The organism is Pseudomonas sp. R5(2019), from assembly GCF_009905435.1.
GTDB lineage: Bacteria > Pseudomonadota > Gammaproteobacteria > Pseudomonadales > Pseudomonadaceae > Aquipseudomonas.
This window is the reverse complement of the sequence record NZ_JAAAMT010000005.1, coordinates 1-112,179: the sequence shown is the minus strand read 5'-3', so window position 1 is coordinate 112,179 and position 112,179 is coordinate 1. Positions and strand designations below refer to the sequence as shown.

Here is a 112,179-nt window from a genome sequence, read left to right as displayed (position 1 = left end):
TGACGATGGACTTGTTCACCTGGCCGCCGAGAACCATTTCCACCACGTCCATGGTCTGCGCATCGGTCACGCGCATGCCATCGATGAAGTGGCTCTCGATCGACAGGCGCTTGAGCAGGTCGCCGATTTGCGGGCCACCGCCATGCACCACCACCGGGTTGATGCCGACCGCTTTCATCAGCACCACGTCACGGGCGAAGCCAGTCTTGAGCTCCTCGCTCTCCATAGCGTTGCCGCCGTATTTGATCACCAGCGTCTTGCCGACGAAGCGGCGGATGTAGGGCAGCGCTTCGGACAAAACCTTGGCGACATTGGCGGCGGCATCGTGTTCGAGGGTCATGCAGGGCTCCAGAGGAACAAATCAATCAGAACGGTAGTTGGAGGTCAGGCGCAACGCGTTTCAATTGGGCGTGGAACACGTCCTGAATGCGCACAAGTTCGGCCTTGTTATCAGCCTCGAAGCGCAGCACCAGTACCGGGGTGGTATTGGAGGCGCGAACCAGGCCCCAGCCGTTGGGGTAGTCGACCCGCACACCGTCGATGGTGGTCAGGCTGGCTTCGCCCCATTGAGCATCGCGTTGCAAGGCATCAATGATGCTGAATTTAGTCTCGTCGGTCACATCAATATTGATTTCCGGCGTAGAAATATCGTTCGGGAAGGCCGCGAACAGCTCTTCGGCGCTTACCTTGCTCTTGGCGAGGATCTCCAGCAGGCGTGCAGCGCTGTAGATGCCGTCGTCGAAGCCGAACCAGCGCTCCTTGAAGAAGATATGCCCGCTCATTTCGCCGGCCAGCAAGGCACCGCTTTGCTTCATTTTCTTCTTGATCAACGAGTGACCGGTCTTCCACATCAGCGAACGACCGCCGTAACTCTCGATCAGCGCCTTCAGGCCACGGGTGCATTTGACGTCGTAGATGATCTCGGCGCCCGGGTTGCGGGCGACCACATCCTTGGCGAACAGCATCAGCAGGCGGTCAGGGTAAACAATGCTGCCGGTGTTGGTGACAACACCGACGCGGTCACCGTCGCCATCGAAGGCCAGGCCCAGGTCAGCGTTGGTTTCCTTGACCTTGGCGATCAGGTCTTCAAGGTTTTCCGGCTTGCCCGGGTCCGGGTGGTGGTTGGGGAAATTGCCATCGACGTCGCAGAACAACGGGATCACCTCGCAGCCCAGCGCCTCGATCAGCTGCGGCGCGATCACGCCGGCCGCGCCGTTGCCGCAGTCGACCACTACCTTGAGCTTGCGGGCCAGCTTGATGTCGTTGCGGATGTGCGTGTGGTAGCGATCAAGGATCTCGACTTTCTCGACACTGCCTTCACCGGTGGGCAGGTGGTTCTCGGCGATGCGGTTATACAGCGCCTGGATCTGCTCATTGGCCAGGGTGTCGCCGGCGATGACGATCTTGAACCCGTTGTAGTCGGACGGGTTGTGGCTGCCGGTCAACATCACTCCGGATTTGCCGGCCAATACGTTGGCGGCGTAGTAGAGCGCCGGGGTCGGCACCAGGCCGACGTCGCTGACCTGGCAGCCGGCATCGCGGATACCTTCGATCAGGCGCTGGACCAGTTCCGGGCCGGACAGGCGGCCATCACGGCCGACCGAAACGTTCGGTTCGCCTTCGGCCAGGCTTTGCGCGCCAATGGCGCGGCCGATCCAGTAGGCATCATCAGCGTGCAGCGTTTTGCCGACGATGCCACGGATGTCGTATGCACGAAAAATGCTTTGCAGGATGGTTGGGGCGGCGGATGCGATGCTGTTCATATGCGAGGAATTCTCCGAATTCGTAATGGGCTGTACTTCATCTTGGATGTCGCCGCACGCCTGATTATCAGGCGAGTACATCGGATGATAGCTGGCTCAAACTGAACGCTTGGACGGTATTTATGCCCTAGAGTTCGCTGGCGAGCCGCTCCGATGGTCGGTAGCAGCCGCGAATGGGCGCGAAGGGCAGATCCGTATCCCCCGCGCCGCGAGCCATGCAGCGTGATCAATGGCTACCGGAATGTCCGAAGCCACCGGCGCCACGCTGGCTTTCGTCGAACTGCTCGACGATGTCGAAATGCGCCTGAACCACCGGTACCAACACCAGTTGGGCAATGCGCTCGCCGACGGCGATGGTGAATGCTGTCTGGCCACGGTTCCAGCACGACACCATCAGTTCGCCCTGGTAATCGGAGTCGATCAGGCCGACCAGATTGCCCAGCACGATGCCGTGCTTATGGCCCAGGCCAGAGCGCGGCAGGATCAGGGCCGCCAGGCCCGGGTCGCCGATATAAATCGACAGGCCGGTAGGGATCAGCAGCGTCTGACCGGGCTCGAGCACCGTTGCCTCTTTGAGCATGGCACGCAGGTCCAGGCCTGCAGAGCCGGACGTTGCGTACTGAGGCAGCGGAAACTCGTTGCCGATGCGGGGGTCGAGGATCTTGGCTTGTAGAGCGTGCATGTGTCGTTAAACCTGATTGAGACGGTCGGCAATAAAAGCGATCAGCTGGCGGGCAATCTTGCCTTTGCTGGTCTGGGCGAAGAGTGTTTCGTTGAGTTGGCGGTCGATCACGCTGACGGCGTTCTCCTCGCTGTTGAAGCCGATGCTGGGGTTGGCCACATCGTTGGCGACAATCAGGTCGAGGTTTTTGTCTTTCAGTTTGCGTGCGGCGTAATCGAGCAGGTGTTCGGTCTCGGCGGCAAAGCCGACACTGAACGGACGATCCGGGCGGGTGGCGATGGTGGCCAGAATATCCGGGTTGCGCACCATCTGCAGCAGTAGTCCGTCGCCGGTTGTAGGGTCTTTCTTGAGTTTTTGCGGGGCAACGACTTCCGGACGGTAGTCCGCCACCGCTGCCGAGGCGATGAAGACGTCGCAGGGGATCGCTGCTTCACAGGCCGCAAGCATGTCACGGGCACTGACCACGTCAATCCGCGTGACCCGGTCCGGGGTCGGCAGATGCACGGGACCTGTGACCAGGGTGACTCGCGCACCTGCTTCGACTGCAGCCTCGGCCAGGGCAAAGCCCATTTTCCCCGAGCTGTGGTTGGTGATGTAGCGCACCGGGTCAATGTTTTCCTGGGTCGGGCCGGCGGTGATCAGCACGTGCTTGCCGGTCAGAAGCTGGTGCTGGAAGCAGCTGGCGGCGCATTCGGCCAGGTCCGTGGCTTCGAGCATGCGCCCAAGGCCCACATCGCCGCAGGCCTGGCTGCCGGACGCCGGGCCGAACACCTTGAACTTGCGGCTTTGCAGCAGTTCCAGGTTGGCTTGGGTGGCCGGGTCGCGCCACATGGCCTGGTTCATGGCCGGTGCCAGGGCGACGGTGGCATCGGTGGCCAGCACCAGGGTGGTCAGCAAGTCATTGGCGATGCCCTGGGCCAGGCGCGCGATCAAGTCGGCGGTGGCGGGTGCGATCAATACCAGGTCGGCCCATTTGGCCAGCTCGATATGCCCCATGGCCGCTTCGGCGGCAGGGTCGAGCAGGTCCATGTGGACCGGGTGGCCGGACAGGGCCTGCATGGTCAACGGGGTGATGAATTCACTGCCGCCACGGGTCATTACCACGCGCACTTCAGCGCCGTGCTCAAGGAGTCGGCGAACCAGCTCGGCGCTCTTGTAGGCGGCAATGCCGCCGCCGACGCCGAGAACGATGCGCTTACGATACAGCCGCTGCATAGGCCTGCCTTTTTGTTCAGTGTTTACACAACGACACTGGTGCCTTCCCACACCGGATGTCGCGAAAAAAAGATGGGCTAAGATAGCACAGCGCTTGCTACGGAACAGCGGCGCCCAACCGTACACATGGAGGTGTTATGAGTATTCGTGAGTGGCCTGCGGCGGAGCGGCCGCGGGAGCGGCTGCTGGAGCGTGGGGCTGCGAGTTTGTCCGATGCCGAGTTACTGGCCATTTTCTTGCGCACCGGCGTCAGTGGCCGAAGTGCCGTCGACCTGGCGCGCCATCTGCTCGACCAGTTCGGCAGTCTGCGCGCCTTGCTGGAGGCCGACCTTCCAGCGTTCAGCGCGCATCTGGGGCTTGGGCCTGCCAAGTTTGCCCAACTGCAGGCTGTGCTGGAGATGGCCAGGCGGCATCTGGCTGAGCGTTTGCGGCGCGAGTCCGCGCTGGAGAGTCCGCAGGCGGTTCGGGACTTTCTAAAAGCCCAATTGCGCCATGAGCCCCATGAGGCATTCGGTTGCCTGTTTCTCGATTCCAAACATCGGGTGGTGGCTTTCGAGATCCTCTTTCGCGGCACCATCGCCGGCGCCAGCGTGCACCCGCGTCAGGTGGTCAAGCGTGCCCTGGCGCACAATGCCGCGGCGCTGATCCTCTGTCACAACCACCCATCGGGGGTGTGCGAGCCCAGCCAGGCTGACCGGGCGTTGACCCGGCAGCTTCAACAGTCACTGGAGCTGATTGATGTCAGGGTGCTCGACCATTTCATCGTCGGTGAAGGCGAGCCCCTGTCGATGGCCGAATATGGCTGGCTTTAAGGCGTAACCGTGACCTTCGAGAAATCCTGGCGGCCGAAGGGGCTGACTTCATAACCCTGCACGCCCTTGCGCATCAGCACCGCGGCGGTGGGGTGCGCGAGGGGCAGCCAGAGTGCCTGTTGCTGGATCTTGCTCTGCGCCTCTTGATAGAGCTTGGTGCGCACGCCTTGTTCGCCCGTGGTTTTGGCGGCGCTGATCAGCTTGTCCAGGCCTTGGTCGCAGTAGCGAGCGAAGTTGGTGCCGGACTCCACCGCCGCACAGGAAAACTGCGGGGTCAGGAAGTTGTCCGGGTCGCCGTTATCGCCGGCCCAGCCCATGAACAGCAGGTCATGTTCGCCGGCCTTGGCGCGGCGAATCAGCTCGCCCCATTCGATCACGCGAATCTCGGCCTTGATCCCGACCTTGGCCAGATCCGCCTGCAAAAGCTGTGCGCCCAGGCTCGGGTTGGGGTTGAGCAGGCTGCTGGAGGGGCGCGTCCAAATGGTGGTGCTGAAGCCGTCTTTCAGGCCGGCCTTGGCCAGCAGTGCGCGGGCCTTGTCGGGGTCGTAGGCGTAGCCGGGCAGCTCTTTGGCGTAGCTCCAGGTGTTCGGTGGGTAGGGGCCGCTGGCGGCCTCGGCAGTGCCTTCGAATACTGCCTTGAGGTAGTTGGGCTTGTCGAAGGCGAGGTTGATGGCCTGGCGGACCTCAGGCTTGTCCAGCGGCGGGTGCTGGGCGTTGATTCCCAGAAACGCGGTCATGAAGGCTTCAGTCTTTTCCACCTTGAGCGTCGGGTCCTGGCCTGCGGCCGCAATGTCCAGTGGCTTGGGCGACAGGGCGATCTGGCATTCGTTGCTGCGCAGTTTTTGCAGGCGCACGTTGGCGTCCGGGGTGATGGCGAAGATCAATGGGTCAACCGATGGCTTGCCGGCAAAGTAGTCCGGGTTGGCCTTGTAGCGCACCACGGCGTCTTTCTGGTAACGGCTGAAAATGAACGGGCCGGTTCCGATCGGCTGGGCGTTGAGCTTTTCCGGCTTGCCGGCATCGAGCAGTTGTTCGGCGTATTCGGCCGAATAGATGGAGGCAAAGCCCATGCTCAGGGTTGCCAGGAAGGTCGAGTCCGGGCGATTGAGGGTAAAGCGCACGGTCAGCGGGTCGGTGGCGTCCACTTGCTTGATCAGGGTGGTCAACTGCATCGACTGGGCATGCGGGAAGCCGCTTTGGGCGACCTTGTGCCAGGGGTTGGCCGGGTCGAGCATGCGCTGAAAGCTGAACACCACGTCGCGGGCGTCGAGGGGACGCTTGGGCTTGAACCAGGCGGTGCTGTGGAATTTGACGTCCGGGTGCAGCTTGAACAGGTAAGTCAGGCCGTCGGTGGACACTTCCCAGCTGTCGGCCAGGCTCGGCTTGAGCGTGCCTTGCCGGGCATCGAAGTCCACCAGACGGTTCATCAGCACGTCGGCCGAGGCGTTGGTGGTGGTCAGCGAGTTGTACTGGACCACGTCGAATCCTTCGGGGCTGGCTTCGGTGCAGACGCTCAAGGCGGCTGCGAAGACCTGCGCGGGGACGAGCAGAGGGGCGAGTAACAATGGCAACATCGCAAGACGCATGGTTGAAATTCCTTTGCGGGTCGAAGGTCCATCTGCCGGCGCAGTCTGGTAAAGTCCTTACCCTAGTGATCTGTTACAGAAATGACCATCCCCATTTTGCCTTACGCGACGACGAGTGGTCACGCTGTCTCCCGGCCCCATGGCAGCAGCTCCTGCGCCATGAATCGGCAACCGTGGAGAAAGACAAAGTGCACCGAGTGTTGTTGCGGGCAGGTCTTTCTGGTATAAAGCAGCGCTCTTTTCTAGGGGCCCGGTTCGTGTACCTGTTGGTGCATCCGGTAAGACCCTGAAGAAACGCGGCGCCTGGCGCCAAATTGACTGAGAGATTAAGCGGCCAACCCATGCCGGGTTGGGCATGTGGTTTTAGAGGGCTGAGGCATGTCGAGAGTCTGTCAAGTTACCGGTAAGGGTCCGGTAACCGGGAATAACATTTCCCACGCAAATAACAAAACCCGTCGTCGTTTCCTGCCGAACCTGCAGCATCACCGCTTCTGGGTCGAATCCGAGAAGCGTTTCGTGCGTCTGCGCGTATCTGCTAAAGGTATGCGTATCATCGACAAGCGCGGCATTGATGTCGTGCTGGCCGAAATTCGCCGTAACGGCGCCAAGGTTTAAGGGAGAGAATCATGCGTGAATTGATCCGTCTGGTGTCGACTGCCAATACTGGCCACTTCTACACCACCGACAAGAACAAGCGCACCACTCCGGACAAAATCGAAATCAAAAAATTCGATCCGGTTGTTCGCAAGCACGTGATCTACAAAGAAGCCAAAATCAAGTAATTGATCCGGTTTCAGCGTGAGGCCCCTTCGGGGGCCGAGCGCCAACAAAAAAGCCCAACCGCAAGGTTGGGCTTTTTTGTGCCTGGTGAAAAAGCGCTGAGTGAATCAACCGAAGGTGATGCGCTCAACCACGTTGTCATCATCCACGCACAGGTTAAGGCGTTCTATGCGCAGGTCCTTTGTCGCCATATGGCCTGCGCCGTAAGGCCGGGTGATACGTCCGGTCTGCGCTACATAGTTACTCGGCCGTCACCTGGACCTTTGGCTCGAACATCACATAAATCTTGCGGCAGGTCTCCAGCACCTCCCAAGTGCCACGAAAGCCCGCGGGGATTACAAAACGGTCACCGGCGCGCAGGGTCTTGGCGTTGCCCTCATGGTCACGCAGCACTGAAACGCCCTGCACGATTTCGCAGTATTCGTGCTCGGTGTAATTGACCGTCCAATGGCCTTTTTCACCTTCCCATACGCCTGCGCCAAACTGGCCGCACGGGCTGCTGTAATGGTGAAAGACCGTTTGTTCCGGGTCGCCAGCGAGCACTTTTTCCGCAGCCGGACGATAGCGTTCGGCTTGAGTGGCGGCTTGGCTGAAATCGATGATCTGATTGATGTTCATACGCTGGCTCCCCGGTTTGTTTAATAAAACGCACATGAGTAGGCGTTTGCTTCGGATATGTCAAATATATTGATAATTCCTCGGTCGGTGGTTTAGGGTGACGGGTGCCCTTGGCTGATGCTCGCTCGGGCAGAATTTTCGACTTCGCCGTCGAGACCCTCTCGCGGCGTTGCCATCAAACAAGAGGAGGAGATTCGTATGACCACCCTGACTCGTGCGGACTGGGAGCAACGCGCCCGGGAACTGAAGATCGAAGGCCGTGCTTTCATCAACGGTGAATACACCGCCGCTGTGTCGAACGAGACATTCGAGTGCATCAGCCCGGTTGACGGCCGCCTCCTGGCGAAAATCGCCAGTTGCGATGCCGCCGACGCCCAGCGCGCCGTCGAGAACGCCCGCGCTACCTTCAATTCCGGCGCCTGGTCGCGTCTGGCACCGACCAAACGCAAAACCACCATGATTCGTTTCGCAGGCCTCTTGCGTCAGCACGCACAGGAACTGGCACTGCTCGAAACCCTGGACATGGGCAAACCCATCAATGACTCGCTGAACATCGACGTGCCGGGCGCAGCCCAGGCGCTGAGCTGGAGCGGCGAGGCGATCGACAAGATCTACGATGAAGTGGCGGCGACCCCGCATAACCAGCTCGGCCTGGTGACGCGCGAAGCCGTGGGCGTGGTGGCGGCCATAGTGCCGTGGAACTTCCCGTTGCTGATGTCTTGCTGGAAGCTCGGCCCGGCGTTGTCCACCGGTAACTCGGTGATCCTCAAGCCTTCGGAAAAATCCCCACTGACGGCGATTCGTATCGCCCAGTTGGCAATCGAGGCCGGCATCCCGGCCGGTGTGCTGAACGTGCTGCCAGGCTATGGCCACACCGTTGGCAAGGCTCTGGCCTTGCATATGGACGTTGATACCCTGGTGTTCACCGGCTCCACCAAGATCGCCAAGCAACTGATGATCTATGCCGGTGAATCGAACATGAAGCGTGTCTGGCTGGAAGCCGGCGGCAAGAGCCCGAACATCGTCTTTGCCGACGCACCGGACCTGCAAGCGGCTGCCGAGGCCGCTGCCAGCGCCATTGCCTTCAACCAGGGCGAAGTCTGCACCGCGGGCTCGCGCCTGCTGGTCGAGCGCTCGATCAAGGACAAGTTCCTGCCGCTGGTGATCGAAGCCCTCAAGGCCTGGAAGCCGGGCAACCCACTGGACCCAGCCACCACCGTCGGTGCGCTGGTGGACACCCAGCAGATGAACACCGTGCTGTCCTACATCGAGGCCGGCCACAGCGAGGGCGCCAAACTGCTGGCGGGCGGCAAGCGCACCCTGCAGGAAACCGGTGGCACCTACGTGGAACCGACCATCTTCGATGGCGTCAGCAATGCCATGAAAATCGCCCGGGAAGAAATCTTTGGCCCAGTGCTCTCGGTCATTGCCTTCGACAGCGTCAAGGAAGCGATCGAGATCGCCAACGACACTCCCTACGGTCTGGCTGCGGGTATCTGGACGTCGGATATCTCCAAGGCTCACCTGACGGCCAAGGCGCTGCGCGCCGGTAGCGTCTGGGTCAACCAGTACGACGGAGGCGACATGACCGCGCCGTTCGGGGGGTTCAAGCAATCGGGCAACGGCCGTGACAAGTCGCTGCATGCTTTCGACAAATACACCGAGCTGAAAGCGACCTGGATCAAGCTGTAAACCTTGCCGGCACCGCCAGCCTGGCGGCGCCGGACTTTTGATTCTGCCGCACAGCCGGGCGCTCCTTCGGGAGGCCCGGCTGTGTTGCTTCAGCGGCTTATTCACTGGAGTGTGAACATGCGTTGGGGTACTTATTTCGCCGTGCTGGCCGCTGTCTTGAGCGTGGGGCTGGCGCTTGGCGTCAGCATGCCGTTGGTGTCATTGCGCCTGGAAAGCTGGGGCTATGGCTCGTTTGCCATTGGTGTCATGGCGGCCATGCCAGCGCTGGGCGTGTTGCTCGGTGCCAAGGTGTCGAGCCGACTGGCCGCGCACTTCGGCACGCCGGCATTGATGCGCTTGTGCCTGTGGGCGGGGGCCTTGTCCATCGGCTTGCTGGGGCTGTTGCCCAGTTACCCGGTCTGGCTGGTGCTGCGCTTGCTGATCGGGGTCATCCTGACCATTGTCTTCATTCTGGGTGAAAGCTGGATCAACCAACTGGTGGTCGAGCAGTGGCGTGGTCGTCTGGTAGCGCTGTATGGCAGCAGCTATGCCCTGAGCCAGCTGGCCGGGCCACTGTTGCTGGGGGCCGTGGGGGCCGACGACGACCTGGGTTTCTGGATCGGCGTCGGTTTACTGGTGACATCACCCGTGTTGCTGCTCGGGCGCGGCGGAGCGCCGGCCAGCGATGCCTGTAGCGTGACCTTGAGCGAATTGGCCGGCTTCTGCCGTCGCTTGCCGGTGATTGCCTGGGCCATTGCCTTGTTTGCAGCGTTCGAGGCGATGATTCTGACGCTGTTGCCGGTGTACTGCCTGCAGCAGGGCTTCAGCGAGCAAACCGCCTTGTACATGGTCGGCACCGTCGTGGTCGGCGATGCCTTGTTGCAACTGCCGATTGGCGCACTGGCCGACCGGATGTCGCGGCGCACGCTGTTTTTTGGCTGCGCGATTACCTTGTTGCTGTCGAGCCTGGCCATTCCGCTGTTGCTGCACACGCTACTGATCTGGCCGTTGTGGGTGCTGTTCGGGGCCAGCGCGGGTGGGCTGTTTACCTTGTCGCTGGTGTTGATTGGCGAGCGCTTTCGCGATGACGCACTGGTCCGTGCCAATGCGCACGTGGCTCAGCTGTGGGGTGTGGGCTGCCTGATCGGTCCGTTGGCGGCTGGTGCTGGCAGCCAGTGGGTCAACGGCCATGCCTTGCTCTGGTTTATGGCCGCGGGTGCGCTGGGTCTGGTGTTGCTGGCGCGTCGACGCGATGCCTTTGGCGTGGTGGCTGCGACCTAGAGCATCTTCTCAAGGCCCACGGCCTTGCTGATCCAGGCATTGAAGCGTCGCCAGGCACCGCCCGGTTCGGTTTGCACGGTATGGAGCTGGTGATCGTCTTCGGTCACCCAGACCACCTGGCCTGCCTTCAGCTTGGCCTCATAGCTCAAAGAGGGCGCCATACCTTCCAGGGCAAGTTCGCGTAAATAGCTGGCCAGTTCCGGGCTATCGACCAATACGCCCACTTCAGTGTTCCAGAGTAGTGAGCGGGGGTCGAAATTGAATGAGCCGACAAAGGCATTCTGGCGGTCGAAGATGATTGCCTTGCTGTGCAGGCTGGAATCGGAGCTGCCAGGCGCACTGCCGCCGCTGGAGGCGCCCGGCTGTCGGCGCAGTTCGAACAGCCGCACCCCATGCTTGAGCAGCGCTTTGCGGTAGGGAGCATAGCCGCCGTGGACGGCCGGCACATCGGTCGCTTCCAGTGAATTGGTCAGCAGCCTGATTTCGACTCCGGCATCGGCGCGGCTGGTCAAGTACAGCAGGCCCTCATCACGGGGTACGAAATAGGCAGAAATCAGGATCAGTTCCTGATTGACCGTGCGCAGTTGCGTCTCCAACTGCGTGGTCAACAGCAAGTGCGGGTCGGGTTCGCCCTTCGCCAACACCTTGCTTGGGGCGTCCCACAGCGCCTGGTTGTGGGCCCAGATCAGCTCCTGGCGCCAGACGCTCAGCTGCGGCTTGGTCTGATAGGCCATCAGCCGGTCATACAGTGCCTTGCGCTGGACCTTGGCCTCGGCCAGTGATTGCTCAAGGCGCTTTCGGGTTTCGAGCAAGTCCTGTTGCGTCGGTTGGCGGTACAGGAAATCGCCAATCGGCCGGCTCAGCGCGCTGTTCCAATACTGGTCGAAACTGTGCCCGAGCTGTTCGGCCACTGGCCCGACGCTGAGCAGGTCGATATCGGTGAAGTTCAGGTTCGATTCGGCATCGAAATAGGCGTCGCCCAGATTTCGCCCGCCGACGATCGCGAGGCTGTTATCCACCAGCCAGAGTTTGTTGTGCATGCGCCGGTGTTGCTGCGACAGGTTGAACAGCCTGCCCATCGTGCGGGTCACCCCTGTGCTGCGGCCCAAATGGAGCGGGTTGAAGACCCGCAGCTGGATGTTCGGGTGGGCGGCGAGGGTGGCCATGACGTCCTCCAGCCCATCGCTGGCGGTGTCGTCGAGCAGAATACGCACGCGTACACCGCGATCGGCAGCGATCAGCAGTTCATGCACCAGCGCGCGGGTGCTCAGGCCGTCGTGGACGATGTAGTACTGCAAATCGATGCTGATCTGGGCATTGCGAATCAGCTCCGCTCGGGCCCTGAAGGCTTCGCTGCTGTTGGGCAGCAAGCGAAAGCCGGACTTGTCTTCATGGCGGGCGGCCTCGGCCTGGATCGAGCGCCCCAGCGCCGACTGGCTGGCTGGCAGCGCCTGACTGGTTTCGCGCGGCACGTTGACGGAGGCGCAGCCGACCAGGGCCAGGAGTAGCAGCATTGGCAGGACCCGACTGATTCTCAAAGGCGTTTCCTCTGGCGCAGGGCTTGAACATATCGACCGTTCAGAAAGCTCGAAAGTTACCGCATCAGCCGTCGAGTTCGCCGAGCAATTGCGTCGCGGTGGCCCCGACCTTGCGCACGGCTTCCTCGATCTCACGGGTGACTTGCGAGGCGAAGTTCATGCGCAGGCAATTTCGGTATTTGCCTGATGCCGAGAAAATACTGCCCACCGCGATCTGTACGCCTTGTTCCAGTAAAGCCCGATTCAGGCGCAGCGTATCGAAACCTTCCGGCAATTCGATCCACAGCATGAAGCCGCCTTGCGGCCGACTGGCGCGGGTACCGGCGGGAAAGTAGCGGCCCAGCTGCACCACATCCTTGGACCCATACAGTTGAGGCAAAAATACAGGATTCAGTCGGCGAATTTATCCATCTGTATGGAACAATTTCAAATTGTTTGCATCTGTAACGGTTTCTGCCCCGGGCGCATGCTTTTCCTCGTGGTCAACGCGACTTCGAGGAGAGGAAGACATGAGCGGCATGAGCGATGTGCGACTGGGGTTACATAGCCAGGAACTGGAGCAGCAGGGCCCCTGCGTGTTCAGCGCGCCCGCCGGCTTGAAAGGCTGGGGCCTGATGTACCACCGCTGGCGAACCCGTCGTGAATTGCTGGAGCTCGATCGCGATCAGCTGCGCGATATTGGCCTGAGCCCCACCCAGGCGCGTGAAGAGGGGCTCAAGCCGTTCTGGCGTTGCTAAACCAGTTCTTTGAGGCGGTGCCAGAGCATGCCAAGCGCCAGCAGCGGCGAGCGCAGGTGTTTGCCGCCGGGGAAGGTGATGTGTGGCACCTTGGCGAACAGATCGAAGCCAGTGCTGTGCTGGCCGGCGATGGCTTCGGCCAGCAGTTGGCCCGCCAGGTGTGTGGCGTTCACGCCATGGCCGGAATAGGCCTGGGCGTAATACACATTGGGCTGGTCCTTCAGGCGGCCGATTTGCGGCAGGCGGTTGGCGCCGATGCCGATCATGCCGCCCCACTGGTAATCGATGCGCACGTCAGCCAGCTGCGGGAAGACCTTGAGCATCTTCGGCCGCATGTAAGCGGCGATATCCGACGGATCGCGCCCGGAATAATGGCAAGCGCCGCCAAACAGCAGCCGCCGGTCCGCTGACAGGCGATAGTAATCGAGCGCTACTCGCTGGTCGCAGACCGCCATGTTCTGCGGCAGCAGCTGCCGCGCGCGCGCTTCGCTGAGCGGTTCGGTGGCGATGATGTAGCTGCCCGCCGGTAAAACCTTGCCGCTCAGTTCCGGGTTCAGGTCGTTGAGGTAGGCATTGCAGGCCAGTACCAGGGTGTTGGCGCGCACCGAACCCTGGGCGGTGTGCACCCGCACCTGCGGGCCATAGTCGATGCGGGTGACGGCTGATTGTTCGAACAGCTTCACTCCAAGCTCTGCCGCTACGCGCGCTTCGCCCAGCGCCAGATTGAGCGGATGCAAATGGCCTGAGCCCATGTCGATCAGGCCGCCGACATAGCGGTCCGAGCCCACCACTTGATGCATCTCTGAAGGTTGCAGCAGACGCAACTCATGGCGATAGCCCAGGTCGCGCAGTGCTTCGGCATCTTCGGCAAAGCCAGCCAGATCGGCCGGTTTGTTTGCCAAATCGCAGTAACCCCAGGTCAGGTCGCAGTCAATGCCGTGCTGCGCAACCCTTCGGCGGACAATCTCGACCGCTTCGAGCCCCAGTAACTTGAGCTGGCGCACGCCTTCTGTACCGATGACAGGCGCAAACTGATCAAGCCCATGGCCCACCCCGCGAATCAGCTGCCCGCCGTTGCGCCCGCTTGCGCCCCAGCCGATCCTGTTCGATTCAAGCAACACCACCGAGAAGCCGCGCTCGGCCAGTTCAATGGCGGTATTGAGCCCCGAGAAGCCGCCGCCGACCACGCACACATCGGCATTCACCTCGCCCTGCAAGGTCGGGTGGTCCGGTTGCGGAGCACTGCTGGCAGCGTAATAGGAGGCGGTGTGCGAGGCGGGGGCGGGCTTCTGAACGCGGGCGTTCATATGCAGGATCCTGATGGGTGTGTGGAAAACTTGACGCAGCATAAGCCGCACCTCTGCTGACAGGCAATCGCTGCTCTGCTACACCCATCTCCATTCATGCCGATATTGAGCGTGGTGCTTTTGATCTAGATGTAGGAGCCGGGCTTGCCCGCGATGAACGATGACGCGCAATACCTGTAAAACCGCGGCGTCCTTATCGCGAGCAAGCTCGGCTCCTACATAAAAAAAGCAGTCAACCATAGAATCTCCTACGCAACTTTTAAACGGGGCGTGCATGCGTCAAACTTCCCCCATCGATCACTGCCCGGCCTTTTTCATGAGTTGCAACAGCCACAAGATCCGCTTTCTGCGCGAGCAGATTCCTTCATTCGAATGCGTCCCAGGCTGTCACGATTGCTGCGGCCCGGTGACCACCTCGTCAGAAGAAATGGCCCGCTTGCCAAGAAAGACGGCTGCCGAGCAGGAGGCCGCGCTGGATGAGCTGAACTGTGTGCACTTGGGGCCCCAGGGCTGCACGGTGTATGACGAGCGCCCGCTGATCTGCCGGCTGTTCGGGACCACGCCGCGCTTGCCGTGCCCGCGCGGCCGTGGCCCTGAGGTCATGATCGACCCGCAGGCGGAAAAGCTCGTCCATCACTACATCGCCAGCACCCGCCAGGTGCTGGTCTGAACCTCAATCCGGAATCGGCAGGTTCAGACTCTCCTTCACTTCTTCCATGACGATGTAGCTCTTCGATTCGCGCACGTGCGGCAGCTTGAGCAGGATGTCGCCCAACAGCTTGCGGTACGAGGCCATCTCGGAAATCCGCGCCTTGACCAGGTAATCGAAGTCGCCCGACACCAGGTGGCACTCCAGCACGTGCGGCAGTTTCAGCACGGCGCGGCGAAATTCTTCAAAGGTGTCGCCGGACTTGTAGTCCAGGCTGATCTCGACGAACACCAGCAGGCTGCCTTTGAGGTGCTGCGGATTAAGCCGGGCGTTGTAGCCCATGATGATGCCCTCGCGCTCCAGCCGCCGAACCCGCTCGGTGCAGGGCGTGGTCGACAGGCCGACCTTTTCTCCAAGCTCGGTAAACGAAATACGCCCATCGGCCTGCAGGATCCGCAGGATATTACGATCGATCTTGTCCAGCTCGCGTTTGCTTTGGTGCTGGGTTCTCATAGTGGATGCCGCTCCGTAAAAGCCTTTGATGCCGAGAATTCTCGCCAAATATAGGCTTTTATATAGTGAAAAGCACTGGCCTTGAGTTTTTATACTGCGCCCATCTTCGCTAAACACAACAAATGTCAGCGGTTAGCCGCGTTGAGGGATTGATCATGCGAGTTCTGGTGCTTGGGAGCGGTGTAATCGGGACCGCCAGTGCCTATTATCTGGCGCGGCAGGGGTTTGAAGTCGTTGTGGTCGACCGCCAACCGGCCGTGGCCATGGAAACCAGTTTTGCCAACGCCGGTCAGGTCTCGCCGGGCTATGCCTCGCCATGGGCGGCACCGGGCGTGCCGCTCAAGGCAATCAAATGGCTGCTGGAGCGCCATGCTCCTCTCGCGATCAAGGCCACGGCCAACATCGATCAATACCTGTGGATGGCGCAAATGCTGCGCAACTGCACCGCCAATCGGTATGCGGTGAACAAGGAGCGCATGGTTCGCCTGTCCGAGTACAGCCGCGACTGCCTCGATGAGCTGCGCGCCGAAACCGGCATCGCCTATGAAGGTCGTACACTGGGCACTACCCAGCTGTTCCGCACCCAGGCGCAACTGGATAACGCCGCCAAGGACATCGCCGTGCTGGAGCAGTCCGGCGTGCCGTATGAACTACTCGACCGCGCCGGCATCGCCCGCGTCGAGCCGGCCCTGGGCAATGTCACCGACATTCTGGCCGGTGCCCTGCGCCTGCCGAACGACCAGACCGGCGACTGCCAGATGTTCACCACCAGGCTGGCCGAAATGGCCGTGCAGCTGGGCGTTGAATTCCGCTTTGGCCAGAACATCGAGCGTCTGGACTTCGCCGGTGACCGGGTCAATGGCGTATGGATCAACGGCAAGCTGGAAACCGCGGACCGTTACGTGCTGGCGTTGGGCAGCTACTCACCGCAGCTGCTCAAGCCGCTGGGCATCAAGGCACCGGTATACCCGCTCAAGGGGTACTCGCTGACCGTGCCGATCACCAACCCGGCCATGGCACCGACTTCGACCATCCTCGACGAATCCTACAAGGTCGCCATCACCCGCTTCGACAACCGCATTCGGGTCGGCGGCATGGCTGAAATCGCCGGTTTTGACCTGTCGCTCAACCCGCGTCGGCGTGAAACCCTGGAGATGATCGTCAACGATCTCTATCCTCAAGGCGGTGACTTGAGCCAGGCCAGTTTCTGGACCGGCTTGCGTCCGACGACTCCGGACGGCACGCCGATCGTGGGTGCCACGCCGTTCCGCAACCTGTTCCTCAACACCGGTCACGGTACGCTCGGCTGGACCATGGCGTGCGGCTCCGGTCGCCTGCTGGCTGATTTGATGGCACGGAGAAAGCCACAGATCAGCGCTGAGGGCCTCGATATTTCTCGCTACGGTAAAAACCAGGAGACTGCAAAACATGTCAATCCAGCGCCAGCTCACTAACGAGCGGATGAGCCAGATCGTCGTTCACGGCGGCACCGTTTACCTTGCCGGCCAGGTGGGCGACGACATGAACGCGGGCATCGAGCAGCAAACCCGCGAAACGCTGGCCAACATCGAGCGTTTGCTGGACCTGGCGGGTACTGACAAGACCCGTCTGCTGTCGGTGACCATTTACCTGAAGGACGTTGATGCCCACTTCCAAGGCATGAACTCCGTCTGGGACCAGTGGTTGCCAAAAGGTGTCGCACCGGCTCGCGCGACCGTTGAAGCCAAGCTGTGCGAACCGGAAATCCTGGTCGAGCTGTCGGTCGTCGCTGCTCTGCCATAAGTCGTATCCCCGCCCGGCGCCGCTCGCGGCCCACAAGCCGCGATTTGGCGCCGGGTTTTTTCTTTCAACAGCCCGCCTAGAAGACTGCCGTCATGCGTCCTGCCCGTGCCCTGATCGATCTTGAAGCGCTGCGTCACAACTACCGTCTTGCCCGTGAACTCTCCGGGGCCAAAGCCTTGGCCGTGATCAAGGCCGATGCCTATGGGCATGGCGCCGTCCACTGTGCCCAGGCGTTGGAGCCGGAGGCGGACGGTTTCGCCGTCGCCTGCATAGAAGAGGCGCTCGAATTGCGGGCGGCGGGTATCAAGGCCCCGGTTCTGTTGCTCGAAGGCTTCTTTGAAGCCGCTGAGCTTGAGCTGATTGTCGAACACGATTTCTGGTGTGTGGTGCACTCGCTGTGGCAGTTGGAGGCGATTGAGCAGGCCAGCCTGCGCAAGCCGCTGACCGTCTGGCTCAAGCTGGACTCGGGCATGCATCGGGTTGGCTTGCACCCCAAGGATTACCAGGCCGGTTACCAGCGTTTGCTGGCCAGTGGCAAGGTCGCCAAAATCGTCTTGATGAGCCACTTCGCCCGCGCCGATGAGCTGAACTGCAACACCAGCAACGATCAGGTTGCGGTATTCGAGGCGGCGCGCCAGGGCCTAGTCGCGGAAGTCAGCTTGCGCAACTCCCCGGCCGTGCTCGGCTGGCCCAACATTCCCAGCGACTGGGTACGCCCGGGCATCATGCTCTACGGCGCCACCCCTTTCGAGGAAGAACAAACCGAGGCGTCACGCCTGCAGCCGGTGATGACGCTTGAATCGAAAGTCATCAGCGTGCGCGAACTGCCTGCTGGTGAAGCGGTGGGCTACGGGGCCCGGTTCGTCACCCAGCGGCCAAGCCGGATCGGCGTGGTCGCCATGGGTTATGCCGACGGGTATCCGCGGCTGGCACCGACCGGTACACCGGTCATGGTCGCAGGCCAGCGCAGCCAGCTGCTGGGCCGGGTGTCGATGGACATGCTCTGTATTGATCTGACGGACGTGCCGCAGGCAGGCCTGGGCAGCACGGTAGAGTTATGGGGCAAGAACGTGCTGGCCAGTGATGTCGCACTCAAGGCCGGCACCATTCCGTATCAGATCTTCTGCAACTTGCGCCGGGTGCCGATGCTCTATTCCGGCCGCTAGCGGCAGGCCATGGCGGCTGCCGACGGCTGGATGAGGTGGGGTGTGGGTCGAAGTGTTGTAAATACTGAACGCTGTTGCGATGATAACGTTCAATTTCGACCTATTCCGCACCTCAGGAGGCTCCAGCATTGGACGTCGGGGAACGACTTCAAGCCATTCGAAGACTCAAGGGTCTCTCCCAGCGTGAGCTCGCCAAGCGTGCGGGCGTCACCAACAGCACCATCTCGATGATCGAGAAGAACAGCGTCAGCCCCTCGATCAGCTCCCTGCGCAAGGTGCTCAGCGGTATTCCAATGTCCATGGTCGAGTTCTTCTCCGAAGAACTGCAACCTGAAAACCCGACCCAGATCGTCTACAAGGCCAACGAACTGATCGACATCTCCGATGGCGCCGTGACCATGAAACTGGTCGGCAAGGCACACCCGAGCCGGGCCATCGCGTTCCTCAATGAAATCTACCCGCCTGGCGCCGACACCGGCGAAGAAATGCTCACCCACGAGGGTGAAGAGACCGGAATCCTGCTCGAAGGCCGCCTCGAACTGGTGGTTGGGTTGGAAACGTTCATACTCGAAGCTGGCGATAGCTACTACTTTGAAAGTACCAAGCCTCACCGCTTCCGCAATCCGTACGATGTGCCGGCGCGTTTGATCAGCGCGGCCACACCTGCGAATTTCTAGGGAGTACAGACGCCCGAATGGACGGTTGTACCGGGGAATTCCCCCTGCGACTATAGGGTTGTTTCAGTGGGGCAGGGTTGTCGTTATACTTGCGCCGCCTGCGATTCCGTGGCCGCGGGCGTGAACAGCCACCATGAGGGTGTACGCGTGAATCTAATCAAGAATATGCTGGCCGCACCAGCAGTCGTATTGGCCCTATGGGCTGTGAGCGCACAGGCTACAACCAACGACGAGATCGCCAAACGGCTGGAGCCGGTCGGTCAAGTCTGCGTACAAGGCAAGGAATGCAAAGGGATGGAAGTCACTGCCAGCGCAAGCGGTGGCGGTGGTGCCAAGACCCCGGACGACATCATTGCCAAACACTGCAACGCTTGCCACGCCACTGGCCTGCTGGGTGCACCGAAGATCGGTGACGCCGCCGCCTGGAAAGCGCGCGCCGACCACCAGGGTGGTCTGGATGGCATCCTGGCCAAGGCCATCACCGGCGTCAATGCGATGCCGCCTAAAGGCACCTGCGCCGATTGCTCGGATGAAGAGCTCAAGGGCGCAATCAAGAAAATGTCGGGGCTGTAATAAGCTTGTAAGGGCATCCTGATGCGCACACGACGATTGGGAGAGCCGGCCTGTTGATGAACCCCATCACCTCGGTACGCCGGGGTATGGGGCTGAATGGCAGATACATTCAGCGGCCATTGAGCATTTTTTTTAGATACTCACCCTGTGTATTCAAAACCGCCCTATAGATACTGAAGGCTTCTGTTTCTTGCGCAATGATTGGGACTAGCTCGCCGTTTATTATTTGAAGCAACACAGCGTTGGGGGTAAACATCAGGATCGGTGAGTGAGTAGCAATTAGAAATTGAGAGCCTGAGTGTACCAAATCTGTAATTCGCTGAATGAAGCTTAATTGTCGGAGTGGTGACAGGGACGCTTCCGGCTCGTCCAGAATGTAAAGCCCTTGGCTTCTGAATCGATGTTTGAATAACGCTTCCATTGCTTCCCCATGCGATACAGTATGAAGATCGCGCCCACCATAATAAGATTTTATTTCTGGTCCAAATCCTTCTTCCTCGTCAAGCCGCCTAATCTCAGTATTTAAGTTGTAAAACGACTCAGCCCTGTAGAAATACAGGTCTTTTTCTTTCAGATGCCCCTTGGATATCTGTAGATGAGTATGCAGGTCGGAGTGAGTGTGCTGCGTTTGAAACCTGAAGTTTTTACTGCCGCCTTCAGGGTTGCATCCCAGCTTTATGGCAATACTTTCAAGTAGCGTCGATTTGCCGCAGCCGTTTTCGCCCATGATTATGGTGATGGGGCTTTCAAATGTAATTGGAAAAAGGCTCTGAAAGGCCAGTTTTTCACAACTGGGCTTTAGACGAACTTCCCGCAAGTATAAATTGTTCATGGTCAAGTCCCATTGAATACGCGTTTTATTGATTGGTTTGTGCCGATTAACGATAAGGCTGAAGCAATTGATTGGTAGCACGCCATGGAAAAAAAGTCCTAAATACCCCAAGTAGTAAATAAGCGTGCTGCCAAGTGTCGAGGGGGACAGTGATACGGTGGAGATCAAAACTATTATTGTGCATGCCGCCATGAATAATTCAGGCGCGAACGCGTATGTTAAGTTTTTTTTCTCGTATCGATATTGAGCGTCGATCGATTTTTCAAGATACCTATAGGTTTCTTGTAATTTCATGCTGTATTTGCTCTCGTCCAATGACGCGGTGTCAATAAGCTCAATCACCGAAGCTTTGTATAGTTCCTCTTTGGAAATTTCATCTTGGTAATTCGACACAACGAATGGCGTGGTTTTTCGTAAATAGAGATAGCTCAATAAGATTGCTATGGCGAGCAGAGGTAAAAAGTCAATATTTTTCCGTATGATAAGTGCGCAGCTGAAAAGAGTAACGCATATTGATCCTGATAGTTGCAATGTGTTCGATACGGCGGCGGCGACACGTGCGGCGTCCTCCTTGATCAGGGTGATGGTTGTGCCAATACTTTGTTTTGCGTTGTTATAAATGTAACCGGTCAGGCTTAAGCGTATGGCAGTTTCTATATAGTTGCTAAGTATGTTGGCGGCCCCTTGGAAAATGTTCTTTGTTACGTAGCATGCTATGATTCCAAAAATTAAAGTGTGGGTATAAGTCGACTCCGACATATCATTGATTGTGCGAGATAGCAAATACGGCATTCCCATTTGAAGGCACGCAGCCCCGATGAAAAAAAACAAGGCAGCCACAATGGGCTTAATGTGCATAACCATTATTGGGAACATCAGGGTGTTGTCCTTAAAATGCTGTCGGCCCGCCTCTGTCTACTTAAAGATTCTGCAGTTGAGTAATATATTCCGACTAAGCTAAATACGGGTGCGAGCGCCTTTTCAATGTACAGTGCGACAGCGATGAATGCACCTATTGATGATGTCTCGTGGCTCGTTGTAAAGGTGTAAATTAAAATCAATGTTGCCAAGCCCAAGAGATAAGATAAGCTAGAAAGAAATTCGAGCGTACAAACTTTAAGGTTGGCCGTTACACAAGGCTTTAAGATTTTTCTGCAAGCGGATGTGTAGTGTTTGAGAATTAGTTTTTTATTGGATCTCAGATCTGTGCAAACAGTTTCTAGGAAAATAGTATTTTGTTCGATGTACTGGTTGAATAAATTGGGTAGTTTTCTTTGGTACAGGCAGTGCACTATTAATGAGAACACGATTGCGATTGCGGGAGGCAGCGCATAAATCGGATAGTTGCATAAAATTATGGCGAAGGCGAAAATCAAAAGGGCCAAGTTTAATGTTATATCTAAGTATATCCCGTGATATAAATAGATTGTGCCATCGGTATCGCCGTCGATGAGATCGATAGCTCGGCCCTGTGAGATTTTTCTATTACTGGGTTTTATGATGTTAATTATTAATAGCTTTTTATGAGGCGCACGGGTTTTTGCATTGTATTTTTGCAGTATTAGATTTGCGCCAAATCTCAAGCAAGGGGTTGTTATAATCGCCAAACCGGCCAGAAAAAGAAAAAAATTATCGATGGTGTTGGTTGCATAATACGTATCAATAACTTTTCCGATCATGAAAGGGAACCCGATGCTCGAAAGAGCGATCGCGGTTCCTATAAATATCAGCCAGGAATTTTGTCTCATTCGCGTATATATCGCATTTCATGCGGAAGGAAAGGAAATCCGAATTCGCTTTCAAGAATTCCGATTGATCCTGGCAAATTAGGGAGGCGCTCCGTGAACAGCATATAAACAAAATCGAAGATAACCAGAACTATCAATAGCCGCACAATCGAGAGAAAAGGTAGAGAGCCACGATGAATATAAATTTTTAGCCCCTCCGCAGCAAGTGTTGTTGACCCGGAATTTGAGGTCAATAAGAAAGGTCTTTGAGTGTTGAAAGTATTTTCTGTAAGAAAATTTACTAAGTTCGAAGCTTCAATTTTCTGATGCTCAACTGCTTGAATTAACAGGTGCTTTTTATGTTTAAAGCTTTTCTAAGGTTGTTCGTTGAGTGAATAAAAAGCCATCAAAAGCCAATTTTTGGCTCCCCTATCGGTTAGTCTGAGTGGAAACGGAGGGAGGCAGACACAATGCAAACCTGTTCGATCGAGCGCGCGGTGAATCTGGTGCTGAAACGCTTGCCAGCGCATATTCATCTGGGCCTGCCGCTGGGGCTGGGTAAACCCAATCGCTTCGTCAATGCCTTGTACGCCAGGGTCAGTCAGCTGCCTGAGCGCCGGCTGACGATTTACACCGCTCTGAGTCTCGGTCGGCCGGCGGTAGGCGACGGCCTGCAAGAGCGCTTTCTGGAGCCCTTCATCGAGCGGGTGTTCGGCGATTACCCCGAGCTGGATTACCTCGCGGACCTGCACCGCGACCGTCTACCGGCGAATATTCATGTCGAGCAGTTCTTCCTGCAGCCTGGCAGCCTGCTCAACAGCCACGTGGCCCAGCAGGATTACGTCAGCAGCAATTACAGCCACGCTGCTCGCGATATCAATGCCAAGGGCCTGAACCTGGTCGCCCAGTTGGTGGCGCAAGCCCCGGGGCGGGCCGATCGTTTCAGCCTCAGTTGCAACCCGGACATTACCCTCGACTTGCTGCCGATGATCGCCAGGCGCCGCGCGCAAGGCGAAACTATCCTGCTGCTGGGTCAGGTTCATGCCGACTTGCCCTATATGCCCGGCGATTCGGAGCTGGACAGCGCCGACTTCGACATCCTGCTCGATGAATCCGAGCACCGCACCTTGTTCTCCACGCCCAATATGCCGGTCGGCGTTCAGGATCACTTTATTGGTCTGCATGCCAGCAGCCTGGTGCGCGATGGCGGCACCCTGCAGATCGGCATTGGTGCCATGGGCGATGCCTTGACGGCTGCACTGATGGCGCGTCAGGCCGATAACGACGGATACCGCGCCGTGCTCAACGAGGTGGATCTGCTGCCCTGGAGTACGCTGATTGACCGGGAGGGCGGGCTGGAGCCTTTTGCGCAGGGCCTTTACGGTTGCAGCGAAATGTTCGTCAACGGATTGCTGGCGCTGGTCGAGGCCGGCATCGTGCGCCGCCGCGTCTATCCGGATGCAGAACGCCAGCGCGCCGCTAACGCCGGAACGCTGGACGAAGCCGCGCAAACCGGTGGGGTGCTGGTACATGGCGGCTTCTTCCTCGGGCCCCGGCAGTTTTACCAGCGCCTGCGCGAGTTACCGCCGGACACCCTGGCGCGCTTCAACATGACCGCGATCAGCTACATCAACGAGCTGTATGGCCAGGAGACGCTCAAGCGCCTGCAGCGGCGTGATGCGCGCTTTATCAACACCGCATTCTGCGTGACCCTGCTCGGTGCCGGCGTGGCCGATCAGTTGGAGGATGGCCGGGTGCTCAGCGGTGTAGGCGGGCAGTACAATTTCGTGGTGCAGGGGCACGCGCTGGAAGGCGCACGTTCGATCCTGTTGCTGCGCAGCTGGCGCGAGTCGGGCGGGGAGGTGACTTCCAACCTGGTCTGGGAATATGGCCACTGCACCATTCCCCGGCATCTGCGCGATATCGTCGTGACTGAATACGGTATTGCCGACTTGCGCGGACAGACGGATGCCAAGGTGATCGAAGCCTTGCTGAACATCAGCGATTCACGGTTTCAGCTGGAATTGATCGAACAGGCGCAGAAGGCGGGCAAGCTGCCGAAGGATTTTCGCCTTGATCCACGCTTTGCCGACAACACACCACAGCGTTTGCAGGCGATTGTCAGCCGGCATGCGCGGTTGTTTCCGGAATATCCGCTGGGCAGTGACTTCACCGAGCAGGAGCGTGACCTGTTGCGGGCGCTGAACTGGCTCAAGAGCAAGTTCAAACTCAGCGAGATTCTGGAGTTGGGCAAGGCAGCGCTGGATGCACCGGCGCCTGAGGCTTATCCGGAACATTTGGCGCGTATGAAACTGGCTGATCCGCAGGGGTTGCGGGAGGATTTGTATCAGCGGTTGTTGCTGGCGGGGCTGCAGGCTACTCGACAGTTGTATTGAGGCTACTGGCCCCGTTCGCGGATAAATCCGCTCCCACATATGGGAGCGGATTGCTGACAAACCCAAATCTACCTGCTGGATTCGACTGTAGGAGCCGGGCTTGCCCGCGATGCAGGCGCCGCTGTGATCCTGATACAGCGCGGCGCCTGCATCGCAGGCAAGCCTTGCTCCTACAGGGGGTTTGTCATCAACCTGCGCTCCCACATGTGGGAGCGGATTTATCCGCGAAGGGTATCGACTCTTACTCGATAAAGGTCACGACACCGTCAGCCAGCGACTTGACCCGCGCCAGCGATTCAACGCGGTAGCCTTGCGCATCCAGCTCGGCACGGCCGCCCTGAAACGACTTCTCGATCACGATGCCCAGCCCGGCAACGCTGGCGCCAGCCTGCTTGATGATCGAGATCAGGGCCTGGGACGCCTTGCCGTTGGCCAGGAAGTCATCAATGACCAGCACGCGGTCGCTGCTGTTCAGGTGGCGTGGCGACACAGACACGGTGTTTTCGGTTTGCTTGGTGAAGGAGTACACCGATGCCGTCAGCAGGTTTTCCGTCAGGGTCAGCGACTGGTGCTTGCGGGCGAAAATCACCGGTACACCGAGTTTCAGCCCGGTCATCACCGCCGGAGCGATACCCGAAGCTTCGATGGTGACGATCTTGGTGATGCCCGAATCCGCGAACAATCGCGCGAACTCGTCACCGATGGCATCCATCAGCGCCGGATCGATCTGATGGTTGAGAAACGCATCGACCTTCAATACCTGATCGGAAAGCACGATGCCTTCTTCGCGAATCTTCTTGTGCAGTGCTTCCACGGCGGTTCCTCGAACTCTTGCTAAAGGGCCCCGACGCAAGGGGCGGGGCCAGATTGATTAACGTTTGAGCATGGCGCGGATATCGGCCAATGCGTTGTTGCCGCGGGCGGCTTTGACTTCTGTGGGGGTATCGTCGTTGCCTTCCCAGGCCAGGTCGTCCGGTGGCAGTTCATCGAGAAAACGGCTGGGCGTGCACTCGATGATCTCGCCGTACTGCTTGCGCTTGGCCGCAAAGGTGAAGGCCAGCGTCTGGCGTGCGCGGGTAATGCCCACATAGGCCAGGCGACGCTCCTCTTCGATGGTGTCGGCCTCGATGCTGGAGCGATGGGGGAGGATTTCCTCTTCCATGCCCATGATGAACACGTAAGGGAATTCCAGGCCCTTGGAAGCATGCAGCGTCATCATCTGCACGCCCTCGGCACCGTCTTCCTCTTCCTGCTGGCGCTCGAGCATGTCGCGCAGCACCAGCTTGCCGATGGCTTCCTCGATGGTCATGTTGCCATCTTCGTCTTTTTCCAGGGTGTTCTTCAGCGCTTCGATCAAGAACCACACGTTGCTCATGCGGTAATCGGCGGCCTTGTCGCTGGAACTGTTCTGGCGAATCCAGTTTTCGTAGTCGATGTCCATGACCATGCTGCGCAGCGCCGCGATCGGGTCGGTTTGCGCGACTTGCTGGCGCACCCCGTCCATCCAGCGCTTGAACCGTTGCAGACGGTCGGTGAAGCGGCTGTCCAGGTGTTCGCCCAGGCCCAGTTCGTCAGTGGCCGCGTACATCGAGACCTTGCGCTCGGTGGCGTAGTTGCCGAGTTTTTCCAGGGTGGTGGAGCCGATTTCCCGGCGCGGCACGTTGATCACGCGCAGGAAGGCGTTGTCGTCATCCGGGTTCACCAGCAGGCGGAAGTAGGCCATCAGGTCTTTCACTTCCTGGCGGCCGAAGAAGCTGTTGCCGCCCGACAGACGGTAGGGCACCTGATGGTGCTGCAGCTTCAATTCGATCAGTTTTGCCTGGTAGTTACCCCGGTAGAGGATCGAAAAATCGCTGTAGGGGCGGTTTGTACGCAGGTGCAGGGTGAGGATTTCCATCGCCACCCGTTCGGCTTCGGCGTCTTCGTTGCGGCAACGGATCACGCGGATTTCGTCGCCGTGGCCCATTTCGCTCCACAGCTGCTTTTCAAAGGCGTGCGGGTTGTTCGAGATCAGCACGTTGGCGCAGCGCAGGATACGGCTGGTGGAGCGGTAGTTCTGCTCCAGCATCACCACTTTCAAGGACGGGTAATCGTCCTTGAGCAGCATCAGGTTTTCTGGTCGTGCGCCGCGCCAGGCGTAGATCGACTGGTCGTCGTCGCCCACCACGGTGAACTGGTTGCGGGTGCCGATCAGCAACTTCACCAGCAGGTACTGGCTGGCGTTGGTGTCCTGGTATTCGTCCACCAGCAAGTAACGCACGCGGTTCTGCCACTTTTCCAGGATGTCGGCGTGTTCCTGGAACAGTTTCACCGGCAGCAGGATCAGGTCGTCGAAGTCCACCGCGTTGAACGCCTTGAGCGTGCGCTGGTAGTGGGTGTAGACGATGGCGGCGGTCTGCTCCTTGGGGTTGCGGGCGTTTTCCAGGGCTTCGGCCGGCAGGACCAGGTCGTTTTTCCACGAGCCGATCATGTTCTTGATCTCGTCGACGCCATCGTCGCCCGAGTATTCCTTCTGCATGATGTCGGTCATCAGGGCTTTGACGTCGGTCTCGTCAAAAATCGAGAACCCCGGTTTGTAGCCCAACCGCACGTGCTCCTTGCGGATGATGTTCAGGCCCAGGTTGTGGAAGGTCGACACCGTCAGGCCCCGGCCCTCGCCACCGCGCAGCAAAGTGCCGACCCGCTCCTTCATTTCCCGCGCGGCCTTGTTGGTAAAGGTCATGGCGACGATGTACTGCGCGCGGATTCCGCAATTCTGGATCAAGTGGGCGATCTTGCGAGTGATCACGCTTGTCTTGCCGGAGCCTGCGCCGGCGAGCACCAAAAGAGGGCCGCCGACGTAGTTCACGGCTTCTTGTTGCCGGGGATTGAGTCGGGACATGATGGAAATAGGGATCGGCTGGGAAAATGGCCGGGCATTTTAACAGGCTCGCAGAATTCTGCCGCGACCGTCTGACCCTGTATCACGACTCTCTATCTAAATTTGCCGGTTTTGATACTTTCGAGCAGGATGCAGGGCTTGGTCAGCTGGCAACGCCGTTTTCTCCCTGAAAGGTTCTCGCAAATCATTTTCCCAAGTGATTTAAGATGCCGCTCCGTGGGACCACCACCACCGACTGTATGCACGTCTTAAGGAGCAAGCTTGTCTACGCCTGTCGAACCCTTGCGTCTGTTGCTCTTGGCCGAAGCGCCGGAATGGGCGGCGGTGTTGCGTGAGTGCCTGGTGCCGTTGGCTGATTCGGCGGTGCTGCTCAGTGCGCCTTCCTGGGAGGCGGTGAGCAGCCTGTTTTCGAAGGACCGCCATGCGCTGATCCTGGCCACGCCCGCGCAGCAGCCTGCCCCGGGCCGCTGTGACTTGCCAGTGGTATTGCTGCTGGAGCACGAACCCCACACGCCGCCACCGGGCGTGAGCGATTGGTGGGTTCGCGACGCGCTGAATGTCGACACCATCCGCCGTAGCCTGCGCCATGTACGTGAGCGCGGCGTGCTGGAGAACACCTTGCAGCGCCTGGCCGAGCAGGACCCCTTGACTGGTATCGCCAACCGACAGGGTTTTCAGACCCTGCTGACGGCCCGGCTGGCCGAGCACCAGGGGCGAGGGCTGGCCCTCGGGCACCTGGACCTGGACAACTTCCGCCATGCCAACGACGCGCTGGGCCACCAGGCCGGCGACCGTCTTATCCTGCAGGTAGTGGCGCGGCTCAAGAGCCAGCTGGAAGCCGGCGATCAGCTCGCCCGCCTGGGCAGCGATGAATTCGCCTTGCTGATCGACATCCGCCGGGATGCCTCGCGTGCCGAGATCCTGGCCGAGCGCATCACCGAAGCCATGGCCGAGCCCTACTGGATCGATGGCGAAAGCCTGCTGATCGGTTGCAGCCTGGGCGTGGCCTATGCCCGCGCCGAAAACGGCGCCGACCCGTTGATGTGGCATGCCCATATCGCCATGCAGCAAGCCAAGAGCATCCAGGGCTGCACTTTTCACCTGTTCGATGAGCGGATCAACCGCAACGCCCGTAGCCTGGCCGACCTTGAAAGCGAATTGCGCCGGGCCTTGCGCCGCGATGAGCTGGAGTTGCACTACCAGCCGCGCATGGACCTGCGCACCGCAAACATTGTCGGCCTGGAGGCACTGGTGCGCTGGCGGCATGCCGAGCGGGGCCTGCTGCCGCCCAGTGAATTCGTGCCCCTGGCCGAGCAGAGCGGCCTGATCGTGCCGCTGGGTTACTGGGTGATTTCACGCGCGCTGCGCGATATGCAGGCGCTGCGCGAACAGGGCCTGGGGCCGCTGCACATGGCGGTCAACCTGTCGTTCCGGCAGTTTCAGGACAGCCAACTGCTGCCGACCCTGAGCCGCCTGATCATCGAGCATGGCGTGGATGCGCGCTGGCTGGAGTTCGAGCTGACGGAGACGGCGGTGATGCGCCGCAACGACCTCGTACAGCAAACCATGGATGCGCTGGGGCGCCTCGGTGTGCGCTTCTCGCTGGACGACTTCGGTACCGGGTTTTCGTCGTTCGTGCACCTCAACAGCCTGCCGATCACCTTGCTCAAGGTCGACAAAAGCTTCGTGGGCGGCATGGAACAGCGCGAAGAAAACCGCAAGCTGGTGCACGCCATGATCAACCTGGCGCACAACCTGAAGCTGGAAGTGGTTGCAGAAGGCGTGGAAACACCGGAGCAGCTGGAGCTGCTGCGCAGTTTCGAGTGCGATCAGATCCAGGGTTACTGGATCAGCAAGCCGCTGCCTCTGGAGCAGCTGGTGGACTATTTGATGCTGGGGGTGAATGCTCCAGCATGCGTCCCATCCGCCATTCAAACGCCAGCGTCAGGCTGACCGCCGCGCAGGCCAGACCCAGTGCCAGACCCCACCAGACCCCAACCGGCCCGAGATCAAGGTTGAACGCCAGTACCCACGCGGCCGGTGCGCCGATCAGCCAGTAGCAGCCCAGACCGACCAGAAAGGTGGTCTTGGCATCCTTGAGGCCGCGAATCGCGCCCATGGCGATGGTTTGCACGCCATCGAACAGCTCAAACCAGGCCGCGACCGCCAGCAGGCTCACGGCAAGGCGGATCACGTCGGTGAAGGCCGGGTCATTGCGATCCAGGAACAATCCCACCAGCGCGTCGGAGGCCACCCAGAACAACACGGCAAAGGCCAGCATCACCGCAGCACCGAAGCCAATCCCCACGCGCCCGGCCTGGCGGGCCGCCAATAGCTGGCCGGCGCCGTAATGGGCGCCGATGCGCATGGTCACCGCGTAGGAAAGCCCCGCCGGTACCATGAAGGCCACCGAGACGATCTGCAGGGCGATCTGGTGCGCCGCCAACTGGGTACTGCCCATGGTGCCCATGCACAGCGCCGCGAAAGCAAACAGCCCGACTTCCACCGCGTAAGTGCCACCGATGGGCAGGCCCAGGCGCCACAGTTCGCGCAAGGCGGCAAGGTTCGGGCGCGCCAGCCCCTGGCGAATCGGGTAGGCGTGGTACGCCGCGTGGCGGCGGATATGCCAGGCCAGGAGGAGAGCCATGCAGTTGGCGACGATCGCCGTGACCAGACCGATACCCACCAGCCCCAGTTTCGGCAAGCCGAACATCCCTTCGATCAGCGCATAGTTGAGCAGAAAGTTAGCCACCGTTGCGCCAATGCTGATCACCATCACTGGCGTCGCCCGGCCCAGCGCACTGGTAAACCCGCGCAGTGCCATGAAACTCAAGTAGCCGGGTAGGGCGAGCGGCAGCAGCAACAGAAACTGGCCAGCGTATTCGACGTTCTCCGGCGTTTGACCGAGCATCAGCAGCAGAGGCGAAAGGTTCCACAGCAGCAGCGCACCGGCAATGGCCATGATCCAGGCCAGCCATAGCCCGGCCTGGGTCAGGCGGGTGGCACCGGGTTTATCGCTGGCGCCATGCCGGATCGCCACCAGCGTGCCCACCGCCGCGATCACGCCGATACAGAAAATCGACACGAACGAGTAACTGGCCGCGCCCAGGCCGCCGCCCGCCAGCGCCTGGGGGCTGATGCGGGCCATCATCAGGGTGTCGGTCAGCACCATCAGCATGTGCGCCAGTTGCGAGGCGATCAACGGCCCTGCCAACCGCAGAAGGGCCCAAAGTTCGGTACGTACGGCAGGTTGCATGGCATTGCGCTCGAATGAAGGAATAAGCCGGCAATTCTCAAGGTTTGCCAGCGGATCCACAAAAGGATAAAAACGATTCAACCCATGAGTAATACTCATCCTGCCTTCGCGCGTAAGAGTATTCATTTTGTAATGAAGGATTATTTGTCATGTCCCGTCATCTCCCGCCGCTCTATGCGTTGAGAGCGTTTGAAGCCGCTGCGCGCCATGCGTCATTCACTCGCGCAGGTGAAGAACTCTCCATTACTCAAAGTGCGGTGAGTCGGCATATTCGTACGCTGGAGGAGCACTTTGGCTGTCGGCTGTTTCTGCGCAGCGGTCGCCATTTGCAGCTCAGCGATGCGGCGCGGCTGCTGCTACCCGGTATCCGCGACGGCTTCACTGCGTTGGAGCGGGCCTGCAACACCTTGCGACATGAAGACGACATCGTCCGCATGAAAGCCCCTTCGACCCTCACCATGCGTTGGTTGCTGGCGCGCCTGAGTCGATTTCGCCATCTGCAGGCCGGTAATGAGGTGCAGTTGACCAGTGCGTGGATGGACGTAGACAACGTCGACTTCAATCACGAACCCTTCGATTGCGCAGTGCTTTTGGGCGACGGCAGCTTTCCACCGGACTGGGAGGCGACCTTGCTGTTTCCGGAGTGGCTGATCCCGGTGGGTGCATCCAACTTGCTCGATGGCCCGGCCTGGGACGTCGAACGCCTGGCCAGCGCCGAACTGCTGCACCCGACCCCCGACCGACGCGACTGGCGCAGCTGGCTGGAGCGCATGGGCTTGTCCGAGCAGGTCTCGATCAAGGGCGGGCAGGTGTTCGACACCCTGGAGTTGGGCATGATCGCGGCGGCGCGAGGGTATGGCGTGTCGATGGGCGACTTGCTGATGGTCGCCGAAGACGTGGCCCAGGGGCGCTTGAGCTTGCCGTGGCCGACGGCGGTGGCCAGTGGCTTGAATTATTACCTGGTGTGGCCGAAGACCCGGCCGGGGGGAGAGCGCATGCGGCGCTTGAGCGACTTTTTGCAGGGGGAGGTGGCCAACATGCAGTTGCCGGCAGTCGAAATGTTGCGCTGAGCCGAAAAGCTTCGCGGGCAAGCCCAGCTCCTACAGTAGGAGCTGGGCTTGCCCGCGAATGGCTTCACGCCAATCTTGAATTAACTAACTCAAGTTGTTTGGCACACGCCTGCAACGACCGCTGCTCAGTCTCGGCATACAACTTCAACTCATCCAGAACCGGAGCGCCGAGCGCTTGCTCAAAGGCCTGCTGGTTGGCATTGCTGCCATAGTTGCTCTGCGCATCATCGCCCAGGTTCGACTGGAAGATCCCCGCCGCGCTGACGGGCAGAAAGTCTTCATACACCAGCGCCTCAAAGCGCACATGCCCGGCATCGATCAACGCTTGCAGTGAGGTCGGACGATTCTCGTTGTGGCGTGCGGCCAAACCTTGTTCGGTCACGAAGTAGCGGAAGAACGCCAGGCCTTGCTGACGCATCTGCTCAACATCGTCGGCGAATTCGCTGAATGTCTCACTCAGCAGTTGCATGTAGTGCTCGGCATTGTTTTCCGCCGGCACGCCGCCGAGTGCTTCACGGGCAGCATCCAGCAGGCGGTCATACAGCGCGCGGCCTTTGGGCGTCAGGGCGGCGCCACGTTGTTCGATTTCGCCGAAACGAGCGGTATGGCGGCCTTCAGCCTGGGCGTCGCTGTCGGTGAAAGCGACTTCTTCCTGCAGGGCCTTGAAGCTGGTCTGGCGCAACAGGATCGGAACACGACGAGGTGGTGGGCCTTCGATCACCGCCTTGGGGGGGATGCCTTTTTTCGGCATGCCCACTTGAGCGGCGTCGATGTCCAGAACACGTGGCGTGAGGTGGTTGATGTGCGGGCCCTTGAACGCCACCACATCGGCGATCAGGCGGTGTTGGTCGTGCAATTGCTGGTACTGCTCGGCCGTCACGGTGGCCTGGCGGTGCCAGCGGAAGGTTTCCAGCGCCTGCTCGACAAAGTCGGCGGCGTCGGCGGCATTCAGGCCTCCGTCACGTTCGCACTGCTCAATCAGGGTCAGCGCGCGCGGGGTGAAGATCTGCCGCTTGGCCAAAATCGACGCGGCCAGTTCACGCAAGGCCGGCTGTTCGATCAACTCCAGTCGCAACAATGAGGTGAACACGCGGAACGGGCTGACTTGCAGGGACTGCTCGTGAACCGCGCGGAACGCCGTCGAATGCACCGGCACACCGGCGCAGGAAAGGTCGTAATAGCCCACTGGCTGCATACCCATCACCGCAAACAGGCGGCCGATGGTGGCCAGTTCTTCAGCGGTACCCACTCGAATGGCGCCATGACGCTCCTGATCCAGTCGCTGGATTTCGCCGGTCAGATGCAGGGACTCGGCAAGCTCGGGCCGCTGATCCATGGTCTGCTGATTGACCTCGCTGACCAGGTCCAGCAGTGCGCCATACAGCGGCACTTCCTGCTTGTACATGGCGGACATGGCCGATGAGAACTGGGCGCGAATGCTGTCCGGGCTGACGAACGCTTGAGTGGACATCGATAGACTCCTGGCGGGTGGGCGTCTTTATGAAAGCGAGGAATGCCACACCCGTGCAAGCGAAAAAAACTCAGACTGTCATTCCGTAATTTCAGGACCCTTGCCCACCTGCTCCTGAATCCAGTCCACCAGGCTGCGAACCTTGGGCACTTCGGCCGCATGCTCGGAAAACGCCAGAAAGTGCGAGCCGCCACTGCGCATGGCGTGGTGCCAGGGAATAATCAGCTTGCCTTCAGCCAGTTCGTTTTCCACCAGATAGCGCGGCACCAGCGCGATGCCGCAGCCGGACTGGGCCGCGCTCAGGCACATGTAGAAGGTGTCGAAGCGCGGGCCGTGGTAGCTGTGCTGCGAGTGCAGGCCCTGTTCCAGAAACCATTCATGCCAGGCTTCGGGGCGCGAAGTGCTCTGCAGCAGGACCTGGTCGGCAAGGTCATCGGCGCTGTTGACCGTGCGCCCCTGCAGCAGGTCCGGGGCGCAGACCGGAACCATCTCCTCACCGAACAGTTCGATACAGGTCGCGCCGGGCCAGGTGCCCTGGCCGAAAAAGAACACCACGTCGGCCTTGGCTTGCAGCAGGGCGAAGGGCTCCATCTCGTTGCGGATGTCCAGGTGAATGTTCGGGTAGCGCTTGCCGAAACCCTTGAGGTGCGGGATCAGCCAACGCACACCAAAGCTGGGTTGGGTGGCGACCTTAAGGACTTCCGTCTCTGCGCCGTAGGACATGATGTAGCGGCTGGACATGTCCACCTGGGTCAGGATCTTGTTCACCTCGGCCAGGTACAACGCCCCGGCCGGGGTGAGCTGCAGCCGGCGACGGATGCGCAGAAACAGATGATGGCGGAGCATCTCTTCCAGTGTGGCGACTTGTTTACTGACCGCGCTTTGGGTCAGGTGAAGCTCCTCGGCGGCGCGTGTGAAGCTAAGGTGTCTGGCGGCGGCTTCGAAACACTGCAGGGCGGCCATGGATGGCACCAGGCGTTTGGACATGTCGGGCTCGGTGTGCGCTGGGCAAATCATTACCGCAAGGAATGATGTGCTGAATAAAGGTCGTTTGTTGCAGGGTAGTGATCGGATTAATACTGATCCCCACCCTAATTTCAACCACTGATCGGCTGCAGGAGAAGAAAATGGTTGATGGACTGCTTAAAAACCTCGGTGTCTGTGCAACTGCGTTCACCGGCGGTCACCATCCCGTTCACACCCCTATCGATGGCAGCGCGATTGCCTCGGTCACTCTCGAAGGCAAAGCCCAGGTGCTGGCCAAGATCGAAGCGGCCGACAAGGCCTTCCAGGCCTGGCGCAACGTGCCAGCGCCTCGCCGCGGCGAACTGATCCGCCTGTTCGGCGAAGTGCTGCGTGAGCACAAGGCTCAACTGGGCGAGCTGGTGTCTATCGAGGCCGGCAAAATCACTCAGGAAGGCCTGGGTGAAGTGCAGGAAATGATCGACATCTGCGACTTCGCCGTCGGCCTGTCGCGTCAGCTGTACGGCCTGACCATCGCCTCCGAGCGTCCTGGCCACCACATGCGTGAAACCTGGCACCCGCTGGGCCTGGTCGGTGTGATCAGTGCCTTCAACTTCCCGGTGGCCGTCTGGGCGTGGAACACCACCCTGGCGCTGGTGTGCGGCAACGCCGTGCTGTGGAAGCCATCGGAAAAAACTCCGCTGACCGCACTGGCCTGTCAGGCACTGTTCGAAAAAGCCCTGGCCAAGTTCGCCGACGCCCCCGAAGGCCTGAGCCAACTGATCATCGGTGATCGCGATGCCGGCGAAGCGCTGGTCGATGACCCGCGTGTTGCGCTGATCAGCGCCACCGGCAGCACCCGCATGGGCCGTGAAGTCGGCCCGCGTGTGGCCGCTCGTTTCGGTCGCAGCATCCTGGAACTGGGTGGCAACAACGCCATGATCCTGGCCCCGAGCGCCGACCTGGACCTGGCCGTGCGCGGCATTCTGTTCAGCGCCGTCGGTACCGCCGGCCAGCGCTGCACCACCCTGCGTCGCCTGATCGTCCATCGATCGGTCAAGGATGAAGTGGTTGCACGCGTGAAGGCGGCCTACGCCAAGGTACGTATCGGCGACCCGCGCCAGGACAACCTGGTCGGTCCGCTGATCGACAAACAATCTTTCGATGCCATGCAGGACGCCCTGGCCCGCGCCCGTGATGAAGGCGGCAGCGTCTTCGGCGGCGAGCGCCAGCTGCAGGAGCAGTACCCGAACGCCTACTACGTCACCCCGGCCATCGCCGAGATGCCGGCGCAGTCGGACGTGGTGCGTCACGAAACCTTCGCTCCTATTCTTTATGTGCTGGCCTACGACGAATTCGAAGAAGCCCTGCGCCTGAACAACGAAGTGCCACAAGGCCTGTCCTCGTGCATCTTCACCACCGACCTGCGTGAAGCCGAGCGCTTCCAGAGCGCGGCCGGCAGCGACTGCGGCATCGCCAACGTCAACATCGGCACCAGCGGCGCGGAAATCGGCGGTGCGTTTGGTGGCGAGAAGGAAACCGGCGGTGGCCGTGAGTCCGGCTCCGATTCCTGGAAGGCCTACATGCGCCGTCAGACCAACACCGTGAACTACTCCCGCGAACTGCCATTGGCTCAGGGCATCGTGTTCGACTGATGTACGGCTCAGCTGTGGTTGCTTGACCCTGCGGGGGCGGCCGACGCCGCCTCCGCGCAGACAGAATGATTTGATGGAGCCGAACAGGCCATGACTGAATTGCGTCGAGAGTGTCTGTGGGAATACGTAACGCCGGCCCCGGCGACCGTGGAGGTGCTCAAGTCAGCGCAAAAGGCTGACGTGTGCGTGATTGGCGGTGGCATCACCGGCTTGTCCACTGCGATCCATTTGCTGGAACAGGGCAAAAGCGTCGTATTGCTGGAGGCCTGGAAGCTGGGTCATGGCGGTTCGGGCCGCAACGTCGGGCTGGTCAACGCCGGCACCTGGATTCGTCCTGACGATGTCGAGGCAACCCTGGGCCAGGCCCAGGGCAGTCGTTTGAACAAGCTGCTGGGTGAAGCCCCGGCAGAAGTCTTCGCCATGATTGAGCGCCTGGGCATCGATTGCCAGGCGCACAACAAGGGCACGCTGCATATGGCCCACAACGCCAATGGCCTGGCCGACCTGAAGGCTCGCCATGAGCAGTGGAGCCGCCGTGGCGCCGACGTGGAATTGCTCACCGGTGCCCTCTGTCAGGAATACTGCGGCACCGACAAAATCTCCGCCGCGCTGCTCGACCGCCGCGCCGGCACGATCAACCCCATGGCCTATACGCTGGGCCTGGCCGCTGCCGTCACTCGCCTCGGTGGCCGGATCTATCAGCAGTCGGCCGTGACCGGCTTGCAGCGCCAAGGCGCGAGCTGGCAGGTGGCAACCGCTCAAGGCAACGTGCTGGCCGACAAAGTGGTGATCTCCACCGGCGCCTACACCGAAGGCGACTGGACCGACCTGCAGCGCAACTTTTTCCGTGGTTACTACTATCAGGTCGCCTCCAGGCCCCTGACCGGTGCGGCGGCGGATAATGTGCTCAAGCACGGCCAGGGCTCGTGGGATACGCGCACGGTGCTCAGCAGCATTCGCCGTGACGATCAGGGCCGCCTGTTGCTGGGCAGCCTGGGCCGGGTCGATAACAAGCCGACCTGGTTTATCCGCAGCTGGGCCGACCGGATCCAGAACCACTATTTCCCGCAGTTGGGCAAGGTCGACTGGGAAATGCACTGGACCGGCTGCATCGACTTCACCCCCGATCACCTGATGCGCTTGTTCGAGCCGGCCCCGGGCATTGTTGCGGTCACCGGCTACAACGGCCGCGGCAACACCACCGGCACCGTGATCGGCAAAGCCTTTGCGCGCTACTTGATCGAAGACAAGCCGGACGATCTGCCAATCCCGTTTTCGCCGATGAAGCCGGTATCAGTGGCCTCTCTGCGGACCGGTTTCTATGAAACCGGGTTCTCGCTCTATCACGCCGGGCAGTGCTTGCGCGTCGTGCTCTAAACCTTGCGCTGCAGCCAGTCGAGAAAACCCGCTTTCTTGATGGCTGCAGGCTTTTGCAGCAGCAGCGACTGGCTGGCCTGCTGACGAAAGCGGTGCAGCTTGGTCAATGCGGTTTTGACTTCGCTGCGCTCATCCAGGCAACTGCGAACCGCCTCTTTCTCGATGCGGAACAGGATGCAGCTGGTCAGCGTCCTGAATTCCACGTTCGATGTATCACCTTCGACAAAGTGCTCGGCGCCGAGAACTTCCCCAGGGCCCATGCGCCCGGCTTCAACCAGTTCACTGCCATTGTGAACCGAGGCTGAGACCACGCCGGTGCCGATCACCAGCAAGTATTCGGCGGACTCGCCCACACCGAGGATAACCTGATCGGCCGCGTATTCGATGGGGGTCATGTTCTGGGCGAGTTGGTCTTTTTCATCGGTGCTCAGGGAGCGGAAGATCTTCACGTCTTCCAGGACGCCACGCTGGCGGGTCCAGGGGCGGGTGGCGAAGTCGGCATTCCAGACCACGCCGCTGGCCTCCAGGTGCCGGTGAGCCAGGTCAAACAGGTGATTACGCACGCTGCCCTTCTGGTCCATGCTGGCGACGAAACCGCTGGCTTCGTACTCGGTCGACTCCAGCGTGGTGGCCTTGATGCTTGCCTTGGGCTTGGGCACGGTCAGTAATGCGCTGGTGCCTTGCAGGGCTTTTTCCAGTGCATCGAGTACCCGCCGTGGTCGTACCTGGGTCGGCACCACCACACTGATCGACACGCCGTGGATATTGCTCGGCCGGCTGAAGTTGAGAATCTTCGCCTTGGCCGCCACCGAGTTGGGGATTACCGCCATGCTGCCGTTGCTGGTCAGCAGGCGGGTGGCGCGCCAGTCGATATCGGTGACCCGGCCTTCGGTGCCGTCGATGGAGATCAGGTCATCGATCTGATAAGGCTTGGTCGTGTTCAGCACGATGCCGGAAAACACATCGCTGAGGGTACTCTGCAGCGCCAGACCGACAATGATCGCCATCGCCCCGGAGGTGGCCAGCAAGCCCTTGACCGGCAGCTGCATCACGTAGGCAGCGGCGGCCACAATAGCGATCAAGAAGATCACCGCGCCCATCACATCCTGAAGCAATCGGCCCGTGTGCCCACTGCGTGAAATCAGTATCAGCCCCAGCACCACCGTCAGCGTGCGTGCCGCAAACAGCCACCAGAAAATCTCCAAAACCGTCGCCAGCAAATTGCGCGCCACATCATCGACCCAGGGCGCCGGTTGCAGTGGGCTCATGCCCGCGCTGATCAACACCCAGCTGAAGAGTACGAAGGCCAGTAGCCGGGCGAAGATTCGCAGGGGCTTTTGGCTGTCGGGCAGAGTGCGCCAGATCAGCAGATCCAGAATCAGCAGGCATGCACCGATGGCCAAGGGGTGGTCTTGAATAAGGGTGAGCATGAAATCCTCGTATCGATTTAGTACTGTGGTACGTACTACATTGATACGTAACACGAATCGTCAATAACGCCGCGGCTGGTGGCCCTGACAGGGAGAATAGCGTTATCGAGCCTGACTGTTGGCAGCTATTGCAGGAGGTCCACATGGCCGTCTTCAAGCCGGTAAATGCCTGCGACCATCTTCAAGCTGCCTTTGGCCACGGCCTTGGCCAACAGCGGTGACTGCTCCTGAAGTTGCCTGAGCGTATCGCGCACATTTTGAGCAATGGCGTTATCGAGCAGATCGCCGGGCACCGCCATCGAATGCTTTACGGCAGGCGTGAGCCGGTCGGCCAACAGCTGAATCTGCCCCTCGAACCGGGTCCCGTCCTGGACCGCTTTTACCGCCGCCGCCACAGCCCCGCAGCGGTCATGGCCGAGCACCATCAGCAGCGGCGTGCCCAGCACCATCACGGCATATTCGAGGCTGCCGAGGCTTTCAGGCGTCAGGAAATTGCCCGCCACCCGTACCACGAACACATCGCCGCGAGCCGTATCGAAGGCGTATTCCGGGGCGACCCGCGAGTCCGCACAACTGAGGATGGCGGCGAACGGGTTCTGCCCCAGGCTCAAGGCACTGCGCTCGGCGTGAAAGTCAAAACGCCTGGTCAACCCGGCGCGGTAGCGGGCGTTACCTTCCAGAAGGCGCTCCAGCGCTTCGTCAGGATTCAGAATGTTTTGGGGTTTTGGCGCAGCGGCCCACGTTGGCAGGGCGGTGGCCAGTGTTGTGATGCCGGTCAACTGGAGGAACAGGCGACGGGAGAGGGGTGTCGATTCCTTCGACGGGGTGTGGCGATTGCACATTTGAACGTCCTTGTTGGAAAAATCGGCCGGCTTACTGCTGGCTGGTGGGGCGGTACTGCAACGCTTCGGCCAGATGACCGCGGGCAATGGCTTCACAATGTTCAAGATCCGCGAGCGTGCGTGCGACCTTCAACAGCCGGTGCGCCGCCCGCAGTGACAGGGTCAGCCGCTCGCAGGCGGTTTCCAGCCATTTCTCGTCTTCGGGGCTGAGCCTGCAGTGGGCGCGCAGGCCGGGCAGGTCGAGGAAGGCATTGGCGCAGCCTTGGCGCTGGTGCTGGCGAGCGCGGGCTTCGGCCACCAGCGCGGCGGCGTTGGCGCTGGTGTCACCGCTCACGGTGGGTGGGCTCAGGGCGGTGGCTTCACGGGCAACGGTCAGGTGCAGGTCGATGCGGTCGAGCAAGGGACCGGAGAGCTTGTTGCGGTAGCGCTGGATCTGATCGCTGCCACAACGACAGCGGCTGGTGGCATCGCCCAGATAGCCGCAAGGGCAGGGATTCATCGCGGCCACCAGCTGAAAGCGGGCCGGGAAGCGAACCTTGTCCCGTGCCCTGGCAATCACGATTTCCCCAGACTCCAGCGGCTCGCGTAGTACTTCCAGCACCTTGCGATCGAACTCAGGCAACTCATCCAGAAAAAGCACACCGTGATGGGCGAGCGTGATTTCCCCGGGCTGCGGACGGCTGCCGCCGCCGACCAGTGCGGCACCCGAAGCAGAATGGTGGGGGTGACGAAAGGGCCGTTGTGGCCAGCTGTCGAGGGGTACATGGCTGGCCACCGAATGAATCGCCGCCACCTCAAGCGCCTCGCGCTCGTCCAGCGGTGGCAGCAGGCCGGGCAGGCGGCTGGCAAGCAGTGTCTTGCCGGTACCGGGTGGGCCACTGAAAAGCAGGTTGTGTACCTATCCACCAAATTCAAACAATCTCCCTAGCTTGTACGCCGCGCTCTACGTTGAAATGTGGCCGTCCGCGTGGGCCTGAGTGCTACAGATTTCACGCAGGAACGCAGCAAGAAACTACCGCTCATCACAAAAGTCTTGACTTTACACTCTGAAAGTGCTTGACAAAACCAATAAAGTGTGTAGAATAGGTACTCTGAATAAGTACAACTTCCCCCAGCACTACCAAGTGCAACTCCCCTTCCAAGTTTCCCCAACTGCTGCAACATAGTCCGGACCCTTCCTTTCCAATTGTGTTGCATATCCGTTGTTGTCGGTCCAAGAGCAGAAGATCGGCAAGTTCTGCAAGAAGACAGCTGTACTGGATGATCAAGGCTTTGGCATATTGGACCTTGCATCTCAAAGTAACCTCCGCCGTAGGTGCAGCGATAACGGCCACTAATTTCTAGATTTGCTGCATTGCAGCATCCCCGCACTACCCTAGTGCGAACAACCTGAACGCTAACTTCCCCGAAGTCCTACATGGATTTGCGGGTTTTCTTTGGCGTTCGATAAGCATCTACACACTCGGAGACAACTATGTCGAAGCGTTACCCATTGAAAAGAAAAGCCTGTGATCACTGCGGAAGTACTTACTACAGCCGCTCTCACAGATCCCGCTGGTGCAGCCATGTTTGCCAGACTCGCAATTGGAGAGCAAGCAACAGCAAAGCAACTCCCGAGCAACTTGAGAAAGAGTTCCTTGCTCAGGAAGCACAACAACCATCCCCACAAGAGACTACAGCAGCATGAACTTCTACCACGAAATTAATCCTTCCACTGGCGAGATTACTCAGCTAACTGGAGGAAAGCTTGACCCAGTAAACTTCCACTATCTGCGCGAGCTGGACGACGATTGGATTTTCTTCAATTCTTGGCGGAAAGTGTGGCCAAACATCAAACCACTGCTCTCAGAGTTGAAAATCTTTAGACGGTACATTAATGCTGATCGCCGTTTTCAGACTGTTGGCGATAGAAAGGAGTTGCAACCACAATGACTGACCGCATCTATCTGGAAGTTGATAAGAGCAACGGCGCCATCATGGGGCTTGTACATCATCCACGGGAATCAGCCAGCTACGACTTCGTTGAAGTGACAGAGACTGAACTCAACTACCTTAACTCATTAGAGGACCATGTTCTCCCAGCCGGGATGATTACAACTCTCAGTGACTTGCTCGACTTTAGGAAGTTGAAACAAGAGTCAAAGATCAAGGCAGCACAGGCAGCCGTTGCCAAGGCCGCTCAAGCTCAAGCAGCGGCTAAAGTTAAGGTAGTTAAAGTTAAGGCTGAGCTGGACTTGTTCATGGAGTCAGAAGCTGCAAAGCGAGGCGTCTCCCGTGCAGAGTTAGAGGCACTACTAGAAGCCCGTCAGAATAAGCTAGCCAACCCCGCTACAAGGCCCGCCAAGGCTGCCAGTAACGCCAGCAATACCAACCCATCCCCTAGCGACGACAAGGCCCGTCAGAGCCTTATCCAGCAGATTAAAACACGCAAGTACAAGTAACTCACAAGGAATAACATAAATGACAACTAAACACGAATACGGCAGAACAGTAGCTGAATTCTTCAAGCACGATGATGCAGAGTTACAAGCCTTGATTGAGAAGGGAGAAGCACGGTATCACTCCGAGAGCAAAGGTCTGCACTTCCGTGGACTTGCCGCCAACATTGATTGGAGCAGGCACAAGCCGCTGGAAATGTCTCTGATCGAATTGCAGGATGTTCTCAAAGAGGGTTACACGATCATCAAGGCTAATGCTCGGGATTTATATTTCAGCTGCATCTTGCGTAAACCAGATGAGATGATCGCCGCCGAGCTTCCTAAAGTGGCCGAACTGGCAAAGGCTGAGTACGCGGAGTCACGTTACCAACGCAATGTCGCTGAAACTGCCCGCCAGATGGAGATTACGATTGCCCGCCGCGCGCGGGAAGCTGCTGCAAAGGCCGCAGAAGCTGCTGCAAAGGTTCAGGCGACTGAAGAGAAAAAGGCCCTAGCCGACCTATTGGCTGCATATCACAAGCCCGAGGTAGCAGCGTGAGTAAGGACAAACAGCAATCCAACGCTCACCAGCGATCACTGTCAGTGCGTCTCTCGGATGAGAACTTCCACACCCTCTGTTATCACGCCCGGAAGCACCAGATGCCTGTCCGGGACTTTCTGGAATACATGGCCACCTGTTACGTGACCGCTGTGCGAGCAGAAGAATCTTCACCAAAGTGACCTGCCCCCTCTTGACGACTGTAGGAAGTACAGTACGATTACTGTCTCTCCAGCTCGCATAGAGCTGATTGCCCCACATCCCCGAACAACCGCTCCCGACAATCAAGCCAATTGGCCAACTGATTTCGTCGGTATCGTGCTGTCCGGGGCAAGGGTTTGAAGGGGCCGAGGTGGTATAGAATAGTGACCGCCTTAATTGATCAAACCCGCATGGCATAAGGGCTTCAGCCCAATCCAATATGCCTATTTCCAGTGAAAACCCCTTATGCAGAGAGGAACAAACATGAGAGTTTCAGTGTACCGGCCTGACCATCAATCCAAGCTGCTCAGCTTGATGGAACACACAGGCGTAAAGAACCCAACCCGAATGGTTGAACAACTGATTGAAGAAGCTGCCATGCGGCTTGATTCCCTAAAGAGTGGAACGAATGTTAACGAACACCAAGGCCAAGAAGGCCAAGTCTACTGAATATGATTACACCTGCTACTGCTGCAAAGATCCCTACAAGGGTAAGCGGGAGCAGACAGACAAGAGTAAACGCTTCTGCAAAGATGCCTGTAGGCAAGCTGAGGCTAGAGCCGCCAAGAAAGCAGAGAAGAAGGTATCTCGCATCGAGGCCCAACTTATCCGCTGGTACAAGAGTACTCACGGACTCTGGGTCATTGATCGTTGTAGAGACGCGGGTACATTAGGCATCTTGTTAGGCCAGACTACAGCCTCCCTGTTCGAACTGAAGTCCTTACATAACACCAGTTACATGTGCAACGGTTGGGGTCAGGATGAAAAGAAGTCTACATTCCACCGCTGCCACATACAGGCCCATAAAGGCACAGATGGCTCAGTAGGAGCATTGCACCCTATCAATTTGTTTATTGGTGACGGCCACACGAACCAGACGTACGGGAACAAGCTGGTTTCCACCGATGCTGGCCTGAAGGTTCCAGCCAGCAAGTTAAAGCCAGAGTGGCAGGTATCCAAGCAGGCCACCAATGAACAGGTTGCCAAGAAGATCCGCAAGTTTCTGGGCAAAGAGTTCACCGAATACCTTTCCCAGTCTGATGCTATCGTAATGAATCAAGTGAATAGCTTGGCTCAGCGTATATACAACAAGCAGCAGAAGGGGACAGCCGTACAAGAGCTGGATCAGCGCTACACCAAGACAGAGCTTGAGTCTCTTCAACTTGAGACGCTAGAGGCAATGGACGCACACCAGCGGGGGAAGGATTCAGTATCCAAGCACCAGTCAGAGCGCGCTGCCCGTGCCACTCTCTGTGTATACGCTGATGAACTAGAGCGGATGGCAAACACTTCTCCATCAGAGCGCCAGCGGGACAACTGCCGGTTTATGTTGAGTCTGGTGCGAGTACTCGGAATGTTCATCGCGCAGATGGACGACCAGCAGGGCTTAGCCCACAAGAGCTTCTTGCCGCTGGGTGATGTTGAGTGGAAACCACTGTCTCACTTCTATTTGAACTGGCAGCGGCCTTGGAGCAAGCCAACTCACCAACTGATCGATGCAGACCGGGAGTTCCTAGTAAAGAACCTTACCGAGCATTGTTTCCATGCTCTAGCTGGTGCAGACATCCCGCAGGGACTCTTACGGGCTCGCCTGTTGAAGCGGCTAGACGTGGCCACACTGGTTCCGACGGTGCAGGCTCCTGATGATTGGCGGTTCAAGGCGTTCGGCTCCTGGGAGAAGTTCATCGAGGGCCTATACGCCGATGCAGAGCCGGTATGGCAGGCGCTATTACACGTTGGGCTATGCACCAGTGAACAGGTTGAAGCGGCGCGCGGCGGTGTACTGGAGAGCCTGCATACAGCCATCGAGAAGGGGCGCCGTGTGTACATGAGACAGTTCCGGCGAGAGGTCAAGGGCAAGGTTTACCCAGCATGGGGCTTCAAGGGCTACCCAGCATATCTGGAGTTCCCACCAGTGATTGCTGAGCTGCTGGCGCCACAAGGAGACGCAAGCCTGCCACTGGCTGCCTGAAGCAATGGGGAAGCAATCAAGTATCTAATGCCCATGGGGGCCTCGGTTACAGCCCCCGCGCTACCAGATCCGCCAAACGCCCTATTTCCGGGCACTTCGCCGCAGGTGGGGTCAAGCAGAGCGCGCCACACACGCAAAATCCAGCCACAGCCGCAGGTTCTCAGTGAGAGCGCACGCAACCCCACGTGCTAACCGGGCTTTCCCAAGGCCCAGACAGCAATCAGGGCGCTACAACTATCATTTGTGTATACATAAATGAGAAGCCGATAGGCGACCCTATTAACCTATCAATCACCAGTTGAAACACAGCTAAAAGATAGGTTATCATTCGACTATCGCAAAACAAGACAAAGGATAATCCCCATGATCAAGGCTCACCTCTACCTCCGCGCCTCCACTGATGAGCAGGACGCTGACCGTGCCAAGGACGCTCTACTGGCCTTCGCCCAAGAAAAGAGTCTGGAGGTTGCAGGCACTTACTCCGAGAACATCTCAGGGACGAAGTTGGAGCGCCCTGAATTGTCCCGCCTGCTAGACACAGCCGCTGCTGGTGACGTGCTGCTGGTGGAGTCTGTAGACCGCCTCAGTCGCCTCTCTCAAACCGATTGGGCACACCTCAAGGGCGTTATCCAGTCCAAAGGATTGCGTCTGGTAGTCGCCGACTTACCCACCAGCCATATGTTGGTTGGGGCAGAAGGGATCACGGGGCAGATCATGGACGTGATCAACAATATGCTTATCGACCTGATGGCAACGATGGCCCGTCTGGACCAAGAGAAGCGGGTAGAGCGCATCAAGCAAGGTCTGGAGAAGAAGCGTGCCCGTGGCGAGCAGGTAGGTGGCAAGGGGCGCGATCAGAAGAAGTGGGACACGGTTGAAGACCTGCTGACGCGGAACGGGAACACCATGGAAGAGATTGCCAAGCTGGCTGACGTTGGTATCGCTACTGTTTACCGCATCAAGAAGAACCTATCGCAGTAAGCTCCTGTAGAGCCACCTGAGCATCACACCCACGATATTGCTGGATTTGCCGCCCTATGCGGCTTACAGGAGTTATTCGGCATCAAGTCCCGCCCTCCATAGTGTCCAGTTCCAGCCGTTTACCAGAATGCCCCTCTTGATATTCCGCGCTGGGCGAAGGCCCGATATTGCGCGGACGGCCATGGCGTTTTGAAAAGTTGGGGGCGCGTGCGGATTTGAAAAGTGCCTTCAGGACGACCGTAGCTTTCCACCAAACCACTGCCAGCCGGTACCTTCCTCTTGTTCGCGTGCCACTTGGTCTTCATCAAGCTCGCCCTGCTGGACCTGCCTTGCCCAAATGTCGTCATCAAGGGCCTGCCGGGTTATATCGCCGTCGGTGTACTTGATACTGAACAGCATCCGTTCATCATCCTCTGATTCCGCCTCTCCCGAGTGGTCCAGCACCCAGCATTGGAAGTCGCTTGTGTTGAATCGTCGAAAATAGATGGTGATCTCAAGTCGCTTCAACAAGCTGTTAGCCGCTGCACGCCCCTCGAAGGAGACGAGATCAAGTTGGTTGAAGAAATCTTCCTTGGAAATCACTTGGCTCGATGCGAGTTGCTGTCGTAGCGTTTCGCGTTCAGATTGATAAAGTTCCTTTTCTCTCTCTAGAGTTTGAAGGAGCTGGGCCGCAGATATAGATTGAAAGGCCTTGAACGCCGCGTTTGCCCTTTCCAGCTTCGCGGACACCTCACCCAGCCTGCCCGTGACGACTTCAAGGTTCGCTAAAATCTCCGCGCTCCTGCCCTGCACCAGAGAAAGGCTGTCAACCTTTGCCAACACTTCCTTGAACACCACTTCAGTTTGCTCAACTCGAATGCTGCCGTTTCGGCAGCGGCCTTTCTTTGTCCCGTAACACTGGAGGTAGGTATAACCTTTGGGGGGCTGACCTTTGTTGATGAGGTGCATTGCTTGGCCGCACAGGCGACACTTGGTGATTCCTTGCCAGATGTTGAACGTCCTGGATTGCTTAGTTGCTTTGCTCGTTCGTCGTTGTGCTCTTGCCGCTTTCGCCCGAAGGAAGACGTCCGGCGCTATGATTGCTGGGTAAAATCCTTCGACAACTTCACCATCGTTGGTCCGAATACGGTCGAGCAGATGCATCGGCTGGTATTCGCCCAGTACGGCCCGGTTATCCAGAATCTTCGCCACGGAGCTTTTCCCCCAAGCTCCGTTCTTATTCCGCTTGTTCTCACCGACACTGCCGAAGACTGGAACATCATCTTCATTCAGTCGTTTCGCTATCAGCGCTTGCCCATAGCCCAAGATCGTCATTTCGAAGATTCGCCGGATTACTCCTACCCGTTCTGGAATCTGCTGGTAGGCGCCACCTGCCAGCTCAAGCCAGTAGGGGCAGGCGTTACCGAGTGGCTTCTTATCTGATCGCGCAAGGTTTCTTTTGTTCTGCCACGCTTCACGGACACGCTTCCCCTTGGTGGCACTCTCTTCGTGTGCTCGCATCATCACTGTGATGGAGACGATTAACTCCATCGCAATGTTGGTGGAGTCCCCGGAATAGACGCGCTTGTCTGTGAGGGTGACGATCCTAATACCCTTTTGGAGCAGGCCGGTAAATTGGTTCAGGGCCACCATTACTTTGTCTCGTGACAACCGGTCGAGCGATTCCACCAGTAAGAACGATCCGGGTTCGATAGCGCCTTTATCCACCAGATCGAAGAAGCGCTTAAGCTGTCCCTCATCGCCCACATGTTCCCCCGTGTAGGCAGATCTACCCTCATCGAAGAAGGTGTATTCCTTGGCCTTGGCCAGCTCAAGCCCGTGATCTCGGCAGTAATCCTCTGCCATTTTGCGCTGCCTACGGTGACTGTCCCCTCGGGCTTGCTCAGGGCTGCTGAATCTGATGTAGCTGTAAGCCTTGGCCATCGGCGGGCTGTCCTCAATATTGGTGCAATAGACTATAACAATAGCAGGTTATGGGCCCCGGCGGCCGCCACCAGTAGGGCGCGCTTGGCCGCCAACTGGCCCTGCACCTCGCTTAGATCAGGGTAAGGCTTGCTCACCAGCAGCAGGCCGTTGGCCTGGTAGGGGCTGAGTTCTGGCTGAGCATTGAAATGCGCGACAAGCTCCAGCAAATGGTCCACCGCAAACACCTTGAGCCCCGACGCCAGGCACGCTTCCTCGGCATTCGCCTTCGGCACGATCAGGCTACGACCTGCATCCCGCGCGGCCAGGGCCGCTGGCAACACCCCCTGAACCGACCGCAACGCCCCGGAAAGCGCCAACTCCCCCAGGCACTCCACATCATTCAGTGCAGCCGCAGGCATCTGCCCGTTGGCCGCGAGAATCCCCAGTGCGATGGCCAGGTCGAAACGGCCGCCGTCCTTGGGCAGATCAGCGGGGGCGAGATTGAGGGTGATGCGGCGGGCGGGAAACTCCAGGCGGGAATTGAGAATCGCGCTGCGCACCCGGTCCTTGCTTTCCTTGACGGTGGTTTCAGGCAAACCGACCAGCGTCAGCGAGGGCAAGCCGTTGGCCAGATGCGCCTCGACAGTGACAGCCGGGGCCACCACGCCGACCTGTGCGCGGCTGTGGACGATGGCGAGGGACATGAATGCTCCATGAGTGACCGTGAGCCGCTTCCTGCGGCGGGGGTAAAGATAGAGCGGATGAGGGAGGAGTGGGGTGAGGTATGTGCGACTGCTTGTTACGCAAGCGTCCTGACGCCAACGATATCACCGCCGCCGATCACTCATCAGCGCCTCCAGCCGCGACCGCAGCCACCGCTCCGCCGGATCGGTGTCCAGAATGCTCAACCACACCATCGACAGATCCAGCACCGGCGTATCAAACGGCAACGGTTCGGTGAACACCAACCCCGTTGCCGCCATGGCATCCGCCGTGTAATCCGGCAACCCCGCCAACAAATCAGTGCCGGCCAGCAAAGCGGGCAAGGCACTGAACTGCGGAACAGAAAGCACCACGTGCCGCTTGCGGCCAATCTCCTGCAACCACTCATCAACCACGCCGGTGGTGTTGGCGGTGTGGGACACCTGCACGTGCGGGCGGGCACAGTATTCGTCCAGGGTCAGGGGCCGGTCGGAGGCGTCGGCGCGCAGCACGCGGGGCTGGATGCGCCGCAGCAGTTTGCGCTTGGCGTTGGCCGGCAGGCCGCGGGTCTGGCTGATGCCGACGGTGATGTCGCCGCTGGCGAGCAGGTCGGGGATGCGCCAGTAGTCCACGTGCTGGATGACGAAGGTCACGTTGGGTGCTTCCTGGCGCAAGGCGCGCAAGGTAGGCGGCAGCAGGCCGAATTCGACGTCGTCGGACAGGCCGATACGAAAGCTCATGGTGCTTTGGGCAGGGTCGAAGTCGTGGGTCAGGCTCAGGGCGATGGACATGGCGTCCAGCGCCGGCGATAGATGGCGGATGATTTCTTCGGCGCGGGCGGTCGGCTCCATGCGGTGGCCGACGCGAATGAACAGCGGGTCGTTGAACATGCTGCGCAGGCGATTGAGCGCCGAACTGATGGTCGGCTGGCCGAGAAACAGCTTCTCGGCGGCACGCGTCACGTTGCGCTCCTGCATCAGCGTTTCGAAGACCACCATCAGATTGATGTCGGCCTTGCGCAGTTCATTGCGGTTCATCCCTACCTGCCTTTTCGCCCATTACGCCAAGGCAGTGTAGGAAGGCGCCGATAGCGCCGTCCAGCATTTGCAGAGCGGTGCTTACTCGGCCGTGCCGTTCAGGCGCGCTTCCAGTTCAGCCACTTTGGCTTCCAGGCTTTCCAGTCGCGCGCGAGTGCGGGCCAGGACCACCATCTGACTGTCGAACTCTTCACGGCTGACCAGCTCAAGCTTGCTGAAGCCGCTTTGCAGCAGTGCCTTGAATTGGCTTTCGAGTTCGTTGCGAGGCTGCGAGGTGTCGCTGCTGAACAGCCGAGAGGCTTGATCACTCAGGGCATCGAGAAAGGCTTTGGGAGCGAGCATGGGCAAGAGTTCCGGATATCAAGAATGGGCCGAGTGTACCACGCCTTTTTTCGGTTCCCGGAGGCGTGAAGGACGCACAATTTTCGAGCACTGCTACGATGAGGTGCGCACCGTCGTTGTGCGTCAATGCTACCCCGACCATCGGTAACCATGGCTTTTTGTAGGCAAGTTCCTGAAATTCAAGAGATTGGCGTAGCTGGCAAGGTTTCTGCTTATACGAACATTGACCCATGCACTGATGCAGTCGCTGTGACGATGCAGTGCGCAGGCGGAGCGAGATGTGTTTCGTCATGCGGTTTCTGGTGTCGGCCAGGGGATGCAAGGTCGACGAAGCGTTACAAAGCCAGATACTGCGCTTAGACTTGAGCTGGGTTTGTTTTCCTGGGGCAAGTCCACCAATTCGGGAGAGAGTTTCATGAAGCTAGTCACTGCCATCATCAAGCCGTTCAAGTTGGACGACGTGCGCGAGTCGCTGTCTGAAATCGGCGTGCAGGGCATTACCGTCACTGAAGTCAAAGGCTTCGGTCGGCAGAAAGGACACACCGAGCTGTATCGCGGCGCGGAGTACGTGGTCGATTTCCTGCCCAAAGTGAAGATCGATGTCGCCATCGACGACAAGGATCTGGATCGGGTCATCGAAGCGATCACCAAGGCCGCCAACACCGGCAAGATCGGTGACGGCAAGATTTTCGTGGTCAATCTGGAACAGGCAATCCGTATCCGTACCGGCGAAACCGATACCGACGCGATCTAAAAAAACAGCCCCAAACCCAACGCCCCAGGAGATAACAACATGACTCTGCGTCGTTTCGCAGGGCTAGGAGCCCTTTTGTCCCTCGTAATGCCAGGCATGGCCCTGGCAGAAGAGGCGGCAGCCCCTGTACTCAACTCCGGCGACACTGCCTGGATGCTGACTTCGACGGCGTTGGTGCTGTTCATGACCATCCCCGGCCTCGCCCTTTTCTACGGTGGCATGGTCCGTTCCAAGAACATTCTGTCGGTGATGATGCAGTGCTTCGCGATTACCGGCCTGATCAGTGTGCTGTGGGTTATCTACGGCTACAGCATTGCTTTCGACACCACTGGCATGGAACAGGGCGTCGTTAACTTCAACTCTTTCATTGGCGGCTTCTCCAAGGCATTCCTCGCCGGTGTGACGCCAGCCAGCCTGACCTCGGCCACCGCGTTGTTCCCGGAAGCCGTGTTCATTACCTTCCAGATGACTTTCGCGATCATCACCCCGGCGCTGATCGTCGGTGCCTTCGCCGAGCGGATGAAGTTCTCCGCGATGCTGATCTTCATGGCCATCTGGTTCACCCTGGTCTACGCCCCTATCGCTCACATGGTCTGGAGCGGTAACGGCGGCCTGATGTGGGACTGGGGTGTGCTGGACTTCGCCGGCGGCACCGTGGTGCACATCAACGCCGGTATCGCAGGCCTGGTGGCGTGCCTGGTATTGGGCAAGCGCAAAGGCTTCCCGACCACCCCAATGGCACCGCACAACCTTGGTTACACCCTGATGGGCGCGGCCATGCTGTGGATCGGCTGGTTCGGCTTCAACGCAGGTTCCGCCGCGGCCGCCAACGGCACTGCCGGCATGGCCATGCTGGTCACCCAGATTGCCACCGCTGCGGCTGCGCTGGGCTGGATGTTCGCCGAGTGGCTGACGCACGGTAAGCCAAGCGCACTGGGCATCGCCTCCGGCGTGGTCGCAGGCCTGGTAGCCATTACTCCGGCGGCAGGCACCGTGGGCCCGATGGGCGCCCTGGTGATCGGCCTGGTGGCCGGTGTGATCTGCTACTTCTGCGCCACCAGCCTCAAGCGCAAGATGGGCTACGACGACTCCCTGGACGCCTTCGGCGTGCACGGTATCGGCGGTATCGTCGGCGCGATCCTCACCGGTGTGTTCGCAGCCCCTGCGCTGGGCGGCTTCGGCACCGTTGAAGACATCGCCGCGCAAGTCTGGATTCAGTGCAAAGGCGTCGGCTTCACGGTGATCTACACCGCAGTCGTGACCTACATCATCCTCAAAGTGCTGGACGTGGTCATGGGCCTGCGGGTCAACGAAGAGGAAGAATCTGTCGGGCTTGACCTGGCGCAACACAACGAGCGCGGCTACAACCTGTAAGCCGTCGCCGCAAAAAAAATTGCCCGGTTCGCCGGGCATTTTTTTGTCTGTAATTTGTCAGTTCGCTTACGCGCAAACGATTTTTCATCGACGTTTTCCAGCGTGTCACAACGCGCCGTGAAGGTAGGTCAAAGACTTACAACAACGAGTGTTTATTAGGCCTTTGCTTTTTCCCAGAGCGCGCTAGAATGCGCGCCGAAGGTGTGGAGAATGGTATGTGGCAGCAGACCCTGATCACCCTGCGGGCTCGGCCCCGGGGCTTTCATCTGGTAACCGACGAGTTGCTCGCCGGCCTGCCTCAGTTGCGTGACTGTCGCATTGGCCTGCTGCATTTGTGGCTGCAGCATACTTCGGCGTCGCTGACTATCAACGAGAACGCCGATCCGGCGGTGCGTCGTGACTTCGAACGGTTTTTCAACCGGCTGGTCCCACAAGGATCGACCGGTTACGAACACAACGACGAAGGCGAGGATGACCTGCCCGCACACTTCAAGGCCAGTTTGCTAGGCTGTCAATTAAGCCTGCCGGTGTCGGCAGGTCGATTGGCGTTAGGTAGCTGGCAAGGTGTCTATTTGGGCGAGCACCGCGATCATGGCGGTGCTCGCAAGGTCCTCGCCACCTTGTACGGCGAGGGTGCTTGAGCCGCTGCCTGGCAGCGGACTTTGAATTTTCCCTGACGACCTTCTATAAGAAGGGCATGGCTGGGCTATCACTAATCTGCTTTTCGAAAGTCATGAGGTTGAACATGAGCGACGACGATCTGGAAAACGACGACCTGGAAGTAGGTGACGAGGACGACACCGAAGAAGGTCTTGAAGCTGCCGCTGAAGAGGTCGCGGATGACGACAGCAGTGATGTGCCTGTCCCCACTGCAAAGGGCAAGGCTAAAGCTGCGGTCTCGATCGACGAGCTGCCCAGCGTAGAAGCCAAGAACAAAGAGCGCGATGCGCTTGCCCGTGCCATGGAAGAATTCCTGGCACGTGGCGGCAAGGTGCAAGAAGTCGAGGCCAATGTGGTGGCCGACCCACCCAAAAAGCCTGACAACAAATACGGCAGCCGCCCTATCTGATTGCCCGCGCTGTTTGAAAAAGCCCGCCGTCGCTGCGGGCTTTTTCATGTCCGCGATTCAGGCCCAGCGCTTGAGCAGTGCGGGGAGCTCGGTCAGGCTGCGGATCTCGGCGTCGGGCTGGTTGTCCGCTTCCCAGGCCTTGCCCTGAGGGTTGAACCAGATGGCCCGCAAGCCCGCTTGCTGGGCGCCGGCGATGTCGTCGCCGGGATGGTCGCCAATGTGCACGGCATGGCGGGCGTCGGCGCCACCGCGACGCAAGGCTTCAATGAAGGGGCGAGGGTCGGGTTTGCCGATGCCCAAGTCTTCGGCACACAGGGTGAACTTGAAGTAGTCGGCCAGGCCCAGGCGGCGCACATCGGCGTTGCCATTGGTCAGCACGCCGAGGGTGTAGTGCTGGCAGAGGACTTCCAGCAGCGGCTGGACCTCGGGGAACACCTCGATCTGATGGCGGGCATGCAGAAACACCTCAAAGGCGGTGTCGGCCATCTCGCGGGCTTCGTCATGGCCGTAGCCGGCGTCTTCCAGGGCATGGAACAACACCTGGCGGCGCAGGGCGCTGATGCGGTGCTTGAGGCCGGGCTCGGCCTGCACCAGCCGTTCGCGGATGGTGTAGAGGTGCTCGACGGGCACCGGGCCGAGTTTGCTGGCGTGCTGGGCCAGCCAGTCGCGCAGGGTGGCCTCGGCGCTGACAATCACCGGCGCGGTGTCCCAAAGGGTGTCGTCGAGGTCGAACGTGATCAGCTTGATGGTCATGAGTCGCTGCTCTTGCTGCGTTTGGCGCGTGGGTGGGCGCTATCGTACACCGTGGCCAGGTGCTGGAAGTCGAGGTGGGTGTAGATCTGGGTGGTGGCGATGTCGGCATGGCCGAGCATTTCCTGCACGGCGCGCAAGTCCTGGGAAGACTCCAGCACGTGACTGGCGAACGAATGCCGCAGCATATGCGGGTGCAAATGCTGGCCCAGTTCGCGCTCGCCAGCCGCTTTCACGCGTACCTGAATGGCGCGCGGCCCCAGTCGACGGCCTTTCTGGCTGACGAACACGGCATCTTCGATCGGGTTGCTCATCAGGCGCATGTCCAGCCATAGCTCCAGGGCTTCGCGCGCCTTGCGGCCAACCGGCAGTACGCGGGTCTTGCTGCCCTTGCCGAGCACTTGCACCAACCCGTTGGCCAGGTCCAGGTGCTCCAGATTCAGGCTGGTCAGCTCGGACAGCCGCAAGCCAGAGGAGTAGAACAGCTCGAGAATGGCCTGGTCGCGGCGAGCGAGGAAGTCATCCTCGACAGCGCCTTCGAGCAGCTGCAAGGCTCGGTCGGTGTCCAGTGTCTTGGGCAGCTTGCGCTCACCCTTGGGCGGTGACAGGCCGTTCGCCGGATCGTGGCTGCAGATACCTTCACGGTTCAGATAGCGATAAAAACCGCGTACTGCCGAGAGCAGCCGAGCGAGGCTGCGAGAGGATTTGCCCTGTTGATGCAGGCGGGCAACCAGGCGGCGCAGGTGCTGGATGTCCAGCGCGCCCCAGCTTGAAACCTGTTCTTTGAGGCAGTAGGCAAGGACGGTGTCCAGGTCGCGGCGATAAGCCTGCAAGGTGTGGGGCGAGACCTGGCGCTCGCTGCGCAAATGAGTGCAGTAAGCGTCCAGATGGGTGTGCATGCTCAGCGTACCGGGCGCAGCGTGGTGGTGAAGCGCGGCACGATGCGCGCCAGGACTTCGGCGATATAGCTGAGGAACAGGGTGCCTACCGAGCTCTTGTAGTGTTGCGGGTCGCGGCTGCCGATCGCCAGCACGCCGTGCAGGCCTTGATGGCTCAGTGCGACAACGGCGGTGGAGCCGACTTGCTTGCGTTGTTCTTCACCGAACAGGAACTCCAGCTCGTGGTCACGCAGGATGCCGCTGACGGTCTTGCCGCCCGACAGCAGGCCGCCGATGGCTTGCTGCGCTTCGGAGCTGTTGACCCAGCGGCCGACCGGGGTGGCAATGTCGCTGAACAGAATCAGGCTGACAAAGGGCACCTGGAATTCCTGGCGCAGGCTGTCTTCGACCGAAATCACCACGTCTTCCAGGCTGGTCGCATCGAGCAGGTCGAGGATCAGGCGACGGGTTTTCTCGAACAGCCGGTCGTTGTCCCGGGCGACGTCCATCAGCTGGGACAGCCGATGGCGCATCTCGATGTTGCGTTCGCGCAGCAGCTTGAGCTGGCGCTCCACCAGCGAGACGGCGTCGCCGCGCTCGTGGGGGATGCGCATTTCCAGCAGCAGTTCATCGTGCGCGGCGAAGAACTCGGGGTGATCGCGCAGGTATGCCGCGACAGCCTCGGCCCCAAGGGCCGGTGTAAAGCTTTCAGAGGGTTGCTCGCTGGGCTTTTCGGCTGGAGCCTGAGGCTGATCGGTCATTGGCTGTGCTCACTCATAAACGAACCTGTCCTTCGTAAACCCGTACTGCCGGGCCGGTCATCAGCACGGGCTGGCCGGGGCCGCCCCACTCGATGGACAAGCGCCCGCCGGGCAGATCGATCAGCAGTGGCGAATCCATCCAGCCCTGGCTGATCGCCGCGACCGCCGCTGCACATGCACCCGTGCCGCAGGCCTGGGTTTCCCCGGCGCCACGCTCCCAGACGCGCAATTGCGCGCGGTGGCGATCGACCACGTGGAGGAACCCGACATTGACCCGTTGTGGAAAGCGCGGGTGATTTTCGATTTTCGGCCCCAGCGCGTGCACCGGTGCCTGGTTGATGTCTTCCACGCGCAACACCGCATGCGGGTTGCCCATGGACACAGCGGCCAGCTGAACGCTCTGGCCGTCGACATCGAGCGCGTAGCTCAGGGCTTGTTCGTCGGCCTGGAACGGAATCTGTTCCGGCACCAGACGCGGTGGGCCCATGTCGACGCAGATCTGACCGTCGTTACGCACATCCAGTTCGATGATGCCGCTTTTGGTCTCGACCCGGATGAGTTTTTTCGCGGTCAGGCGCTTGTCGAGCACGAAGCGGGCGAAGCAGCGCGCGCCGTTGCCGCACTGTTCGACTTCCGAGCCGTCGGCGTTGAAGATCCGGTAGCGAAAGTCCACGTCCGGGTTGCTCGGCGCCTCGACGATCAGTAGCTGATCGAAGCCGATGCCGGTGTGGCGATCGCCCCATTGCTTGGCATGTTTGGGCAGGATGTGCGCGTGCTGGCTGACCAGGTCCAGGACCATGAAGTCATTGCCCAGCCCGTGCATTTTGGTAAAACGCAGCAGCATGGGCTTACTCCGGCAACAGGCTTTCGCCTGCAAACAACTCGGCCACGGTTTCCCGGCGACGGACTTCAAAAGCCTGTTCGCCATCGACCAGCACTTCGGCGCAACGGCCACGGGTGTTGTAGTTGGAGCTCATGACAAAGCCATAGGCGCCTGCCGACTGCACGGCCAGCAAGTCGCCTTCGGCCAGCGCCAGTTCGCGCTCCCTGGCCAGGAAGTCACCGGTCTCGCAGATCGGCCCGACCACATCGTAGGTGCGTGCCTGGCCATCGCGTGGCTGCACGGCCTTGACGTCCATCCAGGCCTGGTACAGGGCAGGACGAATCAGGTCGTTCATGGCTGCATCGACGATGGCGAAGTCCTTGTGCTCGGTGTGCTTGAGGTACTCGACGCGGGTCAGCAGCACGCCGGCATTGGCGACGATAAAGCGGCCCGGCTCGAACACCAGCGCCAGGCCGCGGCCTTCGGTGCGCTCGCGCACGGCCTTGATGTAGTCGGCCACTTGCGGTGGCTCTTCATCGCGGTAACGCACACCGACGCCACCACCCAGGTCCAGGTGGCGCAGGAAAATACCGCAGTCGCCAAGGCGATCAACCAGGTCCAGCAGACGGTCGAGGGCATCAAGGAACGGGTCGAGGGTGGTCAGTTGCGAGCCGATGTGGCAATCGACGCCAACGATTTCCAGGTTCGGCAACTGCGCGGCGCGCACGTAGACCGCTTCGGCCTCGGCGATGGCGATGCCGAACTTGTTTTCTTTAAGGCCAGTGGAAATGTACGGGTGGGTGCCGGCATCCACGTCAGGATTGACGCGCAGCGAGACCGGGGCGAATTTGCCCATCTCGGCGGCCACTTCCTGCAGACGTTCGAGTTCGTCGGTTGACTCGATATTGAAGCAGTGCACGCCGACTTCCAGGGCGCGGCGCATGTCGTCGCGGGTCTTGCCCACGCCGGAGAAGACGATGCGGTCAGGGCGACCACCGGCGGCCAATACGCGTTCCAGCTCGCCACCGGAGACGATGTCGAAGCCTGCGCCCAAACGGGCCAGGACATTCAGCACGGCGAGGTTGGAGTTGGCCTTGACGGCGAAGCAGACCAGGCTATCAATACCTTCAAGGGCATCGGCATAGGCACGGTACTGGGCTTCGATGTGGGCGCGGGAATACACGTAGGTGGGCGTGCCGAATCGCTCGGCGATCGAAGGCAATGCCACACCTTCCGCGAACAGCGTACCGTCGCGGTAGTCAAAAGCGTCCATGGTGTTCCCTTAGTAGTGCTTGTGCGATTGCGACTGGGTCTGCTCTTCGGGCGATTTGCTGTCATCGGGAAGGTACAGCGGGCCTTTTTGGCCACAGGCAGAGACAAGGCAGGCAACCGCGACGAGCGCGGCAAGGGAGGAAATCAGGCGCTTCATGGCGAAATCCTTGGATAAGCAGTAATTGTGCCCGAGTATACCGAGCGCCCGGCGGCTTGCCTATGCAGCCTGTCTTGTGGGGTGTAGGAGCAAAGAGCCCGCCCTGCCGGTCAGTAATCTTTGCATTCAGCGCCCCAGCCTCGTATCTTCCCGCGCTTGAGCGTGAACAGTCACTTTTCGAGGTTCTTGCAATGAGTTTGACCGAAGCCCGCTTTCACGATCTGGTCGATGCCACCCAACAGGCATTGGAAGATCTGTTCGATGACAGCGATCTGGACCTGGATATGGAGAATTCCGCCGGCGTCCTGACCGTGAAATTCGACAACGGCAGCCAGCTGATCTTCAGTCGTCAGGAACCCCTGCGTCAGCTGTGGCTGGCGGCACGCTCCGGTGGCTTCCACTTCGACTACGACGAAGAAAGCAAGAAGTGGACGTGCGAGAAGTCTGACGAGCAGCTGGGTGAGATGCTCGCGCGTATCGTTGAAGAGCAGGCGGGCTTAGAGCTCGACTTCGACGAGATTTGAGCGTGACCGCCCGCCCCGCCAAACCCCTCTACAGCAACGTCAGCCCGGCGGTGAAGTCGCCGTGCATCAGCGTGTGCCGGCTGGATGAAGCCAAGGTTTGCCTGGGCTGTTTCCGTCATGTGGAAGACATTCGTGCCTGGCGTTCGGCCGATGATGAGCAGCGCCGGCAGATCTGCCGGGAGGCTGAGCAACGCCGCGCGGCAGGAAACCCGCCGGCGGCTTGAGTATTTGCCTGTCTGTGTTAGTGTCCGGTTAGCTTTCTGTCAAAACCCCGCCTTTTTGGGCGGGGTTTTGCTTTATATCGCCCAGCAAAAAAGGAGTCTGACTGGATCATGAGCACCGCCCCTTCTCTCACCCTTACGCGTCTGGATGTTCAACGTCTGGAGCGTTTGCTCGAAGACCTGGATGAAGATCTGCCAGGTGTTGCCGCCCTGCAAGCCGAGCTGGATCGCGCCGAAAACGTGGTTGGGCACGACGAAGTGCCAGCGGGTGTCGTGACCATGAACTCGCGGGTGCACTGCCGTGAAGAAAGCAGCGGCAAGGACTATCACCTGACGCTGGTATACCCAAAGGATGCCGGCCCTGAAGGCACGGTCTCGATCCTTGCGCCCATCGGCTGTGCGCTGTTGGGCCTGCAGGTGGGTGAACAGATCGACTGGCCGGCACCCGGCGGCAAGACCCTCAAACTGGTCTTGCTGGAAGTGGAATATCAGCCTGAAGCCGCTGGCGATTACGATCTGTAAGGCGACTCAGATCAACGCCAATACCTGGTTCAGGGCGCGCTCAAGCTCAGCCTTGTAGCGCAGGTAAAGGCCGGTCGAGCCGGGCCCGTCACCGAGCGGCCCGGACAGGTCCAGGTCGGTGATATAGCAGCGGTAACGTTCGGCTTCGCGGCGCTGGCCGATGATTTCCTCGGCGACCTTGCGGTACAGCTGGTCGCCATGATCAAACTCGCTGAATTCCTTTTGATTGCAAAACAGGGTGACGTGCGGCTGCCCGGCGGCGGCCCGTTCGATAATTGCCTGGACTGCATAAAAAGGCTTGTCGGCCTGGATGTTCGGGCTTGGGCGAGGTTCAACCCGGTGCGCCCGGGCACTGCCAGTAGCCAACAGCTGGTAATAAAGTGTGGGCGGACCATCGCCTATCGGCAGGCTGTTCAGGGTCATTTTCGCCACGCGCCGGAATACGATTGACTGGAAGAAGCGCTGCAGGGGCGCGAGCAGGCTGTGTTCGTCGTGAAATGGCAGGTTCTGCTGCCAGAGCGTATTGAATTCATCCAGCACATACAGCTGCGCGGCGTCCTGTTGCGCCCGGTAGAACACCTGAATACAGCCGGTTCGGCCCTGGGGCAGCAGCATCGCCAGATCGTGGTCTTGCAGGGCGTGGCTGTCCAGGTAGACAGGGCTGTAGTCGCTGCGCTCCTGCCCCAGGTAATCCAGTACTGTCTGAAGATCGCTCAGCGGCACATGCCGGACATTGCCTGTTTCCAGTTCCAGCGCATGGTAATGCTGGCCGATTTGCAGCAGATACCGGTAGTGCGCCTTTTCGGCCAACAGCGCCTGCGCCGTCGATAGCACCCGCTCGACTCGCAGGGCGATGGGCTGAGCGCGATGGCTGCCATAGCAGCGCACCCGCAGGCTCGGCTGGGGCGCCTCGGCTGGCAGGGCGCTGAGATAATCACGCAGGCAATCGAGCAGCGCGTGGGGGCCGTCGTAGCGCTGAGCCTGAACTTCATTCCAGCTATTGAGCGTCAGCAAGTCCTGGGTCAGTGCCAGGTTTTTCCGGGCGCTGCCAAAACTCAGGGAGTCTGTGCGATCACGGGTGATCGCCAGCGCCGGGTCGCGTTTAAGTGGGTTGAGGCCGACATTCATCAACAACAGCGCTGCCCGAGGAGTGCTGGGGCGCAGCAGGTCGTCGTCGCTGGCAGCAGCCATGGGCAGGCGGACCGTTTTCTGCAGGCTGCCGAGCAGGTCGAGCAGCTCGTATTCCACCAGGTCGCTGGTGCCCGGGTGCAGGGCCACTCGCGTGCTGCTGTCGATCACGCCGTTGCAGTGACTCCAGGCCAGCAGTTCGATCAACCCTCGGCTGCGCTTGAGCGGGGCGAAGTGCGCGCATTCCTGTGCCGTCAGGTTGCCGCTGTACAGGTTCCAGTGTGTTTGGCCGGGCTCCTTGAGAATGGGAGCCTGGAGCAGCGTCACAGTGTCTTCGGCCAGATTCGGGGCAATGCCGGGATTGATGCACTCGACCTTGCCCGCCTTGCGTTCGAATGCCGCGTAGAGGCGCCGCCCAAGGATATTCAGGTCGCGCCTGTCGATCTGGTTGGCAGCATTCTGGGCGCTGTCGAAGCGCAGCAGAAACCGGTAGCTGTAGTTCAGCTCGTTGACCACCGTCCGGCGTTCGCTGCCGACCTGGCGGACCTTCCATTGGCTACGGCTGTCCAGCAATGCCAGTTGCCGTTCATCCCAGCCCCATTCGCCGGCTAGCCGTTCGAGCAGTTGGCGCTGCCAGCCACGCTCGCCCAGACGCGGCACGCTGCCGAGCTTTTTGTTCACCTTCAGGTACAGGCTGCGTCGTACCAGCTCCAGGCGCTCGGGCTCGGCGCGGGCCGTGAGGTATTCCTCGATGCGGCGGTACACCATCACGTAAGGGTCGAGCTCGTCGAGGTCCAGGTGGTCGGCGTAAACCGACTGTTTGAAGCGCAGGCTCAAGCACTGCACCTGGGGGAACTCGCTGGCATACACCTCGATCAGCAGCAGCTTGAGCACGGATTTGTAGGGTGATTCGATACCCTTGAACAACTGCCAAAGCCCGGCGCCGATGAATTCACCGGCGGGAATGCGCGCCAGGTGGCCGAGGTCGAGCACCTCTTCGCTGGCCACAAAACGCTTGGACAGCAGCGCCTGGCTGTAGGCCTCGTAGCGCGACTCTTCATACGCCGGCACTAGCCACCACAGGGGCGTGCGCCCGGCGAGCCAGATCGCGGTGCGGTAGAACTCGTCGAGCAGCAGGTAGTGCTGGGTGGTCCCACAGTCATCCGGGCCAAGCTGGCCATCGCGCTCGCCGCGGGCAAAGCGCTGAGGGTCGATCAGAAAAAAGTGCGTTTCAGTGCCTTGGCTGGCGGCCCAGGTTTCGAGTGCCTGGCATTTCTTGCGCAACGCCTGCAGGGCATCCGGAGCCAGGTCTGGCACATGGCACACCCACACGTCCAGGTCACTTTGCTCAGCCTGGGCCAGGGTGCCCAGACTACCCATCAGAAACAGCCCATGAATGGGCCGCGACGGGTTGTCATGGCGCGGTTTGTGGGAAAACGAACGGCTCAGGCGCTGCACTTCAGCAAGTGCCAGGGCGTCAGGTTCATAGTTGGAGATGCCGGCCGGCGTGTGCCCCGAGACATATCCGGGCAATAGCGGATGATTGGCGTGGAAGAGCAGGGGGATCAGGTTCAGGACCGTCTGCTGGCGTGTCGACAGGCCTTCGCGCGTGCGCGCCAGACGGCCTTGATTGAGCTGCATGAAACGCGCGCGCAGTTGGCCGAGTTCCTTGCGGTCAATGCCCTCATCCATGTCAGGGCGAATTTCACGGGTAAACGTCATATCAGACTCGTACCGGCCGGACCCGCCAAAGGGGATGACCAAACGTTGGGCAGTTTACTGCGCAAGTCGGGGCAGGCTTAAGTGCTATTTGATTTTTGACGTCAAAAAAAGTTCGCGCCTGTGTGGCGCAGCTTGAGGCCGCCGTGCAGCAGCCCCAAGCAAGGGCGGGTCAGGCGGTTTCTTTGGCGCCGAGGATGGTCAAAAGCGTTTGTGCATTTTGTGCTGCGTCACGGCCCAGGCTGGTGAGGTAACCACCGTCGGGTTGGGTGGTCAGTTCTTTTTCATACAGACGCTTGGCGGCGGCGATCGCCTGAGGCGCCGCGGTCTGATGAACCTTCAAGCCCTCCTGGGAACTGTCCAGGTTGAAGAGTGCAAGGATTTCCAGTTCGGCAACCAGCTCAGGGGTATACGACATAGGTACTCCGGACTTTCTTGAAATGGACGGCAACACACCCACGACAGGCGCATGGCGTAGCGGCCCCGAGGATGTTCCGGCAGCGGGGCTCTTGCAGTGTAGTCATGCTCCGCGCGCTTTGCCGAAGTTACTTTTGCTCGGGTGGCAGTTCGGGCAGGGCACGTAATGCGGCCTCATACCACTCGGTGTTGAAGGCCCGGTCTTCGTCGAGCATGGCGTCGATCTCGATCGCCAGCACATGGGCCATCAGGTTGAGAATGTCTTCGCGCTCGTAGCCCACCAGGGTCAGCTTGTTGAAGGTGGCCTTGGCGGCAGGCGGATTGTCGCTTTCGATCTGATTCTCGATGGCCTGGGTCAGGGTGGCCTCGGCGAAATCTTCTTCGTCGTTTTCGATTGGGGTGGGTTCGCTCATGACAGGCTCCTTTTAATAGGCGCTCAGTTTGCCACGCCGACGCGGGCACTGCGCTGGTATTCAGCCGCTGCATACTGCTGGTCAGGCGCCGGGGTTAGGACTATAACTGGCCAGCCAACCCCTTTCGGCCTGGAGGCTGCCTGATGCTCAAACTTCACGGATTCGCGGTCAGCAATTACTACAACATGGTCAAGCTGGCGTTGCTGGAGAAGGGTTTGCCCTTCGAAGAAAAACTCTTTTTCGGTGGCCAGAGCCCTGAAGTGCTGGCTGTCAGCCCGCGGGGCAAGGTCCCGGTGCTGGAGACCGAGCACGGCTTCCTGAGCGAAACGGAGGTGATTCTCGACTATATCGAGCAGTCCCAGCCAGGTCCGGCATTGCTGCCCGAAGAGCCTTTTGCGCGGGCAAGAATCCGCGAACTGGTCAAGGGAATGGAGCTGTATATCGAGCTGCCGGCGCGTGCCTGCTACCCGCAAGCCTTCTTCGGCGCCGAGGTGCCGCAGGCGATTCGTGACAAGTCGCTGATCGAACTGCAGGCCGGTATCGATACCCTCAAACGCCACGGCAAATTCGCGCCCTATCTGGCCGGTGACAGCCTGACCATTGCGGACCTGTTCTTCGTCTATAGCGTCGATCTGGCCTCGGCGGTCGGCAAGAAAGTCTTTGGCCTGGACCTGCTTGAAGAGTTCCCGCAAGCCAAGGCTCTGCTGGAGCGCTTGCAGCAAACTCCGCATGCACAAAAGATCGCGGCAGACAAAGAGGCGCAGATGCCGGCGTTTCTAGCGATGGTGCGCAGCGGTAAACGCTGATTCCCTGTAGGAGCAGAGCTTGCTCGCGATGAAGGCGCCACGGTGAATCGGATACACCGTGGTGAGGCCATCGCAGGCAAGCCTGGCTCCTACATTATTTAGATCAAAAGCGGTTTCAGCGAGCGGCCAGCAACGCCTCGCCGCGTGCAACCGCCGCCTTGACCTGCGCCGGGGCGGTGCCGCCAATGTGATTGCGCGCGTTGACCGAACCTTCCAGGGTCAACACTGCAAACACGTCCTGCTCGATCTGGTCGCTGAATTTACGCAGCTCGTCCAGGCTCATTTCAGCCAGATCCTTGCCGGTGTCGACGCCGTATTTCACGGCATGGCCGACGATTTCGTGGCAATCACGGAACGGCAGGCCACGGCGTACCAGGTAGTCGGCCAGGTCAGTGGCGGTGGAGAAGCCGCGCAGGGCCGCTTCGCGCATCACTTCATGACGCGGCTTGATGGCCGGGATCATGTCGGCAAACGCCCGCAGCGAGTCGCGCAGGGTGTCGGCAGCGTCGAACAGCGGCTCCTTGTCTTCCTGGTTGTCCTTGTTATAAGCCAGCGGCTGGCCTTTCATCAGGGTCAGCAGGCCCATCAGCGCGCCATATACGCGACCGGTCTTGCCACGTACCAGCTCAGGGACGTCGGGGTTTTTCTTCTGCGGCATGATCGAGCTGCCGGTGCAGAAACGGTCGGGCAGGTCGATGAACTGGAACTGGGCGCTGGTCCACAGCACCAGCTCTTCAGAGAAGCGCGACAAGTGCATCATTGCAACGCTCGCTGCAGCGCAGAACTCGATGGCGAAGTCACGGTCCGAAACGCTGTCCAGCGAGTTGCCACCGACAGCCTCGAAGCCCAGCAGCTGGCAGGTCAGCTCACGGTCGATCGGGTAGGTGGTGCCCGCCAGTGCGGCGCTGCCCAGAGGCATGCGGTTGGTGCGCTTGCGGCAGTCGACCAGGCGCTCGTAGTCGCGGCTGAGCATTTCGAACCAGGCGAGCAGGTGATGCCCGAAGGTCACTGGCTGCGCGGTTTGCAGATGGGTGAAGCCCGGCATGATAGTGGCGGCTTCGCGCTCGGCTTGTTCCAGCAGGCCTTTTTGCAGGCGAGTGATTTCGGCCAGGATCAGGTCGATTTCATCGCGCAGCCACAGGCGGATGTCGGTGGCCACCTGATCGTTACGGCTACGGCCGGTGTGCAGCTTTTTGCCGGTGATGCCGATGCGGTCGGTCAGGCGGGCTTCGATGTTCATGTGCACGTCTTCGAGGTCGACGCGCCAGTCAAAGTTGCCGGCTTCGATCTCTGCCTGAATGCTGCTCAGGCCATCGACGATCGTGTCGCGCTCGGCATCGGTCAGCACGCCGACCTTGGCCAGCATCGTGGCGTGGGCGATCGAGCCCATGATGTCGTGGCGGTACAGGCGCTGGTCGAAAGTGACGGAGGCAGTGAAGCGGGCGACGAAGGCGTCGACAGGCTCACTGAAACGGCCGCCCCAGGACTGGTTGGTCTTGTCAGTGCTCATGGAATCGCTCGTAGAAGACGGTTACGGGAAAGTGCACAGATGATAACAGGGTTGCCCGGAGCGTCGGAGCACAGTGGTCGGCGGATTTTTTCGAGCGGGGCGCGGTATCAGCTGGATGCTGCTACTTTGGAGCGATGAGGGGGCGCTGGCCAAATGATATTTATCAATTGAGTCATAGGCTCGCGGCGAGCGTCTACAGTTGGACTGGAGGACCGACACAATTCCTGATGACGTGCCGATTCCGCAGCTAACCTTACAACCGTTGTTGAAATACGCCCTTATCCACGGCATCGCGCCGCGCGTAGAGGCTGGAGTGGTCAAGGTCGAAGCCGACTATAAAAGGGGAGCGTTCATATTGTGTGTCAGCAATCCCTATGACGAAGCATTGGTTAAATGGGCTTCGATCGGTAATCAGCAGGCACTGCGAAATATCGGCGCCCGACTTGCGGCACTTTTTGGCCCTCGTGCGAGTCTGAGCGTGGATCGCCGTGACGGTCGTCACTTCACCTGTCTACGCTATCCTTGTGCGAGACTCACGCAGGAATCCAGCGCAATATGAATGTCCTGATCGTTGATGACGAACCCCTAGCCCGCGAGCGCTTGAGCCGATTGGTCAGCGAACTCGAGGGATACACTGTCCTGGAGCCCAGCGCCACCAATGGCGAGGAAGCCCTGGCCCTGATAGACAGCCTCAAGCCGGACATCGTTCTACTCGATATCCGCATGCCTGGGCTGGACGGCCTTCAGGTCGCCGGCCGCCTGTGCGAGCGTGAAGCGCCGCCGGCCGTGGTGTTTTGTACCGCCCAAGACGAATTCGCTCTGGAAGCCTTTCAGGTCAGCACCGTTGGCTACCTGGTCAAGCCGGTACATTCCGAAGATTTGCTCGCTGCGCTGAGAAAGGCCGAGCGCCCGAACCGCGTGCAGCTGGCTGCCTTGACCCGGCCTGCCGCCGAAAGCGGCAACGGGCCGCGCAGCCACATCAGTGCACGCACCCGCAAGGGCATCGAACTGATCCCGCTCGACCAGGTGGTGTACTTCATTGCCGACCATAAATACGTGACGCTTCGCCATGAAGCCGGCGAGGTTTTGCTCGATGAACCGCTGAAAGCCCTGGAAGACGAATTTGGCGAACGCTTTGTGCGCATTCACCGCAATGCGCTCGTGGCGCGCGACCGCATCGAACGCCTGCAGCGCACCCCGCTGGGCCATTTTCAGCTTTACCTCAAAGGCCTCAATGGCGACGCTCTGATCGTCAGCCGGCGCCATGTCGCGGGTGTTCGCAAGATGATGCAACAGCTTTAGGGCGGGGAGAAGGAACGATATCGGGCCAGGGTCGGCCCACTCACTCATACAGAAGTGCGAGTAGCGCTGGCTGAGCTGTTATTATCCGTCCAATCATTTGAGTACGGATTGATCCATGTCCTCCCGCGAAATCCGCATTGCCACCCGAAAAAGCGCCCTGGCCCTTTGGCAGGCCGAATACGTCAAGGCCCGCCTGGAGCACGCCCACCCCGGTATCCTGGTGACCCTGGTTCCAATGGTCAGTCGCGGCGACAAGCTGCTCGACTCGCCGCTGTCGAAAATCGGCGGCAAAGGCTTGTTCGTGAAGGAGCTGGAGACGGCCCTGCTGGATAACGAGGCTGACATCGCCGTGCATTCGATGAAGGATGTGCCGATGGACTTTCCTCAAGGGCTCGGCCTGTACTGCATCTGCGAGCGCGAAGACCCGCGCGACGCCTTCGTCTCCAACACTTATGAAAGCCTGGAAACCTTGCCCAAAGGCGCCATCGTCGGCACCTCCAGCCTGCGTCGCCAGACCCAGCTGCTGGCCCGTCGCCCGGATCTGCAAATCCGCTTTCTGCGTGGCAACGTCAACACCCGCCTGGCCAAGCTCGATGCCGGCGAATATGACGCCATTATCCTGGCAGCCGCCGGCTTGATCCGCCTGGGCTTCGAGGATCGCATTCGCTCCGCCATCAGCGTTGAAGACAGCCTGCCGGCGGGTGGCCAGGGCGCGGTCGGCATCGAATGCCGCAGCGCCGACAGCGATATCCATGCCTTGCTTGCACCGCTGCACCACGCCGATACCGCCGTGCGGGTCATTGCCGAGCGGGCGATGAACAAGCACCTCAATGGTGGCTGCCAGGTGCCGATTGCCTGTTACGCCGTGCTGGAAGGCGATCAGGTCTGGTTGCGCGGGCTGGTCGGCGACCCGGATGGCGGCACTCTGCTGAGCGCTGAAGGCCGCAGCCTGCGAGCCGATGCCGAAAGCTTGGGTGTGCAAGTCGCCGAAGACCTGCTGGCCCAGGGCGCGGGTGACATCCTCAAGGCGGTGTATGGCGAGGACGGCCATCCGTGAACGGCTGGCGTCTGCTGCTGACCCGGCCGCAGGACGAATGCCAGGCACTGGCCGATAGCCTGAGCGACGTTGATGTGTTCAGCAGCGTCATGCCGCTGCTGGAGATCGAGCCGTTGCCGGTCGATGCTGCCATGATTGCCCAGGTGCTTGACCTGGCCCATTACAGCGCGGTGATCTGCGTCAGCAAGCCGGCTGCCCGCCTGGGGGTCGACCTGATCGACACCTATTGGCCGCAGCCACCGATGCAGGACTGGTTCACCGTGGGCGCGGCCACCGCCAGTGTTCTGAGTGACTACGGCCTCACTGTTCACACCTCCGGCGAGGGTGATGACAGCGAGGCCTTGTTGCGACTGGAGGCCCTGGAAAAAGCCATTGAATGGCCTCAGGCGAAGGTGCTGATCCTGCGCGGGCAGGGCGGGCGTGAGCTGCTGGCCGAGCGCCTGCGAGAGCGAGGTGCTAGTGTCGAGTATCTGGAATTGTATCGGCGCTGCCTGCCGGAATATCCTGCCGGGGCGCTGATGCGGCGCGTTGAAGCGGAACGCTTGAACGGGCTGGTGGTCAGCAGTGGGCAGGGTTTTGAGCACCTGCACCAGCTGGCCGCGACCGACTGGCCGCGCTTGGCGCGGCTGCCGTTGTTTGTACCGAGCCCGCGCGTGGCCGAAATGGCTCGCCAGGCCGGTGCATTGAATGTTGTGGATTGTCGTGGTGCCAGCGCCGCGACCTTGCTGGCAGCTTTGCGGGAAACCCCCGTGCCTGCCCTCTAAGACGCGGCCCCTGCGTGGGTTGAAGCGTCGCACTGCAAAGGATGGATACGTGAGCGAAACAGCCTTGCCCAAAGATGATCTTGCGCCGGCGCTCGATGCGCCCGCTGAAACCCCGCCCGCCCCGGTCGAACGAAAGGGCGGTAACGGGCTCGCAATGGTTGCCCTGTTGGTGGGTGTGGTCGGTATTGCCGCCGGTGGCTGGGGCGTGTGGCAGGTGCGTCACCTGCAAGCCGGGTATCAGGCCCAGTCCAACCAGCTCGAGGCCCTCGCTGCACAGACCCAGATCATCAAGCAGGGCGAACAGCAGCTGACCGCCAGCCTGTCGCGCCTGCCTGCGGCGGATGAACTGGAGGAGCGCCGTCGTCTGGTGGCGCAGTTGCAAGGCGATCAACAACGCCTGAGCCAGCGCCTTGAAACCGTACTGGGCGCCAGCCGCAAGGACTGGCGCCTGGCTGAGGCCGAGCATTTGCTGCGCCTTGCCAGCCTGCGCCTGTCGGCGTTGCAGGACATCGACAGCGCCCGGGCGCTGGTCCAGGGCGCCGATGAAATCCTGCGTGAGCAGAATGATCCGGGCGCGTTTGCGGCGCGCGAACAACTGGCCAAGAGCATGGCCGCGTTGCACAGCGTCGAGCAGCCGGACCGCACCGGTCTCTATTTGCAACTGGCCGCCCTGCGTGAGCAGGTGGTTCAGCTCAACGCCACGACACCGGAATACAAGGACAAGGGCGAATCGCTGTTCGGCTTGACCGCCGACGGTGATGGCGCCAGCCGCTGGGCCGAGTGGTGGGAGCAGATTTCCCGTTACATCCGCATCGATTTCAATGCCGACAAAAATGTTCGGCCGCTGCTGGCCGGCCAGGCATTGAATCAGGTTCGACTGGCGTTGAACCTGACCCTGGAGCAGGCGCAGTGGGCCGCGCTCAATGGCGAAGCGAAAGTCTATGGTCAAGCACTGGACGAGGCGCGCGGTGTCCTGCTGGGTAACTTCAACCCGGACGACGCTCAGAGCAAGACCATGTTCGAGCGTCTGAACGCACTCAAGCAACAGCCGGTGTCGGTGGTTACCCCAGATCTTGCGTCCAGCCTCGGTGCGGTCCAGGCCTACCTGGAGCGCCGTCATTTGCCGGCTGAAGACGCACCGGTCAAGACGGGCGAGGAGGCGCGGCCATGAAGCGGGCCTATCTGCTCATGGTGATCGCCATTGCGGTCGCCGCCGCAATCGGCATCGCCATCGCCAAACATTCCGGCTACGTGCTGATCGCCTACGACAGCTTCCGCTACGAGGCCAGCCTGTGGACGACCCTGGCGTTGCTGGTGGTGCTCTGGCTGGTGGTCTATGCGGTGCGGGCGCTGATCAGCCTGGTGACAACCTCCGGTGGGGTGGTCAACCCTTGGTCACGACGCAATCGCAGCCGTCGCGTCCAGCTGGCCATCGAGCAGGGCCAGCTGGACCTTGCCGAAGGCCGCTGGGCCAGCGCCCAGCGCCACCTGCACCGCGCCGCTGAAGCCGAGCGCCAGCCTTTGCTCTACTACCTCGGTGCGGCACGTGCGGCGAACGAGCAAGGCAAGGTCGAAGAGTCCGACGCCTTGCTGGAGCGGGCGCTTGAGCGTCAGCCACAGGCGGAACTGGCGATTGCCTTGAGCCACGCGCAACTGCAGATGGATCGTGGTGATACTGACGGTGCGCTGGTGCCCCTGCAGGCCATGCATGAGCGCCACCCGCACAACGTCCAGGTGCTTCGACTATTGCACCGGGTACATGTGCAACGCGACGACTGGCCGGCCTTGATCCGGTTGATGCCTGAGCTGCGCAAGGACAAGGTATTGCCACCTGCACAACTGGCAGAGCTGGAGCGCCGCGCCTGGGGAGAGAACCTCGCACTGGCCGCGCAGCGTGAAACCGAGGGCGAAGCTGGGCGACAGTCGCTGGAGCGTGCCTGGCAGCAGTTGACCTCGGCGCAACGCCAGGAGTCGGCACTGGTCGCAGCCTATGCCGATCAACTGCGCCAGCTGGGTGCGCAAGAGCAAGCCGAAGAAGCCCTGCGCACCGCCCTCAAGCGCCACTACGACAGCCATCTGGCGCGGCTCTATGGCCTGGTGCGCGGCAGTGATCCGGCCCGTCAACTGCACACGGCCGAGGGCTGGCTCAAGCAGCATCCCGAAGACCCGAGCCTGTTGCTGACGCTGGGCCGCCTGAGCCTGCAAAACCGCTTGTGGGGCAAGGCGCGAGATTATCTGGAAAGCAGCTTGCGGTTTGAGCGAAACCCGGAAGCCTGTGCGGAATTGGCAAGATTGCTGGCGCGCTTGGGTGACACCGAGCGCAGCAATCACCTGTTCCAGGAGGGCCTAGGCATGCTCGATGCCCGCTTGCTGGCATTGCCATTGCCGGAAACCGGGCGAGGCTGACCCCAAAACACCGCTCTGGGAGGAGCCGGGCTCGCCCGCGATAAGGACGCCGCGGTTTTTCAGGCATTGCGCGTCACCGTTCATCGCGGGCAAGCCCGGTTCCTACGGGAGAGGGATTAAACACTTGTATGAACTTTGTCGTCTGAGTACCTTGAAGCCATCAGCGTGGGGGCATAATCTCCCTGCACGCACTCATGAAAACAGGCTGCTCAATGCCGTCTTGCTGGTGGGCCTTCGTACCCGGGTAATCGGGAGCGGCTAGTCAGCGGCATGACCCAGAAGGGAAGAGAAGATCATGCTAGAAAGTTGTCAGAATGCTCAGGAACGCTGGGGCGGAGTTCATAAGCTGATTGACCGCTGGCTGGTTGAGCGCGGAGAGCTGGTGATGGCATTCCAGGAATTGCGCAAGGCACAACATGCCTTTGCGGATAAAGCCAAGCACCAACACTTCTGCGAAATCCTGGTTGATTACGTGTCGGCCTGGCATTTTGAGGTGTATGAGCAATTGATCAACGAGGCCAAGGCCTTCGATGACAAGAAGGCTCTGAAGGTGGCAGAAGATACCTATCCTCTCATTGATGCAATCACCGAGAGTGCCCTGGCTTTCAACGACGAATGCGCCGATGGCAAATGCAAGGACACCGAGCGTTTTGCTACCGAGCTCAGCAAGTTGGGTGCGCTGCTGCAGGAACGCTTCTTACAGGAAGATCGCCTGATAGATGAGTTGCACAACGCACACAAGGAAGAGGCCACCGAACAGGCCTGAGTTTTTGCGCTACGGTCTGGCTGACCGTAGCGCTCCCCCTTCGCCTCAGTCGGCGACCCCAAGCAACTCAATCTCGAACACCAGTGGCGTAAACGGTGCGATCAGATCGCCCGCACCTTCCGCGCCGTAGGCTTGCGCCGAAGGAATTACCAGCCGCCATTTCGCCCCCACTGGCATGTGCACCAGGGCGGTCTGCCAACCGTCGATGACGCTGTCCAGGCGGAACCATTGTGGCTGGCTGCTTTGATCAAAAACGCTGCCATCGGGTCGCTTGCCGATATAGCGAACCTGGACCCGTCCTTCTACGTGGGGCAGCGTCCCCTGACCCGGATTCAACTCGGTCATGAGGATGCCGTTGGCCAATTCGCGCACACCGGCATGAGCACGTTCGGTGGTCATGAAGCGACGTTCTTCACCCAGCCACTTTTCGGTCTGCGCGTCGACCGCCACCTGATTCACTTGCGCTTCATGCTGGCTGAGAATTTGCCCGATGCGCTCATCGCTCAAGCTCAGGGGCTTGTTCTTGTAGGCCTGTTGCAAGCCTTCGATCAGCGCCTTCAACTGCAGGTCAGGCACCTCCTGGCGCAGGCGTTCACCAAGGCTGGCGCCCAGGCTGTAAGCCAGATCGTGAGGGCTGGGCGCGGCTGCTTTTTCTTCGGCATACGCCTGCGGCAGCAGCAGGCAAAACGACAACAACAAGTGGCGCGACATGGACGCACTCCGTGTTCAGATCGGGCAATTATGCCAGCGCTCGAAGCGCTGCGCGCAGACTCGTTGCACGCCCGGGCCGACAGCGGCCGCGAGTGGATCTACACTTGTGCGCAGTTGCAGTGCGGACAGTTGTTGCCCGGTGCTGCGACGCGGCACATTCGGTACCTTCAAGATGCCCTAGGCAGCGGGCGCGACAGAGGTCTAACATGGGCCGCACTCACGTCAGCCAGGAGGTAAACCATGTCGGCCAACAAGAAGCCCGTAAACACTCCGTTGCATTTGCTCCAACAGCTTTCAAGCAGCCTGCTCGAGCATCTCGAAAACGCCTGCTCCACGGCGTTGGCTGATGCTGAAAAACTGCTCGCCAAATTGGAAAAGCAACGCGGAAAGGCTCAAGAAAAACTGCACAAGTCGCGCATCAAACTGCAAGACGCCGCGGCCGCTGGCAAGGCCAAGGCACAAGCCAAAGCCAAGAGTGTTGCCTCTGAACTGGAAGAGTTGCTCGACGCATTGAAAGCGCGTCAATCGGAAACCCGCGCCTACATTGCCGAGCTTAAAAAGGATGCACAAGAGAGCTTGAAACTCGCCCAGGGCGTGGGCCGTGTAAAGGAAGCAGCCAGCAAGGCGTTGACCCAGCGTTCGGCAAAACCTGCGGCCAAAACCGCAGTGGCAAAACCTGCCGCCAAGCCAGCCGCCAAAGTGGCAGCAGCCAAACCTGTCGCAGCCAAGTCCGCAGTGAAGCCCGCTGCAAAACCTGCAGCCAAAATGGCGGCGACCAAGCCAGCCGCCAAAACCACAGCGGCCAAGCCCGCAGCGAAGCCAGCCGCTAAAACGGCGGCGGCGAAACCCGCCATGGCTAAATCTGCAGCGAAACCGGCAGCAGCCAAGCCAGCCAAAACCGCGGCAGCCAAACCAGCGGCAAAACCAGCTGCCAGGACGGCGGCGGCCAAACCCGCTACGGCCAAGCCAGCAGCCAAACCTGCAGCGGCCAAGCCAGCTGCCAAAACCGCAGCAGCCAAACCCGCGGCGAAGCCAGCAGCCAGAACGTCGGCGGCAAAACCCGCAGCAAAACCTGCGACCAGGCCTGCTGCAAAATCTGCGGCCGCCAAGCCTGCCGCGGCGAAGCCCACAACCCCAGCGGCCACCCCAGCCACTGCAGCGCCCGCCAGCACAGCAACGTCAGCCTCAGCAGCGACGCCGTCGGCATCCACGCCAGCGTCCGTCACCAGCGCAGGTGCTCAGAGCCCGTCCTCGGCCTCTTGAGTCATCGCCTCAGTCGCCGTGCGCAGCGTTCGCAGCGCATGGTGACTGAGGTCGTTGGTGCTGGTATAGGGCAGTAGAATCGGCAGCCAACCCGTGGCTGAAGGTTTCTGGCCAGTTGGCCAGCCACTGCTCACTGCTTCCAGGCGTGTCAGCAACTCTCGTTCCGCCTCCAGTTCCAGTCGCGTGACCTCTGTACGCAACGCTGCCAACGCGCTGTCCAGTTGGGCTTCGTCGCGCCATTGTTGGCGCAGTTGGCGCAAGGGTACGACCACCTCTTCATTCCAGTACCATGCAGTCCTGCTCAATTGCCCTCGGCGCTCATGCGAGTACTCCACCGCGCGCTGATCAAGCCAGGCAGCGCACAACAGCAGGCAGATATTGGCGCCTTCCTCTTGCAAGGCCAGGCAGGTCGCCTCCACGCCCGGTCGGGCGTAAAGGGCCAAGGCAAAATTCCACAGGTCGGTGTTCATGGTCCCACTCGCGCCAGTTGCCAGCGAAGCTGGTAGACTCCGCCGCCATTATGATCAGAATATCCAACCTCACTTTACAGCGTGGTCCGCAGCGCCTGCTAGAAGACGCCGAGCTGACCCTGCACGCCGGTCAAAAAGCCGGCTTGATCGGTGCCAACGGCGCCGGTAAATCCAGCCTGTTTGCCATGCTGCGCGGCGAGTTGACACCCGATTCCGGTGACTGTCAGCTGCCCGCCGATTGGCGCATTGCCCACATGCGCCAGGAGATCGATACCCTCGATCGACTGGCCGTGGACTATGTGCTCGACGGCGACGTTCGCCTGCGTGAGGTCCAGCAGGCGCTGGCCACCGCCGAGGCCGCGCACGACAACGCCGCGCTGGCGCGTCTGCATATCGAGCTAGACAGCGCCGACGGTTACACTGCCGATGCACGCGCGCGCAAATTGCTGGCCGGCCTTGGCTTCAGCAACGAGCAGATGGACCGGCGCGTCGGTGACTTCTCCGGTGGCTGGCGGATGCGCCTCAACCTGGCCCAGGCGCTGATGTGCCCATCGGACTTGTTGCTACTCGATGAGCCGACCAACCACCTGGACCTCGATGCCATCCTCTGGCTGGAAGAGTGGCTCAAGGGCTACCCCGGCACATTGCTGCTGATCTCTCACGACCGTGACTTCCTCGACGCGGTGGTCGACCACGTCGCCCATGTCGAGCAATGCAAGCTGACCTTGTACCGCGGCGGCTACAGCGCCTTCGAGCGGGCCCGTGCCGAGCGCCTGGCGCAACAGCAACAGGCCTACGAGAAGCAGCAAGTCCAGCGCGCGCACATGGAAAAGTACATCGCCCGCTTCAAGGCGCAAGCGACCAAGGCCCGCCAGGCCCAGAGCCGGATCAAGGCGCTGGAGCGGATGGAAGAACTGTCGGCGGCCCATGTCGATTCGCCATTTGACTTCACCTTCCGTGAGTCGCAGAAAATCTCCAGTCCCTTGCTCGATCTCTCCGAGGCGCGTTTGGGGTATGGCGAAAAAACCATTCTGGAGAAGGTCAAACTGCAGCTCGCGCCGGGTGCGCGGATTGGTCTGCTGGGGCCGAACGGGGCCGGTAAATCGACCCTGATCAAAAACCTCGCCGGTGAACTGGAGCCCCTCAGCGGGCGTCTGGTGCGCGGTGAGAACCTGGTCGTGGGCTACTTCGCCCAGCACCAGCTCGACTCGCTGGACAGCAAGGCAAGCCCCTTGCTGCACCTGCAACGCCTGGCACCGACCGAGCGCGAGCAGACCCTGCGCGATTTCCTCGGCGGCTTTGACTTCCGTGGCGCCCGTATCGACGAGCCGGTGCTGAATTTCTCCGGTGGCGAAAAGGCCCGCCTGGCCCTGGCATTGATTGCCTGGGAGCGGCCGAACCTGCTGCTGCTCGACGAGCCGACCAACCACCTGGACCTTGAAATGCGCCTGGCGCTGACCATGGCCTTGCAGGAATTCAGTGGCGCGGTGGTGGTGGTTTCTCACGACCGTAGCCTGCTCAAGAGCACCACCGACAACTTTCTGCTGGTCGCCGATGGCCGTGTGCAGGACTTCGATGGCGATCTGGAAGACTACGCCCGCTGGCTGGTCGAGTTCCGTCAGCGCAATGCACCGGTCAGCACTTCTGCCGGCAACGCCGACAAGACCGACAAAAAGGCCCAGCGCCAGGCCGCTGCCGCCTTGCGCCAACAGCTGGCACCGCACAAGCGCGAAGCCGACAAGCTGGAGCGTGAGCTGGGCACCCTGCATGAGCAACTGGCCAAGGTAGAAGCGAGCCTGGGCGACAGCGCCCTCTATGAGGCGGCGCGCAAGGATGAATTGCGTGATTTGCTCGATCGCCAGGCCAAGCTGAAGGTCCTCGAGGCGCAGCTTGAGGAATCCTGGATGGAAGCCCTTGAACTGCTTGAGAACATGCAGGCGGAGCTGGAGGCGTTGTCCTGATGGAAGCGCTGAGACTGTTGTTGCCGGTCGAGTGGATCGCGCCGATGTGGCTGGGGCTGCAAATCCTGCTGATCCTGGTGGTGGCGTTTCTGTTGCAGCGTGTGGTCTCACGCTGCATGAGCCGGCTGGGCAAGCGCTACCCGCTGCCGCAGGAGCTGTTGATGCCGCTGCGAGGGGCGCTGCGCTGGCTGATCATGGGCAGTGCGCTGATCGCGGTGCTCGAGCGCCTTGGCGTCTCGGCCACGGTGCTGTGGACGGCATTGTCAGGCTTTGTCGCCGTCGCGGCGGTGGCGTTCTTTGCCATGTGGAGTGTGTTGTCCAACCTGCTCTGCGCGGTATTGATCTACACCGTCGGGCCGTTTCGCCTGGGCGATGTCGTTGAGCTGGTGGACACCACCGACAAGCCGGGCGTCAAAGGCCGGGTGATTGCCATCAACCTGCTGTTCACCACCTTGATCGAGTTGCCTGAAGCCAGCGGTGCGTTGGTCCAGGTACCCAATAGTCAGTTCTTTCAGAAGTCGGTACGTCGCTGGCGCGGCACCGATGGCCTGCCATTGGTCAGCGAAAGCAAGATCAGCACGGAGTAATCGGGCCGCACGGCAAAAAAGTCGTGGTGATTTTTCATCGGTCGCACTAGTTTAGGGCTTTGATTCAAGTTCGTTCCGAGGTGCGCGATGACGCTGGAAACATGGCTGGCATTTTTTGCTGCTTGTTGGGTAATCAGTCTTTCTCCCGGGGCGGGCGCGATTGCGTCGATGTCCTGCGGTCTTCAATACGGTTTCTGGCGCGGGTACTGGAACGCGCTGGGCCTGCAGTTGGGGCTGGTCCTGCAGATCGCGATCATCGCAGCCGGCGTCGGCGCCATCCTGGCCGCCTCGGCGACCGCCTTTCAGGTGATCAAGTGGTTTGGCGTGTTCTATTTGGTGTTCCTGGCGATCAAGCAATGGCGAGCGCTGCCGGCAGACATCAGTGACGAAGCGGCGGTGCGGCCGATCGGCAAGCCGCTGAGCCTGGTGTTCCGTGGCTTTCTGGTCAACGTCAGCAACCCCAAGGCGCTGATCTTCATGCTGGCTGTGCTGCCGCAATTCATCAACCCGCACGCGCCACTGCTGTCGCAATACGTGACCATCGCCGCGACCATGGTTGCCGTCGACCTGCTGGTCATGGCCGGTTATACCGGGCTGGCCGCGCGGGTGCTGCGTCTGTTGCGCACGCCCAAGCAACAACGGCGCATGAACCGTACCTTCGCCGGGTTATTCCTGGGCGCAGCCTCCTTGCTGGCAACCATCCGCCGCGCGCCGGTCTGAACCGCATGCAGGCCAATTGAACATGCATGTCTGGATCGATGCGGATGCCTGCCCCAAGGCCGCCAAGGATCAGGTGGTCCGGTTCGCCCTCAAGCGAAAATTCGAGGTCCGGCTGGTCGCAGGGCAGGGCCAGATCAAGCCGGCGTTCACCTGCGTGCGGCTGATCGTGGTGCCAGCCGGGCCTGATGCAGCCGATGATTATCTGGTCGAGCATGCGCAGCCGGGCGAGTTGGTGATTTGCAGCGATGTGCCGCTGGCCGATCGGTTGGTGAAAAAGGGCGTCGCTGCACTGGACCCGCGTGGGCGCGAGTTTGATCAGCAGAACATGGGCGAGCGCCTGGCGGTGCGCAATCTGTTTACCGATTTGCGCGAGCAGGGGCTGGCGGGAGGAGGGCAGGCGGCGTATGGCGAACGCGACAAGCAAGCGTTCGCCAATTCGCTGGACCGGATTCTGACGCGGCTGGCCCGTCAGAATCCGAAGTGACGCTTATTCGTGGGTCAGTTCCAGCACCCGGTCAACCAGCTTGTTGATGCCTGAGGCCGCTTCGCCGATGGATTTGGCCAGCATGTAGGCGGGGGTGCTGACCAGCTTGCGGGCGGTATCTTCGACAATCTCGCTGACGTCGCACTCCTCGTGTGTGCCGCCCATCTTGACGATGGCGGCGCTGGTCGCGGCGTCATGGCCGATGGTGCAGACCACGCCCGGACCATAGATTTTCGCCGCCAGTGCCGGCGAGATGCAGATCAGGCCGACCGGCTTGCCGGCCTCGGCGAAGGCCTCGGCCAGGGCCAGTACGTCCGGATGCACGGTGCAACCGCAGCCTTGGACGGCGAAGTTGGAGAGGTTTTTGGCCGAGCCGAAACCGCCCGGCACGATCAGTGCGTCGAAGTCATTGGCGTCGGCTTCGCGGATATCCTTGACCTCACCGCGCGCGATGCGTGCCGACTCCACCAGCACATTGCGCGACTCGGGCATTTCTTCACCGGTCAGGTGATTGATCACATGCATCTGCGGCACGTTGGGTGCAAAGCACTGCACCTTGGCGCCGCGCTGATCCAGGCGCAGCAAGGTAATCACGCTTTCATGGATTTCTGCGCCGTCATAAACGCCACACCCCGACAGAATCACTGCAACTTTTTTAGTCATGCTGTTTACTCCCGATTTCTGGCGTAAATGTCCACTAATTTGTCACTCCCCGCCATAGGGTTTTGTGGCGCTGTTCGACTTGCCTCCAATCATCGCGTCCACCCTGCGCAGAATCCTCTCTACATTGATCGCAATTACGGCGGGGTGTTCATTGTCCGGGATCGTTTGTTCGGCAGCGAACCTGCACTGCAGCAGCGCTGTGGTTCGGCTGGAGCTGGATGGCGCTTGGCTTGTTTGTGCTGGGGGCTACGCGGGCAAGCCCGGCTCCTACAGGGTCGGGAGCGCCGCGATGAGGGTAATTACTGGGTCTTGCGGGCGATGCGCGCGGCCTTGAGCCGGCGACGCAGCCACAGGCAACCCCCCAGCACCAGCAAGGCCCCCAGCACCCACAGCTCGTATTTCTTCACGTTGCCCAGCAGGCCTTCGAGCACCGCGCCGAAGTGGTAGGCCGCAGCCCCCAGCGCAGTCGCCCAGATGGCCGCGCCGATGCCGTTGAGCAGAAGATAGCGGCCCGGTGGATAGCCCGACAAACCGATGGCCACCGGCATCACGGTGCGCAAGCCATAGACGAAGCGAAAGCTCAGCACCCAGATATCCGGGTGGCGGCGGATATGTTCCAGCGCCTTGTCGCCCATCAACTGCCAGCGCGGCTTGCGCGCCAGTAGCTTGCGGCCGTGCTTGCGTCCCAGGAAGTACCACAGCTGGTCGCCGGCGTAGCTGCCGAAGAATGCAACAACAACCACCAGGTTGATGTCCATGTACCCTCGGAACGCAAGGAAGCCGGCCAGAACCAGAATGGTCTCGCCTTCGAAAAACGTACCAAGAAAAAGGGCTAAGTAGCCGAAATCCTGCAGGAATTGTTGGAGCATTTTCTGGATGCTGGCGAAATGAACGCGCAGCCTAACCCTTCAAGCGCGTTCGGGAAAGTATCCAAATGCGTCTCGACGTGAACATTTCCTACAAGGACAATGGCTGCGGCCACCAGTTGCAGGCTTGTCAATACCTGTAATACAACCGTCATAATGGCCGCTTATAACTGTCGCGCTCGCCCGCAAGTGCGGGCTCAGGAGTCTGCCGTGAGCTTCACCCCCGCTAACCGTTTGTTTCCTGCCACTCGACTGCGTCGTAATCGTCGTGATGATTTCTCTCGTCGTCTGGTCCGTGAAAACGTACTGACCGTCGATGACCTGATCCTGCCGGTGTTCGTACTGGACGGCGAAAATCGCCGTGAAGACATCCCGTCGATGCCGGGGGTTGAGCGTCTGAGCATTGACCTGCTGCTCAAGGAAGCCGAACACTGGGTAGAGCTGGGTATTCCGGCGCTGGCATTGTTCCCGGTCACGCCGCCGGAGAAAAAGTCGCTCGATGGCAGCGAAGCCTGGAACCCCGAGGGCATTGCCCAGCGCGCTACCCGGGCGCTGCGCGAGCGTTTCCCGGAGCTGGGCGTGATCACCGACGTGGCCCTGGACCCGTTCACCACCCACGGCCAGGACGGCATCCTCGACGAGGAAGGCTACGTACAGAACGACATTACCGTCGACGCACTGGTGCGCCAGGCGCTGTCCCATGCCGATGCTGGTGCCCAGGTGGTTGCACCCTCGGACATGATGGACGGCCGCATCCAGGCCATCCGCGAAGCCCTGGAACTGGCCGGCCACGTCAATGTGCGCATCATGGCTTACTCGGCCAAGTACGCCAGCGCCTACTACGGCCCGTTCCGCGATGCCGTCGGCTCGGCGTTGAATCTGGGCAAGGCGAACAAAGCCTCGTACCAGATGGACCCGGCCAACAGCCATGAAGCCCTGCACGAGGTCGGTGCCGACCTGTCCGAGGGCGCCGACATGGTCATGGTCAAGCCAGGCATGCCGTATCTGGATATCCTTTACCGGGTCAAGGATGAGTTCAAGGTGCCGACCTTCGTGTATCAGGTCAGCGGCGAGTACGCCATGCACATGGCCGCGATTCAGAACGGTTGGCTCAGCGAAGGGGTTATTCTCGAATCCCTGACGGCTTTCAAGCGCGCGGGTGCCGATGGCATCCTCACGTATTTCGCTATTCGCGCCGCACAATTGATGAGAGGGCAGTAACGCCCTTCAGGAACGCCAGATGAACAACGAAGCACTCACCGAAGTTACCGTGAAGGAAGCTCAGCCTGTGCTTGAGCAAGTTGTCGAAACACCGCCGCAGCTCGAGCCGGTTGCCCCGCCAGCCGTCGACGGAGCGCCGGTTGTCCTGCCTGCCGTCACCGAAGCGCCGGTGACGGCAGCCGCGCCGCCCCCTGTGCCCGCCCCTGTGCACGCTGTTCCGGGGCTGGACGACAGCAGCCTGTACATCCATCGCGAGCTGTCCCAGTTGCAGTTCAACATTCGTGTGCTGGAGCAGGCGCTGGATGAGTCCTACCCGCTGCTGGAGCGACTGAAGTTCTTGCTGATCTTTTCCAGCAACCTGGATGAGTTCTTCGAAATTCGTGTGGCAGGCCTGAAAAAGCAAATCACTTTTGCCCGTGAACAGGCCGGTGCCGATGGCCTGCAACCACACCAGGCTCTGGCGCGCATCAGCGAGCTGGTGCATGGGCACGTGGATCGCCAATACGCGATCCTCAATGACATCCTGCTGCCGGAGATGGAGAAGCACCAGATTCGCTTCATCCGTCGCCGGTACTGGACCGCCAAACTCAAGACTTGGGTAAGGCGCTTTTTCCGCGACGAGATCGCACCGATCATCACCCCGATCGGCCTCGATCCGACGCACCCGTTTCCGTTGCTGGTGAACAAGAGCCTGAACTTTATCGTCGAGCTGGAAGGCATCGACGCCTTCGGCCGCGACTCGGGCCTTGCGATCATTCCGGCGCCGCGCTTGCTGCCGCGTGTGATCAAGGTGCCTGAAGACGTGGGCGGCCCTGGCGACAACTACGTGTTCCTGTCGTCGATGATCCACGCCCATGCGGACGACCTGTTCCAGGGCATGAAGGTAAAGGGTTGCTACCAGTTCCGCCTGACCCGTAACGCCGACCTGGCGCTGGACTCCGAAGACGTCGAAGACTTGGCCCGCGCCCTGCGCGGTGAGCTGTTCTCGCGTCGATATGGCGATGCGGTGCGCCTGGAAGTGGCCGACACCTGCCCCAAGCATCTCTCGGACTATCTGCTCAAGCAGTTCAGCCTCAGCGAAACCGAGCTGTATCAGGTCAATGGGCCGGTCAACCTGACCCGCCTGTTCAGCATCACTGGCCTGGACAGCCATCCAGAGCTGCAATACACGCCGTTCACCCCGGCGATTCCGAAGCTGTTGACCAACAGCGAAAACATTTTCAGCGTGGTCAGCAAGCAGGACATCCTGCTGCTGCACCCGTTCGAGTCCTTTACCCCGGTGATCGACCTGCTGCGTCAGGCAGCGAAAGACCCGCATGTGCTGGCCGTGCGTCAAACGCTGTACCGAAGCGGCGCCAACTCGGAAATCGTCGATGCGCTGGTGGATGCGGCCCGTAACGGCAAAGAAGTGACGGCGGTGATCGAGCTGCGCGCGCGCTTTGACGAAGAGTCCAACCTGCAGATGGCCAGCCGCCTGCAAGCGGCCGGTGCGGTGGTCATTTATGGCGTGGTCGGCTTCAAGACCCACGCCAAGATGATGCTGATCCTGCGTCGTGAAGCCGGCGAAATCGTCCGCTATGCGCACCTGGGTACCGGCAACTACCACGCCGGTAACGCCCGCCTGTACACCGACTACAGTCTGCTGACCTCCGATGACGCCCTGTGCGAAGACGTGGGCAAGTTGTTCAGCCAACTGATCGGCATGGGCAAGACCTTGCGCATGAAGAAGCTGCTGCACGCGCCGTTTACCCTGAAAAAGGGCATGCTCGACATGATCGCGCGGGAAACCCAGTTCGCGATCGAGGGCAAGCCTGCGCACATCATCGCCAAGTTCAACTCGCTGACCGACCCGAAAATCATCCGCGCGCTGTACAAGGCCAGCCAGTCCGGTGTACGTATCGATTTGGTGGTGCGCGGCATGTGCTGCCTGCGGCCAGGGATTCCGGGGGTGTCGCATAACATCCAGGTCCGTTCGATCATCGGCCGGTTCCTGGAGCACACGCGGGTGTTCTACTTCCTCAATGGCGGCGAAGAGCAGATGTACCTCTCCAGTGCCGACTGGATGGAGCGCAACCTCGACAAGCGCGTCGAGACCTGTTTCCCGGTGGAGGGCAAGAAGTTGATCTTGCGGGTGAAGAGGGAGTTGGAGGGGTATCTGGCCGACAACACCCACGCCTGGATTCTGCAACCGGATGGTCGCTATGTCCGCAGCACGCCAACCGGCAATCAGAACCCGCGCAGCGCCCAGGCGACGCTGCTGGAGCGCTTGAGCAATCCGGTGCTCAGCGTTCGCTGAAGCCCCTCAAAAGCTTCGCGGATAAATCCGCTCCCACATTCCCCGCTTACCTGGTGTGTAAGGGCTGTTGTGGGAGCGGATTCATCCGCGAATAGCTGCGCTGCAAATCCTCAGTGAACGCTGAGCACAAACCCCACCCGCGTCAGCCACTCCGCTTCCAGTGCGAAATCCGCCTGGGTCAGTTGGTTTTCATCCAGCCAGCCGGTCGGGAACTCCACGTCCAGGCTGTCGCCGCTGGCGAGCAGCACCACTTTCGGCATTTCCTGGGTGCCACGGATGTGGTGGAACAGAATCGCAAAGCGCAGCAGCACGCACAGGCGAATCAGTTTTTGGCCTTCTTCGCCGAACTCGGCAAATTTGTCCTTGGGAATGTTGCGCCGGTGGCCACGCACCAGCAGCGCCAGCATTTGCTGGTCTTCGCGGGAGAAGCCTGCCAGGTCGGAGTGCTCGATCAGGTAGGCGCCGTGCTTGTGGTATTGGTAGTGGGCGATGTCCAGCCCGACTTCATGCACCTTCGCCGCCCAGCCCAGCAGCTCGCGCCAGATACCGTCTTCCAGGTCCCAGGCGTTGGCCACTTGATCGAACGCATGCAGGGCCTTGCGCTCGACGCGCGCAGCCTGGCCGAGGTCGACGTGGTAGCGCTCCATCAGCGAGGTCAGGGTGCGGTCACGCACGTCTTCATGGTGATGGCGGCCGAGCAGGTCGTACAGCACACCTTCGCGCAGCGCGCCTTCGCAGTGGTCCATACGCTGGAGTTCCAGGGCATCGAAAATCGCTTCCATGATCGCAAGGCCCGCCGGAAAGATTGGCCGGCGGTCAGGCTTGATGCCGTCGAAGTCGATTTTCTCGACATCGCCGAGCTTGAACAGTTTGCGCTTGAGCCAGGCCAGGCCTTCGGCATTGACCTCGCCCGAGCCCTGGCCACCGGCCTTGAGCGCCAGCCCGACGGCGCGGATGGTGCCCGAGGAGCCAATGGCTTCGTCCCAGGTCAGCCGGTGCAGGGCATTTTCGATGCTCATCAACTCAAGGCGCGCCGCCGTGTAGGCCTGTGCGTAGCGGGCCGGGGTGATCTTGCCGTCGCGGAAGTAGCGTTGGGTAAAGCTGACGCAGCCCATCTGCAGGCTTTCACGCAGCAATGGCTCGAAGCGTTGGCCAATGATGAATTCAGTGCTGCCGCCGCCAATATCGGCGACCAGGCGTTTGCCCGGGGTGTCGGCCAGGGTGTGGGACACGCCCAGGTAAATCAGGCGCGCTTCTTCACGGCCGGAGATGACCTCGACCGGGTGGCCGAGAATTTCTTCGGCGCGGCGGATAAATTCGCCGCGGTTGCGCGCTTCACGCAGGGCGTTGGTGCCCACGATCCGCACAGCGCCCGAGGGCATGCCGTTGATCAGTTGGGCAAAGCGCTTGAGGCAGTCGAGGCCGCGCTGCATGGACTCTTCGCTGAGCTGGCGCTCTTCATCGATGCCGGCGGCCAGCTGAACCTTTTCCCCGAGCCGTTCAAGAATGCGGATCTCGCTGTGGTGAGCCTTGGCAACGACCATATGGAAGCTGTTGGAGCCCAGGTCGATGGCAGCGATCAAGGAAAGATCTTTGGCTGTGGATTGCGGCATGGTCAGGATCCTGGTCGATAACCGTGCCATCGTGCCACGATCCTTCGGTGTCGCCAACGCGAAGCGTCATATGCCGTGACTTAAGCGAGGTAATCGCAAAACAGTAAGATAAATCTGATAGCGCTTGAATGAAGGTTCAGATTGAGCTGACGAATCATCTGATAGCATTTCTACGCACACCTATAGTTACACTCAATCACCCTCGGCTTCCTGTAGGCCGCCGGGGCCGTTATGATGAACGACGTTTTTGCTTACGACCCCGGAGATTTCCATGAGCAGCGATCTTATCAAGCACGTATCCGACGCCAGTTTCGAGGCGGATGTTCTCAAGGCCGAAGGTGCGGTACTGGTCGACTACTGGGCTGAATGGTGCGGCCCTTGCAAGATGATTGCACCGGTCTTGGACGAGATTGCTGAAACCTACAAGGGCAAACTGACCGTCGCCAAGCTGAACATCGACGAAAACCAGGAAACACCGGCCAAGCACGGCGTGCGTGGTATCCCGACGCTGATGCTGTTCAAGAACGGCAACGTCGAGGCGACCAAGGTCGGCGCACTGTCCAAGTCTCAGCTGGCGGCCTTCCTGGACGCCAATATCTGAGTCTGAATGGCCCCGTACATCGCGGGGCTTTTCTTTGGCGTACGACTAGACGCCAGAAAATGCAAGTGTTACATTCGGCCTCGCACCGGTTTCTCCAGTGCCCCCTGCAAGCCGTCGCCGACGCACTCCTACTCGAATTAGTACGCGATCCTGTCGCCTTCTCTGCGGCCCGGCCTCATTAAGCCAGAAGCTTAATTCCTCCCCTCCTATCATGATTACGTCATTCCCATATGAACCTGACTGAACTCAAGCAAAAGCCGATTACCGATCTGCTCGAAATGGCCGAACAGATGGGCATAGAAAATATGGCCCGTTCGCGCAAGCAAGATGTGATTTTCTCCCTGTTGAAAAAGCATGCGAAAAGCGGCGAGGAAATCTCCGGTGACGGCGTGCTGGAGATTCTCCAGGACGGCTTCGGCTTCCTGCGTTCGGCTGATGCTTCCTACTTGGCCGGCCCGGACGATATCTACGTCTCCCCAAGCCAGATCCGCCGCTTCAACCTGCGCACTGGCGACACCATCGTCGGCAAGATCCGCCCGCCAAAAGAAGGCGAGCGTTACTTCGCCCTGCTCAAGGTCGACACGATCAACTTCGACCGTCCAGAAAACGCGAAGAACAAGATCCTGTTCGAAAACCTGACGCCGCTGTTCCCGACCGTGCGCATGAAGATGGAAGCCGGTAACGGTTCCACCGAAGACCTCACCGGCCGAGTCATCGACCTGTGTGCGCCGATCGGTAAAGGCCAGCGTGGCCTGATCGTTGCGCCGCCGAAGGCGGGCAAGACCATCATGCTGCAGAACATCGCGTCCAACATCACGCGTAACAACCCGGAAGTGCACCTGATCGTTCTGCTGATCGACGAGCGTCCGGAAGAAGTGACCGAAATGCAGCGCACCGTGCGCGGCGAAGTGGTTGCCTCTACCTTCGACGAACCGCCGACCCGTCACGTACAGGTTGCCGAAATGGTGATCGAAAAGGCCAAGCGCCTGGTCGAGCACAAGAAGGACGTGGTCATCCTGCTGGACTCCATCACCCGTCTGGCCCGTGCCTACAACACCGTGATCCCGAGCTCCGGCAAGGTACTGACCGGTGGTGTCGACGCCCACGCGCTGGAAAAACCGAAGCGTTTCTTCGGTGCCGCCCGTAACATCGAAGAAGGCGGTTCGCTGACCATTATCGCCACCGCGCTGGTTGAAACCGGCTCGAAGATGGACGAAGTGATCTACGAAGAGTTCAAGGGCACCGGCAACATGGAGCTGCCTCTGGACCGCAAGATCGCCGAGAAGCGCGTCTTCCCGGCCATCAACATCAACCGCTCCGGTACCCGTCGCGAAGAGCTGCTGACTGCCGACGACGAACTGCAGCGCATGTGGATCCTGCGCAAACTGCTGCACCCGATGGATGAGGTCGCAGCCATCGAGTTCCTGGTCGACAAGCTCAAGCAGACCAAGACCAACGACGAGTTCTTCTTGTCGATGAAACGCAAGTAAGGCGAGCCTTCCAGGCACGCTCATGAATGGCGCCCCTCAATGGGCGCCATTTTTGTTTGTGCCAGCGGCTGCTCGATCCACAACCTTGAGTGCAGATCTGCTGCCAGCGCTCCTCGGAGCAGGTAGGATGTAGCACTCTTTTCTGATTGGCATGGTCAATGAAATTCAAGGATCTTCGGGATTTCGTGCAGCAGCTTGAGCAGCGCGGAGAATTGAAACGCATCCAGGTCCCGGTTTCTCCTGTGCTGGAGATGACCGAAATCTGCGATCGCACCCTGCGCAAGAAGGGCCCGGCGCTGTTGTTCGAAAACCCCGTCGGTTTCGATATCCCGGTGTTGGGCAACCTGTTCGGCACGCCCGAGCGGGTGGCCATGGGCATGGGCGCCGAATCCACCGAGCAACTGCGCGAGATCGGCAAGCTGCTGGCCTTCCTCAAGGAGCCTGAGCCGCCCAAGGGCTTGAAGGACGCCTGGTCGAAACTGCCGATCTTCAAAAAAATCATCGCCATGGCCCCCAAGGTGGTCAAGGATGCCGCATGCCAGGAGGTGGTCATCGAAGGTGATGACGTCGACCTGGGCATGTTGCCGGTCCAGCATTGCTGGCCGGGCGACGTCGCGCCGCTGATTACCTGGGGCCTGACCGTCACCCGCGGGCCGAACAAGGAACGCCAGAACCTCGGCATCTACCGCCAGCAGGTCATCGGCCGCAACAAGGTGATCATGCGCTGGCTGAGCCATCGTGGCGGCGCGCTGGATTACCGGGAGTGGTGCGAGAAGCATCCGGGCCAGCCGTTCCCTGTTTCGGTGGCATTGGGGGCAGACCCGGCGACCATTCTCGGTGCCGTGACGCCGGTGCCCGACAGCCTCTCCGAATACGCCTTCGCCGGCCTGTTGCGCGACAACCGCACCGAGCTGGTCAAGTGCCGTGGCAACGACCTGCAAGTGCCGGCCAGTGCTGAAATCGTTCTGGAAGGGGTCATTCACCCCGGCGAGATGGCCGACGAAGGCCCGTATGGCGACCACACCGGTTACTACAACGAAGTGGACAGCTTCCCGGTGTTCACCGTCGAGCGCATTACCCACCGCCGCAAGCCGATCTACCACAGCACCTACACCGGCCGGCCGCCGGATGAGCCGGCGATCCTGGGCGTGGCGCTCAATGAAGTGTTCGTACCGATCCTGCAGAAGCAGTTCCCGGAGATCACCGACTTCTACCTGCCGCCCGAGGGCTGCTCGTACCGCATGGCGGTGGTGACCATGAAGAAGCAGTACCCGGGGCACGCCAAGCGCGTCATGCTGGGGGTGTGGTCGTTCCTGCGACAGTTCATGTACACCAAGTTCGTTATCGTGACCGACGACGACATCAATGCCCGCGACTGGAATGACGTGATCTGGGCGATCACCACGCGCATGGACCCCAAGCGCGACACGGTCCTGATCGACAACACGCCCATCGACTACCTGGACTTTGCGTCGCCGGTGTCGGGCCTGGGGTCGAAAATGGGCCTGGATGCCACCAACAAGTGGCCGGGTGAAACCAGTCGCGAGTGGGGCAGGGTGATCGTCAAGGACGATGCCGTGACGCGCCGAATCGACGAAATGTGGAATCAGTTGGGAATAGATTGATGCGTGTGACCTTGCAGCCGTCCGGCGCCGTGCTTCAGATGTTGCCCGGAGAACGGATTCTCGATGCCGCCCGACGTCTGGGCTACGACTGCCCGCAAAGCTGCCGCAATGGCAATTGCCATATTTGCGCGGCCTTGCTGGTCGATGGTCGCGTGCAGCAGGCCGGTGAAGTTCGCGACCATGGCGAGTTGTTCACCTGCATTGCCGAACCGCTGGAAGATTGTACCGTGCTCTGGGACGGCGTGCTGGCCCTGGGCGAGCTGCCGGTTCGCTCGCTGGCCTGCCAGTTGATCGAGTGCGTGGACCTGGGCGGCGATGTCTGGCGTGTGCGCCTGCGTGCACCGGCCGGCAAGCCACCGCGTTACCACGCCGGCCAATACCTGATGATCGAGCGCGACAACGGTGAGAAAGCGGCGTTTTCGCTGGCCAGCGCGCCGTCTGCCGGGCGAGAGCTGGAAATGCATGTGCTGGCCCGCGAAGCCAGCGCTCGCAGCCTCATCGAGCAGCTGCAGCGCAACGGCATGGCGCGGCTACAACTGCCTTTTGGCGACACCCATCTTGCCGAGCTGCCTGAAGGCCCTTTGGTGCTGATCGCCGCAGGCACCGGCATGGCGCAGATGCACAGCCTGGTCGAGCATTGCCGGGCGGCTGGCTTCAAACACCCGGTGCACCTGTACTGGGGCGTGCGCCGTCCTGAAGACTTCTACCGCATCGATGAGTGGGACAGCTGGCAGCAGCTACCCAATCTGTATCTGCACAAGGTGGTCAGCGACCTCTGCGGATGGGAAGGGCGCTGCGGCATGCTGCACGAAGCCGTATGCGAAGACATCGCCGACCTCTCCAACGTCCACGTCTACGCCAGCGGCTCGCCGGCCATGATCTACGCCACCCTCGACGCCCTGGTCGAGAAGGGCATGGATGCGCATCAAATGCGTGCAGATGTATTTGCCTATGCACCGCGCGATTAATCTATAACCAAACGGTGCACTTCAAGCGTGCGCCGTTTGTTATAACCTGCCCACTTTCGGTTGCTTATATAAGAACGCGCCCTTTATTGTTGCCGGCGTGATGAAGCACTATCGCTATACTCGTCATGATCGGGGATGAAGCCACCATACGGCCGGAAGCCCTTGATCGGTGGGGCCTGATTGCCGTACGGTCATTGCGGGGAACCTTTATTCGCTTACAGTGCTTACTTGCGTAATCACGGGGATTTCTGGCGACGCTTATGTCGGCGATTGAACAGGCTTGTTTGAATTTGGCCTATCCACCTGTGTTGGATTTCGGGCCGCAACTGACGCACGCACAACTTGTGCATTCAATGCAGAACACCATGCGCCTGCATAAGGGCGGGCCGGTGTGGTTGTTTGCCTATGGCTCCTTGATCTGGCGCCCCGAATGCTCCAGTGCCGAACGCCGGCGCGCGCGGGTTCATGGTTACCACCGTGGCTTGTACCTGTGGTCCATGGAGCACCGTGGCACGCCGGAACGTCCGGGTCTGGTGTTCGGGCTCGACCGTGGCGGTTCGTGCAGTGGCTTTGCCTATCGCCTGCCGGACGAGCAGCTTGAGGAATCGCTGTTGGCCTTGTGGCAGCGAGAGATGCCTTACCCGTCTTATCGGCCGCACTGGCTGACCTGCCGGCTTGAGGATGGCAGTAAGGTCCAGGCCCTGGGCTTTGTGCTGGAGCGGCACCTGCCCAGCTACGCCGGCAACCTGCCGGACCATCTGCTCAGTCATGTGCTGGCCAGCGCTTGCGGGCGTTCGGGAACGACCCATGAATACGTGACCCAGACGATCAATGCGCTGCGCAGCCATGAAATGCCGGATCGTAATCTGGAAGCACGGCTCAGACGATGCATTGCGCAGGTGGGCAATTCGCAAACCTGAGTCATGCACCTGTGGGAGTAAAGCTTGCTCGCGATCCGGGCGCTGCGGTCTATCTGATGGACCGCGGTGATGCCATCGCGGACGTCCATGTAGGAGCGGACCTGGCCGCGATGGGCCGCGCAGCGGCCCCTTGGGCCTGTGACATCGGCGAATCAGCTTGCGAGTGCCGGCGGTTTCAGAATCGCCGGGTCCGCTGCGCGGCCCATCGCGGCCGGGTCCGCTCCTACAGGTGTTGCGTCGTTCAATTGCTTAACTGACTGGCATTGGGGCAAGCCTTGCTCCCACAAACCCACTCCCCTATAGTTCGCCCGTCGCTGCCAAATCAGCGTCCGGGCGTGCAAGCCCGAGCCATGAGCGTATAGCCCGTAACTATTCAGCAGGCCTGTGCCCGCTGCATTGCGTTATGGCGGCTGTGCGTGGGAGACCTTCGGGTCTGCCGGCCATGGCCCGGTCTTGCACACCTGCGTACAGCTGCCACCTTATGTCGTGTGCAAGCGACTGTGGCAGTTCCTTTTTCTCAAGGAGTTAGCCATGACCGATCAAATCCCGCCGTTCGAAAAACCCTGTAAGCCCTCAATAATGCTCATCAACCCCGACGCCTCTGTCCCGGAGCTGTTGGCCTTCGCCGATACGCGTTTTCGCAGCGCGAAGGAGCTGATGATCAGCTTGTCCTGCCTCAATACCGCCGCTATGGAGTCTCGCGATATATCCGCCGTGGCCGATGTGGCGTACCTGCTGTTGCAGGATGGTTGTGATGTGCTTGATGAGGTGCGCTCGCGTTAGCGATTGGAAGTTTAAGCATCGCCGGTTGCCGGGTGCATTTAGCCCGGCAATATGGCTGTGATCTTCCCAGCTACAAGATGTCCTGGCCAAACCTATCTGATTCACTAGCTGTGCCTACGAAGATAGGCAGTTATTTTCGGTTTCCCTTACATGGAAGTAGACCGAATCATGAAAAGTTCAAATCTGTCAGTAGCATTATTGGCCTGTGACCAAAACCAATCCGTATTGCGCAGGCAGTCTCGCGCCTCAATATTTAAGCAATATTATACGATCTACGGTCGATGCAGCCCGTACGGCGGAGCTTTGAACTCGTTGGGGTTTAATGGTGAGTATGCAGAAGATGGATCAGGTCATTTTCTACTGGGCAATGGGTATCGAGCCTTTAATCCAGTGTTGAGGCGCTTCAACAGCCCGGACAGCAAGAGCCCTTTTGGGGTGGGGGGCATTAATGCATATGCCTATTGTGCTGGCGATCCGGTCAATCATCGAGACCCCACCGGTCACGTTAAAACGCCGATACGCACCCCTTCTAATGCATCGACAGCTTCGACCGTATCAAGCGTCTGGAGCTCTTCAGCTTCCGGGTCTCGCTCTTCTCGCAGCGGGACTTCCAGTGCGAGTTCTTCATTGTCTGGAAGTGAAAGTGACAATGGGCCTTGGAGGCTTAACAAAAAAGACGCAAGGTTCAAAATTCTCCCCGGCAGCACTGACCCGATCGAGCAAAATGCTCAAAAAACATTCGATGCGTTTCAGAATGCGATATATCGCGGTGAGTCACCTTTCGAAATCGAGACTGACAGGTTGAAAATATTGGATAAGAAAGAGCGCCTCTATCAAATTCGACTCGGCAAAAAACACCGCGCAACGTTTACGGTTTCCGATCACACTGTCAATATCAGGGATGTGGGCGGCCACACCCACACGCCAAAGTAAATACTCGATCACCCACCCGGAAGAGTCTGCTTTACCTAGCAGTTCTACCAGTTACCCTGATGCGTCAATCAGACTATCCTGAGTGCAATTCACCAAGAGGTCTGACAATGCGCAGTTTCATTCACGCCGAGTTAATAGCCTGCGACGGCGCTAATACTGTGTTTCAGGTGGTGGCGCCGGAGCATTCAATATCACTTACGTATACAGCGTATGGTTTCGGACTTGGTCGATTCGGGCAGGCGGGGTTCAATGGCGAGTTTCAGGAGTCGATGACTGGCCATTATGGGTTGGGTAACGGGCATAGAAGTTTTAATCCGATTTTACAGCGTTTTAACAGTCCGGATCGTTTAAGTCCATTCGGGGTAGGGGGCATTAACAGTTATGCTTACTGTCAGGGCGACCCCAGAAACTTCGTGGATCCCTCTGGTCAAGTTAAATTCCGCCAGGTTCGAGTGCCCAGAAGATTTGTCAGGACTCGAGATAAACAGCCTGCTACGCAACCGTATCCTTTGAGCAAGCTTGAAACCTTGACGGGGCGGCCGTTCGATGGGGTAATGCAATACTTGTCAGGAGAAGATCTTCAGAATTTTCGTTTGGTATCACGGGCGTTGGATCAAAGAATACAGAAATCGTCCTTGTCACGAGTGGCTCGCTTGATCACCAGTATCAGTTCGTTGGACTTGAACACGTATTTCAGCGTAGTCGAAAAGCCATTCAACTTGGCTGTGTCCGTTGCGCTTGGTAGGTTTCCGGGTGTGATGCATCGTCACGCTGGTCAGGTGATGTCGTACCGATCAGCAAACGCCACGTACGAATCCGTTAATCGAGGCGCTATTACGCACTATGATATCGGTGGTGACGGTAGTGTCAGCTTTGGTCAGCGCCGCTATCACAATAATCGTGGGCTGAAGTCCATGCTCTATGGGCTCAACCGACGTTAAACAATATTTTTTACCTATTGGTGATGTTACGTAAACATCAATAAATTGATATCGATCAAGTGCGGCCGTAGCGCAGGTTCTCTACCCTGAACTACGCTTTCCCTCGCAAGTCCCAGAGCCGTAGCGCACAAGCAAGGAGCCTGCATGGCTGCTCTTCGATCGACGTTTTTACTCGGCCTGGGCTGCCTGGCCGTGCTCAGCGGCTGTGGGGAAGAAAAGCCCACCGAGCCGCAGCGCCCGCGCGTTCAGGTGCAGCAGGCGGCGGCGACGGAGTTCGCAGCGGCCGTCACCTTGACGGGCGATATCCAGCCTCGGGTGCAAACCGACCTGTCCTTCCGCGTCAGCGGCAAGATCATCGAGCGCAAGGTCGATGTCGGCGATCGGGTCACCGCCAGGCAAGTGCTGGCGCGGCTGGACCCCAAGGATCTGCAGACCGCGCTGGAATCGGCCAACGCTGAAGTCTTCGCCGCCCAGGCGCGGGTGACGCAAGCCAGCGCGGCTTTCGTCCGTCAGCAAAAGCTGTTGCCCAAGGGCTACACCAGCCGCAGTGAATACGACTCCGCCGAAGCGGCCTTGCGTTCCAGCCAAAGTGCCTTGAAGGCCGCCCAGGCGCAGCAGGCCAACGCCCGCGAGCAATTGAGCTACACCGCCCTGATCGCCGATGCCGCCGGGGTGATTACCGCTCGCCAGGCCGAAGTGGGGCAGGTGGTGCAGGCCACGGTGCCGATCTACAGCCTGGCGCGTGACGGGGAGCGGGATGCGGTGTTCAACGTGTACGAATCGCTGCTGATCGACCCGCCCAAGGACCGCAGCATTACCGTCAGCCTGCTCGATAACCCGAAGATCCAGACTCAGGGCAAGGTGCGTGAAGTGACGCCGACGGTCTCGGCCGACAGCGGCACGGTGCAGGTCAAGGTGGCGCTGCAAAGCCTGCCTGACGGCATGGAACTGGGCTCGGTGGTCAGTGCAACTGCCAGCCCGCCGGGCAAGGCCAGCATCGCCTTGCCGTGGTCGGCCCTGACCAAGAACCTGAGCTCGCCCGCTGTGTGGGTGGTGGGCGAAGACGAGAAAGTCAGCCTCCAAAACGTCAAGGTGGCCCGCTACCTGACGGGTAAAGTCATCATCAGCGAAGGGCTTGATAGCGGCCAACGCGTGGTCGTTGCCGGTGGGCAATTGCTGCATCCGGGGATGCAGGTGGAAATTGCCGAGGCAAAAAAACCATGAAGCGTGTATTGCTGTGGCTGTTGAGCGGCCTGCTGCTGGCGGCCTGCTCCAAGGAAGAACCCGCGCCAGAGCCGGTCCGGCCGGTGTTGTCTGTGGAGGTCAAGGCTCAGGATCAGGAAACCTATGGCCGCTTTGCCGGCACCATCCAGGCGCGTTACGAGAGTACCTTGGGGTTTCGGGTGTCGGGCCGGATCGCCCGGCGCCATGTCGACGTGGGCGCTCAGGTCGGCAAAGGCGCCTTGCTGGCGACGCTGGACCCGACCGATCAGCAAAACCAGCTGCGGGCCAGTGAAGGGGATCTGGCGAAGATCCAGGCGCAATGGATCAACGCCCAGGCCAATGCTCGACGCCAGCAGGAGCTGTTCAATCGAGGGGTGGGCGCCCAGGCGCAACTGGACATCGCCCAGACCGACCTGAAAACCACCGGCGCCCAGCTGGAACAGGCCAGGGCGGCTGTCAGCCAGTCGCGTGACCAGCTCGGCTACAGCGAGTTGCACAGCGACCACGCGGCCGTGGTAACCGCCTGGCACGCGGAGGCCGGGCAAGTGGTCAGCGTCGGCCAGCAGGTGGTCACCCTGGCCCAGCCGGATATCAAGGAAGCGGTGATCGACCTGCCGGCGAGCCTGGCCGATCAATTGCCGGTGGGCGTTGAGTTCACGGTGGCAGCGCAGCTCGACCCGAGTATCCACACCACGGCAAAACTGCGGGAAATCGAACCCCAGGCCGAAAGTGCGACGCGCACCCGCCGTGCCCGCCTGACCCTGGCGCAAACACCCGCCGGGTTTCGTCTGGGGACCGCGATCAGCGTGACCCTGAGTTCGGTCATCACGCCGCGCATCGAACTGCCGGCCAACGCGTTGCAGGAAGTCGACGGCAAGACGCAGGTGTGGGTGATCGACACGAAGGCCGGCACGGTCTCACCTCACGAGGTGAAAGTGCTGAGTCGGGAGGGCGACAAGGTATTGCTGGCCGCGGGGGTCAAGCCCGGGGAGCGAGTGGTCAGTGCCGGCGTGAACAGCTTGAAACCGGGGCAAAAAATCAAAGTGGATGAGGAAAGCCAGTGATGAAAGGGAGCTTCAACCTGTCCGAATGGGCACTCAAGCACCAGTCATTTATCTGGTACCTCATGTTTGTTGCGCTGCTGATGGGGGTGTTTTCCTACTTCAATCTGGGTCGAGAAGAAGACCCGTCCTTCACCATCAAGACCATGGTGATTCAGACCCGCTGGCCGGGCGCGACCCAGGACGAAACGCTGGACCAGGTCACCGACCGGATCGAGAAAAAGCTTGAAGAGCTGGACTCTCTCGACTTCGTGAAAAGCTACACCCGGCCCGGTGAGTCGACGGTGTTCGTCAACCTGCGCGACACCACCAAGGCCGAGGACATTCCGCAGATCTGGTATCAGGTGCGCAAGAAGATCCAGGACATCCGCGGCGATTTCCCGCAGGGCCTTCAGGGGCCGGGATTCAACGACGAGTTCGGTGATGTGTTCGGTTCGGTCTACGCCTTTACCGCTGACGGCTTGAGCATGCGCCAGCTGCGCGACTACGTGGAGCAGGTGCGCGCCGAGATCCGTGAGGTGCCGGGGTTGGGCAAGGTCGAGATGATCGGTGAGCAGGACGAAGTCCTGTATCTGAACATTTCCACCCGCAAACTGGCGGCGCTGGGGCTGGATCAGCGCCAGGTCGTGCAAAGCCTGCAATCGCAGAACGCGGTGACCCCCGCCGGGGTGATCGAGGCCGGACCTGAACGGATTTCAGTGCGCACCTCCGGGCAGTTCGCCTCGGAAAAAGACCTGGAAGCGGTGAACCTGCGGCTCAACGATCGCTTCTATCGGCTGGCCGATATCGCCGACATCAGCCGTGGCTACGTCGACCCGCCGGCGCCGCTGTTCCGCTTCAACGGCCAACCCGCCATTGGCCTGGCGATCGCGATGAAAGCGGGCGGCAACATTCAGGCATTCGGTAACGCGCTGCATGAGCGCATGCAAAGCCTGACGGCTGACCTGCCGGTGGGCATCGAAGTGCATACCGTGTCGTCCCAGGCCGATGTGGTCGAGAAAGCCGTAGGCGGGTTTACCAGCGCGCTGTTCGAAGCGGTGATCATCGTTCTGGTGGTGAGCTTTGTCAGCCTCGGCGTGCGCGCAGGGCTGGTGGTGGCGTGCTCGATTCCGCTGGTGCTGGCGATGGTGTTCGTGTTCATGGAGTACAGCGGTATCACCATGCAGCGCATTTCGCTGGGGGCGTTGATCATTGCCCTCGGGCTGTTGGTGGACGACGCCATGATCACGGTGGAGATGATGGTCACGCGCCTGGAGATGGGCGAGACCAAGGAGCAGGCGGCAACGTTCGCCTACACCTCCACGGCCTTCCCGATGCTGACCGGTACGCTGGTGACGGTGGCGGGCTTCGTGCCCATCGGCCTGAACGCCAGCTCCGCCGGTGAGTACACCTTCACCCTGTTTGCCGTGATTGCGGTGGCGATGCTGGTGTCATGGATCGTCGCAGTGCTGTTTGCCCCGGTGATCGGCGTGCACATCCTCAGCACCAACGTGAAGCCCCACAACGAGGAGCCCGGGCGTATTGGCCGGGCCTTCAATCGCGGGTTGCTCTGGAGCATGCGCAACCGCTGGCTGACCATCATCGGCACGGTGTTGCTGTTTGTGCTGGCGGTGTTTTGCATGCGCTTTGTGCAGAACCAATTCTTCCCGTCTTCGGACCGGCCCGAGATTCTGGTGGACCTGAACCTGCCGCAAAACGCTTCGATCCAGGAAACCCGCAAGGCCGTGGATCGGCTTGAAGCGGCGATCAAGGATGACCCGGACATCGTTAGCTGGAGCACCTACATCGGCCAGGGCGCGATCCGTTTCTACCTGCCGCTGGACCAGCAACTGGAAAACCCGTACTACGCGCAGTTGGTCATTGCCAGCAAGGGCCTGGAAGAGCGTGGTGCGTTGATGGGCAGGCTGAGCAAGATTTTGCGTGATGATTTTGTCGGCACCGGCAGCTTTGTCCAGGCGCTCGAGATGGGTCCACCGGTGGGCCGGCCGATCCAGTACCGGGTCAGCGGCCCCGATATCGATCAAGTACGCAAGCACGCCATTGACCTGGCGACCCTGCTGGACAACAACTCGCACATTGGCGAAATCATCTACGACTGGAACGAGCCCGGCAAAGTCCTGCGCATCGACATCGCTCAGGACAAGGCCCGGCAGCTGGGGTTGTCGTCCGAGGATGTGGCCAGCTTGATGAACAGTATTGTCAGCGGCTTGGCGGTCACTCAGGTCCACGACGATATCTACCTGATCGACGTGGTCGGGCGGGCGGTGGACAGCGAGCGCGGCTCGCCGGAAACCTTGCAGAACCTGCAGATCGTCACGCCAAGCGGCACGTCAATCCCGCTGCTGTCGTTCGCGACCGTGCGTTATGAGCTGGAGCAGCCGCTGGTATGGCGGCGTGACCGCAAGCCGACCATTACCATCAAGGCGGCGGTCAGCGACGAAATCCAGCCCACTGACCTGGTCAGGCTGCTCAAGCCACAGATCGACGAATTCGCCGGCAAGCTGCCGGTCGGCTACCAGGTCGCAACAGGCGGTACGGTGGAGGAGAGCGGCAAGGCCCAGGGGCCGATCGCCAAGGTGGTGCCATTGATGCTGTTCCTGATGGCGACTTTCTTGATGATTCAGCTGCACAGTGTGCAGAAGCTGTTCCTGGTGGCGAGCGTGGCGCCGCTGGGTTTGATCGGCGTGGTGTTGGCGCTGGTCCCGACCGGGACGCCGATGGGCTTTGTGGCGATTCTCGGGATTCTGGCGCTGATCGGCATCATCATCCGCAACTCGGTGATTCTGGTGACCCAGATCGAATCATTCGAGCGTGATGGTTATTTACCCTGGAACGCGGTGATCGAGGCGACCGAGCACCGCCGTCGTCCCATTTTGCTGACCGCCGCGGCGGCGAGCCTGGGGATGATTCCGATTGCCCGGGAAGTGTTCTGGGGGCCGATGGCTTACGCGATGATTGGCGGGATCATCATTGCGACCTTGCTGACGCTACTGTTTCTGCCGGCGCTGTATGTGGCCTGGTACAAGATTCGCGAGCCGGCCAACCAATAACGCCGAACCCCTAATGTGGGAGCGGATTTATCCGCGAATAGAAACGCTGCGGTGTGTCAGGCAGACCGTATCGCCTCTATTTCGCGGATAAATCCGCTCCCACGGTTGGGGTTAGGTGTTGAGTTTGAAAGAGTCAGCCCTTGCCCTTGGTCCGGGTCATGTTCGGCCCACCATTTTTCTCGATGTGCTCGATGATCATCCCGGCCACATCCTTGCTGGTGGTGGTTTCGATGCCTTCCAGCCCCGGCGAGGAGTTGACCTCCATCACCAGCGGCCCGTGGTTGGAGCGCAGGATATCCACGCCCGCTACCGACAAGCCCATCACCTTGGCCGCACGAATGGCGGTCATGCGCTCTTCCGGGGTGATCTTGATCAGGCTCGCGGTGCCGCCACGGTGAAGGTTGGAGCGGAATTCGCCCGGTTTGGCCTGGCGTTTCATCGAGGCAATCACCTTGTCGCCGACCACGAAGCAGCGGATATCGGCACCGCCGGCTTCCTTGATGTACTCCTGCACCATGATGTTCTGCTTCAGGCCCATGAAGGCTTCGATCACCGATTCGGCCGCCTTGGTGGTTTCGCACAGCACCACGCCGATGCCCTGGGTGCCCTCGAGCACCTTGATCACCAGCGGCGCGCCGTTGACCATCCGGATCAGGTCGGGAATATCGTCCGGCGAGTGAGCGAAGCCTGTGACCGGCAGGCCCACGCCACGGCGCGACAACAACTGCAGCGAGCGCAGTTTGTCCCGCGAGCGGGCGATGGCCACCGACTCGTTGAGCGGGAACACGCCCATCATTTCGAACTGGCGCAGCACGGCGCAGCCATAGAAGGTGACGGACGCGCCAATACGAGGGATCACCGCATCGAACCCTTCCAGCGGCTTGCCGCGATAATGAATCTGCGGCTTGTGGCTGGCAATGTTCATGTACGCGCGCAGGGTGTCGATCACCACCATCTCATGGCCACGTTCGGCGCCCGCCTCAACCAGACGACGGGTGGAATACAGACGCGGATTGCGCGACAGGACAGCGATCTTCATGCAACACCTGTAGAAGAGGGGGGAGAGACCGGGAACGCCGGTTTTTCTTGAACGTAAGCAAGCCCTGGGTTGACCACCAACTGGCCATGGATCAGGGCTTTGGAACCGAGCAGCAGGCGATAGCGCATCGCCTTGCGGCAGGCCAGGGTGAATTCCACCTCCCACACCCTGTCTCCGAGTGCCAGTGGCGTGCGGATCACGTAGCGGGTCTGGGCTTGGCCGTTGGAGCTTTTGATGTTTTTCATCGTCACCAGAGGCGCTTCGCAGCGCCGATGACGCAACTGCACCACCGAACCGAGGTGCGCATTGAAACGCACCCATTTTTCGCCATCGCGCACAAAGGTTTCGACTTCCGTCGCATGCAGGGTCGAGGTGCTGGCACCGGTATCGATCTTGGCCCGCAGGCCCGCGACCCCGAGGCCAGGCAGCGCCACCCACTCGCGCAAACCGATAACTGTCAAATGGTCGAATGTCTTCAAAATGATTAACCGGCGAAGGAAATACTCGGGTTCGGACCCGGCGCGTGCGGGTAAATTCACCCCAGCATAGCGCTTGCGCACACACACGCAGGGGACTGCCTGGACCCTTTGCGCGGTATTCAGGCAGAAACGGATGAAAATGGCGATAGGTATCGTGTGCGACACTTGCGAAATACCTGCCTGCAGGCGCCGCTGATCGTGGGGTTTGGGCTTGAGCGCGCAGCGGAGTAGAGTTTGGGGCATGTAGATGAAGGGAGTTTTGCAGTGACACAGAAATCGGATGCGGACGACAAGGTTCGTCTCGATAAATGGCTGTGGGCCGCGCGCTTCTACAAAACGCGGGCACTGGCCAAGGCGGCGATCGAAAGCGGCAAGGTTCATCACCGGGGCGACCGTTGCAAACCGGGAAAAGAACCCCATATTGGCGATGAGTTTCAGATTCGCACCGGCTTTGATGAACGCACCGTGGTCGTCAAGGCGCTGTCAGTGACCCGTCGCGGCGCGCCGGAAGCGCAGCTGTTGTACGCCGAGACCGAGCAGAGCATCGCTCGCCGCGAACAAGCCGCAGCGATGCGCAAGGCGGGGGCACTGAGTGTCAGCACCGATGGGCGGCCGAACAAGAAGCAGCGCCGCCAGCTTCAGCAGTTTCAGGATGACGCCAACGATTGAGCACCGCCATTCGTCGAAAGTCAGGCCAAGGCTCTGGCCAAACGCCTATAGCCAGAAACACAGTAGGGCAACGGCAATATACCCGTCTGCAGCCCCAGCTGCCCAGGCCGGGCTTTACCGGTCGTTTGAAACATTTTTGTCCTCCATCCAGATAGATAGACTTATGCACGATTTACCGGACACCGATTTCACCCAGCGCTTCATTTTCGACGACAGCGACACGCGCGGCGAGCTGGTCTCGCTGGAGCGCAGTTACGCTGAAGTGCTGGCCAAACACCCCTATCCGGGGCCGGTCGCGCAGCTGCTAGGCGAGTTGATGGCGGCCGCTTCCCTGCTGGTTGGCAGCTTGAAGTTCGATGGCTTGCTGGTGCTTCAGGCCCGCTCCAACGGCGCGGTACCGCTGCTGATGGTCGAGTGCTCGAGCGAGCGCGAAATCCGCGGTCTGGCGCGTTACCACGAAGACCAGATCACCGACGGCGCCACCCTGCGCGACCTGATGCCGCAGGACCAGAGCGAATTGGTGATGACCATCGACCCGACCCAGGGCAAGCGCTACCAGGGCATCGTCGAGCTTGCCGGCGAATCGTTGTCGGACTGCTTCACCAACTACTTCAAGCAATCCGAGCAACTGGGCACGCGCTTCTGGCTTTACGCCGATGGCTCCCGTGCGCGCGGCGTGCTGCTGCAGCAACTGCCGGCCGAACGTCTCAAAGAGGAAGACGAGCGGGCCGCCAGCTGGCAGCACATCACCACCCTGGCCCACACCCTCACCGCTGAAGAGCTGCTGAGCCTGGACAACGAAACCATCCTGCATCGCCTCTACCACGAAGAGGACGTGCGCCTGTTCGACATCCAGCCGCTGCACTTCCGTTGCACCTGCTCGCGTGAGCGGTCGGCGCGTGCGCTGGTCAGCCTGGGTGCCGACGACGCCGAACAGTTGGTCAAAGAGCACAACGGCACCGTCGAGATCGATTGCCAGTTCTGCAATGAACGCTATCTTTTCGATGCCACCGATGTAGCGCAACTGTTCGCTGGCGGCGGTGTGGACAGCCCTTCGGGTACTCGGCACTAAAACGCTTCAGCACAGGAGAATTTCCTGTCAAAGCCCGAGATAGCGCTGTTCTGACAGGAGGGCTCTACTTTTTTTGGGCGTTTCTGGCATAATCCGGGCCACTTTTTTCGCTGTAGTAGTAAAAACGTTTCTACTACAAAACGTTTGGAGCACTCGGCTTCGGCCGATGGGGAACCTCATGACGCAAGCCAACAACGCCGTGTATACCGATATCAGCACCGCACAACTGGTTGAAGAAGCCATCCGTCGCGGTGAAGGCGAGCTTGCCGCTAATGGCTCGCTGGTCGTGAAAACAGGTCATCGTACCGGTCGTTCGCCGGTCGATCGCTTTATCGTCGAAGAGCCGAGCACTCGGGACGCAATCGCCTGGGGTCCGATCAACCGCAAATTCCCGGCCGACAAGTTCGACGCCCTGTGGAACCGCGTAGAAGCCTACCTGGGCGAGCGCGAGCGGTTTGTTTCCCATGTGCACGTCGGTTCCGATGAGTCGCACTACCTGGCGGTCAAGATGACCACCGAAACCGCTTGGCACAACCTGTTCGGTCGTTGCCTGTTCATCAACCCTGAACAGTACAACCCGGCTGAAAAGCAAGAGTGGCAGATCCTCAATGCTCCGTGGTTCGTCTGCGATCCTGAGCGTGACGGCACCAACTCCGACGGCACCGTGATCATCAATTTCGCGGCCAAGAAAGTGCTGATCGCTGGCATGCGTTACGCCGGCGAGATGAAAAAAGCCCTGTTCTCGGTGCAGAACTTCCTGCTGCCTGCTTCCGACGTGCTGCCAATGCACTGCGCGGCCAACATGGGCGAAGAGGGTGATGTCACCCTGTTCTTCGGCCTGTCGGGCACCGGTAAAACCACCCTGTCGGCCGACGAAAGCCGTTACCTGATCGGTGACGACGAGCACGGTTGGGGCGAAGGTGTAGTGTTCAACATCGAAGGCGGTTGCTATGCCAAGTGCATCGACCTGACCGAGAAGAACGAGCCGGTGATCTGGAAAGCCATCCAGTTCGGCGCCGTGCTGGAAAACGTTGTGCTGAACCCGGAAACCCGCCTGCCGGACTACACCGACGACAGCCTGACCCAGAACAGCCGCGCCGCTTACCCGCGCGAGCTGATCGACAAGCGCGCACCGAAAAACCTCGGTGGCGAGCCAAACGCTGTGATCTTCCTGACCTGCGACCTGACCGGCGTTCTGCCACCGGTGTCGATCCTCAGCGAAGAACAAGCGGCCTACCACTTCCTGTCGGGTTACACCGCACTGGTCGGTTCCACCGAAATGGGTTCGGGCAGCGGCATCAAGTCGACCTTCTCCACCTGCTTCGGCGCACCGTTCTTCCCGCGTCCGGCTGGCGAATACGCTGAACTGCTGATCAAGCGTATCCGTGGCTTCGGCTCCAAGGTCTACCTGGTCAACACCGGCTGGACCGGCGGTGGCTACGGCGTTGGCAAGCGCTTCAACATCCCGACCACCCGTGGCGTGATCGCTGCCATTCAGAGCGGTGCTCTGATCGGCGCCGAAACCGAGCACCTGGACGTGATCAACCTGGACGTGCCAAAGTCGGTACCAGGCGTTGACGGCGGCCTGCTCAACCCGCGCAACACCTGGGCTGACAAAGACGCTTACGACGAAGCAGCCAAAGGCCTGGCGGGTCTGTTCATCGAAAACTTCAAGAAGTTCGAAGTTTCCGACGCCATCAAGCAGGCCGGCCCTCAGCTGTAAGCTGATCGCAGCCGCTTGAACTCAAAAAGCCGCCCTTCGGGGCGGCTTTTTTGTTTATGCCGATATCAAGAGCCCGGGCGCAAGCTTTTGAACTGGTAGGAGCCAGGCTTGCCTGCGATTGCATCACCGCGGTTTGCCAGATACACCGCAGCGCCTGCATCGCGAGCAAGCTCGGCTCCTACAGTCCGCACTCATAAGCCCATTCACCCGCTGAATGCCCCCCATCACGCTAATAAAGTTCAAAACCACCCCTCGCTGTTCTATGGTTCGAAGTATCACCGCATGGAGGAAGTACCATGAGCCAGAACGCTTACGACATTCAGCGGGCCGCCGTGATTGGCGCCGGGACCATGGGGCGGGGCATTGTCATGTGCCTGGCCAATGCCGGCGTGCGGGTGCAGTGGGTGGACAATAACCCGCAGATGCTGGAGCAGGGCATGGCCGCCGTGGCCCAAACCTATGCGCATAGCGTGCGCCAGGGGCGGATTGGGGAGGCTGAGGCCGCTGAGCGACGCGGACGGGTTGAGTCAGCGGCGAATTATTCGGCGATTCGCGATGTGGACCTGGTGATCGAGGCGGTGTACGAGAACCTGGAGCTCAAGCAGACGATCTTTCGCGAACTCGATGCAGTGCTCAAACCCTCGGCGATTCTGGCCAGCAATACCTCGGCACTGAACATCGATGCCATCGCTGCCGTCACCCAGCGGCCGGCCCAAGTGCTGGGCCTGCACTTTTTCAGCCCTGCCCACATTATGAAACTGCTGGAGGTGGTGCGCGCCGCCAAGACCGCGCCTGCCGTGCTGCAAGCCGCCACGGCGCTCGGCGAGCGCATGGGCAAGGTCAGTGTGGTAGCCGGCAATTGCCAGGGTTTTATCGGCAACCGGATGCTCGACACCTACGTCCGCGAAGCCCGTTCGATGTTACTTGAGGGCGCCTTGCCATCGGAAGTGGACGAGGCCATGCAGAGCTTTGGCTTTGCGATGGGTCCGTTTCGGATGTTCGACGTCGTCGGCATTGACCTGGGCTGGCATGCGCGTGAGTTGGCCGGCAAGGGCCAGGACGACCCGCTGGTGCAGGTGGATAACCGCCTCTGCGAGCTCGGCCGTTATGGCCAGAAGACAGGCAATGGCTTCTATCATTACGAACCGGGTAGCCGTCAGGCTGAGCACGACCCTGAGGTCGATGCGCTGGTGGTCGGAGTCAGTCGAGGCCTGGGTTACGAACGCCGCGCGATTGGCGCGCCAGAGATCCTGGAGCGCTGCTTGCTGGCGTTGGTCAACGAGGGCGCAAAAATCTTGCAGGAGGGCATCGCCGAATCTGCCCATGATATTGACCTGGTCTATCTCAACGGCTATGGCTTTCCCGCCGCTCAGGGTGGCCCCATGGCCTGGGCCGATGCCCAAGGCATGGCGCAGATCAAGAAACGCCTGCTGGCGCTTGAGAAGAATCGGGGCGAGCATTGGCACCCTGCTGGCCTGATCGGCCGCCTGGCTGCCGAAGGCGGTCGCCTGTCCCAGGCGTGACAATCGCCGGGCCTGTAGGAGCCGGGCTTGCCCCAATACCCGTCAGTTAAGGCGAATTACATGTGGGAGCGGATTTATCCGCGAATGAAGACGACGCGCAATGCCTGAAAAACCACGGTGCATTCATTCGCGGATAAATCCGCTCCCACAGAGTTTATGCCTTAACTGACTGGCATTGGGGCTTGCCCGCGAAGAACGATGACGCGCAATACCTGAAAAAACGGCGGTGTCTTTATTCGCGGGCAAGCCCTGCTCCTACAATGTTCCGCCCGGGAATCATCCGCCAATGAGGAACCTATGAGCGAGCAGATGCCGCAGCGCGGTGATTACCGCCACTTCCAGCCGATACTCACGCGCTGGCACGACAATGACGTGTATGGCCACGTCAATAACGTCACCTATTACAGCTTCTTCGACACGGCCGTGAACACCTACCTGATCGAGGAGGGTGGGCTGGATATCCATAGCGGCGAGGTGGTGGGTTTTGTGGTCAGCTCGGCCTGCGACTATTTCGCCTCGATTGCCTTTCCCGAGCGCATTGAAGTGGGGCTGCGGGTGGGCAAGCTGGGCAACAGTTCAGTGCAGTACGAGTTGGCGGTGTTCAAGGCGGGCGAGGCCGATGCCTGTGCGGCAGGGCGCTTCGTGCAGGTGTTCGTGGAGCGGGCGTCGAATCGGCCGGTGGCGATTCCAAATCCATTACGCGGGGCGTTGCAGGCCTTGGTCTAGCTGGCCGCGAATGGTGCGGCCAGCCCTTCCAATGGGCACGGATCAATCATCGTCATGCCAGCGTTTGTGCTTGTGCTTGCGGTGGCCATAGTGATGGCCGCGGTCGTAGTGGCGACGGTCGTCATAGCGGCGATCGCGATAGCGGCGGCGATCATCGTCGTCGTCGCTCTTGTTGCCCATGTAGTTACCCAGGGCACCACCTGCACCACCGCCCGCTGCGGCACCAATCAGGCTACCGCTGGTGCCGCCGACACTGCGGCCAACCACGTTACCGCCGGCTGCGCCCAGTGCACCGCCGATAGCGGCTTCGCCACGGCTGCGTTTGTCGGCACCTACCGCACTACCGGCCGCGCCGCCCAAGCCTGCGCCAATCGCAGAACCTGTGCTGCCGCCGATCGATTGACCGACCACCGAACCCAATACCCCACCCAGTGCGCCGCCAATACCCGCTTCGGTACTGCCGCCCGCCGACGCAACGCCGCTGAGCAAGCCAAGGGACAACAACAGAATCGAGGAGTACTTCTTCATCGAGAGAGCCTCATAGGGATGACGAGGGCGATCCTGAGGCTCTGGAAGGAGGCTTTCAATGCAAATCCGACGAATAACACGACTTGTATACAAAACGCTAAATTACTGTTTTTTCACTGAAACTTTATGCGTTTTCGCCGGTCTTAGGTTTCTTCGGACAGGCCTTTTCAGTGATGGAAAGGCCTTTTTTGTGGGCGTTTTTCAAGCTGGGAACCACCTTACGCCTTTGAGCGCACAGTGGCCAACCCAAATGTTACGGCGTTTAAACAATGCGCCCGCTGTCGCTGGCAGCTTCCAGGCGGATGGCGACGAACTTGGATGTCGGGGTATGGCTGCCTATACCCACGCTTTCCAGGGGCACCAGCGGATTCACTTCCGGGTAATAGGCCGCGGCCTGGCCGGCGGGGATGTCGAATGCCAGCAGCGTGAAGCCTTTGACGCGGCGTTCGCGCCCATCGCTCCAGAGCGAGACGATATCGGCCTTCTGGCCGGGTTTGAAGCCCAGGCGAATGATGTCCGCCTCATTGACGAACAATACGTCACGCTGGCCCTTGACCCCGCGATAGCGGTCGTCCAGGCCATAGATGGTGGTGTTGTACTGATCGTGTGAGCGCATCGACTGCATGATCAGGTCCGGGACCTGGCCGCTGCCACGGATGTCCGCATGCAACAGGTCAACCGGCAGTGCGTTGGCCTTGAAGTTGGCGCGGCCGCTGGCGGTTGCCCAGCGACGTGATCCGGCGCTGCTGCCCAGGTAAAAGCCGCCCGGATGTTCCAGGCGCTGGTTGAAATCCTTGAAGCCGGTGATGGTGTCGGCGATCAAATCGCGAATGCGCCGGTAATCGGCGATCAGCCAGTTCCAGTCCACCGGATGATTGCCCAGGGTGGCGGCGGCAATGCCGGCGATCACCGCAGGCTCCGAGCGCATCTGCGCCGATAGCGGCTGCAGCTGGCCGTGGGAGTCATGCACCATGCTGAACGAGTCTTCCACCGTGACCGCTTGCGGGCCTTCGGCCTGCATGTCGATATCGGTCCGGCCAAGACACGGCAGGATCAAGGCCTCCTTGCCATGGATCAGGTGGCTGCGGTTGAGCTTGGTGCTGATCTGCACGGTCAGCTCGCAGTTGCGCAGGGCCTGCGCGGTACGGTGGCTGTCCGGAGTGGCCTGAACGAAGTTGCCACCCAGGCCGATAAAGACCTTGGCCTTGCCATCGAGCATGGCGCGAATGGCTTCGACGGTGTTATGCCCGTCGTGCCGCGGCACCTTGAACTGGAAGCGTTTTTCCAGCGCATCCAGCAAGGCTGCCGGTGGCCGCTCATTGATGCCCATGGTGCGGTCGCCCTGCACGTTGCTGTGGCCGCGCACCGGGCACAGGCCGGCCCCCGGCTTGCCGAGGTTGCCGCGCAGCAGCATCAGGTTGGAGATTTCCTGGATGGTCGCGACCGAGTGTCGATGCTGGGTAATGCCCATCGCCCAGCACATGATCACATGCTCGGCCTTGCGGTACATTTGCGCGGCCTGTTCGACCTCAGCCAGGCTCAGTCCGGACTGCTCGACGATCTGCTCCCACGAGGTGGCGTCGATGGCGGCCAGGTACTCGAGCACGCCCTGGGTGTGCTCGTTGAGGAAGGCGTGGTCGAACACCGACGGGGCATCACTGGTTTGCGCCTCGCGCTCCCATTGCAGCAGGAACTTGGCCATGCCGCGCATCAGTGCCATGTCGCCGCCCAGTGCCGGGCGGAAGTAAGCGGTGTTGGTCGGGCGATCACCGTTGGTGAGCATCTCGATCGGGTGTTGTGGGTGCTGGAAGCGCTCCAGGCCGCGCTCCTTGAGCGGGTTGATGCACACCACCTGGGCACCGCGCTGGACCGCCTCACGCAGCGGTTCAAGCATGCGCGGGTGGTTGGTGCCGGGGTTCTGGCCCCAGACGAAAATCGCGTCGCTGTGCTCGAAGTCATCAAAGGTCACGGTGCCCTTGCCAACCCCGACGCTTTGCGACAAGGCCACGCCGCTGGCTTCGTGGCACATGTTCGAGCAATCCGGGAAGTTGTTGGTGCCGTAGGCGCGCACAAACAGCTGATACAGGTAGGCCGCTTCGTTGCTGGCCCGGCCCGAGGTGTAGAACTCGGCCTGGTCGGGGCTTTGGAGGTTGAGCAGGTGCCTGGCGATCAGGTTGAAGGCGTCGTCCCAGCTGACCGGTTGGTAGCGGTCGCTGGCTGGGTCGTAGACCATCGGGTCGGTCAGCCGGCCCTGGTATTCAAGCCAGTAATCACTCTGGGCCAGCAGCGAAGTCACGCTGTGCTTGGCGAAGAAGGCCGCATCGACGCGGCGCTTGGTGGCTTCCCAGTTGACCGCCTTGGCACCGTTTTCACAGAACTTGACCATGCCGCTTTCCGGCGAGTCGCCCCAGGCGCAGCCCGGGCAATCGAAGCCGCCGTGCTGGTTGGTCTTGAGCAGGGCGCGGATGTTCTTCAGGGCGTTATCACTGCCCAGCCATGCGCGGGTCACGCTCTGCAAGGCGCCCCAGCCACCGGCGGCGCCGTGGTACGGCTTGTAGCGCGGGGTGGGCGTCTGGTCGGCTTTATGGTGCATGCTCACGCTGAATTCTCCATCGCAGGGCTGTAGACCCGCGGCGCACTGTGCTGCGGCAGGTGGATAAGGTTGAGGTTATGGCGGCGGGCCCATTGCAGCGCCAGGCCGGTGGGCGAGGACAGGCTGACCAGGGTCTGGATGCCGGCGCGCAATACTTTCTGGATCAGTTCCAGGCTGCAGCGGCTGGTGACGATTGCCAGCCCGCCGGTGGTGGAAATCTTTTGCCGCACCAGGGCGCCGATCAGCTTGTCGAGCGCGTTGTGACGGCCGATGTCTTCGCGGCCCAGCAGCAGGTCGCCGTTTGCATCCATGAAGACGGCGGCATGCACCGCGCCGCAATGCCGGCCCAAGGGCTGGAAGGCGCCGATGCGCTGGCGCAGGCCTTCAAGCCATTGGGCGGGCGGCAGGGGGCTGCCTGGCAATACGTTCAACTGCGGCAGGGCCTGCTCGACCGCCTCGACACCGCACAGTCCGCAGCCGCTGGTGCCGGCCAGCTGGCGGCGCTGATTTTTCAGGTCCCAGAAGGCGCGGCTGGCGATTTCGACTTCGGCGTGTTGCGCCGAGCCATTGCCAGACAGGCGGATGTCGTAGATCTCATCGGCGCTGGCGACGATGCCGCTGCCGATGCTGAAGCCGACAATAAAGTCTTCAAGGTCGGTGGGGCTGACCAGCATGACCGCCTGGCTGATGCCATTGAAGGCGATGGCCAGGGCGACTTCTTCGGCCAGCGCGGCGTCGGCCGGGGCCTCATGGGAAAGCTCGCAGTACTGATAGGTCTGGCTGGCCGCTGGTGCAGGCGTGGACGCCGTGGGCACCGCGCAGGCCGGGTGCTTGGCGTTCATCGGGCAATACCGGCAGGGACTAGTGGTTTAAGACTAGGCCTGCCGGGGGGTGTCGTCTAATCGCTAATACCGATGCCGTGATAGATGGCGTCGATCAAGACGGCCTTGGAGATTGCCGGTACATGCTGAAGCAGGCTTCGGCCAGCGCCGAGCGCGGCGCCCCTCGACGCATGATCAAGCCCAGCGCCGCCAGGGTTTGTGCCTGTTCGATGGGCTGCAGGCGCAGGTGCTCGGTCAGGGCTTCGAGGCCGCCGTCCAGCGGCATGATCGCGCAGCACAGGCCGCCATGGACGGCCTGCACCAGCTGATGCACGGCATCGGTTTGCAGCAGCGGTTGTGGGGTCAGGCTGCGGCTGTGGAAGTTATGGTCGATGGACTGGCGAAAGTGCATGCCGCTGGTCAGCAGGCCCAGCGGCAGCTCGATCAGTGCTTCCCAGCTCAAGGGCGCCTCATCGAAACTGAAAAACCGCTGATCGTAGAGCAGGCCCATGCGGGTTTCACTCAAGGCCAAGGCTTCAAAGCGCTCGTTATCCAACCGTTCAAGGTAAGACACGCCCAGGTCCAGGCGGTTGTTGGCCAACTGCTCGAGAATCTGCTCCGAACTCAATGAGCTCAGCTCGAAGCGCAGGTTCGGGTGTTCGCGGTGCAATTGTTGCAGCAGCGGCAGCGGGTCGAAACTCGACAACGGCACCACGCCCAGGCGCAGGGTGCCGACCAGGTGCCCCCGACAAGCGGCTGCCTCGGCGTTGAGCCCGTCATAGGCGGCCAGCACCGAACGGGCCCAGGCCAATACCCGCTCGCCGGGCGCGGTAAAACCTTCAAAGCGTTGGCCGCGATTGACCAGCGGTAGTTCCAGCTCTTCTTCCAGGTTGCGCAGGCGCATCGACAGGGTCGGTTGGGTGACGTGGCAACGCGCCGCCGCCTGGCCGAAGTGGCGAGTCTCGTCGAGGGCGATGAGGAATTTCAGCTGCTTGATGTCCATCGTCTGTCTCGGGCCTGTGGGCGAACAGAGATTCTAGCCTGCCGAGCCGGTCAATTTCCGAGCCTTGTCTAGACTAAGCGCTCCAATCACTGAAGGAGGAGTGTGTCATGAGTCTTTTCAGCTTTGTGAAAGAGGCGGGCGAGAAGTTGATTGACCTGCTGACGCCGGGCAATGCCGACGCCAGCGAGCAACTCAAGGAGCATGTGGCGAAGGTCGGGCTGGGTAATCCGAACATCCAGGCCACTGTCGAGGGCGATAAGGTGACGGTCACAGGCGAAGTCGCCAGCCAGGAAGAAAAAGAGAAAATCCTCCTGGCGCTGGGCAACGTGGCCGGTGTTGCCACCGTGGATGACCAGATCACCGTCACCGGCCCCGTGGCGCAGGCTGCGCGGTTTGTCACTGTGAAAAAAGGCGACACCTTGAGCGCTATTGCCAAGGCCGCGTGCGGTGACGCCAACCAGTACCAGAAAATCTTCGAGGCCAACAAACCGATGCTTTCGCACCCGGACAAGATCTACCCGGGGCAGGTGTTGCGTATTCCGCATTAACGCCGTTGCGGGTGCTGGTCACAGCGTTTCGATCAGCGCCCGGTAGTCTTCCACGGCCTCGAATTCCGCCGTATCGCGCGGCCCCTTGCGGCTGTCGGGCTCGCGTACGGCGAGCAGGTGGGCCACGCCAAAGTCACGGGCGCTGCGCAGAATCGGCAAGGTATCGTCGATAAACAGGCTGCGCGCCGGGTCGAAATCGATGTCGCTCTTGAGCGCATTCCAGAACTGCGGGCTTTCCTTGGCAAAGCCGTAGTCATGGGAGCTGATCAGCCGCTCGAAATAGGGCGCCAGTTCCACTCGTTCAAGCTTGAGCGACAGCGAATCGCGGTGCGCGTTGGTGATCAGGATCACCCGCTTGCCAGCGTTGCGGATTGCGGCCAGAAAGGTATCGGCGTCCGGTTTCAGGGCGATCAGGTGGGCGGTTTCCAGTTTCAATTCACGGACCGGCAGCTGCAGTTCCCGGGTCCAGAAGTCCAGGCAGTACCAGCACAATTTGCCGGCGTTGTTCTCGAACAGCGGTTGCAGCTCAAGCTCGGCCATGGCCCGGCTGACGCCATGCAGGTCGGCGTAGCGCTGGGGCAGGTGCTCCAGCCAGAAATGGTTGTCGTAGTGCAGATCGAGCAAGGTGCCGTCCATGTCCAGCAGAACGGTGTCGATATCGGGCCAGGCAATGGAGAGCATGTGAAATATTCTCAAACAGGGGTGGTGTGACGCTGGCCTTCGCAGGGGCAAGCCACGGTATAGTAACCCGTTCACGCCAAGGAGCCGCCTCATGCGCCAGAAACCCACCGTGCTTGCCCGCGAGATTGTCGCCAGTAGCCGCCTATTTCGTGTCGAAGCCGTGCAGTTGCGCTTCTCCAATGGCACTGAACGCACCTACGAACGGCTGGTCGGGCGTGGCACCGGATATGGCGCGGTGATGATTGTGGCGATGATCGATGCCGACCACGCGCTGTTGGTCGAAGAATACTGCGGTGGTACTGACGAATACGAATTGTCCCTGCCCAAGGGCTTGATCGAGCCGGGCGAGGATGTGCTGGCCGCGGCCAACCGGGAACTCAAGGAAGAGGCCGGTTTTGGCGCGCGTCAGCTGGAACATCTGACTGAGCTGTCGCTGTCGCCGGGCTACATGAGCCAGAAGATTCAGGTGGTGCTGGCGTCCGAGCTGTATGAAGAGTCGTTGCCGGGCGATGAGCCTGAACCGATGCGGGTCGACAAGGTCAACCTGCGCGAGCTGTCGGCGCTGGCCCAACATCCGCAATTCTCCGAAGGCCGGGCGCTGGCCTCGCTCTACCTGGTCCGTGACCTGTTGACCCAGCGCGGGGTGTTCATTCCATGAGCGCAGCCCTGCACCCCCTGATTCCCGGTGTGGTTGACCTGGCGCGCCGCGCCGGTGAAGCGATCCTGCCGTTCTGGCGCATGAACGTGGCGGTCACCGCCAAGGCCGATGACTCGCCGGTGACGGCCGCCGACCTGGCGGCGCATCAAGTGATTGTCGAGGGCCTCACGGCGCTGGCGCCGGATATCCCGATTCTGTCGGAAGAGGACTGCGGCATACCTCTGGAGGTACGTGCCCAATGGCAGCGCTGGTGGCTGGTCGACCCGCTGGACGGCACCAAGGAGTTTATTGCCGGCAGCGAAGAGTTCACGGTGAATATCGCCTTGATCGAGCAGGGCCGGGTGGTGTTCGGTGTGGTGTCGATGCCGACCAACGGTCGCTGCTACTTCGGAGGTGCTGGCTTGGGCGCATTTCGCAGTGAAGCGGATGGAACGGTGCAGCCGATTTCGGTACGCACGGCGCCTGCCGCTGGCGAGGCTTTTACCGTGGTTGCAAGCCGTCGGCATTCGAGCCCTGAGCAGGAAAAGTTGCTGGCTGGGTTGAGTGCGGCGCTGGGGGAATTGCAACTGGCCAATATCGGCAGCTCACTGAAATTCTGCCTGCTGGCCGAAGGCGCGGCGGATTGCTATCCACGGCTGGCGCCTACATCGCAGTGGGATACTGCTGCGGCGCAGGGCGTGCTGGAAGGGGCGGGGGGTGAAGTGGTGGAGGTGAACGGGCAAGTGCTCAGTTATCCGCCGCGTGAGTCGTTGCTCAATCCGTTCTTTTTGGCATTGCCGGCGGCGGCGCCTTGGCGCAAGGATCTGTTGGTGCTGGTAACACGCGCTCAGAGCTAATAATGTAGGAGCGGACCTGGCCGCGATGGGCTGCGCAGCGGCCCCGGGGTCTGCTGCGCAGCCCATCGCG

104 protein-coding genes and 6 pseudogenes (1 of these 110 only partly in view) are annotated in these 112,179 nt (G+C 60.4%); 64 read left to right on the top strand and 46 right to left on the bottom strand.

Annotated features, from left to right (window positions below):
- The 4 genes and pseudogenes from argB to coaBC form a co-directional block, all read right to left on the bottom strand.
- A protein-coding gene (argB, locus tag GUY40_RS05475) for an acetylglutamate kinase (protein ID WP_166567921.1) crosses the window boundary here: on the bottom strand, positions 1–340 show its beginning. 566 nt of this gene lie to the left of the window's left edge; 340 of the gene's 906 nt are visible here — the first part of the coding sequence; its start codon is at positions 338–340; its stop codon lies beyond the left edge, outside the window.
- Positions 341–365: 25 nt separating this feature from the next.
- A pseudogene (locus GUY40_RS05470) lies at positions 366–1,814 on the bottom strand (phosphomannomutase/phosphoglucomutase); the annotation flags it as partial.
- A gap of 175 nt (positions 1,815–1,989) precedes the next feature.
- Positions 1,990–2,445 (bottom strand): dUTP diphosphatase, encoded by a 456-nt coding sequence (gene dut, locus GUY40_RS05465; RefSeq protein WP_166567919.1) that lies wholly within the window; start codon positions 2,443–2,445, stop codon positions 1,990–1,992.
- Positions 2,446–2,451: 6 nt separating this feature from the next.
- Positions 2,452–3,660: a bifunctional phosphopantothenoylcysteine decarboxylase/phosphopantothenate--cysteine ligase CoaBC gene (gene coaBC / locus GUY40_RS05460; protein ID WP_166567918.1), complete on the bottom strand. Its 1,209-nt coding sequence runs from the start codon at positions 3,658–3,660 to the stop codon at positions 2,452–2,454.
- A gap of 137 nt (positions 3,661–3,797) precedes the next feature.
- Here coaBC and radC point away from each other — a divergent pair, with 137 nt between their 5' ends.
- Positions 3,798–4,472, top strand: coding sequence for a DNA repair protein RadC (gene radC / locus GUY40_RS05455; protein ID WP_166567917.1), 675 nt, complete (start codon positions 3,798–3,800; stop codon positions 4,470–4,472).
- On the opposite strand, the gene GUY40_RS05450 is transcribed toward radC, so the two are convergent.
- The gene (locus tag GUY40_RS05450) at positions 4,469–6,058 is read right to left on the bottom strand and encodes an ABC transporter substrate-binding protein (protein ID WP_166567916.1); all 1,590 of its coding nucleotides are present in this window, start codon (positions 6,056–6,058) and stop codon (positions 4,469–4,471) included. The two genes, radC and GUY40_RS05450, sit on opposite strands and share 4 nt — an antisense overlap.
- 378 nt (positions 6,059–6,436) lie before the next feature.
- Between GUY40_RS05450 and rpmB the strand changes: the two genes are divergently transcribed.
- On the top strand, positions 6,437–6,673 hold the full coding sequence (gene rpmB, locus GUY40_RS05445) for a 50S ribosomal protein L28 (RefSeq protein ID WP_166567915.1): 237 nt from the start codon (positions 6,437–6,439) through the stop codon (positions 6,671–6,673).
- Between the two features lie 11 nt (positions 6,674–6,684).
- Positions 6,685–6,840, top strand: coding sequence for a 50S ribosomal protein L33 (gene rpmG, locus GUY40_RS05440; protein ID WP_010225867.1), 156 nt, complete (start codon positions 6,685–6,687; stop codon positions 6,838–6,840).
- A gap of 238 nt (positions 6,841–7,078) precedes the next feature.
- Here the strand turns inward: rpmG and GUY40_RS05435 are convergent, their stop codons facing one another.
- Positions 7,079–7,456 (bottom strand): cupin domain-containing protein, encoded by a 378-nt coding sequence (locus GUY40_RS05435; protein WP_166567914.1) that lies wholly within the window; start codon positions 7,454–7,456, stop codon positions 7,079–7,081.
- A 198-nt stretch (positions 7,457–7,654) separates the two neighbouring features.
- Between GUY40_RS05435 and GUY40_RS05430 the strand changes: the two genes are divergently transcribed.
- Positions 7,655–9,148, top strand: a complete 1,494-nt coding sequence (locus tag GUY40_RS05430) for an aldehyde dehydrogenase (RefSeq protein ID WP_166567913.1) — start codon at positions 7,655–7,657, stop codon at positions 9,146–9,148.
- 117 nt (positions 9,149–9,265) lie between these two features.
- Positions 9,266–10,408, top strand: a complete 1,143-nt coding sequence (locus GUY40_RS05425; protein ID WP_166567912.1) for an MFS transporter — start codon at positions 9,266–9,268, stop codon at positions 10,406–10,408.
- On the opposite strand, the gene GUY40_RS05420 is transcribed toward GUY40_RS05425, so the two are convergent.
- Together GUY40_RS05420 and GUY40_RS05415 are read right to left on the bottom strand one after the other, a co-directional pair.
- Positions 10,405–11,922, bottom strand: a complete 1,518-nt coding sequence (locus GUY40_RS05420) for a phospholipase D family protein (protein WP_371924717.1) — start codon at positions 11,920–11,922, stop codon at positions 10,405–10,407. The two genes, GUY40_RS05425 and GUY40_RS05420, sit on opposite strands and share 4 nt — an antisense overlap.
- A gap of 88 nt (positions 11,923–12,010) precedes the next feature.
- A pseudogene (locus tag GUY40_RS05415) lies at positions 12,011–12,283 on the bottom strand (aminotransferase class I/II-fold pyridoxal phosphate-dependent enzyme); the annotation flags it as partial.
- A 172-nt stretch (positions 12,284–12,455) separates the two neighbouring features.
- Between GUY40_RS05415 and GUY40_RS05410 the strand changes: the two are divergent.
- Positions 12,456–12,683, top strand: coding sequence for a DUF1127 domain-containing protein (locus tag GUY40_RS05410; protein WP_166567910.1), 228 nt, complete (start codon positions 12,456–12,458; stop codon positions 12,681–12,683).
- Here GUY40_RS05410 and GUY40_RS05405 read toward each other — a convergent pair.
- Positions 12,680–13,990, bottom strand: a complete 1,311-nt coding sequence (locus GUY40_RS05405) for an FAD-binding oxidoreductase (protein ID WP_166567909.1) — start codon at positions 13,988–13,990, stop codon at positions 12,680–12,682. The genes GUY40_RS05410 and GUY40_RS05405 overlap by 4 nt on opposite strands.
- Positions 13,991–14,306: 316 nt before the next feature.
- On the opposite strand from GUY40_RS05405, the gene GUY40_RS05400 reads away from it, so the two are divergent.
- Positions 14,307–14,660, top strand: a complete 354-nt coding sequence (locus tag GUY40_RS05400) for a YkgJ family cysteine cluster protein (RefSeq protein WP_166567994.1) — start codon at positions 14,307–14,309, stop codon at positions 14,658–14,660.
- Positions 14,661–14,663: 3 nt separating this feature from the next.
- On the opposite strand, the gene dadR is transcribed toward GUY40_RS05400, so the two are convergent.
- A complete protein-coding gene (dadR, locus tag GUY40_RS05395) occupies positions 14,664–15,152 on the bottom strand; it encodes a transcriptional regulator DadR (RefSeq protein WP_008366790.1) in 489 nt (162 codons plus the stop codon).
- Positions 15,153–15,307: 155 nt separating this feature from the next.
- Between dadR and dadA the strand changes: the two genes are divergently transcribed.
- The 5 genes from dadA to GUY40_RS05370 all read left to right on the top strand — a co-directional run bounded on the left by dadA (position 15,308) and on the right by GUY40_RS05370 (position 19,350).
- Positions 15,308–16,606, top strand: coding sequence for a D-amino acid dehydrogenase (gene dadA / locus GUY40_RS05390; RefSeq protein WP_166567908.1), 1,299 nt, complete (start codon positions 15,308–15,310; stop codon positions 16,604–16,606).
- A complete protein-coding gene (locus GUY40_RS05385) occupies positions 16,581–16,934 on the top strand; it encodes a RidA family protein (RefSeq protein WP_166567907.1) in 354 nt (117 codons plus the stop codon). The genes dadA and GUY40_RS05385 overlap by 26 nt, the downstream gene beginning before the upstream one ends.
- 92 nt (positions 16,935–17,026) lie before the next feature.
- Positions 17,027–18,100 (top strand): alanine racemase, encoded by a 1,074-nt coding sequence (alr, locus tag GUY40_RS05380; RefSeq protein WP_166567906.1) that lies wholly within the window; start codon positions 17,027–17,029, stop codon positions 18,098–18,100.
- Positions 18,101–18,228: 128 nt separating this feature from the next.
- Positions 18,229–18,777 carry a cupin domain-containing protein gene (locus GUY40_RS05375; protein ID WP_166567905.1) on the top strand — a complete coding sequence of 183 codons (549 nt, stop codon included), beginning with the start codon at positions 18,229–18,231 and terminating at the stop codon, positions 18,775–18,777.
- Between the two features lie 147 nt (positions 18,778–18,924).
- Positions 18,925–19,350 carry a cytochrome c5 family protein gene (locus GUY40_RS05370; protein ID WP_371924716.1) on the top strand — a complete coding sequence of 142 codons (426 nt, stop codon included), beginning with the start codon at positions 18,925–18,927 and terminating at the stop codon, positions 19,348–19,350.
- Positions 19,351–19,459: 109 nt separating this feature from the next.
- Here GUY40_RS05370 and GUY40_RS28030 read toward each other — a convergent pair whose 3' ends face one another.
- Together GUY40_RS28030 and GUY40_RS05360 are read right to left on the bottom strand one after the other, a co-directional pair.
- Complete coding sequence (locus tag GUY40_RS28030; protein WP_218585435.1) at positions 19,460–21,058, bottom strand: AAA family ATPase; 1,599 nt, start codon at positions 21,056–21,058, stop codon at positions 19,460–19,462.
- A complete protein-coding gene (locus tag GUY40_RS05360; protein WP_166567904.1) occupies positions 21,058–21,861 on the bottom strand; it encodes a hypothetical protein in 804 nt (267 codons plus the stop codon). Before GUY40_RS05360 ends, GUY40_RS28030 begins: the two co-directional genes overlap by 1 nt.
- A 518-nt stretch (positions 21,862–22,379) precedes the next feature.
- Here GUY40_RS05360 and GUY40_RS05355 point away from each other — a divergent pair.
- Positions 22,380–24,305, top strand: a complete 1,926-nt coding sequence (locus GUY40_RS05355; protein ID WP_166567903.1) for an acetyl-CoA hydrolase/transferase family protein — start codon at positions 22,380–22,382, stop codon at positions 24,303–24,305.
- A gap of 241 nt (positions 24,306–24,546) precedes the next feature.
- On the opposite strand, the gene GUY40_RS05350 is transcribed toward GUY40_RS05355, so the two are convergent.
- Both GUY40_RS05350 and rep read right to left on the bottom strand, forming a co-directional pair.
- Entirely contained in the window at positions 24,547–25,119 is a 573-nt protein-coding gene (locus GUY40_RS05350; RefSeq protein WP_166567902.1) for a xanthine phosphoribosyltransferase, read from the bottom strand.
- 57 nt (positions 25,120–25,176) lie between these two features.
- The gene (gene rep / locus GUY40_RS05345) at positions 25,177–27,186 is read right to left on the bottom strand and encodes a DNA helicase Rep (RefSeq protein ID WP_166567901.1); all 2,010 of its coding nucleotides are present in this window, start codon (positions 27,184–27,186) and stop codon (positions 25,177–25,179) included.
- Between the two features lie 261 nt (positions 27,187–27,447).
- Here rep and GUY40_RS05340 point away from each other — a divergent pair, with 261 nt between their 5' ends.
- Complete coding sequence (locus GUY40_RS05340) at positions 27,448–29,139, top strand: bifunctional diguanylate cyclase/phosphodiesterase (RefSeq protein WP_166567900.1); 1,692 nt, start codon at positions 27,448–27,450, stop codon at positions 29,137–29,139.
- Here GUY40_RS05340 and GUY40_RS05335 read toward each other — a convergent pair.
- Positions 29,036–30,442 (bottom strand): NorM family multidrug efflux MATE transporter, encoded by a 1,407-nt coding sequence (locus GUY40_RS05335; RefSeq protein ID WP_166567899.1) that lies wholly within the window; start codon positions 30,440–30,442, stop codon positions 29,036–29,038. The genes GUY40_RS05340 and GUY40_RS05335 overlap by 104 nt on opposite strands.
- 149 nt (positions 30,443–30,591) lie before the next feature.
- Here GUY40_RS05335 and GUY40_RS05330 point away from each other — a divergent pair, with 149 nt between their 5' ends.
- On the top strand, positions 30,592–31,512 hold the full coding sequence (locus tag GUY40_RS05330) for a LysR substrate-binding domain-containing protein (RefSeq protein WP_166567898.1): 921 nt from the start codon (positions 30,592–30,594) through the stop codon (positions 31,510–31,512).
- A gap of 64 nt (positions 31,513–31,576) precedes the next feature.
- On the opposite strand, the gene GUY40_RS05325 is transcribed toward GUY40_RS05330, so the two are convergent.
- Entirely contained in the window at positions 31,577–32,983 is a 1,407-nt protein-coding gene (locus tag GUY40_RS05325; protein ID WP_166567897.1) for a VOC family protein, read from the bottom strand.
- Between the two features lie 78 nt (positions 32,984–33,061).
- Positions 33,062–33,970, bottom strand: coding sequence for a LysR family transcriptional regulator (locus tag GUY40_RS05320; RefSeq protein ID WP_166567896.1), 909 nt, complete (start codon positions 33,968–33,970; stop codon positions 33,062–33,064).
- A 140-nt stretch (positions 33,971–34,110) separates the two neighbouring features.
- Here GUY40_RS05320 and GUY40_RS05315 point away from each other — a divergent pair, with 140 nt between their 5' ends.
- Both GUY40_RS05315 and GUY40_RS05310 read left to right on the top strand, forming a co-directional pair.
- Positions 34,111–35,601, top strand: a complete 1,491-nt coding sequence (locus tag GUY40_RS05315; RefSeq protein WP_166567895.1) for an aldehyde dehydrogenase family protein — start codon at positions 34,111–34,113, stop codon at positions 35,599–35,601.
- Between the two features lie 90 nt (positions 35,602–35,691).
- Positions 35,692–36,978, top strand: coding sequence for an FAD-binding oxidoreductase (locus GUY40_RS05310; protein ID WP_166567894.1), 1,287 nt, complete (start codon positions 35,692–35,694; stop codon positions 36,976–36,978).
- On the opposite strand, the gene GUY40_RS05305 is transcribed toward GUY40_RS05310, so the two are convergent.
- The 3 genes and pseudogenes from GUY40_RS05305 to GUY40_RS05295 all read right to left on the bottom strand — a co-directional run.
- Positions 36,975–38,408: a mechanosensitive ion channel family protein gene (locus tag GUY40_RS05305; RefSeq protein ID WP_166567893.1), complete on the bottom strand. Its 1,434-nt coding sequence runs from the start codon at positions 38,406–38,408 to the stop codon at positions 36,975–36,977. The genes GUY40_RS05310 and GUY40_RS05305 overlap by 4 nt on opposite strands.
- Before the next feature lie 125 nt (positions 38,409–38,533).
- On the bottom strand, positions 38,534–39,250 hold the full coding sequence (locus GUY40_RS05300) for a carbonic anhydrase (RefSeq protein WP_166567892.1): 717 nt from the start codon (positions 39,248–39,250) through the stop codon (positions 38,534–38,536).
- 31 nt (positions 39,251–39,281) lie between these two features.
- Positions 39,282–40,145, bottom strand: a pseudogene (locus tag GUY40_RS05295) (YifB family Mg chelatase-like AAA ATPase); the annotation flags it as partial.
- 788 nt (positions 40,146–40,933) lie between these two features.
- Here GUY40_RS05295 and GUY40_RS05290 point away from each other — a divergent pair.
- From GUY40_RS05290 to GUY40_RS05270, 5 genes are all read left to right on the top strand, one after another.
- Positions 40,934–41,182 carry a hypothetical protein gene (locus tag GUY40_RS05290; protein ID WP_166567891.1) on the top strand — a complete coding sequence of 83 codons (249 nt, stop codon included), beginning with the start codon at positions 40,934–40,936 and terminating at the stop codon, positions 41,180–41,182.
- Positions 41,179–41,691: a hypothetical protein gene (locus GUY40_RS05285; RefSeq protein WP_166567890.1), complete on the top strand. Its 513-nt coding sequence runs from the start codon at positions 41,179–41,181 to the stop codon at positions 41,689–41,691. Before GUY40_RS05290 ends, GUY40_RS05285 begins: the two co-directional genes overlap by 4 nt.
- 19 nt (positions 41,692–41,710) lie before the next feature.
- Positions 41,711–42,226: a hypothetical protein gene (locus GUY40_RS05280; RefSeq protein ID WP_166567889.1), complete on the top strand. Its 516-nt coding sequence runs from the start codon at positions 41,711–41,713 to the stop codon at positions 42,224–42,226.
- A 610-nt stretch (positions 42,227–42,836) separates the two neighbouring features.
- Positions 42,837–44,399 carry a hypothetical protein gene (locus GUY40_RS05275; protein ID WP_256675647.1) on the top strand — a complete coding sequence of 521 codons (1,563 nt, stop codon included), beginning with the start codon at positions 42,837–42,839 and terminating at the stop codon, positions 44,397–44,399.
- A gap of 366 nt (positions 44,400–44,765) precedes the next feature.
- Complete coding sequence (locus tag GUY40_RS05270) at positions 44,766–45,380, top strand: recombinase family protein (RefSeq protein WP_166567990.1); 615 nt, start codon at positions 44,766–44,768, stop codon at positions 45,378–45,380.
- 228 nt (positions 45,381–45,608) lie between these two features.
- Here GUY40_RS05270 and GUY40_RS05265 read toward each other — a convergent pair whose 3' ends face one another.
- The 4 genes and pseudogenes from GUY40_RS05265 to GUY40_RS05250 form a co-directional block, all read right to left on the bottom strand.
- Positions 45,609–47,303, bottom strand: coding sequence for a recombinase family protein (locus GUY40_RS05265; protein WP_166567888.1), 1,695 nt, complete (start codon positions 47,301–47,303; stop codon positions 45,609–45,611).
- Positions 47,304–47,341: 38 nt separating this feature from the next.
- A pseudogene (locus GUY40_RS05260) lies at positions 47,342–47,989 on the bottom strand (magnesium chelatase domain-containing protein); the annotation flags it as partial.
- A gap of 123 nt (positions 47,990–48,112) precedes the next feature.
- Positions 48,113–49,024 (bottom strand): LysR family transcriptional regulator, encoded by a 912-nt coding sequence (locus GUY40_RS05255; RefSeq protein WP_166567887.1) that lies wholly within the window; start codon positions 49,022–49,024, stop codon positions 48,113–48,115.
- A gap of 81 nt (positions 49,025–49,105) precedes the next feature.
- Positions 49,106–49,366, bottom strand: a complete 261-nt coding sequence (locus GUY40_RS05250) for an accessory factor UbiK family protein (RefSeq protein ID WP_166567886.1) — start codon at positions 49,364–49,366, stop codon at positions 49,106–49,108.
- 415 nt (positions 49,367–49,781) lie between these two features.
- Here GUY40_RS05250 and glnK point away from each other — a divergent pair, with 415 nt between their 5' ends.
- The 4 genes from glnK (at position 49,782) to sutA (ending at position 52,563) form a co-directional block, all read left to right on the top strand.
- Positions 49,782–50,120, top strand: coding sequence for a P-II family nitrogen regulator (gene glnK / locus GUY40_RS05245; protein WP_002555808.1), 339 nt, complete (start codon positions 49,782–49,784; stop codon positions 50,118–50,120).
- Positions 50,121–50,159: 39 nt separating this feature from the next.
- Complete coding sequence (locus GUY40_RS05240; RefSeq protein WP_166567885.1) at positions 50,160–51,494, top strand: ammonium transporter; 1,335 nt, start codon at positions 50,160–50,162, stop codon at positions 51,492–51,494.
- A gap of 215 nt (positions 51,495–51,709) precedes the next feature.
- Positions 51,710–52,135 (top strand): secondary thiamine-phosphate synthase enzyme YjbQ, encoded by a 426-nt coding sequence (locus tag GUY40_RS05235; protein WP_166567884.1) that lies wholly within the window; start codon positions 51,710–51,712, stop codon positions 52,133–52,135.
- Positions 52,136–52,239: 104 nt separating this feature from the next.
- The gene (sutA, locus tag GUY40_RS05230) at positions 52,240–52,563 is read left to right on the top strand and encodes a transcriptional regulator SutA (protein ID WP_166567883.1); all 324 of its coding nucleotides are present in this window, start codon (positions 52,240–52,242) and stop codon (positions 52,561–52,563) included.
- 57 nt (positions 52,564–52,620) lie between these two features.
- On the opposite strand, the gene GUY40_RS05225 is transcribed toward sutA, so the two are convergent.
- From GUY40_RS05225 to GUY40_RS05200, 6 genes are read right to left on the bottom strand one after another with little or no spacing between them, the layout of a single operon-like run.
- Complete coding sequence (locus GUY40_RS05225; protein ID WP_166567882.1) at positions 52,621–53,316, bottom strand: HAD family hydrolase; 696 nt, start codon at positions 53,314–53,316, stop codon at positions 52,621–52,623.
- Positions 53,313–54,212: a tyrosine recombinase XerC gene (gene xerC, locus GUY40_RS05220; RefSeq protein ID WP_166567881.1), complete on the bottom strand. Its 900-nt coding sequence runs from the start codon at positions 54,210–54,212 to the stop codon at positions 53,313–53,315. Before xerC ends, GUY40_RS05225 begins: the two co-directional genes overlap by 4 nt.
- Before the next feature lie 2 nt (positions 54,213–54,214).
- A complete protein-coding gene (locus tag GUY40_RS05215) occupies positions 54,215–54,952 on the bottom strand; it encodes a DUF484 family protein (protein WP_166567880.1) in 738 nt (245 codons plus the stop codon).
- A gap of 13 nt (positions 54,953–54,965) precedes the next feature.
- Positions 54,966–55,796 carry a diaminopimelate epimerase gene (dapF, locus tag GUY40_RS05210; protein WP_166567879.1) on the bottom strand — a complete coding sequence of 277 codons (831 nt, stop codon included), beginning with the start codon at positions 55,794–55,796 and terminating at the stop codon, positions 54,966–54,968.
- A gap of 4 nt (positions 55,797–55,800) precedes the next feature.
- A complete protein-coding gene (lysA, locus tag GUY40_RS05205) occupies positions 55,801–57,048 on the bottom strand; it encodes a diaminopimelate decarboxylase (RefSeq protein WP_166567878.1) in 1,248 nt (415 codons plus the stop codon).
- Between the two features lie 9 nt (positions 57,049–57,057).
- A complete protein-coding gene (locus GUY40_RS05200; protein WP_166567877.1) occupies positions 57,058–57,204 on the bottom strand; it encodes a lipoprotein in 147 nt (48 codons plus the stop codon).
- A 191-nt stretch (positions 57,205–57,395) separates the two neighbouring features.
- On the opposite strand from GUY40_RS05200, the gene cyaY reads away from it, so the two are divergent.
- The 3 genes from cyaY to rnk all read left to right on the top strand — a co-directional run bounded on the left by cyaY (position 57,396) and on the right by rnk (position 58,471).
- Positions 57,396–57,728, top strand: coding sequence for an iron donor protein CyaY (gene cyaY / locus GUY40_RS05195; protein WP_166567876.1), 333 nt, complete (start codon positions 57,396–57,398; stop codon positions 57,726–57,728).
- Positions 57,725–57,952: a DUF1289 domain-containing protein gene (locus GUY40_RS05190; protein ID WP_166567875.1), complete on the top strand. Its 228-nt coding sequence runs from the start codon at positions 57,725–57,727 to the stop codon at positions 57,950–57,952. The genes cyaY and GUY40_RS05190 overlap by 4 nt, the downstream gene beginning before the upstream one ends.
- A 108-nt stretch (positions 57,953–58,060) precedes the next feature.
- The gene (gene rnk, locus GUY40_RS05185; RefSeq protein WP_166567874.1) at positions 58,061–58,471 is read left to right on the top strand and encodes a nucleoside diphosphate kinase regulator; all 411 of its coding nucleotides are present in this window, start codon (positions 58,061–58,063) and stop codon (positions 58,469–58,471) included.
- A gap of 6 nt (positions 58,472–58,477) precedes the next feature.
- Here the strand turns inward: rnk and GUY40_RS05180 are convergent, their stop codons facing one another.
- The 3 genes from GUY40_RS05180 to GUY40_RS05170 form a co-directional block, all read right to left on the bottom strand.
- Positions 58,478–61,321 carry a class I adenylate cyclase gene (locus tag GUY40_RS05180; protein WP_166567873.1) on the bottom strand — a complete coding sequence of 948 codons (2,844 nt, stop codon included), beginning with the start codon at positions 61,319–61,321 and terminating at the stop codon, positions 58,478–58,480.
- Between the two features lie 169 nt (positions 61,322–61,490).
- A complete protein-coding gene (locus GUY40_RS05175) occupies positions 61,491–61,736 on the bottom strand; it encodes a TIGR02647 family protein (protein ID WP_166567872.1) in 246 nt (81 codons plus the stop codon).
- Between the two features lie 127 nt (positions 61,737–61,863).
- Entirely contained in the window at positions 61,864–62,148 is a 285-nt protein-coding gene (locus tag GUY40_RS05170; RefSeq protein ID WP_166567871.1) for a hypothetical protein, read from the bottom strand.
- 143 nt (positions 62,149–62,291) lie between these two features.
- On the opposite strand from GUY40_RS05170, the gene GUY40_RS05165 reads away from it, so the two are divergent.
- Positions 62,292–62,954: a glutathione S-transferase family protein gene (locus GUY40_RS05165; protein WP_166567870.1), complete on the top strand. Its 663-nt coding sequence runs from the start codon at positions 62,292–62,294 to the stop codon at positions 62,952–62,954.
- Between the two features lie 115 nt (positions 62,955–63,069).
- Here the strand turns inward: GUY40_RS05165 and argH are convergent, their stop codons facing one another.
- Entirely contained in the window at positions 63,070–64,464 is a 1,395-nt protein-coding gene (gene argH / locus GUY40_RS05160) for an argininosuccinate lyase (protein ID WP_166567869.1), read from the bottom strand.
- Between the two features lie 118 nt (positions 64,465–64,582).
- On the opposite strand from argH, the pseudogene GUY40_RS28170 reads away from it, so the two are divergent.
- The 7 genes and pseudogenes from GUY40_RS28170 to rsd form a co-directional block, all read left to right on the top strand.
- Positions 64,583–65,023: pseudogene (locus GUY40_RS28170) on the top strand (sensor histidine kinase); the annotation flags it as partial.
- Positions 65,020–65,766 (top strand): LytTR family DNA-binding domain-containing protein, encoded by a 747-nt coding sequence (locus GUY40_RS05155; RefSeq protein WP_166567868.1) that lies wholly within the window; start codon positions 65,020–65,022, stop codon positions 65,764–65,766. The pseudogene GUY40_RS28170 and the gene GUY40_RS05155, both read left to right, overlap by 4 nt.
- Positions 65,767–65,881: 115 nt before the next feature.
- Positions 65,882–66,823: a hydroxymethylbilane synthase gene (gene hemC, locus GUY40_RS05150; RefSeq protein ID WP_166567867.1), complete on the top strand. Its 942-nt coding sequence runs from the start codon at positions 65,882–65,884 to the stop codon at positions 66,821–66,823.
- Entirely contained in the window at positions 66,820–67,587 is a 768-nt protein-coding gene (locus GUY40_RS05145) for a uroporphyrinogen-III synthase (RefSeq protein ID WP_166567866.1), read from the top strand. Before hemC ends, GUY40_RS05145 begins: the two co-directional genes overlap by 4 nt.
- Before the next feature lie 49 nt (positions 67,588–67,636).
- Positions 67,637–68,758, top strand: coding sequence for a uroporphyrinogen-III C-methyltransferase (locus tag GUY40_RS05140; protein ID WP_166567865.1), 1,122 nt, complete (start codon positions 67,637–67,639; stop codon positions 68,756–68,758).
- A complete protein-coding gene (locus tag GUY40_RS05135) occupies positions 68,755–69,993 on the top strand; it encodes a heme biosynthesis HemY N-terminal domain-containing protein (RefSeq protein ID WP_166567864.1) in 1,239 nt (412 codons plus the stop codon). Before GUY40_RS05140 ends, GUY40_RS05135 begins: the two co-directional genes overlap by 4 nt.
- A 295-nt stretch (positions 69,994–70,288) precedes the next feature.
- Positions 70,289–70,759, top strand: coding sequence for a sigma D regulator (rsd, locus tag GUY40_RS05130; RefSeq protein WP_166567863.1), 471 nt, complete (start codon positions 70,289–70,291; stop codon positions 70,757–70,759).
- Positions 70,760–70,804: 45 nt separating this feature from the next.
- Here the strand turns inward: rsd and GUY40_RS05125 are convergent, their stop codons facing one another.
- The gene (locus GUY40_RS05125; RefSeq protein WP_166567862.1) at positions 70,805–71,470 is read right to left on the bottom strand and encodes an FKBP-type peptidyl-prolyl cis-trans isomerase; all 666 of its coding nucleotides are present in this window, start codon (positions 71,468–71,470) and stop codon (positions 70,805–70,807) included.
- Positions 71,471–71,710: 240 nt separating this feature from the next.
- Here GUY40_RS05125 and GUY40_RS05120 point away from each other — a divergent pair, with 240 nt between their 5' ends.
- On the top strand, positions 71,711–72,733 hold the full coding sequence (locus GUY40_RS05120) for an AlgP family protein (protein WP_166567861.1): 1,023 nt from the start codon (positions 71,711–71,713) through the stop codon (positions 72,731–72,733).
- On the opposite strand, the gene GUY40_RS05115 is transcribed toward GUY40_RS05120, so the two are convergent.
- Complete coding sequence (locus GUY40_RS05115; RefSeq protein ID WP_166567860.1) at positions 72,709–73,203, bottom strand: TIGR02444 family protein; 495 nt, start codon at positions 73,201–73,203, stop codon at positions 72,709–72,711. The two genes, GUY40_RS05120 and GUY40_RS05115, sit on opposite strands and share 25 nt — an antisense overlap.
- Before the next feature lie 50 nt (positions 73,204–73,253).
- Between GUY40_RS05115 and GUY40_RS05110 the strand changes: the two genes are divergently transcribed.
- From GUY40_RS05110 to GUY40_RS05095, 4 genes are all read left to right on the top strand, one after another.
- Positions 73,254–75,164, top strand: a complete 1,911-nt coding sequence (locus GUY40_RS05110; protein ID WP_166567859.1) for an ATP-binding cassette domain-containing protein — start codon at positions 73,254–73,256, stop codon at positions 75,162–75,164.
- Entirely contained in the window at positions 75,164–75,751 is a 588-nt protein-coding gene (locus GUY40_RS05105; protein WP_166567858.1) for a mechanosensitive ion channel family protein, read from the top strand. The genes GUY40_RS05110 and GUY40_RS05105 overlap by 1 nt, the downstream gene beginning before the upstream one ends.
- Before the next feature lie 87 nt (positions 75,752–75,838).
- Entirely contained in the window at positions 75,839–76,471 is a 633-nt protein-coding gene (locus GUY40_RS05100) for a LysE family transporter (RefSeq protein WP_166567857.1), read from the top strand.
- Between the two features lie 22 nt (positions 76,472–76,493).
- Positions 76,494–76,955, top strand: coding sequence for a YaiI/YqxD family protein (locus GUY40_RS05095; RefSeq protein ID WP_166567856.1), 462 nt, complete (start codon positions 76,494–76,496; stop codon positions 76,953–76,955).
- Between the two features lie 3 nt (positions 76,956–76,958).
- Here GUY40_RS05095 and elbB read toward each other — a convergent pair whose 3' ends face one another.
- A complete protein-coding gene (gene elbB, locus GUY40_RS05090) occupies positions 76,959–77,618 on the bottom strand; it encodes an isoprenoid biosynthesis glyoxalase ElbB (RefSeq protein ID WP_166567855.1) in 660 nt (219 codons plus the stop codon).
- Between the two features lie 81 nt (positions 77,619–77,699).
- On the opposite strand from elbB, the pseudogene GUY40_RS28690 reads away from it, so the two are divergent.
- Positions 77,700–77,795 (top strand): annotated as a pseudogene (locus GUY40_RS28690) (sterol desaturase family protein); the annotation flags it as partial.
- Positions 77,796–77,917: 122 nt separating this feature from the next.
- Here the strand turns inward: GUY40_RS28690 and GUY40_RS05085 are convergent.
- The gene (locus GUY40_RS05085) at positions 77,918–78,487 is read right to left on the bottom strand and encodes a DedA family protein (RefSeq protein WP_166567854.1); all 570 of its coding nucleotides are present in this window, start codon (positions 78,485–78,487) and stop codon (positions 77,918–77,920) included.
- Positions 78,488–78,694: 207 nt separating this feature from the next.
- On the opposite strand from GUY40_RS05085, the gene hemB reads away from it, so the two are divergent.
- Together hemB and ppk1 are read left to right on the top strand one after the other, a co-directional pair.
- Positions 78,695–79,705 carry a porphobilinogen synthase gene (hemB, locus tag GUY40_RS05080; RefSeq protein ID WP_166567853.1) on the top strand — a complete coding sequence of 337 codons (1,011 nt, stop codon included), beginning with the start codon at positions 78,695–78,697 and terminating at the stop codon, positions 79,703–79,705.
- A 19-nt stretch (positions 79,706–79,724) separates the two neighbouring features.
- Positions 79,725–82,001, top strand: coding sequence for a polyphosphate kinase 1 (gene ppk1, locus GUY40_RS05075; RefSeq protein WP_166567852.1), 2,277 nt, complete (start codon positions 79,725–79,727; stop codon positions 81,999–82,001).
- Between the two features lie 110 nt (positions 82,002–82,111).
- On the opposite strand, the gene ppx is transcribed toward ppk1, so the two are convergent.
- Positions 82,112–83,614 (bottom strand): exopolyphosphatase, encoded by a 1,503-nt coding sequence (gene ppx / locus GUY40_RS05070; RefSeq protein WP_166567851.1) that lies wholly within the window; start codon positions 83,612–83,614, stop codon positions 82,112–82,114.
- Positions 83,615–83,885: 271 nt separating this feature from the next.
- On the opposite strand from ppx, the gene trxA reads away from it, so the two are divergent.
- From trxA to GUY40_RS05015, 11 genes are all read left to right on the top strand, one after another.
- Complete coding sequence (gene trxA, locus GUY40_RS05065) at positions 83,886–84,215, top strand: thioredoxin TrxA (RefSeq protein WP_003206727.1); 330 nt, start codon at positions 83,886–83,888, stop codon at positions 84,213–84,215.
- A 230-nt stretch (positions 84,216–84,445) separates the two neighbouring features.
- Positions 84,446–85,705, top strand: a complete 1,260-nt coding sequence (gene rho, locus GUY40_RS05060) for a transcription termination factor Rho (RefSeq protein ID WP_027979976.1) — start codon at positions 84,446–84,448, stop codon at positions 85,703–85,705.
- 158 nt (positions 85,706–85,863) lie between these two features.
- Positions 85,864–87,330, top strand: a complete 1,467-nt coding sequence (gene ubiD / locus GUY40_RS05055; RefSeq protein WP_166567850.1) for a 4-hydroxy-3-polyprenylbenzoate decarboxylase — start codon at positions 85,864–85,866, stop codon at positions 87,328–87,330.
- Positions 87,330–88,298 carry a CDP-6-deoxy-delta-3,4-glucoseen reductase gene (locus tag GUY40_RS05050; protein WP_166567849.1) on the top strand — a complete coding sequence of 323 codons (969 nt, stop codon included), beginning with the start codon at positions 87,330–87,332 and terminating at the stop codon, positions 88,296–88,298. The genes ubiD and GUY40_RS05050 overlap by 1 nt, the downstream gene beginning before the upstream one ends.
- A gap of 260 nt (positions 88,299–88,558) precedes the next feature.
- Complete coding sequence (locus GUY40_RS05045; protein ID WP_166567848.1) at positions 88,559–89,218, top strand: gamma-glutamylcyclotransferase; 660 nt, start codon at positions 88,559–88,561, stop codon at positions 89,216–89,218.
- 531 nt (positions 89,219–89,749) lie between these two features.
- Entirely contained in the window at positions 89,750–90,001 is a 252-nt protein-coding gene (locus tag GUY40_RS05040; RefSeq protein WP_166567847.1) for a hypothetical protein, read from the top strand.
- A gap of 168 nt (positions 90,002–90,169) precedes the next feature.
- On the top strand, positions 90,170–90,934 hold the full coding sequence (locus GUY40_RS28685) for an RHS repeat-associated core domain-containing protein (RefSeq protein WP_371924713.1): 765 nt from the start codon (positions 90,170–90,172) through the stop codon (positions 90,932–90,934).
- A 107-nt stretch (positions 90,935–91,041) separates the two neighbouring features.
- Positions 91,042–91,875: an RHS repeat-associated core domain-containing protein gene (locus tag GUY40_RS05030; RefSeq protein ID WP_256675646.1), complete on the top strand. Its 834-nt coding sequence runs from the start codon at positions 91,042–91,044 to the stop codon at positions 91,873–91,875.
- 144 nt (positions 91,876–92,019) lie between these two features.
- Complete coding sequence (locus GUY40_RS05025; RefSeq protein ID WP_166567844.1) at positions 92,020–93,099, top strand: efflux RND transporter periplasmic adaptor subunit; 1,080 nt, start codon at positions 92,020–92,022, stop codon at positions 93,097–93,099.
- Positions 93,096–94,163 (top strand): efflux RND transporter periplasmic adaptor subunit, encoded by a 1,068-nt coding sequence (locus GUY40_RS05020; protein WP_166567843.1) that lies wholly within the window; start codon positions 93,096–93,098, stop codon positions 94,161–94,163. Before GUY40_RS05025 ends, GUY40_RS05020 begins: the two co-directional genes overlap by 4 nt.
- Positions 94,163–97,210, top strand: coding sequence for an efflux RND transporter permease subunit (locus tag GUY40_RS05015; RefSeq protein WP_166567842.1), 3,048 nt, complete (start codon positions 94,163–94,165; stop codon positions 97,208–97,210). Before GUY40_RS05020 ends, GUY40_RS05015 begins: the two co-directional genes overlap by 1 nt.
- Positions 97,211–97,343: 133 nt before the next feature.
- Here GUY40_RS05015 and rimK read toward each other — a convergent pair whose 3' ends face one another.
- Both rimK and GUY40_RS05005 read right to left on the bottom strand, forming a co-directional pair.
- The gene (gene rimK / locus GUY40_RS05010; protein WP_166567841.1) at positions 97,344–98,249 is read right to left on the bottom strand and encodes a 30S ribosomal protein S6--L-glutamate ligase; all 906 of its coding nucleotides are present in this window, start codon (positions 98,247–98,249) and stop codon (positions 97,344–97,346) included.
- The gene (locus GUY40_RS05005; protein WP_166567989.1) at positions 98,246–98,728 is read right to left on the bottom strand and encodes an ATP-dependent zinc protease; all 483 of its coding nucleotides are present in this window, start codon (positions 98,726–98,728) and stop codon (positions 98,246–98,248) included. Before GUY40_RS05005 ends, rimK begins: the two co-directional genes overlap by 4 nt.
- Before the next feature lie 264 nt (positions 98,729–98,992).
- Between GUY40_RS05005 and GUY40_RS05000 the strand changes: the two genes are divergently transcribed.
- The 5 genes from GUY40_RS05000 (at position 98,993) to GUY40_RS04980 (ending at position 104,441) form a co-directional block, all read left to right on the top strand.
- Positions 98,993–99,397 carry a S4 domain-containing protein gene (locus GUY40_RS05000; RefSeq protein WP_166567840.1) on the top strand — a complete coding sequence of 135 codons (405 nt, stop codon included), beginning with the start codon at positions 98,993–98,995 and terminating at the stop codon, positions 99,395–99,397.
- A 163-nt stretch (positions 99,398–99,560) separates the two neighbouring features.
- A complete protein-coding gene (hslO, locus tag GUY40_RS04995) occupies positions 99,561–100,469 on the top strand; it encodes an Hsp33 family molecular chaperone HslO (RefSeq protein WP_166567839.1) in 909 nt (302 codons plus the stop codon).
- Between the two features lie 178 nt (positions 100,470–100,647).
- Positions 100,648–102,192, top strand: a complete 1,545-nt coding sequence (locus GUY40_RS04990) for a phosphoenolpyruvate carboxykinase (protein WP_166567838.1) — start codon at positions 100,648–100,650, stop codon at positions 102,190–102,192.
- 296 nt (positions 102,193–102,488) lie between these two features.
- Positions 102,489–103,715, top strand: coding sequence for a 3-hydroxyacyl-CoA dehydrogenase (locus GUY40_RS04985; RefSeq protein ID WP_166567837.1), 1,227 nt, complete (start codon positions 102,489–102,491; stop codon positions 103,713–103,715).
- Between the two features lie 297 nt (positions 103,716–104,012).
- Complete coding sequence (locus GUY40_RS04980; RefSeq protein ID WP_166567836.1) at positions 104,013–104,441, top strand: thioesterase family protein; 429 nt, start codon at positions 104,013–104,015, stop codon at positions 104,439–104,441.
- Between the two features lie 42 nt (positions 104,442–104,483).
- On the opposite strand, the gene GUY40_RS04975 is transcribed toward GUY40_RS04980, so the two are convergent.
- From GUY40_RS04975 to GUY40_RS04960, 4 genes are all read right to left on the bottom strand, one after another.
- Positions 104,484–104,969: a glycine zipper domain-containing protein gene (locus GUY40_RS04975; protein WP_166567835.1), complete on the bottom strand. Its 486-nt coding sequence runs from the start codon at positions 104,967–104,969 to the stop codon at positions 104,484–104,486.
- A gap of 262 nt (positions 104,970–105,231) precedes the next feature.
- Entirely contained in the window at positions 105,232–107,562 is a 2,331-nt protein-coding gene (locus GUY40_RS04970) for an FdhF/YdeP family oxidoreductase (protein WP_166567988.1), read from the bottom strand.
- Between the two features lie 2 nt (positions 107,563–107,564).
- Positions 107,565–108,404, bottom strand: coding sequence for a formate dehydrogenase accessory sulfurtransferase FdhD (gene fdhD, locus GUY40_RS04965; protein WP_166567834.1), 840 nt, complete (start codon positions 108,402–108,404; stop codon positions 107,565–107,567).
- Positions 108,405–108,498: 94 nt separating this feature from the next.
- Entirely contained in the window at positions 108,499–109,386 is an 888-nt protein-coding gene (locus tag GUY40_RS04960) for a LysR family transcriptional regulator (RefSeq protein ID WP_166567833.1), read from the bottom strand.
- A 107-nt stretch (positions 109,387–109,493) separates the two neighbouring features.
- On the opposite strand from GUY40_RS04960, the gene lysM reads away from it, so the two are divergent.
- Positions 109,494–109,934, top strand: a complete 441-nt coding sequence (gene lysM, locus GUY40_RS04955) for a peptidoglycan-binding protein LysM (RefSeq protein WP_166567832.1) — start codon at positions 109,494–109,496, stop codon at positions 109,932–109,934.
- 18 nt (positions 109,935–109,952) lie between these two features.
- Here the strand turns inward: lysM and yrfG are convergent, their stop codons facing one another.
- Positions 109,953–110,615, bottom strand: a complete 663-nt coding sequence (gene yrfG / locus GUY40_RS04950; RefSeq protein ID WP_166567831.1) for a GMP/IMP nucleotidase — start codon at positions 110,613–110,615, stop codon at positions 109,953–109,955.
- A gap of 91 nt (positions 110,616–110,706) precedes the next feature.
- Here yrfG and nudE point away from each other — a divergent pair, with 91 nt between their 5' ends.
- Both nudE and cysQ read left to right on the top strand, forming a co-directional pair.
- A complete protein-coding gene (gene nudE / locus GUY40_RS04945) occupies positions 110,707–111,273 on the top strand; it encodes an ADP compounds hydrolase NudE (RefSeq protein ID WP_166567830.1) in 567 nt (188 codons plus the stop codon).
- The gene (gene cysQ / locus GUY40_RS04940) at positions 111,270–112,109 is read left to right on the top strand and encodes a 3'(2'),5'-bisphosphate nucleotidase CysQ (RefSeq protein ID WP_166567829.1); all 840 of its coding nucleotides are present in this window, start codon (positions 111,270–111,272) and stop codon (positions 112,107–112,109) included. Before nudE ends, cysQ begins: the two co-directional genes overlap by 4 nt.
- The last annotated feature ends 70 nt before the right edge of the window (positions 112,110–112,179 follow it).

What these genes read in the sequence shown, in the direction of transcription:
- dut (WP_166567919.1), bottom strand. Translation starts at nt 2,445, where the DNA reads ATGCACGCTCTACAAGCCAAGATCCTCGACCCCCGCATCGGCAACGAG.
- coaBC (WP_166567918.1), bottom strand. Translation starts at nt 3,660, where the DNA reads ATGCAGCGGCTGTATCGTAAGCGCATCGTTCTCGGCGTCGGCGGCGGC.
- radC (WP_166567917.1), top strand. Translation starts at nt 3,798, where the DNA reads ATGAGTATTCGTGAGTGGCCTGCGGCGGAGCGGCCGCGGGAGCGGCTG.
- GUY40_RS05450 (WP_166567916.1), bottom strand. Translation starts at nt 6,058, where the DNA reads ATGCGTCTTGCGATGTTGCCATTGTTACTCGCCCCTCTGCTCGTCCCC.
- rpmB (WP_166567915.1), top strand. Translation starts at nt 6,437, where the DNA reads ATGTCGAGAGTCTGTCAAGTTACCGGTAAGGGTCCGGTAACCGGGAAT.
- rpmG (WP_010225867.1), top strand. Translation starts at nt 6,685, where the DNA reads ATGCGTGAATTGATCCGTCTGGTGTCGACTGCCAATACTGGCCACTTC.
- GUY40_RS05435 (WP_166567914.1), bottom strand. Translation starts at nt 7,456, where the DNA reads ATGAACATCAATCAGATCATCGATTTCAGCCAAGCCGCCACTCAAGCC.
- GUY40_RS05430 (WP_166567913.1), top strand. Translation starts at nt 7,655, where the DNA reads ATGACCACCCTGACTCGTGCGGACTGGGAGCAACGCGCCCGGGAACTG.
- GUY40_RS05425 (WP_166567912.1), top strand. Translation starts at nt 9,266, where the DNA reads ATGCGTTGGGGTACTTATTTCGCCGTGCTGGCCGCTGTCTTGAGCGTG.
- GUY40_RS05420 (WP_371924717.1), bottom strand. Translation starts at nt 11,922, where the DNA reads ATGCTGCTACTCCTGGCCCTGGTCGGCTGCGCCTCCGTCAACGTGCCG.
- GUY40_RS05410 (WP_166567910.1), top strand. Translation starts at nt 12,456, where the DNA reads ATGAGCGGCATGAGCGATGTGCGACTGGGGTTACATAGCCAGGAACTG.
- GUY40_RS05405 (WP_166567909.1), bottom strand. Translation starts at nt 13,990, where the DNA reads ATGAACGCCCGCGTTCAGAAGCCCGCCCCCGCCTCGCACACCGCCTCC.
- GUY40_RS05400 (WP_166567994.1), top strand. Translation starts at nt 14,307, where the DNA reads ATGAGTTGCAACAGCCACAAGATCCGCTTTCTGCGCGAGCAGATTCCT.
- dadR (WP_008366790.1), bottom strand. Translation starts at nt 15,152, where the DNA reads ATGAGAACCCAGCACCAAAGCAAACGCGAGCTGGACAAGATCGATCGT.
- dadA (WP_166567908.1), top strand. Translation starts at nt 15,308, where the DNA reads ATGCGAGTTCTGGTGCTTGGGAGCGGTGTAATCGGGACCGCCAGTGCC.
- GUY40_RS05385 (WP_166567907.1), top strand. Translation starts at nt 16,581, where the DNA reads ATGTCAATCCAGCGCCAGCTCACTAACGAGCGGATGAGCCAGATCGTC.
- alr (WP_166567906.1), top strand. Translation starts at nt 17,027, where the DNA reads ATGCGTCCTGCCCGTGCCCTGATCGATCTTGAAGCGCTGCGTCACAAC.
- GUY40_RS28030 (WP_218585435.1), bottom strand. Translation starts at nt 21,058, where the DNA reads ATGTTCCCAATAATGGTTATGCACATTAAGCCCATTGTGGCTGCCTTG.
- GUY40_RS05360 (WP_166567904.1), bottom strand. Translation starts at nt 21,861, where the DNA reads ATGATCGGAAAAGTTATTGATACGTATTATGCAACCAACACCATCGAT.
- GUY40_RS05355 (WP_166567903.1), top strand. Translation starts at nt 22,380, where the DNA reads ATGCAAACCTGTTCGATCGAGCGCGCGGTGAATCTGGTGCTGAAACGC.
- rep (WP_166567901.1), bottom strand. Translation starts at nt 27,186, where the DNA reads ATGTCCCGACTCAATCCCCGGCAACAAGAAGCCGTGAACTACGTCGGC.
- GUY40_RS05335 (WP_166567899.1), bottom strand. Translation starts at nt 30,442, where the DNA reads ATGCAACCTGCCGTACGTACCGAACTTTGGGCCCTTCTGCGGTTGGCA.
- GUY40_RS05330 (WP_166567898.1), top strand. Translation starts at nt 30,592, where the DNA reads ATGTCCCGTCATCTCCCGCCGCTCTATGCGTTGAGAGCGTTTGAAGCC.
- GUY40_RS05325 (WP_166567897.1), bottom strand. Translation starts at nt 32,983, where the DNA reads ATGTCCACTCAAGCGTTCGTCAGCCCGGACAGCATTCGCGCCCAGTTC.
- GUY40_RS05320 (WP_166567896.1), bottom strand. Translation starts at nt 33,970, where the DNA reads ATGTCCAAACGCCTGGTGCCATCCATGGCCGCCCTGCAGTGTTTCGAA.
- GUY40_RS05315 (WP_166567895.1), top strand. Translation starts at nt 34,111, where the DNA reads ATGGTTGATGGACTGCTTAAAAACCTCGGTGTCTGTGCAACTGCGTTC.
- GUY40_RS05310 (WP_166567894.1), top strand. Translation starts at nt 35,692, where the DNA reads ATGACTGAATTGCGTCGAGAGTGTCTGTGGGAATACGTAACGCCGGCC.
- GUY40_RS05305 (WP_166567893.1), bottom strand. Translation starts at nt 38,408, where the DNA reads ATGCTCACCCTTATTCAAGACCACCCCTTGGCCATCGGTGCATGCCTG.
- GUY40_RS05300 (WP_166567892.1), bottom strand. Translation starts at nt 39,250, where the DNA reads ATGTGCAATCGCCACACCCCGTCGAAGGAATCGACACCCCTCTCCCGT.
- GUY40_RS05290 (WP_166567891.1), top strand. Translation starts at nt 40,934, where the DNA reads ATGAACTTCTACCACGAAATTAATCCTTCCACTGGCGAGATTACTCAG.
- GUY40_RS05285 (WP_166567890.1), top strand. Translation starts at nt 41,179, where the DNA reads ATGACTGACCGCATCTATCTGGAAGTTGATAAGAGCAACGGCGCCATC.
- GUY40_RS05280 (WP_166567889.1), top strand. Translation starts at nt 41,711, where the DNA reads ATGACAACTAAACACGAATACGGCAGAACAGTAGCTGAATTCTTCAAG.
- GUY40_RS05275 (WP_256675647.1), top strand. Translation starts at nt 42,837, where the DNA reads ATGTTAACGAACACCAAGGCCAAGAAGGCCAAGTCTACTGAATATGAT.
- GUY40_RS05265 (WP_166567888.1), bottom strand. Translation starts at nt 47,303, where the DNA reads ATGGCCAAGGCTTACAGCTACATCAGATTCAGCAGCCCTGAGCAAGCC.
- GUY40_RS05255 (WP_166567887.1), bottom strand. Translation starts at nt 49,024, where the DNA reads ATGAACCGCAATGAACTGCGCAAGGCCGACATCAATCTGATGGTGGTC.
- GUY40_RS05250 (WP_166567886.1), bottom strand. Translation starts at nt 49,366, where the DNA reads ATGCTCGCTCCCAAAGCCTTTCTCGATGCCCTGAGTGATCAAGCCTCT.
- glnK (WP_002555808.1), top strand. Translation starts at nt 49,782, where the DNA reads ATGAAGCTAGTCACTGCCATCATCAAGCCGTTCAAGTTGGACGACGTG.
- GUY40_RS05240 (WP_166567885.1), top strand. Translation starts at nt 50,160, where the DNA reads ATGACTCTGCGTCGTTTCGCAGGGCTAGGAGCCCTTTTGTCCCTCGTA.
- GUY40_RS05235 (WP_166567884.1), top strand. Translation starts at nt 51,710, where the DNA reads ATGTGGCAGCAGACCCTGATCACCCTGCGGGCTCGGCCCCGGGGCTTT.
- sutA (WP_166567883.1), top strand. Translation starts at nt 52,240, where the DNA reads ATGAGCGACGACGATCTGGAAAACGACGACCTGGAAGTAGGTGACGAG.
- GUY40_RS05225 (WP_166567882.1), bottom strand. Translation starts at nt 53,316, where the DNA reads ATGACCATCAAGCTGATCACGTTCGACCTCGACGACACCCTTTGGGAC.
- xerC (WP_166567881.1), bottom strand. Translation starts at nt 54,212, where the DNA reads ATGCACACCCATCTGGACGCTTACTGCACTCATTTGCGCAGCGAGCGC.
- GUY40_RS05215 (WP_166567880.1), bottom strand. Translation starts at nt 54,952, where the DNA reads ATGACCGATCAGCCTCAGGCTCCAGCCGAAAAGCCCAGCGAGCAACCC.
- dapF (WP_166567879.1), bottom strand. Translation starts at nt 55,796, where the DNA reads ATGCTGCTGCGTTTTACCAAAATGCACGGGCTGGGCAATGACTTCATG.
- lysA (WP_166567878.1), bottom strand. Translation starts at nt 57,048, where the DNA reads ATGGACGCTTTTGACTACCGCGACGGTACGCTGTTCGCGGAAGGTGTG.
- GUY40_RS05200 (WP_166567877.1), bottom strand. Translation starts at nt 57,204, where the DNA reads ATGAAGCGCCTGATTTCCTCCCTTGCCGCGCTCGTCGCGGTTGCCTGC.
- cyaY (WP_166567876.1), top strand. Translation starts at nt 57,396, where the DNA reads ATGAGTTTGACCGAAGCCCGCTTTCACGATCTGGTCGATGCCACCCAA.
- rnk (WP_166567874.1), top strand. Translation starts at nt 58,061, where the DNA reads ATGAGCACCGCCCCTTCTCTCACCCTTACGCGTCTGGATGTTCAACGT.
- GUY40_RS05180 (WP_166567873.1), bottom strand. Translation starts at nt 61,321, where the DNA reads ATGACGTTTACCCGTGAAATTCGCCCTGACATGGATGAGGGCATTGAC.
- GUY40_RS05175 (WP_166567872.1), bottom strand. Translation starts at nt 61,736, where the DNA reads ATGTCGTATACCCCTGAGCTGGTTGCCGAACTGGAAATCCTTGCACTC.
- GUY40_RS05170 (WP_166567871.1), bottom strand. Translation starts at nt 62,148, where the DNA reads ATGAGCGAACCCACCCCAATCGAAAACGACGAAGAAGATTTCGCCGAG.
- GUY40_RS05165 (WP_166567870.1), top strand. Translation starts at nt 62,292, where the DNA reads ATGCTCAAACTTCACGGATTCGCGGTCAGCAATTACTACAACATGGTC.
- argH (WP_166567869.1), bottom strand. Translation starts at nt 64,464, where the DNA reads ATGAGCACTGACAAGACCAACCAGTCCTGGGGCGGCCGTTTCAGTGAG.
- GUY40_RS05155 (WP_166567868.1), top strand. Translation starts at nt 65,020, where the DNA reads ATGAATGTCCTGATCGTTGATGACGAACCCCTAGCCCGCGAGCGCTTG.
- hemC (WP_166567867.1), top strand. Translation starts at nt 65,882, where the DNA reads ATGTCCTCCCGCGAAATCCGCATTGCCACCCGAAAAAGCGCCCTGGCC.
- GUY40_RS05135 (WP_166567864.1), top strand. Translation starts at nt 68,755, where the DNA reads ATGAAGCGGGCCTATCTGCTCATGGTGATCGCCATTGCGGTCGCCGCC.
- rsd (WP_166567863.1), top strand. Translation starts at nt 70,289, where the DNA reads ATGCTAGAAAGTTGTCAGAATGCTCAGGAACGCTGGGGCGGAGTTCAT.
- GUY40_RS05125 (WP_166567862.1), bottom strand. Translation starts at nt 71,470, where the DNA reads ATGTCGCGCCACTTGTTGTTGTCGTTTTGCCTGCTGCTGCCGCAGGCG.
- GUY40_RS05120 (WP_166567861.1), top strand. Translation starts at nt 71,711, where the DNA reads ATGTCGGCCAACAAGAAGCCCGTAAACACTCCGTTGCATTTGCTCCAA.
- GUY40_RS05115 (WP_166567860.1), bottom strand. Translation starts at nt 73,203, where the DNA reads ATGAACACCGACCTGTGGAATTTTGCCTTGGCCCTTTACGCCCGACCG.
- GUY40_RS05110 (WP_166567859.1), top strand. Translation starts at nt 73,254, where the DNA reads ATGATCAGAATATCCAACCTCACTTTACAGCGTGGTCCGCAGCGCCTG.
- GUY40_RS05105 (WP_166567858.1), top strand. Translation starts at nt 75,164, where the DNA reads ATGGAAGCGCTGAGACTGTTGTTGCCGGTCGAGTGGATCGCGCCGATG.
- GUY40_RS05100 (WP_166567857.1), top strand. Translation starts at nt 75,839, where the DNA reads ATGACGCTGGAAACATGGCTGGCATTTTTTGCTGCTTGTTGGGTAATC.
- GUY40_RS05095 (WP_166567856.1), top strand. Translation starts at nt 76,494, where the DNA reads ATGCATGTCTGGATCGATGCGGATGCCTGCCCCAAGGCCGCCAAGGAT.
- elbB (WP_166567855.1), bottom strand. Translation starts at nt 77,618, where the DNA reads ATGACTAAAAAAGTTGCAGTGATTCTGTCGGGGTGTGGCGTTTATGAC.
- GUY40_RS05085 (WP_166567854.1), bottom strand. Translation starts at nt 78,487, where the DNA reads ATGCTCCAACAATTCCTGCAGGATTTCGGCTACTTAGCCCTTTTTCTT.
- ppk1 (WP_166567852.1), top strand. Translation starts at nt 79,725, where the DNA reads ATGAACAACGAAGCACTCACCGAAGTTACCGTGAAGGAAGCTCAGCCT.
- ppx (WP_166567851.1), bottom strand. Translation starts at nt 83,614, where the DNA reads ATGCCGCAATCCACAGCCAAAGATCTTTCCTTGATCGCTGCCATCGAC.
- trxA (WP_003206727.1), top strand. Translation starts at nt 83,886, where the DNA reads ATGAGCAGCGATCTTATCAAGCACGTATCCGACGCCAGTTTCGAGGCG.
- rho (WP_027979976.1), top strand. Translation starts at nt 84,446, where the DNA reads ATGAACCTGACTGAACTCAAGCAAAAGCCGATTACCGATCTGCTCGAA.
- ubiD (WP_166567850.1), top strand. Translation starts at nt 85,864, where the DNA reads ATGAAATTCAAGGATCTTCGGGATTTCGTGCAGCAGCTTGAGCAGCGC.
- GUY40_RS05050 (WP_166567849.1), top strand. Translation starts at nt 87,330, where the DNA reads ATGCGTGTGACCTTGCAGCCGTCCGGCGCCGTGCTTCAGATGTTGCCC.
- GUY40_RS05045 (WP_166567848.1), top strand. Translation starts at nt 88,559, where the DNA reads ATGTCGGCGATTGAACAGGCTTGTTTGAATTTGGCCTATCCACCTGTG.
- GUY40_RS05040 (WP_166567847.1), top strand. Translation starts at nt 89,750, where the DNA reads ATGACCGATCAAATCCCGCCGTTCGAAAAACCCTGTAAGCCCTCAATA.
- GUY40_RS28685 (WP_371924713.1), top strand. Translation starts at nt 90,170, where the DNA reads ATGAAAAGTTCAAATCTGTCAGTAGCATTATTGGCCTGTGACCAAAAC.
- GUY40_RS05030 (WP_256675646.1), top strand. Translation starts at nt 91,042, where the DNA reads ATGCGCAGTTTCATTCACGCCGAGTTAATAGCCTGCGACGGCGCTAAT.
- GUY40_RS05025 (WP_166567844.1), top strand. Translation starts at nt 92,020, where the DNA reads ATGGCTGCTCTTCGATCGACGTTTTTACTCGGCCTGGGCTGCCTGGCC.
- GUY40_RS05020 (WP_166567843.1), top strand. Translation starts at nt 93,096, where the DNA reads ATGAAGCGTGTATTGCTGTGGCTGTTGAGCGGCCTGCTGCTGGCGGCC.
- GUY40_RS05015 (WP_166567842.1), top strand. Translation starts at nt 94,163, where the DNA reads ATGAAAGGGAGCTTCAACCTGTCCGAATGGGCACTCAAGCACCAGTCA.
- rimK (WP_166567841.1), bottom strand. Translation starts at nt 98,249, where the DNA reads ATGAAGATCGCTGTCCTGTCGCGCAATCCGCGTCTGTATTCCACCCGT.
- hslO (WP_166567839.1), top strand. Translation starts at nt 99,561, where the DNA reads ATGCACGATTTACCGGACACCGATTTCACCCAGCGCTTCATTTTCGAC.
- GUY40_RS04990 (WP_166567838.1), top strand. Translation starts at nt 100,648, where the DNA reads ATGACGCAAGCCAACAACGCCGTGTATACCGATATCAGCACCGCACAA.
- GUY40_RS04985 (WP_166567837.1), top strand. Translation starts at nt 102,489, where the DNA reads ATGAGCCAGAACGCTTACGACATTCAGCGGGCCGCCGTGATTGGCGCC.
- GUY40_RS04980 (WP_166567836.1), top strand. Translation starts at nt 104,013, where the DNA reads ATGAGCGAGCAGATGCCGCAGCGCGGTGATTACCGCCACTTCCAGCCG.
- GUY40_RS04975 (WP_166567835.1), bottom strand. Translation starts at nt 104,969, where the DNA reads ATGAAGAAGTACTCCTCGATTCTGTTGTTGTCCCTTGGCTTGCTCAGC.
- GUY40_RS04970 (WP_166567988.1), bottom strand. Translation starts at nt 107,562, where the DNA reads ATGCACCATAAAGCCGACCAGACGCCCACCCCGCGCTACAAGCCGTAC.
- fdhD (WP_166567834.1), bottom strand. Translation starts at nt 108,404, where the DNA reads ATGAACGCCAAGCACCCGGCCTGCGCGGTGCCCACGGCGTCCACGCCT.
- GUY40_RS04960 (WP_166567833.1), bottom strand. Translation starts at nt 109,386, where the DNA reads ATGGACATCAAGCAGCTGAAATTCCTCATCGCCCTCGACGAGACTCGC.
- lysM (WP_166567832.1), top strand. Translation starts at nt 109,494, where the DNA reads ATGAGTCTTTTCAGCTTTGTGAAAGAGGCGGGCGAGAAGTTGATTGAC.
- yrfG (WP_166567831.1), bottom strand. Translation starts at nt 110,615, where the DNA reads ATGCTCTCCATTGCCTGGCCCGATATCGACACCGTTCTGCTGGACATG.
- nudE (WP_166567830.1), top strand. Translation starts at nt 110,707, where the DNA reads ATGCGCCAGAAACCCACCGTGCTTGCCCGCGAGATTGTCGCCAGTAGC.
- cysQ (WP_166567829.1), top strand. Translation starts at nt 111,270, where the DNA reads ATGAGCGCAGCCCTGCACCCCCTGATTCCCGGTGTGGTTGACCTGGCG.